The 115,343-nt window shown below is 38.2% G+C and carries 99 protein-coding genes, 1 tRNA gene and 1 pseudogene (1 of these 101 running past the window's edge); 62 read left to right on the top strand and 39 right to left on the bottom strand.

What is annotated here, in order from left to right:
• The 6 genes from rho to ACFIKB_RS00475 all read left to right on the top strand — a co-directional run.
• Positions 1-350, top strand: the 3' end of a protein-coding gene (gene rho / locus ACFIKB_RS00500; protein ID WP_015857121.1) for a transcription termination factor Rho. The gene continues 916 nt to the left of window position 1, outside the view; 350 of the gene's 1,266 nt are visible here — the last part of the coding sequence; the start codon falls outside the window, past its left edge; the stop codon is at positions 348-350.
• A 31-nt stretch (positions 351-381) separates the two neighbouring features.
• Positions 382-1,689 (top strand): tRNA uridine-5-carboxymethylaminomethyl(34) synthesis GTPase MnmE, encoded by a 1,308-nt coding sequence (gene mnmE / locus ACFIKB_RS00495; protein WP_273787546.1) that lies wholly within the window; start codon positions 382-384, stop codon positions 1,687-1,689.
• A gap of 106 nt (positions 1,690-1,795) precedes the next feature.
• A complete protein-coding gene (gene mnmG / locus ACFIKB_RS00490; RefSeq protein ID WP_375652549.1) occupies positions 1,796-3,664 on the top strand; it encodes a tRNA uridine-5-carboxymethylaminomethyl(34) synthesis enzyme MnmG in 1,869 nt (622 codons plus the stop codon).
• Positions 3,664-4,311: a 16S rRNA (guanine(527)-N(7))-methyltransferase RsmG gene (rsmG, locus tag ACFIKB_RS00485; RefSeq protein WP_375652548.1), complete on the top strand. Its 648-nt coding sequence runs from the start codon at positions 3,664-3,666 to the stop codon at positions 4,309-4,311. Before mnmG ends, rsmG begins: the two co-directional genes overlap by 1 nt.
• Before the next feature lie 6 nt (positions 4,312-4,317).
• Positions 4,318-5,115 (top strand): ParA family protein, encoded by a 798-nt coding sequence (locus tag ACFIKB_RS00480; RefSeq protein WP_375644349.1) that lies wholly within the window; start codon positions 4,318-4,320, stop codon positions 5,113-5,115.
• 32 nt (positions 5,116-5,147) lie between these two features.
• On the top strand, positions 5,148-6,053 hold the full coding sequence (locus ACFIKB_RS00475) for a ParB/RepB/Spo0J family partition protein (RefSeq protein WP_375635354.1): 906 nt from the start codon (positions 5,148-5,150) through the stop codon (positions 6,051-6,053).
• A 558-nt stretch (positions 6,054-6,611) separates the two neighbouring features.
• Here ACFIKB_RS00475 and ACFIKB_RS00470 read toward each other — a convergent pair.
• The 7 genes from ACFIKB_RS00470 to dapF form a co-directional block, all read right to left on the bottom strand.
• Positions 6,612-7,151, bottom strand: a complete 540-nt coding sequence (locus tag ACFIKB_RS00470) for a hypothetical protein (protein ID WP_375652547.1) — start codon at positions 7,149-7,151, stop codon at positions 6,612-6,614.
• Positions 7,108-7,452 (bottom strand): hypothetical protein, encoded by a 345-nt coding sequence (locus ACFIKB_RS00465; RefSeq protein WP_375652545.1) that lies wholly within the window; start codon positions 7,450-7,452, stop codon positions 7,108-7,110. The genes ACFIKB_RS00470 and ACFIKB_RS00465 overlap by 44 nt, the downstream gene beginning before the upstream one ends.
• 65 nt (positions 7,453-7,517) lie before the next feature.
• Positions 7,518-8,279 (bottom strand): hydroxyacylglutathione hydrolase, encoded by a 762-nt coding sequence (gene gloB, locus ACFIKB_RS00460; protein WP_375644346.1) that lies wholly within the window; start codon positions 8,277-8,279, stop codon positions 7,518-7,520.
• 62 nt (positions 8,280-8,341) lie between these two features.
• Complete coding sequence (locus ACFIKB_RS00455) at positions 8,342-9,028, bottom strand: septation protein A (protein WP_375652544.1); 687 nt, start codon at positions 9,026-9,028, stop codon at positions 8,342-8,344.
• A complete protein-coding gene (ftsY, locus tag ACFIKB_RS00450; RefSeq protein ID WP_375652543.1) occupies positions 9,025-10,278 on the bottom strand; it encodes a signal recognition particle-docking protein FtsY in 1,254 nt (417 codons plus the stop codon). Before ftsY ends, ACFIKB_RS00455 begins: the two co-directional genes overlap by 4 nt.
• A 14-nt stretch (positions 10,279-10,292) precedes the next feature.
• Positions 10,293-11,576, bottom strand: coding sequence for a tRNA (N(6)-L-threonylcarbamoyladenosine(37)-C(2))-methylthiotransferase MtaB (gene mtaB / locus ACFIKB_RS00445; protein ID WP_375644345.1), 1,284 nt, complete (start codon positions 11,574-11,576; stop codon positions 10,293-10,295).
• Complete coding sequence (gene dapF / locus ACFIKB_RS00440; protein ID WP_375635348.1) at positions 11,576-12,427, bottom strand: diaminopimelate epimerase; 852 nt, start codon at positions 12,425-12,427, stop codon at positions 11,576-11,578. Before dapF ends, mtaB begins: the two co-directional genes overlap by 1 nt.
• 227 nt (positions 12,428-12,654) lie before the next feature.
• Between dapF and ACFIKB_RS00435 the strand changes: the two genes are divergently transcribed.
• The 8 genes from ACFIKB_RS00435 to lpdA all read left to right on the top strand — a co-directional run bounded on the left by ACFIKB_RS00435 (position 12,655) and on the right by lpdA (position 23,788).
• The gene (locus ACFIKB_RS00435; RefSeq protein ID WP_015857108.1) at positions 12,655-13,200 is read left to right on the top strand and encodes an AprI/Inh family metalloprotease inhibitor; all 546 of its coding nucleotides are present in this window, start codon (positions 12,655-12,657) and stop codon (positions 13,198-13,200) included.
• A 98-nt stretch (positions 13,201-13,298) separates the two neighbouring features.
• Positions 13,299-14,498: a cell division protein ZapE gene (zapE, locus tag ACFIKB_RS00430; RefSeq protein ID WP_375635470.1), complete on the top strand. Its 1,200-nt coding sequence runs from the start codon at positions 13,299-13,301 to the stop codon at positions 14,496-14,498.
• A gap of 288 nt (positions 14,499-14,786) precedes the next feature.
• The gene (mdh, locus tag ACFIKB_RS00425) at positions 14,787-15,749 is read left to right on the top strand and encodes a malate dehydrogenase (protein ID WP_375635347.1); all 963 of its coding nucleotides are present in this window, start codon (positions 14,787-14,789) and stop codon (positions 15,747-15,749) included.
• Positions 15,750-15,839: 90 nt separating this feature from the next.
• Entirely contained in the window at positions 15,840-17,036 is a 1,197-nt protein-coding gene (gene sucC / locus ACFIKB_RS00420) for an ADP-forming succinate--CoA ligase subunit beta (RefSeq protein WP_375635346.1), read from the top strand.
• Between the two features lie 3 nt (positions 17,037-17,039).
• Positions 17,040-17,942 carry a succinate--CoA ligase subunit alpha gene (gene sucD / locus ACFIKB_RS00415; protein WP_375635345.1) on the top strand — a complete coding sequence of 301 codons (903 nt, stop codon included), beginning with the start codon at positions 17,040-17,042 and terminating at the stop codon, positions 17,940-17,942.
• A 164-nt stretch (positions 17,943-18,106) separates the two neighbouring features.
• Positions 18,107-21,106: a 2-oxoglutarate dehydrogenase E1 component gene (locus ACFIKB_RS00410; RefSeq protein ID WP_375652541.1), complete on the top strand. Its 3,000-nt coding sequence runs from the start codon at positions 18,107-18,109 to the stop codon at positions 21,104-21,106.
• 32 nt (positions 21,107-21,138) lie between these two features.
• Positions 21,139-22,350, top strand: coding sequence for a 2-oxoglutarate dehydrogenase complex dihydrolipoyllysine-residue succinyltransferase (gene odhB, locus ACFIKB_RS00405; protein WP_375644341.1), 1,212 nt, complete (start codon positions 21,139-21,141; stop codon positions 22,348-22,350).
• Between the two features lie 31 nt (positions 22,351-22,381).
• Entirely contained in the window at positions 22,382-23,788 is a 1,407-nt protein-coding gene (gene lpdA / locus ACFIKB_RS00400) for a dihydrolipoyl dehydrogenase (protein WP_015857101.1), read from the top strand.
• Positions 23,789-24,930: 1,142 nt separating this feature from the next.
• Here lpdA and ACFIKB_RS00395 read toward each other — a convergent pair.
• Complete coding sequence (locus ACFIKB_RS00395; RefSeq protein ID WP_375652540.1) at positions 24,931-26,169, bottom strand: saccharopine dehydrogenase NADP-binding domain-containing protein; 1,239 nt, start codon at positions 26,167-26,169, stop codon at positions 24,931-24,933.
• A 53-nt stretch (positions 26,170-26,222) separates the two neighbouring features.
• The gene (locus tag ACFIKB_RS00390; protein ID WP_375644418.1) at positions 26,223-27,320 is read right to left on the bottom strand and encodes a carboxynorspermidine decarboxylase; all 1,098 of its coding nucleotides are present in this window, start codon (positions 27,318-27,320) and stop codon (positions 26,223-26,225) included.
• Positions 27,321-27,487: 167 nt separating this feature from the next.
• Between ACFIKB_RS00390 and ACFIKB_RS00385 the strand changes: the two genes are divergently transcribed.
• The 7 genes from ACFIKB_RS00385 to mnhG all read left to right on the top strand — a co-directional run bounded on the left by ACFIKB_RS00385 (position 27,488) and on the right by mnhG (position 34,268).
• Positions 27,488-27,985 (top strand): BA14K family protein, encoded by a 498-nt coding sequence (locus tag ACFIKB_RS00385; RefSeq protein ID WP_375644339.1) that lies wholly within the window; start codon positions 27,488-27,490, stop codon positions 27,983-27,985.
• 231 nt (positions 27,986-28,216) lie between these two features.
• Positions 28,217-31,138, top strand: a complete 2,922-nt coding sequence (locus ACFIKB_RS00380; protein ID WP_375652538.1) for a monovalent cation/H+ antiporter subunit A — start codon at positions 28,217-28,219, stop codon at positions 31,136-31,138.
• The gene (locus ACFIKB_RS00375) at positions 31,138-31,479 is read left to right on the top strand and encodes a Na+/H+ antiporter subunit C (RefSeq protein ID WP_015857096.1); all 342 of its coding nucleotides are present in this window, start codon (positions 31,138-31,140) and stop codon (positions 31,477-31,479) included. The genes ACFIKB_RS00380 and ACFIKB_RS00375 overlap by 1 nt, the downstream gene beginning before the upstream one ends.
• On the top strand, positions 31,479-33,101 hold the full coding sequence (locus ACFIKB_RS00370) for a monovalent cation/H+ antiporter subunit D (RefSeq protein WP_375644338.1): 1,623 nt from the start codon (positions 31,479-31,481) through the stop codon (positions 33,099-33,101). The genes ACFIKB_RS00375 and ACFIKB_RS00370 overlap by 1 nt, the downstream gene beginning before the upstream one ends.
• On the top strand, positions 33,098-33,583 hold the full coding sequence (locus tag ACFIKB_RS00365; RefSeq protein ID WP_375644337.1) for a Na+/H+ antiporter subunit E: 486 nt from the start codon (positions 33,098-33,100) through the stop codon (positions 33,581-33,583). The genes ACFIKB_RS00370 and ACFIKB_RS00365 overlap by 4 nt, the downstream gene beginning before the upstream one ends.
• The gene (locus tag ACFIKB_RS00360) at positions 33,580-33,861 is read left to right on the top strand and encodes a K+/H+ antiporter subunit F (RefSeq protein ID WP_375635337.1); all 282 of its coding nucleotides are present in this window, start codon (positions 33,580-33,582) and stop codon (positions 33,859-33,861) included. The genes ACFIKB_RS00365 and ACFIKB_RS00360 overlap by 4 nt, the downstream gene beginning before the upstream one ends.
• The gene (gene mnhG, locus ACFIKB_RS00355) at positions 33,858-34,268 is read left to right on the top strand and encodes a monovalent cation/H(+) antiporter subunit G (RefSeq protein WP_375635336.1); all 411 of its coding nucleotides are present in this window, start codon (positions 33,858-33,860) and stop codon (positions 34,266-34,268) included. The genes ACFIKB_RS00360 and mnhG overlap by 4 nt, the downstream gene beginning before the upstream one ends.
• Positions 34,269-34,284: 16 nt before the next feature.
• Here the strand turns inward: mnhG and ACFIKB_RS00350 are convergent, their stop codons facing one another.
• The 4 genes from ACFIKB_RS00350 to ACFIKB_RS00335 form a co-directional block, all read right to left on the bottom strand.
• Positions 34,285-34,674 (bottom strand): MliC family protein, encoded by a 390-nt coding sequence (locus tag ACFIKB_RS00350; protein WP_375652537.1) that lies wholly within the window; start codon positions 34,672-34,674, stop codon positions 34,285-34,287.
• A 17-nt stretch (positions 34,675-34,691) separates the two neighbouring features.
• On the bottom strand, positions 34,692-35,087 hold the full coding sequence (locus ACFIKB_RS00345; RefSeq protein ID WP_375635334.1) for an MliC family protein: 396 nt from the start codon (positions 35,085-35,087) through the stop codon (positions 34,692-34,694).
• Between the two features lie 424 nt (positions 35,088-35,511).
• Positions 35,512-36,645, bottom strand: coding sequence for a 3-dehydroquinate synthase (gene aroB, locus ACFIKB_RS00340; RefSeq protein ID WP_375652536.1), 1,134 nt, complete (start codon positions 36,643-36,645; stop codon positions 35,512-35,514).
• Positions 36,620-37,252 carry a shikimate kinase gene (locus tag ACFIKB_RS00335; RefSeq protein WP_375652669.1) on the bottom strand — a complete coding sequence of 211 codons (633 nt, stop codon included), beginning with the start codon at positions 37,250-37,252 and terminating at the stop codon, positions 36,620-36,622. The genes aroB and ACFIKB_RS00335 overlap by 26 nt, the downstream gene beginning before the upstream one ends.
• A 259-nt stretch (positions 37,253-37,511) precedes the next feature.
• On the opposite strand from ACFIKB_RS00335, the gene ACFIKB_RS00330 reads away from it, so the two are divergent.
• From ACFIKB_RS00330 to ACFIKB_RS00320, 3 genes are all read left to right on the top strand, one after another.
• Positions 37,512-38,450: a site-specific tyrosine recombinase XerD gene (locus tag ACFIKB_RS00330; protein WP_375652534.1), complete on the top strand. Its 939-nt coding sequence runs from the start codon at positions 37,512-37,514 to the stop codon at positions 38,448-38,450.
• A gap of 78 nt (positions 38,451-38,528) precedes the next feature.
• Positions 38,529-39,485 (top strand): acetyl-CoA carboxylase carboxyltransferase subunit alpha, encoded by a 957-nt coding sequence (locus ACFIKB_RS00325; protein ID WP_375646920.1) that lies wholly within the window; start codon positions 38,529-38,531, stop codon positions 39,483-39,485.
• 40 nt (positions 39,486-39,525) lie between these two features.
• The gene (locus ACFIKB_RS00320) at positions 39,526-40,275 is read left to right on the top strand and encodes a L,D-transpeptidase family protein (protein ID WP_375635332.1); all 750 of its coding nucleotides are present in this window, start codon (positions 39,526-39,528) and stop codon (positions 40,273-40,275) included.
• Positions 40,276-41,153: 878 nt separating this feature from the next.
• On the opposite strand, the gene ACFIKB_RS00315 is transcribed toward ACFIKB_RS00320, so the two are convergent.
• From ACFIKB_RS00315 to ACFIKB_RS00305, 3 genes are all read right to left on the bottom strand, one after another.
• Positions 41,154-42,215 (bottom strand): CobW family GTP-binding protein, encoded by a 1,062-nt coding sequence (locus ACFIKB_RS00315; RefSeq protein ID WP_375652533.1) that lies wholly within the window; start codon positions 42,213-42,215, stop codon positions 41,154-41,156.
• A gap of 416 nt (positions 42,216-42,631) precedes the next feature.
• Positions 42,632-43,723: a D-alanyl-D-alanine carboxypeptidase family protein gene (locus ACFIKB_RS00310; RefSeq protein ID WP_375646917.1), complete on the bottom strand. Its 1,092-nt coding sequence runs from the start codon at positions 43,721-43,723 to the stop codon at positions 42,632-42,634.
• 705 nt (positions 43,724-44,428) lie between these two features.
• On the bottom strand, positions 44,429-45,226 hold the full coding sequence (locus ACFIKB_RS00305) for a 1-acyl-sn-glycerol-3-phosphate acyltransferase (RefSeq protein WP_015857082.1): 798 nt from the start codon (positions 45,224-45,226) through the stop codon (positions 44,429-44,431).
• 129 nt (positions 45,227-45,355) lie between these two features.
• On the opposite strand from ACFIKB_RS00305, the gene thiD reads away from it, so the two are divergent.
• Together thiD and ACFIKB_RS00295 are read left to right on the top strand one after the other, a co-directional pair.
• Positions 45,356-46,210 carry a bifunctional hydroxymethylpyrimidine kinase/phosphomethylpyrimidine kinase gene (gene thiD / locus ACFIKB_RS00300; protein ID WP_375635329.1) on the top strand — a complete coding sequence of 285 codons (855 nt, stop codon included), beginning with the start codon at positions 45,356-45,358 and terminating at the stop codon, positions 46,208-46,210.
• 394 nt (positions 46,211-46,604) lie between these two features.
• Positions 46,605-46,802, top strand: coding sequence for a hypothetical protein (locus ACFIKB_RS00295; protein ID WP_375644333.1), 198 nt, complete (start codon positions 46,605-46,607; stop codon positions 46,800-46,802).
• Between the two features lie 785 nt (positions 46,803-47,587).
• Here the strand turns inward: ACFIKB_RS00295 and ACFIKB_RS00290 are convergent.
• Both ACFIKB_RS00290 and ACFIKB_RS00285 read right to left on the bottom strand, forming a co-directional pair.
• Positions 47,588-48,403 carry a GNAT family N-acetyltransferase gene (locus tag ACFIKB_RS00290; protein ID WP_375644332.1) on the bottom strand — a complete coding sequence of 272 codons (816 nt, stop codon included), beginning with the start codon at positions 48,401-48,403 and terminating at the stop codon, positions 47,588-47,590.
• A gap of 473 nt (positions 48,404-48,876) precedes the next feature.
• A tRNA-Gly gene (locus ACFIKB_RS00285) sits at positions 48,877-48,951 on the bottom strand.
• Positions 48,952-49,136: 185 nt separating this feature from the next.
• On the opposite strand from ACFIKB_RS00285, the gene ACFIKB_RS00280 reads away from it, so the two are divergent.
• From ACFIKB_RS00280 to holA, 4 genes are read left to right on the top strand one after another with little or no spacing between them, the layout of a single operon-like run.
• Positions 49,137-50,114, top strand: coding sequence for an ABC transporter substrate-binding protein (locus ACFIKB_RS00280; protein ID WP_375635327.1), 978 nt, complete (start codon positions 49,137-49,139; stop codon positions 50,112-50,114).
• A gap of 58 nt (positions 50,115-50,172) precedes the next feature.
• Entirely contained in the window at positions 50,173-51,069 is an 897-nt protein-coding gene (locus ACFIKB_RS00275; protein WP_375635326.1) for an ABC transporter permease, read from the top strand.
• Positions 51,062-51,856 carry an ABC transporter ATP-binding protein gene (locus ACFIKB_RS00270; protein ID WP_015857078.1) on the top strand — a complete coding sequence of 265 codons (795 nt, stop codon included), beginning with the start codon at positions 51,062-51,064 and terminating at the stop codon, positions 51,854-51,856. Before ACFIKB_RS00275 ends, ACFIKB_RS00270 begins: the two co-directional genes overlap by 8 nt.
• Before the next feature lie 4 nt (positions 51,857-51,860).
• Positions 51,861-52,901 (top strand): DNA polymerase III subunit delta, encoded by a 1,041-nt coding sequence (gene holA / locus ACFIKB_RS00265; RefSeq protein ID WP_375635325.1) that lies wholly within the window; start codon positions 51,861-51,863, stop codon positions 52,899-52,901.
• Positions 52,902-53,276: 375 nt separating this feature from the next.
• On the opposite strand, the gene ACFIKB_RS00260 is transcribed toward holA, so the two are convergent.
• Positions 53,277-53,423 (bottom strand): hypothetical protein, encoded by a 147-nt coding sequence (locus tag ACFIKB_RS00260; protein WP_375635324.1) that lies wholly within the window; start codon positions 53,421-53,423, stop codon positions 53,277-53,279.
• 1,261 nt (positions 53,424-54,684) lie between these two features.
• On the opposite strand from ACFIKB_RS00260, the gene ACFIKB_RS00255 reads away from it, so the two are divergent.
• The 3 genes from ACFIKB_RS00255 to ACFIKB_RS00245 all read left to right on the top strand — a co-directional run bounded on the left by ACFIKB_RS00255 (position 54,685) and on the right by ACFIKB_RS00245 (position 57,382).
• Positions 54,685-55,614, top strand: a complete 930-nt coding sequence (locus tag ACFIKB_RS00255; RefSeq protein WP_375652531.1) for a prephenate/arogenate dehydrogenase family protein — start codon at positions 54,685-54,687, stop codon at positions 55,612-55,614.
• Positions 55,615-56,019: 405 nt separating this feature from the next.
• Entirely contained in the window at positions 56,020-56,874 is an 855-nt protein-coding gene (locus tag ACFIKB_RS00250) for a YihY/virulence factor BrkB family protein (protein WP_375635322.1), read from the top strand.
• A 31-nt stretch (positions 56,875-56,905) separates the two neighbouring features.
• On the top strand, positions 56,906-57,382 hold the full coding sequence (locus ACFIKB_RS00245; protein WP_375635465.1) for a YaiI/YqxD family protein: 477 nt from the start codon (positions 56,906-56,908) through the stop codon (positions 57,380-57,382).
• Position 57,383: 1 nt separating this feature from the next.
• Here the strand turns inward: ACFIKB_RS00245 and ACFIKB_RS00240 are convergent, their stop codons facing one another.
• The gene (locus tag ACFIKB_RS00240) at positions 57,384-58,079 is read right to left on the bottom strand and encodes a TlpA disulfide reductase family protein (RefSeq protein ID WP_375652529.1); all 696 of its coding nucleotides are present in this window, start codon (positions 58,077-58,079) and stop codon (positions 57,384-57,386) included.
• Between the two features lie 32 nt (positions 58,080-58,111).
• Between ACFIKB_RS00240 and argH the strand changes: the two genes are divergently transcribed.
• The 5 genes from argH (at position 58,112) to ACFIKB_RS00215 (ending at position 64,566) form a co-directional block, all read left to right on the top strand.
• On the top strand, positions 58,112-59,512 hold the full coding sequence (gene argH, locus ACFIKB_RS00235) for an argininosuccinate lyase (protein WP_375644329.1): 1,401 nt from the start codon (positions 58,112-58,114) through the stop codon (positions 59,510-59,512).
• Positions 59,513-59,563: 51 nt separating this feature from the next.
• Positions 59,564-59,743, top strand: a complete 180-nt coding sequence (locus ACFIKB_RS00230; RefSeq protein ID WP_375635319.1) for an LPS translocon maturation chaperone LptM — start codon at positions 59,564-59,566, stop codon at positions 59,741-59,743.
• A gap of 9 nt (positions 59,744-59,752) precedes the next feature.
• Complete coding sequence (gene lysA, locus ACFIKB_RS00225; RefSeq protein WP_375644328.1) at positions 59,753-61,027, top strand: diaminopimelate decarboxylase; 1,275 nt, start codon at positions 59,753-59,755, stop codon at positions 61,025-61,027.
• Between the two features lie 116 nt (positions 61,028-61,143).
• Positions 61,144-63,573: a TIGR02302 family protein gene (locus tag ACFIKB_RS00220; protein WP_375652528.1), complete on the top strand. Its 2,430-nt coding sequence runs from the start codon at positions 61,144-61,146 to the stop codon at positions 63,571-63,573.
• Positions 63,574-63,795: 222 nt separating this feature from the next.
• On the top strand, positions 63,796-64,566 hold the full coding sequence (locus ACFIKB_RS00215) for a class I SAM-dependent methyltransferase (RefSeq protein ID WP_375635316.1): 771 nt from the start codon (positions 63,796-63,798) through the stop codon (positions 64,564-64,566).
• A gap of 143 nt (positions 64,567-64,709) precedes the next feature.
• On the opposite strand, the gene ACFIKB_RS00210 is transcribed toward ACFIKB_RS00215, so the two are convergent.
• The 3 genes from ACFIKB_RS00210 to tsaD all read right to left on the bottom strand — a co-directional run bounded on the left by ACFIKB_RS00210 (position 64,710) and on the right by tsaD (position 68,324).
• Positions 64,710-65,390, bottom strand: a complete 681-nt coding sequence (locus ACFIKB_RS00210) for a response regulator transcription factor (RefSeq protein ID WP_375644326.1) — start codon at positions 65,388-65,390, stop codon at positions 64,710-64,712.
• A 793-nt stretch (positions 65,391-66,183) separates the two neighbouring features.
• Complete coding sequence (locus ACFIKB_RS00205; RefSeq protein ID WP_375635314.1) at positions 66,184-66,618, bottom strand: EVE domain-containing protein; 435 nt, start codon at positions 66,616-66,618, stop codon at positions 66,184-66,186.
• A 611-nt stretch (positions 66,619-67,229) separates the two neighbouring features.
• Positions 67,230-68,324, bottom strand: a complete 1,095-nt coding sequence (gene tsaD, locus ACFIKB_RS00200) for a tRNA (adenosine(37)-N6)-threonylcarbamoyltransferase complex transferase subunit TsaD (protein ID WP_375646903.1) — start codon at positions 68,322-68,324, stop codon at positions 67,230-67,232.
• 385 nt (positions 68,325-68,709) lie between these two features.
• Between tsaD and ACFIKB_RS00195 the strand changes: the two genes are divergently transcribed.
• The 4 genes from ACFIKB_RS00195 (at position 68,710) to ACFIKB_RS00180 (ending at position 73,835) form a co-directional block, all read left to right on the top strand.
• Complete coding sequence (locus tag ACFIKB_RS00195) at positions 68,710-69,894, top strand: mitofilin family membrane protein (RefSeq protein ID WP_375646902.1); 1,185 nt, start codon at positions 68,710-68,712, stop codon at positions 69,892-69,894.
• Between the two features lie 11 nt (positions 69,895-69,905).
• Positions 69,906-71,465, top strand: a complete 1,560-nt coding sequence (locus ACFIKB_RS00190; RefSeq protein WP_375652527.1) for a heme biosynthesis protein HemY — start codon at positions 69,906-69,908, stop codon at positions 71,463-71,465.
• Between the two features lie 145 nt (positions 71,466-71,610).
• Entirely contained in the window at positions 71,611-72,357 is a 747-nt protein-coding gene (locus ACFIKB_RS00185; protein ID WP_375635311.1) for a glutamine amidotransferase, read from the top strand.
• 422 nt (positions 72,358-72,779) lie between these two features.
• The gene (locus tag ACFIKB_RS00180) at positions 72,780-73,835 is read left to right on the top strand and encodes a DUF2125 domain-containing protein (RefSeq protein ID WP_375652668.1); all 1,056 of its coding nucleotides are present in this window, start codon (positions 72,780-72,782) and stop codon (positions 73,833-73,835) included.
• A gap of 860 nt (positions 73,836-74,695) precedes the next feature.
• Here the strand turns inward: ACFIKB_RS00180 and ACFIKB_RS00175 are convergent.
• Positions 74,696-79,405: an NAD-glutamate dehydrogenase gene (locus tag ACFIKB_RS00175; RefSeq protein ID WP_375652525.1), complete on the bottom strand. Its 4,710-nt coding sequence runs from the start codon at positions 79,403-79,405 to the stop codon at positions 74,696-74,698.
• A gap of 270 nt (positions 79,406-79,675) precedes the next feature.
• Here ACFIKB_RS00175 and ACFIKB_RS00170 point away from each other — a divergent pair, with 270 nt between their 5' ends.
• The 4 genes from ACFIKB_RS00170 to rpsP all read left to right on the top strand — a co-directional run bounded on the left by ACFIKB_RS00170 (position 79,676) and on the right by rpsP (position 82,876).
• Positions 79,676-80,332 carry a carbonic anhydrase gene (locus ACFIKB_RS00170; protein WP_208439374.1) on the top strand — a complete coding sequence of 219 codons (657 nt, stop codon included), beginning with the start codon at positions 79,676-79,678 and terminating at the stop codon, positions 80,330-80,332.
• Between the two features lie 230 nt (positions 80,333-80,562).
• Positions 80,563-82,131 carry a signal recognition particle protein gene (gene ffh / locus ACFIKB_RS00165; RefSeq protein WP_375635463.1) on the top strand — a complete coding sequence of 523 codons (1,569 nt, stop codon included), beginning with the start codon at positions 80,563-80,565 and terminating at the stop codon, positions 82,129-82,131.
• Positions 82,132-82,155: 24 nt separating this feature from the next.
• Positions 82,156-82,485, top strand: coding sequence for a chorismate mutase (locus ACFIKB_RS00160; protein ID WP_273787741.1), 330 nt, complete (start codon positions 82,156-82,158; stop codon positions 82,483-82,485).
• 16 nt (positions 82,486-82,501) lie between these two features.
• Positions 82,502-82,876 carry a 30S ribosomal protein S16 gene (gene rpsP / locus ACFIKB_RS00155; protein ID WP_273787601.1) on the top strand — a complete coding sequence of 125 codons (375 nt, stop codon included), beginning with the start codon at positions 82,502-82,504 and terminating at the stop codon, positions 82,874-82,876.
• Between the two features lie 136 nt (positions 82,877-83,012).
• Here the strand turns inward: rpsP and ACFIKB_RS00150 are convergent, their stop codons facing one another.
• Positions 83,013-83,228, bottom strand: a complete 216-nt coding sequence (locus tag ACFIKB_RS00150) for a DUF1674 domain-containing protein (protein WP_375644324.1) — start codon at positions 83,226-83,228, stop codon at positions 83,013-83,015.
• 83 nt (positions 83,229-83,311) lie between these two features.
• Here ACFIKB_RS00150 and htpX point away from each other — a divergent pair, with 83 nt between their 5' ends.
• The 3 genes from htpX (at position 83,312) to ACFIKB_RS00135 (ending at position 87,580) form a co-directional block, all read left to right on the top strand.
• Entirely contained in the window at positions 83,312-84,358 is a 1,047-nt protein-coding gene (gene htpX / locus ACFIKB_RS00145) for a zinc metalloprotease HtpX (RefSeq protein ID WP_375644323.1), read from the top strand.
• Positions 84,359-84,405: 47 nt separating this feature from the next.
• A complete protein-coding gene (locus ACFIKB_RS00140) occupies positions 84,406-85,770 on the top strand; it encodes an RsmB/NOP family class I SAM-dependent RNA methyltransferase (RefSeq protein ID WP_375652524.1) in 1,365 nt (454 codons plus the stop codon).
• 64 nt (positions 85,771-85,834) lie between these two features.
• Positions 85,835-87,580 (top strand): heparinase II/III family protein, encoded by a 1,746-nt coding sequence (locus ACFIKB_RS00135; RefSeq protein WP_273787605.1) that lies wholly within the window; start codon positions 85,835-85,837, stop codon positions 87,578-87,580.
• A 911-nt stretch (positions 87,581-88,491) separates the two neighbouring features.
• Here ACFIKB_RS00135 and ACFIKB_RS00130 read toward each other — a convergent pair.
• The 3 genes from ACFIKB_RS00130 to ACFIKB_RS00120 all read right to left on the bottom strand — a co-directional run bounded on the left by ACFIKB_RS00130 (position 88,492) and on the right by ACFIKB_RS00120 (position 92,116).
• A complete protein-coding gene (locus ACFIKB_RS00130; RefSeq protein WP_375635308.1) occupies positions 88,492-88,644 on the bottom strand; it encodes a DUF1127 domain-containing protein in 153 nt (50 codons plus the stop codon).
• A 349-nt stretch (positions 88,645-88,993) separates the two neighbouring features.
• A complete protein-coding gene (gene purH, locus ACFIKB_RS00125; protein WP_375652523.1) occupies positions 88,994-90,613 on the bottom strand; it encodes a bifunctional phosphoribosylaminoimidazolecarboxamide formyltransferase/IMP cyclohydrolase in 1,620 nt (539 codons plus the stop codon).
• A gap of 720 nt (positions 90,614-91,333) precedes the next feature.
• Complete coding sequence (locus tag ACFIKB_RS00120) at positions 91,334-92,116, bottom strand: SURF1 family protein (protein WP_273787608.1); 783 nt, start codon at positions 92,114-92,116, stop codon at positions 91,334-91,336.
• A gap of 297 nt (positions 92,117-92,413) precedes the next feature.
• Between ACFIKB_RS00120 and rpmB the strand changes: the two genes are divergently transcribed.
• The 5 genes from rpmB to ACFIKB_RS00095 all read left to right on the top strand — a co-directional run bounded on the left by rpmB (position 92,414) and on the right by ACFIKB_RS00095 (position 95,849).
• Positions 92,414-92,731, top strand: coding sequence for a 50S ribosomal protein L28 (gene rpmB / locus ACFIKB_RS00115; protein ID WP_015857048.1), 318 nt, complete (start codon positions 92,414-92,416; stop codon positions 92,729-92,731).
• A 119-nt stretch (positions 92,732-92,850) separates the two neighbouring features.
• On the top strand, positions 92,851-93,534 hold the full coding sequence (locus ACFIKB_RS00110; protein WP_375635305.1) for a VUT family protein: 684 nt from the start codon (positions 92,851-92,853) through the stop codon (positions 93,532-93,534).
• 337 nt (positions 93,535-93,871) lie between these two features.
• On the top strand, positions 93,872-94,051 hold the full coding sequence (locus ACFIKB_RS00105; protein ID WP_081429753.1) for a transposase: 180 nt from the start codon (positions 93,872-93,874) through the stop codon (positions 94,049-94,051).
• Between the two features lie 41 nt (positions 94,052-94,092).
• Positions 94,093-94,944 carry a DNA adenine methylase gene (locus ACFIKB_RS00100; protein ID WP_273787611.1) on the top strand — a complete coding sequence of 284 codons (852 nt, stop codon included), beginning with the start codon at positions 94,093-94,095 and terminating at the stop codon, positions 94,942-94,944.
• An 8-nt stretch (positions 94,945-94,952) separates the two neighbouring features.
• Positions 94,953-95,849, top strand: a complete 897-nt coding sequence (locus tag ACFIKB_RS00095) for a HaeIII family restriction endonuclease (RefSeq protein WP_375652521.1) — start codon at positions 94,953-94,955, stop codon at positions 95,847-95,849.
• 51 nt (positions 95,850-95,900) lie between these two features.
• Here ACFIKB_RS00095 and cobT read toward each other — a convergent pair whose 3' ends face one another.
• From cobT to ACFIKB_RS00080, 3 genes are all read right to left on the bottom strand, one after another.
• Positions 95,901-97,796, bottom strand: a complete 1,896-nt coding sequence (cobT, locus tag ACFIKB_RS00090) for a cobaltochelatase subunit CobT (protein ID WP_375652520.1) — start codon at positions 97,794-97,796, stop codon at positions 95,901-95,903.
• A gap of 14 nt (positions 97,797-97,810) precedes the next feature.
• A complete protein-coding gene (gene cobS / locus ACFIKB_RS00085) occupies positions 97,811-98,791 on the bottom strand; it encodes a cobaltochelatase subunit CobS (RefSeq protein ID WP_375635300.1) in 981 nt (326 codons plus the stop codon).
• 198 nt (positions 98,792-98,989) lie between these two features.
• On the bottom strand, positions 98,990-99,610 hold the full coding sequence (locus ACFIKB_RS00080) for a J domain-containing protein (RefSeq protein ID WP_375635299.1): 621 nt from the start codon (positions 99,608-99,610) through the stop codon (positions 98,990-98,992).
• Positions 99,611-99,734: 124 nt separating this feature from the next.
• Between ACFIKB_RS00080 and ACFIKB_RS00075 the strand changes: the two genes are divergently transcribed.
• Positions 99,735-100,007, top strand: a complete 273-nt coding sequence (locus ACFIKB_RS00075; protein WP_375635298.1) for a BolA family protein — start codon at positions 99,735-99,737, stop codon at positions 100,005-100,007.
• Positions 100,008-100,027: 20 nt separating this feature from the next.
• On the opposite strand, the gene ACFIKB_RS00070 is transcribed toward ACFIKB_RS00075, so the two are convergent.
• Both ACFIKB_RS00070 and ACFIKB_RS00065 read right to left on the bottom strand, forming a co-directional pair.
• Positions 100,028-100,996 carry a tyrosine recombinase XerC gene (locus ACFIKB_RS00070; protein WP_375652519.1) on the bottom strand — a complete coding sequence of 323 codons (969 nt, stop codon included), beginning with the start codon at positions 100,994-100,996 and terminating at the stop codon, positions 100,028-100,030.
• Positions 100,997-100,999: 3 nt separating this feature from the next.
• A complete protein-coding gene (locus ACFIKB_RS00065; RefSeq protein WP_015857041.1) occupies positions 101,000-101,821 on the bottom strand; it encodes a SapC family protein in 822 nt (273 codons plus the stop codon).
• Between the two features lie 132 nt (positions 101,822-101,953).
• Between ACFIKB_RS00065 and rimM the strand changes: the two genes are divergently transcribed.
• The 7 genes from rimM to ACFIKB_RS00030 all read left to right on the top strand — a co-directional run bounded on the left by rimM (position 101,954) and on the right by ACFIKB_RS00030 (position 108,070).
• Complete coding sequence (gene rimM / locus ACFIKB_RS00060; protein WP_375635296.1) at positions 101,954-102,511, top strand: ribosome maturation factor RimM; 558 nt, start codon at positions 101,954-101,956, stop codon at positions 102,509-102,511.
• A gap of 285 nt (positions 102,512-102,796) precedes the next feature.
• On the top strand, positions 102,797-103,495 hold the full coding sequence (gene trmD / locus ACFIKB_RS00055; RefSeq protein WP_015857039.1) for a tRNA (guanosine(37)-N1)-methyltransferase TrmD: 699 nt from the start codon (positions 102,797-102,799) through the stop codon (positions 103,493-103,495).
• A gap of 209 nt (positions 103,496-103,704) precedes the next feature.
• Positions 103,705-104,145 (top strand): 50S ribosomal protein L19, encoded by a 441-nt coding sequence (rplS, locus tag ACFIKB_RS00050; protein ID WP_375635295.1) that lies wholly within the window; start codon positions 103,705-103,707, stop codon positions 104,143-104,145.
• Between the two features lie 472 nt (positions 104,146-104,617).
• Positions 104,618-105,019, top strand: a complete 402-nt coding sequence (gene sdhC / locus ACFIKB_RS00045) for a succinate dehydrogenase, cytochrome b556 subunit (protein WP_015857037.1) — start codon at positions 104,618-104,620, stop codon at positions 105,017-105,019.
• A gap of 18 nt (positions 105,020-105,037) precedes the next feature.
• Positions 105,038-105,424 carry a succinate dehydrogenase, hydrophobic membrane anchor protein gene (sdhD, locus tag ACFIKB_RS00040; protein ID WP_375624899.1) on the top strand — a complete coding sequence of 129 codons (387 nt, stop codon included), beginning with the start codon at positions 105,038-105,040 and terminating at the stop codon, positions 105,422-105,424.
• 6 nt (positions 105,425-105,430) lie between these two features.
• Positions 105,431-107,275 (top strand): succinate dehydrogenase flavoprotein subunit, encoded by a 1,845-nt coding sequence (sdhA, locus tag ACFIKB_RS00035; protein ID WP_375635294.1) that lies wholly within the window; start codon positions 105,431-105,433, stop codon positions 107,273-107,275.
• A 15-nt stretch (positions 107,276-107,290) separates the two neighbouring features.
• Entirely contained in the window at positions 107,291-108,070 is a 780-nt protein-coding gene (locus tag ACFIKB_RS00030; RefSeq protein WP_375635293.1) for a succinate dehydrogenase iron-sulfur subunit, read from the top strand.
• A 1,360-nt stretch (positions 108,071-109,430) separates the two neighbouring features.
• Here the strand turns inward: ACFIKB_RS00030 and ACFIKB_RS09720 are convergent.
• The 6 genes and pseudogenes from ACFIKB_RS09720 to ACFIKB_RS00005 all read right to left on the bottom strand — a co-directional run bounded on the left by ACFIKB_RS09720 (position 109,431) and on the right by ACFIKB_RS00005 (position 115,219).
• A pseudogene (locus tag ACFIKB_RS09720) lies at positions 109,431-110,418 on the bottom strand (integrase).
• Between the two features lie 946 nt (positions 110,419-111,364).
• Positions 111,365-112,426 carry a P-type DNA transfer ATPase VirB11 gene (gene virB11 / locus ACFIKB_RS00025; protein ID WP_375652517.1) on the bottom strand — a complete coding sequence of 354 codons (1,062 nt, stop codon included), beginning with the start codon at positions 112,424-112,426 and terminating at the stop codon, positions 111,365-111,367.
• Positions 112,401-113,558: a type IV secretion system protein VirB10 gene (gene virB10, locus ACFIKB_RS00020; protein ID WP_375644411.1), complete on the bottom strand. Its 1,158-nt coding sequence runs from the start codon at positions 113,556-113,558 to the stop codon at positions 112,401-112,403. Before virB10 ends, virB11 begins: the two co-directional genes overlap by 26 nt.
• On the bottom strand, positions 113,558-114,364 hold the full coding sequence (virB9, locus tag ACFIKB_RS00015) for a P-type conjugative transfer protein VirB9 (protein WP_375635291.1): 807 nt from the start codon (positions 114,362-114,364) through the stop codon (positions 113,558-113,560). The genes virB10 and virB9 overlap by 1 nt, the downstream gene beginning before the upstream one ends.
• Positions 114,365-114,377: 13 nt before the next feature.
• Entirely contained in the window at positions 114,378-115,079 is a 702-nt protein-coding gene (locus ACFIKB_RS00010) for a virB8 family protein (RefSeq protein WP_375644313.1), read from the bottom strand.
• The gene (locus ACFIKB_RS00005) at positions 115,076-115,219 is read right to left on the bottom strand and encodes a TrwH protein (RefSeq protein WP_375647001.1); all 144 of its coding nucleotides are present in this window, start codon (positions 115,217-115,219) and stop codon (positions 115,076-115,078) included. The genes ACFIKB_RS00010 and ACFIKB_RS00005 overlap by 4 nt, the downstream gene beginning before the upstream one ends.
• Positions 115,220-115,343: the final 124 nt, after the last annotated feature.

Raw genomic sequence — 115,343 nt, 5'->3', positions numbered from 1 at the left:
CAGCACGTAATATTGAAGAAGGTGGATCTTTAACCATTATTGCAACGGCTTTGATTGATACAGGAAGTCGTATGGATGAGGTTATTTTTGAAGAATTTAAAGGAACAGGTAATTCTGAAATTGTTCTTGATCGAAAAGTTGCTGATAAGCGTATTTTCCCTGCTATGGATATTTTAAAGTCAGGAACGCGTAAGGAAGAACTTCTGGTAGAACGACAAGATTTGCACAAAATTTTTGTTCTTCGTCGTATTTTAGCATCTATGAATGTAACAGATGCAATTGAATTTTTGATTGATAAATTAAAGCAAACAAAAAACAATAGTGAATTTTTTGATTCAATGAATACGTAGAGTCATTAAAGTTTTTATTAGGATAAAACCTGTGGATACAATCTTTGCTGTTTCGAGTGGATTGTTACCTTCAGGGGTTGCAGTCATTCGGCTTTCTGGTCCTCATGTTGTGGATATAGTTAAAACGCTTTGTGGTCGTTTACCTAAAGCACGTTTTATGCATTATGGAAATCTTACTGCTCGTGATGGGAGCTTTTTAGATTCTGGTTTAACTGTTTTTTTTCCCGCTCCTCATAGTTTTACGGGGGAAGATTGTGCAGAATTCCATTTACATGGAGGAAAAGCCGTTGTTAGTCGTTTTCTCGATGAATTGTCGACATTTTCTGGATGCCGTATTGCAGAAGCAGGTGAATTTTCACGTCGTGCTTTTATGGAAGGAAAATTAGATCTTGTTCAAGCAGAAGGTCTTGCTGATTTAATAGAAGCAGAAACGGAAAGCCAACGGCGTTTAGCTGTTATGGGTACAAGTGGACATTTAACGACACTTTATCGTGATTGGCGTCATAAGCTTATGAAGGCGCGTGCTTTTATTGAGGCAGAACTCGATTTTGTTGATGAAGCAGATATTCCTAACGCAATATCTGATAAAGTTTGGAAAGATGTTGAGGATCTTTGTACTTCTATTCGTGAATATATTACTGAAGGAGAGCGTGCTAGTATTTTACGTGATGGATTAAAAATTGTTATTGCTGGTGCTCCAAATTCTGGAAAATCAAGCATTATGAATCGTCTTTCAGGAAGATCTGTTGCTATTGTAACGGAAGAAGCAGGAACAACCCGTGATGCTTTAGAAATGAGAATTATTCTTGGTGGTTTACCTATTTTTTTAACGGATACTGCTGGTTTTAGAAAAACAGAAAATAAAATAGAACAAATGGGAATAGAAGTTGCTAAACAGCATGTTAGGGAAGCTGATTTAGTTATTTTGGTTTATGATATAGGAAATCCTGAGCAAGTTGATTTACCAGAAACATCGGCTGAAATATGGTGTGTTGGCAATAAGCTTGATCTTTATGAAAAAAATGATCAGCATTGGTCTATACAATTTTCCGCATTAACTGGTTTAAATTTTGATTATTTTATCAAAGAACTTGAATCATTTTGTCATCATCGTGCTTCTGAAATTGGAAATATTGTTCCGGCGCGTAAAAGACAACTTCAATTATTAAAGGAGGCTGTTAAAGAGATTGAATATTCTCTTAATTATCATTCTCTTGATCTCAGTTTACGTGCAGAACATCTCCGTTGTGCAAGTGATTTTCTTGGAAAAATTACAGGAGATATTGATGTTGAAGATTTGCTTGATATTATTTTTTCAGAGTTTTGTGTTGGTAAATAATGATTCACGTGAAACATTGATTATTTCATAGACAGATTATAAAGATTATGTAATTTATATTCTGTTTCACGTGAAACCTTAGAATATTTTCTACGGAATGAATAAAATGCAATCATATGATGTTGTTATTGTTGGTGGTGGTCATGCTGGCTGTGAAGCGGCTTCAGCTTCAGCGCGTGTAGGAGCCAAAACAGCGCTTGTTACACATAAAATATCAGCACTGGGAACAATGTCGTGTAATCCTGCTATTGGTGGACTTGGAAAAGGGCATCTAGTTCGTGAAATAGATGCGTTAGATGGTCTCATGGGAAGAGCAGCAGATGCTGCTGGAATTCAGTTTAGACTACTTAATAGACGTAAAGGACCGGCAGTAAGAGGACCACGGACACAGGCGGATCGGCAACTTTATAAAAAAGCAATTCAAAAATTATTAAAAGAACAAGAAAATCTTACTCTTATTGAGGATGAAGTTATTGATCTGGTTGTTAAAGATAATTGTGTATCAGGTGTTATTTTAAAAAAACAAGGAACAATTTTATCTGGTGCTGTTGTTTTAACAACAGGAACATTTTTAAATGGCTTTATTCATATTGGTGATAAAACATGGGCTGCTGGACGTATGGGAGATCAGTCAAGTGTGCAACTTGCTAAACGTTTAAAAAATTATCATATAAAACTTGGTCGATTAAAAACAGGAACCCCTGCTCGTTTGAGTAAAAAAACAATTGCTTGGGATCATCTTCCAAAACAACAAGCAGATGAAAATCCCATTCCCTTTTCTCTTTTAACAGAGAAAATTGAACAACCACAAATTGAATGTGCAATAACACGTACAAATGAGAGAACACATCAAATTATTCGCGAGAATATTTATCGTTCTGCTTTATATTCTGGAAATATTGAAGGGTTAGGACCACGTTATTGTCCTTCTGTTGAAGATAAAATTGTGAAATTTGGAGAACGTGATGGACATCAGATCTTTCTAGAACCAGAAGGATTAAATGATGATACTGTTTATCCAAATGGTCTTTCTACTTCTCTTCCTGAAGATGTACAAATTTCTCTATTGAAAACCATTGAAGGGTTGGAAAATGCTATAGTTTTGCAACCTGGTTATGCTATTGAATATGATTTTGTTAATCCACAACAATTAACGAGAAGCTTAGAATTATGTTCTTTACCGGGTTTGTTCTTAGCAGGCCAAATTAATGGTACAACAGGATATGAGGAAGCAGCAGCACAAGGACTTTTAGCTGGATTAAATGCGGCACGTAAAGTAGGTAAATTAGATGAAATACTTATAAGTCGTTCTACCGCTTATATTGGTGTTATGGTTGATGATTTGGTTTCACGTGGTGTTTGTGAACCTTATAGGATGTTTACATCACGTGCTGAATTTCGTTTATCTTTACGATCTGATAATGCTGATACGCGTTTAACACCTTTGGCACAAAAATGGGGTATTGTGAGTGAAATACGTTGGGAATGTTATCAGAAAAAACAAGAACGCCTTGATCAAGCACGATCAATATGTCAAAATCTTTTTTTAACACCCAATGAAGCTTCTGCTCATGGATTACACGTTAATCATGATGGAATTCGGCGTTCCGCTTATGATTTTCTTGCTTATCCTCATATGACTTTAGAGCGTCTTTCAGATTTTTGGCCACAATTACAAATGATTGATTCTAAAACAGCAGAATCTTTAGAAATTGAAGCACAATATGCGGTTTATTTAGATAAACAAGCACAAGATATTGCCTCTCTTCAAAGAGATGAGCGTTTAGAAATTCCTTCTTCTCTTGATATTCAGGCAATTTCAGGTCTTTCAAATGAACTTAAATCAAAAATTCAAGAAGTGTCGCCGCGTTCAATTGCTGATGCACAAAAAATTGATGGCATGACACCCGCCGCGTTATCGCTTATTATTACATATATTCAACGTCAACGACGTGAAAAGGCTAAAACAGCTTAATGGATTTTTATACAGAAAAAAAATATCAACAATTATTAAATATTGTTCCTTCTGTTTCACGTGAAACGATGGAAAATTTAATTCAGTTTGAGTCTTTAATACTTCAATGGAATGCGCATATTAATTTGATATCTGCTACAACGATACCAGATCTATGGACACGGCATATTCTAGATTCAGCACAAATTTTTCCTTTGTATGCTCATTCTTTACATTGGTGTGATTTAGGATCAGGAGGAGGTTTTCCTGCAATTGTGATTGCTATCTTTTTGAAAGAAAAAAAAGTAGGACATATTAATCTTGTTGAAAGTAATGGGAAAAAAGTTTCTTTTTTGCGAACAGTTATTGCTCAACTTAATCTTCCAGCAACGGTTTATCACGCTAGAATTGAAGATGTATATCAAAAAATTCCCGTATCTGATATTATAACGGCACGGGGATTAGCGCCGCTCAATAGTCTTTTACAACTTATTTTTCCTTTATTAACAGAAAAAACAATCGCTCTTTTGCAAAAAGGTCGGGATTACGCTACAGAAATAAAAAATGCCTCTGCCAATTGGCACTTTGATCTGTTAAAACATAAAAGTAAAGTTGATGAAAATTCTGTTATTTTAGAAATTTCTCATATTCGATCATATAGAGGGTAGAGCAAAATGAGCGAAACACGAATTATCGCTATTGCAAACCAAAAGGGTGGAGTCGGAAAAACAACCACAGCAATTAATCTTGCAACAGCTTTAGCGGCTATTGGTGAAAATGTCCTTATTATGGATGTTGATCCACAAGGTAATGCTAGTACAGGTTTAGGGATTGATCGTAATAACCGTCCTTTATCTTCTTATGATGTTTTAGTTTCGGGAGTTTCAATTACACAAGCGGCTTTAAAAACAGCAGTACCTAATCTTTATATAGTTCCCTCTACACTTGATCTTTTAGGTGTGGAAATGGAAATTTCTTCATCACAAGATCGCATACAACGCTTACGTAAAGCTTTCTATGATGATCCGGAAATGGAAAAAAAATTCAATTATATTTTAATTGATTGTCCTCCCTCCCTTAATCTTTTAACACTTAATGCTATGGGGGCTGCGGATTCTGTTTTAGTGCCTATGCAGTGTGAATTTTTAGCACTTGAAGGTTTAAGTCAATTACTTGAAACAGTAAAACAAGTGCGATCCGTACTTAATCCATCTTTAGAAATCCAAGGTATCGTTCTAACAATGTATGATGGACGTAATAATCTTTCAAATCAAGTTGTTGAAGATGTACGTTCTTTTATGGGAGATAAGGTTTATCGTACTGTTATTCCACGAAATGTAAGAGTATCAGAAGCGCCCTCTTTTGGAAAACCTGTATTGCTTTATGATCTCAAATGTGCTGGGAGCCAAGCTTATTTGCGTCTAGCATCAGAAATGATTCAACGTGAAAAACAAGCGCGTGCTGCTGCTTAAAAAAATCAACTAAAAATTTAAAGAGCAAAATTATGAATGATGATCAATCAAAAAAAAGGCTGGGTCGTGGATTAGCGGCATTAATTGGGGATATCAGTTTAAACAGCGATCTTACACGTTCATCAAATACTGACAAATTTACAGAGTCCGATACAGCTTCTCCTGTTTCTGAACGATTTGTTCCACTTGAATCTATTTCGTGCAATCCACATAATCCGCGACGCCATTTTACCGATTCAGAACTTGATAATTTAGCACAATCAATTCGCCAGCACGGTGTTGTTCAACCTGTTATTGTAAGACCATCACGTGATCATCCTCATCGTTTTGAATTAATTGCTGGCGAACGGCGTTGGCGTGCTGCACAGCGAGCTAATTTAAATAAATTACCTGTTATTGTTCGCGATGTAGATGATAAAACGGCTTTGGAATTGGCAATTATTGAAAATGTTCAACGTGCCGATCTTAATCCTATCGAAGAAGCAATGGGATATGAAATTTTGCTGAATGAGCATGGATATACGCAGGCAGATTTAGCGCAAGTTATTGGAAAAAGTCGCAGTCATGTTGCTAATACGCTTCGTTTGTTAAAACTTCCACCAAAAGTACAACAATTCTTAACCGATGGACAACTTTCCGCTGGTCATGCACGCTGTCTTATCACTGTTGAGAATCCACAGGATTTAGCCGAAAAAATTATTCGCGAAGGGCTTTCTGTGCGCCAAACGGAAATACTTGCGTATGAACAAGCAAATCCAAAAGTCAAAAAACGAACTGCTGTTGAGAAAGATACAGAAACAAAATCTTTAGAAAAATTACTTGCAGATGTTATCGGAATGAAAGTGACTATTCGGCATGGCAAAAAAGGTGGTGATTTAAAAATACGCTACTCTTCACTAGAACAATTAGATGATATTTGCCGGCGTTTGCAAAACTAGTTAATTGTCTAAAATAGTACGAATTCTATCGATATATTTTTGATCGAAATTTAAATCATCTGAAGATATAGTATTTTTTCATTGAAGAGGATTTCTTTATCTTCAAAGGCTATTATTGCAGCAAAGTTGCTTGAAGAGTCATGAGATCAATAATGTAATCTTTAGGTGAGAGATTATGTTTTCTTAAAAGATCTGTTAGTTTTGATCTAGAAAAAATAGAAGCAATGAGTCTTTTAATGCTGTTATCATTTCCGGTATTGGATACCTCTGGCTCTGGAGGTAAATCCTCAATTTCTTTGTTTTAGTTATTCTATTTTTAAGAGGAAATATTCTGTTAAAGGATAATTTACAGTGATATTTGGATGGCTGCTAGGGAGAGAACAAATAGATTGTTTGTTCCCTTTGCCATTGTTATTTGAATATATGTTAAAAAAGAGAAAAGAAAAAACAAACACAATGCCAATTTAAACATGATCAAAATTTATCCTTTCTTTTCCAAATTTCAGTGAAGACTTTTCCGTTTGCGAAGTTAATCATTTGTTCAAAGTAGCATGAATTCTATTTACAACGCCCTCTTAAAGCAACAAGCATTCTATACATATATTTTTTACCAAATTCCAAATTATCTGAAACTACAGCATTTTTTTTATCAAAAGAAATCTCATCTTTTTTGAGAACTTCAAGAGGAAATAACAGCATTGTTAATGTTGCTTGAATGGCGAGGCGACCTATAACAAAATCTTTAGGTGTGATATTATTTTTTCTTAAAATATTCATTAATTTTGGTTGATTAGAAATAGAAGCTACTAATCTTTCAATACTGTCATCGTGTTCAATTTCAATATCAGATGCTTTTTCAGTATTGGATACTTTTGATTCTGGTGGTGAGTTTTCACACTCTTCTTTATTAATTTGTTCCATTTTAAAAAGCAAATCTTCCGTTAAGATGTAATTTGCGATGACATGCGGGAAATTGAATTTATTGGCTGTTTCCTTTTTCTTTGTTGGGTTACAAATTTTGCTTTCAACAGCCAATATTCTATACATATGTTTTTTACCAAATTCCAAATTGCTTAAAAACACAGTTTTTTTTTTCATCAAATTCAAAACCCCAGCTAAGCGCCATCAATATTCCTTCAAACATATTGCAACCAACAGCAAAATCTTTAGGTGTGATGTTATTGTTTTTTAAAATACTCATTAATTTTGGTTGATCAAAAATATAAGCGGTAAATTCTTTAATACTACTGTTATATGGGGTATTAGATGTTTTTAACTCTGGCAGTAAATTTTCATATTCCTTTCCAATTTGTTCCATTTTTAAAAGAAAGTCTTCAGTTAGGGTGTAATTTTCAATGAAATGCTGGAAATTAAATTGATTGTCTATTTCCTTTGCCATTGTTAGTTGAGTATGTATTACAAAAAGAAAAAGGAAAAAAAAATGTAACACGAGCTTAAACATGGTTAAAAATTATCCTTTCTTCTTCGAATTTCAGCAAAGACGTTTTCATCTGTTTCTTCTTCCATTGCAAGGCTTCTTCGCAGTGTACTGTCATCCCAGCGGAGAAAGGGATTGGTAGCTTTTTCTTGCCCTAAGGTTACTGGTAAAGTCATAGTATTTTTTGCATGTAGCAAAAAAACTTCTTCTACTCTTTGACGAAGTTTCTGATTATGTGGATCAAGTGTTAACGCGAAAAGAGCATTGTTTTTGGTATATTCATGACCGCAATAAAGAAGTGTCTTATCGGGAAGTTGACGAAGCTTTTTTAAAGAGTTCAGCATTTGAGCAGGTGTTCCTTCGAAAAGGCGTCCACAACCGAGTGAGAAAAGTGTATCTCCAGCAAAGAGTAAACCTTCTTCAGGAAAATAATAAGATAATGCGCCCGAAGTGTGACCAGGTGTTGAAAGAGCCAAAAGTGGGTGAGAACCAAAGAGAAGTTTTTCATCAGGTTGAAGTGTTTGATCAAGATGGTGAATCTTTTCTTTTTCTGCTTCTGGTCCGATAACCATAGCGTTGTATACTTGTTTTAATTCTTCCAATGCTTCTACATGGTCGTGATGATGATGAGTTACAAAAATAGTCTGAAGTGTCCAGTTACGGCGTTTTAAGGCGTCATGAATCGCTTCACCTTCAGGAGCATCAATTGCAGCTGTGTAGCCACTTTTTTCATCATGAATGAGTACACCAAAGTTATCTTTTCGACAAATAAACTGTTCAATCAACATGTTTTTCTCCTGAACAGTGTTTGGTGATGAATCTATAGAATAATATATAGTGGTGAATTTTTTTAAGAATCAGATTTGTCCTCTTCTGTGAAAAGTCCTTTTGAATGTTTCATAATGATAGGCATTTGGGTAAGCATAAAGAGGACTGTTAGGGGCATGACGCCAAATACTTTAAAACTTGTCCAAAAATTGTCGCTAAAATTACGCCAAATAATTTCATTCAAAAGGGCAAGAAAAACGAAAAAGAATGCCCAACGATAGGTAAGTTTTTGCCAGCCTAAATCATCAAGTTTTAATGTAGAATCAAGAGCATAACGTAAAAGTGGTTTTTTAAAACACATACCACCAAAAAGGATGAGCGCAAATAAGCTATTAATAATTGTTGGTTTCATTTTGATGAAAGTATCGTTGTGAAGCCAAAGAGTTAAAAATCCAAAGACTAGAACAAAGATTCCTGAAAGAAGAGGCATAATAGGAATTTGTCTTGCAAGGATCCATGATAAGCTTAGAGAAATAATAATCGCTATCATAAAAATAGCTGTTGCAGGGAAAATAGGTTTACTAAAATTTTGAAAAAATCCAATGTTTTTTATTAACCATTCTCCCTTATAATTGGCAAAAAAGAAGGCAACCAACGGACCCATTTCTAAGAGAAACTTTATGGTTGGTGAGAGAGGGGGGGTCTTATTGTTATTCATATTTTTTTCAGAATTATGGCGTGAATTAGGGTTAGATAAAGGCTGTTTCATGTATGTTTTCCTGCGATAGTTTCGGCAAAGTCAGAAGCAGAAAAAGGTTGAAGGTCTTCAATATTTTCTCCTATACCGATAAAATAAACGGGTAATTTATATTTTGCTGCTATAGCGACAAGAATTCCTCCTCGTGCGGTTCCATCTAGCTTTGTCATGACTAAACCATTAACACCAGCAATATCACGGAAAATTTCCACTTGGTTGAGTGCATTCTGTCCGGTAGTTGCATCAAGCGTTTGAAGGATTGTATGGGGTGCTTGGGGGGTGTGTTTTTTTAAAACACGAATAATTTTTGCCAACTCATCCATCAATTCAGATTTATTTTGTAAACGCCCTGCTGTATCAATAATTAATACATCGCTGTTTGCTTTTTTTGCTTTTTCATAAGCATCAAAGGCTAAGCTGGCGGCATCTGCACCCAATTTTGTCGAAATAACAGGAGAATCAGTACGTTTACCCCAAATATGCAATTGCTCAATAGCTGCGGCTCGGAAAGTATCACCAGCTGCAAGCATAACTTTTAATCCCCCTGCTGTTAATTTTGCTGCAAGTTTTCCGATTGTTGTCGTTTTTCCAGTTCCATTTACACCTACCAGCAAAATAACATGAGGTTTATAGCTGAGATCAAGCTCTAATGGAATTGCAACAGGTTCCAGAACTTTTTTGACCTCATCAGCTACAATAGTATGAATATCGTCTGGGGAAAGATCTTTTCCGTAACGACTGGAAGCTAAAGTATTTGTGATGCGTGTCGCCGTTTCTACTCCAAGATCAGCTTGGATAAGGACATCTTCGAGCTCTTGCAATGTATCTTCATCAAGTTTTCTTTTAACAAAGAGGTCGCCAATTGATCCGCTTAGGCGTTGTGAAGAAAGAGATAGACTTTTTTTAAGGCGCCCAAACCACGCTATCTTTTTTTGTTCAACAGAAGGTTCAGATAAAATTTCTTCATTCTTTTTTTCACGGATGTTGTCTGTGACAATAATTTTACCAGAAAGAGGAATTTTATCAGAATGGGATTCTAGAAATGGAGATTTTTTATCATATTTTGTAAGTGTTAACTCTCGATTTTTTGTTTGCTCTTCTTTTTCTGTGTCTATAGAGATTTGGTTATTTTTTGTCCTTTCATTTTTGTCTTTATTTTCTTCCATTATATCGCTTTTATCAGGAATAGAAATCTGTTGTTTCATTTCCTGCTCTTGAGATTTGTTAAAAGAGAATATTTTTTTAATAAAAGATTTCGTCATAAGAATTTTCCTGCTCAAGCAGCGTTTAATTTTGGAAGGACAGCAATCAATTTATCGCCATCATGATCAACGATAAGGGCTTGAACAATTGTTCCTGCTTTTGCACCTTTAACTTGTACAAGAGTATAATCTTCTGTTCGTCCGATTTCATCTTTTTCAATGAGAACTGTTTGTAGACTGTTTTGCAAATGAGCAAGATGCTTTTGGTAAGCCTCTTCACCTGCTTTACGTAATTTTTCAGCACGCATCTTAACTATTTTACGGTTGATTTGTGGCATACGTGCGGCAGGTGTTCCTTCTCTTGGACTAAAGGGGAAGACATGGAGATGGGTTAAATTACAATCTTTGATTAAAACAAGACTGTTTTGAAACATCTCTTCTGTTTCTGTAGGAAAACCAGCAATTAAGTCGGCACCATAAACCATTGTAGGACGTTTGGCACGCAACTCTTGGCAAAATTGAATGGCATGTTCGCGTAAGTGTCGCCGTTTCATCCGTTTTAAAATCATATTATCACCTGCTTGCAAAGATAAATGCAAATGGGGCATGATCCTTGTTTCATAAGCTAAAAGATTAATGAGTTCTTCGTCTGCTTCAATAGAGTCAATAGATGAGAGGCGTAATCGCGCTAAGTCAGGGACATGATGCAAAATTGCTGAAGTTAATTTTCCTAGAGTAGCTTTTCCAGGAAGATCGTGGCCATAACTTGTAAGGTCAACACCTGTAAGGACAACTTCTTGGATACCCTCACCGATCAGCTTTTTAATTTGTTCTATGACAGCACCCATGGGAACAGAGCGAGATGGTCCTCGTCCATAAGGAATAATGCAAAATGTACAGCGATGATCACATCCATTTTGTACCTGTACAAAAGCGCGGGTGCGCTCTTGCATTGCACTGACCATATGTGGAGCAATTTTTTGTACTTCCATAATATCATTGACACGCACCTTTTCGGAATGGTTAATACCAAAATCAGGAAGTTGACGATAAGAATGGGCGTGAAGTTTATCTTCGTTTCCTAAAACGAGATCCACTTCTGTCATTGAGGCAAAATTTTGTGCTTCTGTTTGGGCTGCACACCCTGTTACAATGATACGTGCATGAGGATTTTCACGTCGTGCTTTGCGGATAGCTTGTTTTGCTTGTCGTACGGCTTCGGTAGTGACAGCACAGGTATTAAAGATAATAGCACCATCTTTAAGCTGATCTAGCCCTGAAGAAGTACTTTCTTTGCGAATGATTTCCGATTCGTAGCTATTAAGCCGACAACCAAAAGTTACAATTTCTATTGCCATCAGGAGTGATCCTTTTTGTAGCACCCTGTTAAAGGGCTTAAAAAACCACTAAATTGATATTTTATTGGTCCTGTCATAATAACGTGATCATCTTCTCGGTAAAAAATATTAAGTGTTCCCTTTGGTAAGTTTACATCAATATGGCGTTGTGTAAGACCACGACGATAAGCAGCCACTGCACTTGCACAGGCAGCACTTCCACATGCTTGTGTTAATCCTGCTCCTCGCTCCCATGTCCGTAAATTTAGACTTTTCTTTGACGTTATGCAAGCAATGGAAATATTGCACTGTTCGGGAAATAGGGGATCATGTTCAAGTTTTGGTCCATATTTTTCTAATGGAATATGTTGAATATCATTTTCAACAAAAAAGATAGCATGGAGATTGCCAATGGATATGAGACAAGCATCTTTTAGAGGACCAGCCGTAATTTCTACGTGATTGGTATCAACTATTTCACGTGAAACAGGCATCTCTTTTGCATTGAAATTTGGGCATCCCATATCAACAGAAATGAGATTATCGGTTTGATATGTCCCTTCAATAATTCCAGCGGGAGTTTCTAAACGAAATTTTTCACCAAAATTGTGATCTTTAAGCCATGCAACGACACAGCGGGTACCATTGCCACAAGCTTTAGCCATTGATCCGTCGGCATTCCATATTTCTATGCGGAAGTCGGCTTTTTTCTGGGTTGGTGTGTGGATAGCCATGATTTGATCAAAATGCATTTCGGGATCTGCTGACAAAGCAAGGATTGCTTGTAGTGTAAGAGCATGAGTGCTTTCACGCATATCAATAACAATAATTTGATTTCCAAGACCGTCCATTTTGCTAAATGGCGTTTTCATGAAACTTCTCTATTTCTAATGATTACTTATAAAGAAATATATGACTGAAAATCTTATAAATTTCTAGTCTTTAATAAAGATAAAATTGGGTACATAAATTATTTCGTTTAAAAATAAGTGATTTTAACCTGTTTTTTTTAATTTGTTAATTTATCTTTGTAACTATAACAAATATTCACTTAATTTTTTTTGTGAACTTATTTATTGTCGTGGGAGAGAGTACAGATATGTCGTTTTCAAAAATTTCGTTTTTCGTTGCACTATCAACTGTAATGCTTTTAGGGGGATGTTCAACAACACGGTTTGACAGTAATGACGGTAGTAACGCATTAGAAGTTTTTTATCCATCTCAACAAATGACAACATTGGAAGTGTCTGATCTGTCATCTACTTCTTCGTCGATATCTGAGGCAGCAAACGCTTCGATGTATGAAAAAGGAGATTCTCAGAGTGATGGACGAATGGCTAGTCTCGAATTGCCAAGTAATGCTACTGATTTATTTCCTGCAAGTGTTGCTGGTGTATGGAATCTTTCTATGGGGGGTAAAGTTTGTCGGATCGCAACGCCGCAAACAAAGTTTGGACAAGGGTACCGCGCTGGTCCTTTACACTGTCCAGGAATTGCTTCCCAAGTGAGATCGTGGGCTGTTAAAGGAAAAAGATTATATTTTTATAATAACTCTGGACGTGTTATCCTTGCTCTCTACTCTTCAAATGTTGATCGTTTTGAGGGACGTACACTTGATGATCATCCCGTTGTTTTAAGTCGTTAAATCATTTTTGATCGTTTATGAAAAACTAAGCTAGACGGGCAGATTCGTGAAAAGTATTTGTATTTTTCATTGAGAACGGTTTGAAAAAGGTTATTTGGATGATTCTCGTTTCAACACGTTATAAAGAGCTTGTCTCTAAAGGGGAGGTTTGTTTTGATCCCGCTCAATTAGCTATAACAGAATATTTTGACCATTTATTAAAAAAAATTGCGGAACAAAACATCTCTCGTCCTTGGACTTGGATATTTTGCTTTTTCTTTAATAGAATATTTAAGAGGAAAAAACAAAATATCTCTTGTGTTGTAAAACAAGGGGATGAAAAAGGTTCTTTTCAGGGGTTGTATGTTTTTGGTGAAGTAGGACGGGGCAAAACCATGCTGATGGATTTGTTCTTTTCTTGTTTGCCTAAAGGTCATAAAAAGCGTGCTCATTTTAATGATTTTATGACTGATGTGCATGAGCGTATTAATTTTTATCGTCAAGCATCTGGGGGTGAAAAGTTTAAACAAGATAATCCTATTTTAGCTGTTGCTGAAGATCTTGCACGAGAAGCAAAGGTACTTTGTTTTGATGAGTTTAGTGTAACAGATATTGCTGATGCTATGGTATTGGGGCGGCTTATTTCTGCTTTGTTTGATAAAGGAATTTTCTTTATTGCGACTTCAAATGTGGCGCCGGATAACCTTTATTATAACGGTTTAAATCGTGAACTCTTTTTGCCTTTTATTCAAGTTTTGAAAGCATATGTTCGTGTTGTTAATCTTGATGCAAAAACAGATTATCGTCTTGAAAAATCAAATCTACAGCCTGTGTATGTAGCACCTTTAGGGAAAAAAGCAGATGAATGCATGGATCAAGCATGGGCACTTGTATTGCAAGGACATAAGGAGATATCTGATGAGCTTTCTATAAAAGGGCGCCTTATTCCTATTCCGCGGGTTGGTGCAGGATGTGCACGCTTTGATTATGGAGATTTATGTGCAAAGCCTTTGGCAGCGGCTGAGTATTTGGTATTAGGGGAGAATTATCATACGATTTTTATTGATAATGTACCGGTCATGGATGATACATGTCGCAATGAAACAAAACGGTTTATTTTGCTTATTGATATTCTTTATGAGCGCCACATACGGTTATTTATGTCGGCTGCGGCAGAGGTGGGAGATTTGTATAAAGGGCATGCGCAGATTACGGAAACATTTGAATTTCAAAGAACACAGTCACGTCTTTTTGAAATGCAAAGCCACGATTATTTAAAACTTTGGGAAGAACATTTTCTTTTGAAGAAGAAGCATTGATTATACTTTTACCTTTACGTAAACTGTAAAAACAATAACTCTTTGAAATTAAAGAAATGTAATAATTCTGTTGTATTTTTTTAAAATTCACTTTATCGATACATCGTGATAATTTTCTAATAGTTGTTTCAGCGGAGGGTTGTTGTTTCTGTAAGGAGAAAAATTTGTAAATTTCATTTCTTTACTCCTTTTTATGATATTGTTTGAATATGGTTGAAGTCAAAAATATTCAGTATAGGGACGCTGATGGGTGTGCGCTGAATTATCTAAAAGTTAGGAAAAAATAAAATGGCACGGAAAAAAATAGCTCTCATTGGTTCAGGTATGATTGGTGGTACTTTAGCACATATTATTGGGCTTAAAGAGCTTGCTGATGTGGTCTTATTTGATATTGCAGAAGGTGTGCCACAAGGTAAGGCTCTAGATATCGCCGAATCTTCTCCCGTTGATGGTTTTGATATCAGTCTAAAAGGTGCTAATGCTTATGAAGCAATTGAAGGTGCTGATGTTGTTATTGTAACAGCAGGCGTTGCGCGAAAACCTGGTATGAGCCGTGATGAACTTTTGGGCATTAATTTAAAGGTTATGGAACAAGTTGGAGCTGGAATTAAAAAATACGCTTCTTCAGCATTTGTTATTTGTATTACCAATCCCCTTGATGCAATGGTGTGGGCATTGCAGAAATTTTCAGGTCTCCCTACACATAAAGTGGTTGGTATGGCTGGTGTTCTTGATTCAGCGCGTTTTCGTCATTTCTTATCTGAGGAATTTAAGGTCTCTATTAAAGATGTGACAGCGTTTGTTTTAGGGGGGCACGGTGATACAATGGTTCCTCTCGTGCGTTATTCAACAGTTGGTGGTATTTCTTTGCCTGATCTTATAAAGATGGGCTGGACAACACAGGAAAGAATTGATCAAATTATCCAGCGTACCCGTGATGGCGGTGCAGAAATTGTTGGTTTGTTAAAAACAGGTTCTGCTTATTATGCACCAGCAGCTTCTGCTGTTTCTATGGCTGAGGCCTATTTAAAGGACACTAAGCGTGTTGTGCCTGTTGCAGCTTATCTTTCAGGAGAATATGGGGTTAATGATACCTACGTTGGTGTTCCTGTTGTAATTGGTGCAGGTGGTGTTGAACGAGTCATTGAAATTGATCTTGATAAAGAAGAAAGAGGTGCTTTTGATCATTCAGTAAATGCAGTTAAAAAGCTTTGTGAAGCTTGTATTGCTCTTGTGCCTAGTCTCAAGTAAATTGAACAAGATTTAATTCATTAAAACTAAGTATTTAGAATATTAAAACTTTAGGATTAATAATGATCCATAAAAGAAAAGGACAAATGCATGAATATCCATGAGTATCAGGCCAAACGTCTGCTTCATGAATATGGAGCACCAATTGCAAATGGTGTTGCTGTTTATTCTGTTGAGCAAGCTGAAAAATGGGCGGAAAAATTGCCCGGACCTCTCTATGTGGTTAAAAGTCAGATACACGCTGGTGGTCGTGGTAAGGGTAAGTTTAAAGAACTTGGTCCTGATGCAAAGGGTGGTGTTCGGCTTGCAAAATCTGTTGAAGAAGTTGTTGCAAATGTTCAAGAAATGCTTGGTAAAACTTTGGTAACCAAACAAACGGGTCCAGAGGGTAAGCAGGTCAATCGTCTTTACATTGAGGATGGTGCTGATATTGAAAGGGAGCTTTATCTTTCACTTTTGGTTGATCGTAGCGTTGGTCGAATTGCTTTTGTTGTTTCAACAGAAGGTGGAATGGATATTGAAACGGTTGCTGAAGAGACACCAGAAAAAATATTCACGCTTCCCATTGATGCTGTAGAGGGTGTTACTTCGGTTGATTGTGCAAGACTTTGTGATGCATTGAAACTACAAAGTAGTGCGCGAGAAGATGGTGAAAAGCTTTTTCCGATTCTCTATAAGGCATTTTGTAAAAAAGATATGAGCCTTTTAGAAATCAATCCGCTTATTGTGATGAAAGATGGTCGTTTACGTGTTCTTGATGCAAAAGTTTCTTTTGATAATAATGCTCTGTTTCGTCATCCAGATATTTTAGAATTACGCGATCTTTCAGAAGAGGATCCAAAAGAAATTGAAGCATCAAAGCATGATCTTGCTTATGTTGCTCTCGAGGGTACGATTGGTTGCATGGTTAATGGTGCGGGTCTTGCTATGGCAACAATGGATATTATCAAACTCTATGGAGCTGAGCCTGCAAATTTTCTTGACGTTGGTGGTGGAGCGTCAAAAGAAAAGGTGACAGCTGCTTTTAAAATTATTACGGCCGATCCAAATGTTAAGGGCATTTTGGTTAACATTTTTGGTGGTATTATGCGTTGTGATGTCATTGCTGAAGGTGTGGTTGCTGCTGTTCGTGAGGTTGGTTTAAAGGTTCCCTTAGTTGTTCGTCTTGAAGGCACTAATGTTGAGCAGGGTAAAGCAATTATTAATGAAAGTGGTTTGAATGTTATTCCTGCTGATGATTTAGATGATGCTGCCCAAAAAATTGTTGCAGCCGTGAAGGGAGCTTAAGCTATGTCGATTCTTGTGAATAAAGAGACAAAAGTTCTAGTTCAAGGGCTTACAGGAAAAACAGGAACATTTCATACAGAACAGGCGCTTGCTTATCATGATACGCAAATGGTTGGGGGTGTTAATCCTAAAAAGGGTGGAGAAACATGGGAAGGTTCAAAAGGCGAAACTCTTCCTATCTTTGCTAATGTTGCAGAAGCAAAGGAAAAAACAGGCGCGGATGCTTCTGTTATTTATGTTCCTCCTGCAGGGGCTGCGGCAGCTATTATAGAGGCTATTGAAGCTGAAGTTCGTTTAATTATCTGTATTACGGAAGGTATTCCCGTTATGGATATGGTTAAAGTGAAGGCGCGATTAGAAAACTCAAAGTCTCGTCTTATTGGTCCTAATTGTCCTGGTATTCTTACACCAAATGAATGTAAAATTGGTATTATGCCTGGTTCTATTTTTAGAAAAGGTTCTGTTGGGGTTGTTTCGAGGTCGGGAACTTTAACTTATGAAGCCGTTTTTCAAACGAGTCAGGAAGGTCTCGGGCAAACAACTGCGATAGGGATTGGTGGCGACCCTGTTAAGGGCACTGAATTTATTGATGTGTTGGAAATGTTTTTAGCGGATGATGAAACTCAGTCTATTGTTATGATTGGGGAGATTGGTGGTTCTGCTGAAGAAGAAGCAGCACAGTTTCTGCAAGATGAAGCAAAAAAAGGTCGTAAAAAACCAGTTGTTGGCTTTATTGCTGGCCGTACAGCTCCTCCAGGACGTACAATGGGACATGCTGGTGCTGTTATTTCTGGTGGTAAAGGTGGAGCAGAAGATAAAATTGCGGCAATGGAATCAGCAGGGATTCGAGTGTCTCCTTCACCATCACAGATAGGTAAGACTTTGATGTCAGTTTTGAAGGGCTAAAAGAAAATTTCACCTGAATAAGAAAAAGTTCTTAGATTCAGGTGAAAAAACTTGAGTATAAAAAGGTAAAACTTTTTTGAATGTTTGAATCATTGCTTGTTTTGTAAGCATTTAAAGGTCGAAAAGAGATATAAGGAGACGGAATAGATGTTCCGGAGAGGTATATGGCAAGGCAGGACGAAATAAATAGCCTTTTTGCACAGACATCATTTCTTTATGGTGGCAATGCGGATTATATAGATCAACTTTATGCTCAATATGAAAAAGATCCTACCAGTGTTGATTCACAGTGGCGTGCTTTTTTTGAAGGACTTCATGATAATAAAGAAGATGTTCTCAGAAATGCTGAAGGGGCAACATGGCAAAGTGATCATTGGCCAGTAAAGGCAAATGGAGAATTGGTTTCTGCTCTTGATGGTGATTGGTCTTCTCTTGAAAAATATCTTGGTGATAAATTAAAGGAAAAAGCAATAACAGGTGCTGCACAAAAGGGAAAAACTTCCAGTGAGCAAGATATTATTCGTGCAACACGTGATTCCGTTCATGCAATTATGATGATTCGTGCGTTTCGAGCACGGGGGCATCTTCGTGCGCGGCTTGACCCTCTTCAATTGGCCGAAAAACAAGAAGATTATAAGGAACTTTCTCCAGAAGCTTATGGTTTTACTCCAGCTGATTACGAGCGTCCCATTTTTATTGATAATGTTTTAGGGTTGGAATATGCAACTATTCCACAAATGCTTGAAATTCTCAACCGTACATATTGCTCAACAATCGGTGTGGAATATATGCATGTTTCTGATCCGGTTCAGAAAGCATGGCTTCAAGAACGCATTGAAGGGCGAGATGAAAAAATTTCTTTCACACAACAAGACAAGAAAGCTATCCTGAAAAAGCTTATTCAGGCAGAAGGATTCGAACAGTTTTTAGACACTAAATATAAAGGTACAAAGCGTTTTGGACTCGATGGTGGTGAGGCGCTGATTCCCGCTCTTGAACAGATTATCAAATGTGGTAGTGCTTTAGGGGTGCAGGAAGTTATTTTAGGAATGGCACATCGTGGTCGTTTAAATGTTCTTTCACAAGTTCTTGCCAAGCCGCATAGGGCTATCTTTCATGAATTCAAAGGGGGATCTTATAAGCCTGATGATGTGGAGGGATCCGGTGATGTCAAATATCATTTGGGAACTTCAGCTGATCTTGAATTTGATGGTAAAAAAGTTCATTTATCGCTGTTGGCCAATCCATCTCATCTTGAGATTGTTGATCCGGTTGTTATGGGAAAAGCACGTGCTAAACAAGATCAACTTATGGGACTTGCACATACTGATTTACTCTCATTAAGTGAGCGTTCAAAAGTGATGCCATTGCTTATTCATGGTGATGCTGCTTTTGCGGGACAAGGCGTTATCCAAGAAACTTTTGGTCTTTCAGGTCTTAAAGGTTATCGTGTTGCAGGCTCACTTCATGTTATTATCAATAATCAGATTGGTTTTACAACATCTCCACGTTTTTCACGTTCTTCGCCTTATCCATCAGATGTTGCAAAAATGATTGATGCACCAATTTTCCATGTGAATGGTGATGATCCTGAGGCAGTTGTTTTTGTTGCCAAAATAGCAACAGAGTTTCGCCAAATTTTCCATAAACCGGTGGTTATTGATATGTTTTGTTATCGCCGTTATGGGCATAATGAAGGTGATGAGCCTTCCTTTACGCAACCGCTTATGTATAAAGCAATTCGTAATCATAAAACAACACTTCAACTTTATAGTGACCAATTGGTAGCAGAAGGGGTGATTTCTTTAGAAGAGATTGAGCAACAAAAAAAATTATGGCGCGATAAGCTTGAAGGTGAATTTGAAGCAAGTGCTTCTTATAAGCCTAATAAAGCTGATTGGCTTGATGGAAGCTGGACGGGACTCAAAGCTTTTAGTAGTTCTGATGAACAACATTCTAGAACAACCGGTGTTGAATTAAAAATTTTAAAGGAAATTGGTCAGAAAATTGTCGAAATTCCGGCAGATTTTCACGTTCACAAAACCATTCAACGTTTTTTAAATAATCGTGCTAAAATTTTCGAAACCGGTGAGGGTGTTGACTGGGCAACCGCTGAAGCTCTAGCTTTTGGTTCTCTTTGTTTGGAAGGAGCACCGGTTCGTCTTTCCGGTGAGGATGTTGAACGGGGAACTTTTTCACAACGTCATTCAGTTCTTTATGACCAAGAAAATGAGGCGCGTTATATTCCTTTGAATCATTTACAAAAGGGGCAAGCGCTTTATGAAGTTGTTAATTCTATGCTTTCTGAAGAAGCTGTTCTTGGTTTTGAATATGGATATTCTCTTGCTGAACCACGAGGATTAACACTTTGGGAAGCACAATTTGGTGATTTCTCTAATGGTGCACAGGTCATTTTTGATCAATTTATTTCATCCGCAGAGCGTAAGTGGCTTCGTATGTCTGGTCTTGTGTGTTTATTGCCTCATGGTTTTGAAGGGCAAGGGCCGGAGCATTCTTCTGCACGTTTAGAACGGTTTCTTCAACTTTGTGCGGAAGATAATATGCAGGTTGCTAATTGTACAACTCCTGCAAATTATTTTCATATTTTGCGTCGACAAATTAAGCGTGACTTCCGTAAGCCATTGATTTTGATGACACCGAAATCACTTTTACGTCATAAGCGCGCTGTTTCTCTTCTCAATGAAATGGGGCCAGAAACAAGTTTCTGTCGTGTGTTGCTTGATGATGCAGAATGTCTCAAAGATTCTGTCATTAAGTTGCAGAAAGATAATAAAATTCGCCGTGTCGTTCTTTGTACTGGTAAGGTTTATTACGACCTTTATGAAGAACGTGAAAAAAAGGGTATTGATGATGTTTACCTCCTTCGTGTTGAACAACTTTATCCTTTCCCTGCTAAAGTTTTGGTGAATGTGTTGTCGCGCTTTTTGCAGGCGGAAGTTTTTTGGTGCCAAGAAGAACCAAAAAACATGGGGGCTTGGTCATTTATTGAGCCTTATTTGGAATGGGTTTTGACGCATATTAATGCGCAATATTCACGTGCTCGTTATGCAGGACGTCCTGCGAGTGCGTCACCGGCCTCTGGGTTAATGGTGAAACACCTTGAACAACTGGCTGCGTTTCTTAAAGACGCGTTAGGTTCTTAATTTATTACTACTCTGATGTATGGAAAAATATTATGACTACTGAAATTCGTGTTCCTACTTTGGGCGAATCGGTTACCGAAGCAACGATTGGCAAATGGTTTAAAAAACTTGGCGAAGCTGTCGCTATGGATGAGCCTTTGGTTGAATTAGAAACTGATAAGGTGACCGTTGAAGTTCCTTCTCCTGTTGCGGGAAAATTATCTGAAATCATTGCAAAAGAAGGCGATACGGTTGAAGTAAATGCTCTTTTAGGAGTGGTGGAAGCTGGAGAAGCTGGTGTCTCCCAATCATCTTCACCTTCTGCTACACTTGTTCCAGCGGCTTCATCTGAATCAGAGAAGCCTGCTTCGAGCAGTACAATGCCTCCTTCTCCTTCAGCAGCAAAATTGATGGCTGAAAATAATGTTGCAAAAAGCGATATTTCAGGTTCTGGAAAACGTGGACAAATTCTTAAAGAAGATGTTCTTGGTGGATTAAAACAAAGTACAAATGCCTCTACACCCTCTTCTTCTGCGACGAGTTCTTCGGCAGCTCCTGTCCAAGAAACACGTGAAGAGCGGGTTCGTATGACGAAATTGCGTCAAACAATTGCTCGCCGTCTTAAAGATGCACAAAATGTAGCAGCAATGTTAACCACATTTAATGAGGTTGATATGTCAGCGGTGATGGATTTGCGCAAGCGTTATAAGGACCTTTTTGAAAAGAAACATGGTGTTAAACTTGGTTTTATGGGCTTTTTTACCAAAGCTGTTTGTCATGCATTAAAAGAACTTCCTGCTGTTAATGCCGAGATTGATGGGACAGATATTGTTTACAAAAACTATGTCAATGTTGGAATTGCTGTTGGAACGGATAAAGGGCTTGTTGTTCCAGTAGTGCGAGATGCAGATCAAATGTCATTGGCAGAGATTGAAAAAGAGATTGGTCGTTTGGGGCGTCTTGCGCGTGATGGAAAATTAGCCGTTTCTGATATGCAAGGCGGAACTTTTACCATTACCAATGGTGGTGTGTATGGATCGTTGATGTCAACACCGATTTTGAATGCACCACAGTCTGGTATTTTGGGAATGCATGCGATTAAAGAGCGAGCAATGGTTGTTGAGGGCCAAGTTGTGATCCGCCCCATGATGTATTTAGCGCTTTCTTATGATCACCGTATTGTGGATGGGCAAGAAGCTGTAACTTTCCTTGTGCGTGTTAAGGAAAGCTTAGAAGATCCGGAACGCCTTGTTCTTGATTTGTAAAATACAGTTTTCAGGATGAAAGGAGAAACGGATGTCTTATGATGTGGCTGTGATCGGAGCGGGTCCAGGTGGTTATGTAGCAGCAATAAAGGCTGCACAACTAGGACTTAAAGTAGCGATTATTGAAAAGCGTACAACATTAGGAGGAACATGTCTCAACGTTGGTTGTATTCCTTCTAAAGCGTTGTTGCATGCTTCAGAAGTGTTTTCTGAAACCCAGCATGGTTTTGAAACACTTGGTATTTCTATTGGCAAATCTAAGCTTAATCTTGAACAAATGATGGTTCATAAGAAAGCTGTGGTGACAGCCAATACAAGTGGCGTTTCTTTTTTGATGAAAAAAAATAAAGTTGATACTTTTTTGGGGACAGCTAAAATTTTGAGTGCGGGTCATGTGGAAGTTGTTGCCAGAGATGGTAATAAACAAACAATTGAAACAAAAAATATTATTATTGCTACGGGCTCAGAGAGTTCAGGCATTCCAGGTGTGAATGTTGAAATTGATGAAAAGACTATTGTTTCTTCTACGGGAGCCCTTTCACTTGAAAAAGTACCAGAGCATATGATTGTAGTGGGTGCTGGTGTTATTGGTTCAGAACTTGGATCAGTTTGGAGCCGTTTAGGTGCTAAAGTTACCATTATTGAGTATCTTAATAAAATTTTGGGCTCAATGGATGGTGAAGTTTCACGGCAATTTCAGAAATTAATGGAAAAACAGGGGATAGAATATAAGACGGGAACAAAGGTGACAGCTGTTACACAATCTGGCTCAACTGCTCAGGTGACTTTTGAAGCCGTCAAAGGTGGTGCAGCTGAAACTTTAGAGGCTGATGTTGTGCTTATTGCTACTGGACGTTCTCCGTATACGGAGGGGCTTGGCTTAGGGGAGGCTGGTGTTCAGTTAGATGAACGCGGATTTATTGCAATTGATGCCCATTGGCAGACGAATGTTCCAGGAATTTATGCGATTGGTGATGTCGTAAAAGGGCCAATGTTAGCGCATAAAGCAGAGGAAGAAGGCGTTGCTGTGGCAGAAATTTTGGCAGGTCAAAAAGGGCATGTTAATTTTGATGTTATTCCTAGTGTTGTTTATACACAGCCGGAAATTGCTAGTGTAGGAAGAACAGAAGAAGAGCTAAAAACTGCTGGTATTGAATATAATGTTGGCAAATTTCCTTTTATGGCTAATGGTCGTGCTCGTGCAATGCAAAAGAGTGATGGGTTCGTTAAAATCCTTTCTGATAAAAAAACAGATCGGGTATTAGGGGGGCATATTCTTGGATTTGGTGCTGGTGAAATGATCCATGAAATTGCAGTTTTAATGGAATTTGGTGGTTCATCAGAAGATCTGGGGCGTTGTTGCCATGCACATCCTACCTTATCAGAAGCCGTGCGTGAGGCAGCTTTGGCAACATTTGCTAAACCACTTCATATTTAAAAAGCTTTTAAAAAGTACATTTTAAAAGTCATAGGAGGCAGAAAATATTTGTGAAGCATACAACAACATTTTAAAACTTTAAAAAGGAATACAACCAATTGTATTGAAATATTCCGTTTGTTGTATGCTTTTCTATAATTATTGTTTTAAAATTCAGTTGTGTAGTTTTTATTGATTATCCTGTTGTGTATTATTGTTTAGAGCGGTGGTGTTTGTTTGGTTTATGTAAAGTTTTACATATGGGGTGGTTTTTATACTATTATAAAATATTTAGGATAGGGTTCTGAGCCTATTTGCGTGCTTTGTTTTAAGAACACATCTCTCAAAATGCGCAAACCTATTTCACGATGGTGCTCGTGAATGGTATAGCTGTAAAGTTCCTCTTGAAATATATAAAATTCATTCAAATTGTTATAAGACCTATTTGTGCATCATCATCTTTATGTTTAGTAAAAGTATACGCTGACATTATAATGCACTTTTTCAGTTCTCAATATTACTAAAGCTCTTTATTATTTGAGAGTTTTTATAAGAGAAATTTTTACTCACACGCTCGCTTTGTTTGTGATGTGCAGGAAAAAGATATTAATTGATTCAATGTGAGGGAGTTTGTAATAAGAGAATCTTATAATATTCAGCGTTATGAATCAAGTTGAAAGTGATATTTATTGTTATAAATCAATGTGTTATATATGATAATGAATCATATGAAGAGAGAAGCCAAGAGGAATTCGCTCAAAGAAATTGAATTGTTTAATGATTGGTGTGGGTTAAGGATATTTGTCATTTAAGATGAAGAGGGGAGGGATTGAATATTCTACAAAATACCACTCTTTTTTAAAAGAGCGGTATTTTTATATCTTTTCTTTATCACACTATCTTTTTGATGATAATGACAAGTTATACAGTGTGATTAAATTAGTTTTTGCTTCTCTGTTTTTCTTGATCATTGCTTGTTATGTCTTAGAAAGATGATATGTTTCTTCTTTAAGGTTGTTAAGAAATCGTAATGTTGCCAAAATATAACGAATAACTAAAATTTTTTTGAAAACCATAATTACATGAGAATATTAAGTTTGTTTTCATTGGGCAGTTTTCTGATAACTTAAAAAATCAAGCATATGCTTTCTATAGGTATAAATTTAAAATTCTAATTTTTTATCCTCTTGTTGTTCTCTTATAAAAGTGGGAAGCCCCATACGATCAAGATATTTAAGGAAAGGGCGGGGTGGTAATTCCTCTACATTGACCATAGTCTTAACATCCCATTCGCCTGTAGCAATGAGAAGGGCTGTAGCAGCAGCTGGTACGCCAGCGGTATAGGAAATGCCTTGTGCTCCAGTTTCATGAAAAGCTTGTTTGTGATCGGCTATATTATAGATAAAAATTTCTCGCAGGTGTCCATCTTTTTCGCCTTTAATAAGATCTCCGATACAGGTTTTTCCTGTGTAGTCTGGGGCGAGAGAGGAAGGGTCGGGTAAGACGGCTTTCACGACTTTCAAGGGCACGACTTCTTGACCTTCCGCCGTTTTAATCGGTTGTTCGGATAAGAGTCCGAGGTTTTTTAGAACCGTAAAAACAGTGATATAACGTTCACTAAATCCCATCCAGAAACGGACATTCTCCACATCGAGATTTTTCGATAATGAATGAATTTCATCATGCCCTGTCATATAGGCTTTTTGTTTTCCAACAACGGGGAGATCCCATTCATGGCTGATTTCAAACATTTTATTGGAAGTCCATTTTTTATTTTGCCATGACCATACTTGTCCTGTAAATTCACGGAAGTTAATTTCTGGATCAAAATTTGTAGCAAACCAACGCCCATGATTTCCGGCATTAATATCAATAATATCAATATCTGTGATTTTATCAAAATAATTATCGCGCGCTAATGCTGCATAGGCATTCACTACACCTGGGTCAAAACCTGCTCCTAAAATAGCGGTTATACCAGCTTTTTCACATTCTTGACGCCGAGGCCATTCATAATTGCCATACCAAGGAGGTGTTTCACAAATTTTCAAGGGGTCTTCATGGATCGCTGTATCGATATAAGCGCATTTGGTTTCAATACAAGCTGAAAGAACAGACATATTAAGAAAGGCAGAACCAACATTAATGACAATTTCGCATTTGGTCTTTTGGATGAGCTTTATAGTTTCTTCTACATTCATGGCATTGAGCGAATGGCTTTTGAGAACACCCTGTTCTTTCATTGTGTTTTTTTCTTTAATAGAAGCAATGATGGCTTCACATTTTTTGAGTGTTCGTGAAGCAATATGAATTTCACCAAGAATATCGTTGTTTTGAGCACATTTGTGTGCAACAACTTGTGCAACACCTCCAGCACCAATAATGAGAACATTTTTTTTCATTGTAGGTTCATCTCCTTTTTAATACTGTTGTATGACGTTTTTATGGTTGATCTTTATGAAAGACTTTCCTGATAGTCGTTATAGCTGAATTGGCGTTGAAGTGTTAATGTACCATCGCACTCTTTGAGAACAATAGCAGGCATTGTAACGCCATTAAACCAGTTTTTCTTGACCATTGTATAACCTGCTGCATCCTGAAAAGACAGCCGATCGCCTATTTTAAGAGGTTTTTGAAATTGAAATGTTCCAAAAATATCGCCGGCAAGACAAGATTTTCCACAAATCATAATTTCGTGTGGTCCTTGATTGGGTTCTAATTTGGCATTTTCACGATAAATGAGAAGATCAAGCATATGTGCTTCAATTGAGCTGTCAACGATGGCAAGATTCTTTTCATTATACAATGTGTCAAGAACACTGACTTCTAATGTGGTGCTTTTGGTGATAGCAGCTTCTCCTGGTTCTAGAAAAAGAGTAACACCATGGGTTTTAGAAAATTGTTTTAAACGTTTTGCGAAAGATTCTAAAGGATAATTTTCAGCTGTAAAATGGATTCCGCCACCAAGGCTTATCCAGTCAACCGCAGCGAAAAGTTCTGCAAATTTTTCTTCCATGTGATTCAGCATTTGGTTAAAAAGATTAAAATCAGCATTTTCGCAATTGTTGTGGATCATTAGGCCATTTATGAGGGGTAGAACTTCTTTTATAGCGCTTTGATTGGTTTCGCCTAAGCGGCTAAAAGGGCGGGAGGGATTGGCAAGATCAAAATTGGATGCGCTGATTCCTGGATTTAACCTCAAACCCCGTAGGATGGTTTTGCTAGCGTTAGAAAAACGTTGAAGCTGTTGGATTGAGTTAAAGATAATTTTGTCTGCATAGCTACAGGCTTCATCAATTTCATGATCGGCCCAAGCAACCGAATAGGCATGTGTTTCTTTGCCAAATTTTTCTCTTCCTAAACGCAGTTCATAAAGGGATGATGATGTGGTTCCATCCATGAACTCGGACATTAAATCAAAAACACTCCATGTAGCAAAACATTTCAAAGCAAGTAAAATTTTAGCTCCAGACATTTCCCGTAAACGAGAAATTGTTTGCATGTTTTTGATGAGTTTCGATTTGTCTATAAGGTAGTAGGGGGTTTTTATCATCATTTATTCATTCTTTTTTGAAGGATCTTATTACCAAGATCAACGTTTAGTACAAAGAGTAACAGAATGTCTCAAGAAAAAAGAGTCTTAAGAAAAGAATCTGTTTCTGTCTAGAAAGAGAAAGGCTTTCTGTAATTACTGTTGTTTATTATTTTGAGTTTTGCGTTATGAGTATGAAAAAAAAATTATATTATGCTTTAGCTTTTGTATTGGTTAGCAGTTTTTTCATTATAACAACTACTCTTGTTAATTGGGGGCAAAATAGGAGTGATGCTAAAGCCAAACTGGTTACTCAGACTTCTGTCCAAGATAGTTCGGTGCCTTTGATTTTTACGGGGCGTAGAGAACTTAATGGTTTTAAAGGTTATCGTCATTATCGGCGTGGTTATCGTAAATATAGTGATAATTGGTGGTATCCTGAAGTGGCATTTGTTACGTCACCGCACTTAAGCACAAAAAGCGCATCATTAAAAGCTGTACCAGATGCTAAAAAAGTGTTTTTAACGTCTTCTTCGGAAAAATTAGAAAAAAAAGAGCCATGGATGCTTAAACAACATATTGAATCTTGCCGTGCGCGTTATCGCTCTTATAATAAAAATGATAATAGTTTTCAGCCTTTTCATGGGGGGCGTAAACAGTGTTTATCACGCTTTTTTAAAGGATAGAAATTATTAAATAAATTTTTAATTGCTTCTTGTCGTGGGCGTTATTGTTCTTACAATAAAGAGAAAACTTGCGTGGTGCGCAGCATTTTCATGAAAGCGTTTTTTTTGAAAAATTTAAATACTTTTAAGTTTTATTAAATCTTATTATCATTAAGTGTGGAATGGGGGGTGAGGATATAAGTTTTTGTTTTGTCGATGACAAAATATTAAGGACAGGATGGAGTTGAAAGAATGACAACACGGGAAGCAATGTTGATATTGCTCGTTTTGCTTCCCTTTGGTGGAAGTGCTATCATTGGCTTTTTTCGCTCGACAGCAAAAAATAATGAAGCATGGTTTGCTGGGATTGTTGCACTTTTCTGTCTTATTTTTACAATAATGCTTTATCCGGAAGTTCGCGGAAACCACGTAGTGCGTTTAGATATTTCTTGGCTTCCAGAATGGGGGAGCGATTTGATTCTCCGTATAGATGGTTTATCGTGGCTTTTTTGCTTGCTCATTACAGGAATTGGGTTGCTTGTTGTCATTTATTCACGTTATTACATGGATCCAGCAGATTCTGTACCGCGATTTTTTTCCTTTTTTTTGGCCTTTATGGGATCAATGACGGGAATAGTCTTATCAGGTAATCTCGTATTTTTGGTTATTTTTTGGGAACTCACCAGCATTTTTTCTTTTTTGTTGATCGGCTATTGGTATCATAATGCAAGTGCGCGTGAGGGTGCGCGTATGGCTCTAACGATCACAGGTTTTGGCGGTTTTGCACTTTTTATTGGGGTTTTATTGATCGGGTATGTTGTTGGCAGTTTTGATTTGGATAAAGTGCTGCAGTCTGGAGATATGATCCGGTCAAGTTCTCTTTATAGTCCTGTCCTTATTTGTATTTTATTGGGGGGATTAACAAAAAGTGCGCAGTTTCCCTTTCATTTTTGGCTGCCCAATGCGATGGCTGCTCCAACCCCTGTATCGGCTTATTTGCATTCAGCAACCATGGTAAAAGCGGGATTGTTTTTGCTTGTTCGTTTATGGCCTGTGCTTTCTGGGACAGAATCTTGGTTTTGGCTGGTTGGCTTTTCAGGACTCTCTACATTGCTGCTTGGTGCCTATTTTTCCATGTTTCAGCAAGACTTGAAAGGGCTGCTTGCTTACTCAACTATTAGTCATCTTGGATTGATTACCACGCTTTTAAGCCTTGGTAGTCCACTTGCTTGTGTTGCAGCGATCTTCCATATGGCTAATCATGCTACTTTTAAAGCTTCTTTATTTATGGCTGCTGGTATTATTGATCACGAGACGGGAACACGTGATATGCGTAAATTGTCAGGGCTTTATCGCTCTATGCCTATTACAGCAACTCTCGCTTTAGTTGCAAGCGCAGCGATGGCTGGAGTTCCTTTGTTGAATGGTTTTTTATCGAAAGAGATGTTTTTTGCTGAAGCTGTTGAAACGCATATGGAATCATGGCTCGATTGGATTGCACCTTATGTAGCAACGCTGGCTAGTCTGTTTAGTGTAACCTATTCTATACGCTTTATTCATGGCGTTTTTTTGGGACCAAAACCTGTCAATTTACCCAAAACTCCCCATGAACCACCGCATTTCATGCGTTTACCAATGGAGCTTTTGGTGTTTATTTGTTTAGCAGTTGGTATTTTTCCTAATTTAACAATAGGACCTATTTTAGATAACGCGGTTGTGTCTGTTTTAGGATCAATGACAATCCCTTATAGTTTAGCTGTTTGGCATGGGTTCAATACTCCATTAGTGATGAGTTTTGTTGCGTTATTAGGAGGCGGATTACTCTACGCTGTCGGGCACCGTTATTTTTTATCCTGTGATGATGGAGCACCTTTTTTTCGTCACTTAAATGGACCGCGTATTTTTGAACGCATTCTCGTGATTATTTCTTGGAAATGGGCACGTGCGGTGGAATCTATTTTATCAACACGCCGTTTGCAGATACAGTTGCACTGGATTTTTTGGGTGTGTTTTGCATTTGTTGGTCTTTTACTTTGGTGCGATGGTTTTATTTCAGCGGGGGCGTTACCGCTTTTTCCAGTTGATATTCCTTTTCTCGCTCTTTGGTTAGTTGGCGGATTATGTGCACTTTTAGTTGCTTGGCAAGCAAAGTTTCATCGTCTTGCATCACTCATGTTGTCGGGGGGAGCTGGTTTGATGACTTGTGCAACCTTTTTATGGCTTTCTGCTCCTGATTTAGCAATAACACAATTAGTTGTTGAGGTTGTTACAGTCGTCTTATTATTGCTTGGTTTACGGTGGTTGCCTAAACGTTTGCATAATCCTACACCAACGCCTGTTCGTTTTTTCGTGCGCTTGCGTCGTATCCGTGATTTCATCATAGCCCTTGTGGGAGGTGCTGGTGTAGCATGGCTCTCTTTTGCAGTGATGACACGTCCTCAAGGTACGACGATTTCTGATTTTTTTCTCACCAAGGCTTACTCTGATGCTGGTGGTCGCAATGTTGTGAATGTGTTGTTGGTTGATTTCCGTGGTTTTGATACTATGGGAGAAATTGTCGTTTTGGGTGTTGTATCACTCACTGTTTTTGCCCTTTTACGGCGGTTTCGTCCTGCCCCTGAAAGTATTGATGCACCTTTTCAGCAACGTGTCCAGAAAGCCTTTGATATGGCACAGCCTAATCGAAATGTGGGAGATACAGTGTTGAATTATTTAGCTGTTCCTGCTGTTATTATGGGTTGGCTCTTTCCGATTATTATCGCTTTTGCTATTTATTTATTTATGCGAGGGCATGATCTGCCAGGAGGTGGATTTGTCGGTGGTGTTACTTTGGCGATAGGATTTATTTTACAATATCTTGCACGCGATATTCGGTGGGTGGAAACGCATTTGAGAGTTTTACCTTTGCGTTGGATGGGCTTTGGTTTATTGTTGTCAGTCGTAACGGGGATGGGCTCTTGGTTTTTTGGATATCCTTTTTTAACATCCTTTTTTCGATATATTCATTTTCCGTTAATTGGAAAAGTTCCCATGGCATCTGCTTTTTTGTTTGATTTTGGTGTGCTTTCTCTTGTGTTAGGAGCAACTGTTCTCATTTTAATTGCACTTGCACACCAGTCAATTCGGAGTTACCGAATCGGTAAGAAACCTGTTTTGAAAGAGAAGGAAAATTAATGGAAATTGTTCTTTCTTTAGGTATTGGTATTCTTGTTGGATCAGGAATTTGGCTTATTTTACGTCCACGCACTTTTCAAGTCATTCTTGGTTTGTCTTTGATTTCCTATGGTGTCAATCTTTTTATGTTTTCAATGAGTAGACCGCGTAGTAATGCCGCTCCAATTGTTGATCCTACTACTGTTATTAATCCAGCTAATTATGTCGATCCTCTTCCTCAAGCCTTGGTTTTAACTGCGATTGTGATTGGTTTTGCAACGACAGCTTTATTTTTAGTTATTCTCTTGGTTTCACGCGGTTTAACGGGTTCAGATCACGTTGATGGACGTGAGGTGCAGTGATGGAAGTAGGAGTGCACCATCTCCTTATTTTGCCTATTCTTTTGCCGTTAATCACTGGAGCACTTCTTCTTTTTTATGATGAACGGCGTTCGAAATTTAAATCATTGATTAGTCTTTTTTCGGCGGGATTGTCGGTCGTTATTGCTGTTTTACTGATTATACGTACTCTTGAAATAGCGCCGGCTTGCGATGTTTATCGGCTTGGCAATTGGCTCTCTCCCTTCGGAATTGTTTTGGTCCTTGATCGTTTAAGCGCCATGATGCTTTTACTTTCAAGCTTATTGGTGACTAGCGTACTGGTTTTTGCGCGGGCTCATTGGTACAAAGCGGGTTCTCATTTTCAGTCACTGATGCAATTTTTCATGGTTGGAATAAACGGCGCTTTTTTGACCGGTGATTTATTTAATTTATTTGTATTTTTTGAAGTTATGTTAACGGCTTCCTATGGGCTTGCTTTGCATGGTTCTGGTCAGACACGCGTGCGTGCAGGGTTGCATTATGTTGTGGTTAATCTTGTTGCTTCATTACTTTTTTTAGTTGGTACGGCCCTCATTTATGGAGTCGCTGGTACTCTTAATATGGCCGATTTGGCTGTTAAAATAAAATATATATCTTCTACAGATATTGTTTTGTTCGAAATAGGTGTTGCACTTCTAGGTATTGCTTTTTTGCTTAAGGCTGGTATGTGGCCGCTTAATTTTTGGTTGGTGCCAACTTACAGCGCGGCAGTAGCGCCCGTTGGAGCTTCTTTTGCACTTTTGAGCAAGGTGGGTATTTATATTATTTTACGTTTAACGCTGCTGTGGTTTGGTCCTGAAAGTGAATATTTTAACCATTTTGGTCATACGGTTTTGTTTTATGGTGGGCTTGCCACTTTGATTTTTGGTTTTATTGGGGTATTGGCGAGCCAAGTTTTGGTGCGTTTGGCAGCTTATAGTGTTCTTGTCTCTTCTGGTACATTGTTGGCAGCAATAGGGATTGGCAATGCAGCACTGACAGCAGGTGCACTTTTTTATATTGTTTCTTCAACTTTAGCACTGGGAGCTTTTTTTCTTTTGGTAGAGTTGGTTGAACGCTGTCAAGATGTGGCTGCTAATGTTCTGGCTGTCACAATGGAGGTTTATGGTGATGATGAAGAGGAGGAAGAAGATGAAGTTGGCACATATCTCCCTGTAACCTTGGCAATTCTTGGGGCTTGTTTTGGTATCTGTGCCATTTTGATTATTGGATTGCCACCTTTTTCTGGTTTTGTTGCTAAACTTATGATGTTCATGGCAGTTTTAAACCATAGTAGAGAGGATTTTTTTGCCTCTCTTCCGGTTTATCATGATTGGCTTTTTGTGGTTTTTGTCACCCTCTCAGGTTTTGCAGCTTTGATTGCACTGACACGAACGGGGATTCGAACTTTTTGGGTTTCTCTTGAAGGTCGCGTTCCCCGTGTGCAGGTGATAGAATTTGCGCCTATTGCTGTTCTTCTTGCCTTGTGTTTTCTTATAACAATTGTAGCCGGTCCTGTTAGTCATTATATGTCTGAAACTGCTAAGACTTTGTATGAACCTCAGAATTATATTGGGAGCGTTTTAACGGATTTTTCTCTCGAAAAGAGGGAGATGAATAAATGAATCGTTTTTGTCCTTCTCCTTTTTTCAGTGGTGTCATTGTCCTTATGTGGCTTATTTTAAATGGTTTTAGTTTAGGGCAATTGTTTTTAGGTATTATAACCGCTTTGTTTTGTGGTTGGATGATACGGCTTCTTGAGCCGGAGAAGGTTGCTATTAAAAACTGGAGTGCGGTTTTTCGTCTTATTTTTCGAGTCTTGATAGATTCTATATCCTCAAATATCTCGGTGGCTTGGTTTGTTTTAACAAAAAGGTCTCGAAAACAGCGATCTGGCTTTATTGTAGTGCCTCTTCTGCTTCATAATCGCACTGCTTTGGCTATTTTAGCGTGCATCCTTTCGGCAACTCCTGGAACGGCTTGGGTTGCCTATAATAGTAAAAAGGGTGAGCTTTTGCTCCATGTCTTAAATTTAAAAAAAGGATATAATTATCAACGATTGATAAAACAACGGTATGAGCAATTACTTTTGGAGATTTTCTTATGAGTATGGTGATCCTTTATTGGGGGCTTTTCTTTTCACAGTTTTTTTTAAGTTTGGCGGTGGTCTTCGCATTGTTTCGGTTGATTCGTGGTCCACGGGCACAGGATAGAATTGTTGGTTTGGATGCTCTTTATATAACCACTGTTCTTTTGTTTCTTACATTCGATATCCGTTCAGGAACGACCATTTATTTTGTTGCTGCCCTCATTATTGGGTTGTTGGGGTCTGTCTCAAGCATCGCTTTAGCGAAGTTTCTTATGCGGGGGGAGGTTATTGAATGAAAGATGACGTATCGCTTGTGGTTGCTATTGCTATCACGGTTTTCTTAATATTAGGGTCTGGATTGACACTGATCGCAACGATAGGTTTGGTGCGTTTTTCCAGTTTTTATGAGCGTTTGCATATGCTTTCAGTATGTACGAGTTGGGGCGTTGGTAGCATTCTTATTTCTTCATTTCTCTATTCAATATTTGTGGACCATTATTTTGTTTTTCATGAAGTGTTGCTGATGTTTTTTTTATTTTTAACAGCACCGGTAGCTTCTATGTTGCTCTCACATACAGCAGCTTATCGACATCATTCAGAAGAACAGTCAGAAAAACCGCTGGCTCTTTTATTAGACCAGACGGAGGAAAAGTTACTCACGTCAGAAGGAACATCAAGCGATGAGAGCCAGCGCGGTTCTTGAAATACAAGAAGCTTCTTTATTCTGTGCTTTTTTCTTCTACACACGTGAGGGACGTTGCGTGGTCTTCAGTAAGGGTATTGTAGAATGAGGCCTCGTTTCCTTTTGTCCACCAAACATATTCACCCCCTACATATTTTGCTCCAGAAGCAGAAACGACATTGGAAGCGATGATGCGCTTTCCATTCCATTTGAGATCAACTAATGCAATATCATTGGTAGTGTAGTAGGTTGCTTCAACACGTTCTTTTTTTGTTTCATTGCTGCATTGATAGACAGCGGTTTCTTTTTTTGGTTCTGAATCGTCTGGTACCTCAATGACTAAAGAGCCGGCAAAGGCACTCGTTGAGCTAAAAAGCGATAGATTTAAAACGGCTAAAAACCGTAAATTAAAAAGAGTTTTTTTCATAATGATTCCTTCGTTATTTAGAACAACAATGTTGATTCATCTTTACAGTGGATGGGGGTTTTTCTTTCTGGATCACGAAGATGATCGTAAAGTGTGACTTCGTTGTTCTTTTTCCACCAAATATACCAGCTTCCTTCGTATTTTTCCCCTGTGTCTGCGACTACATTTGCAGCAACGACGCGCTCTCCTTTCCATTTGAAATCAACCAACGAAATATTATCAGCATTGAGATAGACCGCTTCAACGCGTTCTTTACCTGTTCCAGTATCACACTGATAGGTAATGGTCTCAGTTTTTGGCTCTGGATTGTCTGGTACCTCAATGATAAAAGAACCAGCTAAGCTATTGTTTGAGCTGAAGATTGATAAACTTAAAGCGGTGAAAAATCCTAAAAAATGTAAAGTTTTTTTCATGATGCTTCCCTATATTCCTATATTGTTCACAAAGAATAATTTGATTGATACAATGGTGTCTACGGCAGGATTCGAACCTGCGACCCCAGGATTCATACCACTTCGATTTTCACCGCCAGCTTTTCATGGCTGTTTGTGGTCTGGACTGTCTCTTCACCTTGAAGCTTTTAGCTCTTTAGGTGCTGCCCGTTCAGTCTCTACACCTTTCTCTCATTTGAGGAGAGACTTGGCTCGGGATTGGCATTGGCATATAGTCTCCCATGAAGCTTTCCCCGAATTTGAGCAGATCCACTTTGAGGATTTCTCCTTAAAGCGCCCAATTTCTTTAGGAATCCTGTGCTCTATCCTACTGAGCTACGCAGACATCATCATACTTATTCCTTTAATAGAAGTATAAAAACGAATCAATTATATTCAATATGAATTAACGAATTTCTGCTAATTTTTGTTCCAGAAAAGTCAAAACTGCTTCCGGAGAGACATTTTTTGCAATAAATGATTGACCAAGTCCGCGTGTTAAGATGAAGGTCAAATTGTTTTGCGAAACTTTTTTATCTTGGGCAATGAGAGTCATTAAAGTGTCAGAATCTGGTAACTTCCCTGGGATATCCTTTAATTGTGTAGGCAACCCTATAGATTTGAAGTGTGCTTCAATACGTTGTGTAAGTGTGGGACTTATCAAATTTAGTTGAGCAGAGAATTGATGCGCTAGAATCATTCCAATTGCTACAGCTTCGCCATGGATTAAGCGGTCTGAGTCATAGGCGGTTGCTGTTTCAAGCATGTGTCCAAATGTATGGCCGAGATTTAAGAGCGCGCGCTCTCCTGCTTCGTGTTCGTCACGTGCTACAATGGCAGCTTTAAATTGGCATGAGCGGACAATGGCTTCTGTTCGCATAGGGCCATTAGAAAAGACTTCTTGTCCATTTTTTTCAAGCCATTCAAAGAAATTAGGCTGGTTAATGAGTCCATATTTGACCATTTCTGCGTAACCAGCACGAAATTCGCGCGGTGGTAGGGTATCAAGAAGACATGTGTCAGCAATAACGCATTGCGGTTGATAAAAAGTACCAATAAGATTTTTACCATATTGGCTATTGATTCCAGTTTTTCCACCAACGGAGGAATCAATTTGTGCAAGAAGCGTTGTGGGCATTTGAATGAAGTTCATACCACGGCGGATTATACTTGCCGCAAATCCTGCTAGATCGCCAATGACACCACCGCCAAAAGCAATAACACAGTCGCCTCTTTCTAAACGCGCAGCAAGAATTTGATCGATGACAACTTGCAGGGTTGAAAATGATTTTGATTGTTCTCCCGCTTCTACAATAATAGGGACAGTATGAATTTTATTTTTTGTTAACTCTGCTTGTAATATCTCCAAATGAAGAGAAGCAACATTTGTATCTGTAACAAGTGCCAAGCGCGTTGGATGAGGATCTTTTTTGTTAAGAGCATGTTTAATCTGTGAAGCAGCTTGGGCAATCAGACTCGGACCAATGATGATATCGTAACAGTGTTTGTCCAGTTTAACAGTGACGGTCTTTGTTTGCATGCTGGTTTTCCCTATTGTTAATTTCTGTGTATAGGTAGTGCTGTACAGATCGTATAACATTTTGTGCTACGGTATGACGGCTTTCTTTATGACTGTTAATTGTTAAGTTTGCCTTTGCATAGATAGGATAACGCTGTTCCATGAGTTTTTGCATGGTTTCTTTAGGATTGGCTGTTTGAAGCAGGGGGCGTGTTGGGTGCTTTGAGACACGTTGCATGAGGATATCAAGATCGACTTTTAGCCATATGGATATACCATTTTGGTGAATGGCTTTTCGGATATTTTCATTTATGTAGGCACCACCACCTGTTGCTAAAACAAGAGGACTTTTTTTTATGAGGTTTAGAATAACACGCTGTTCAAGAGCACGAAATTCTGATTCACCATAAATTTCAAAGAGTTCAGTGATTGTCATTTGCGCAGCTTTTTCAATTTCTTGGTCAGAATCATAAAAGGGTAAACGGAGCATGGTGGCGACGCGTTTTCCGATCACTGATTTTCCTGCCCCCATAAGACCAACAAGGACAAGTACTCTTTTATCAAGGGACGATAAGAGCTGATTCTTTATTTGTGTTATGGGGACGCGTTTTGGTCGATTGCTTTTCATAACTTTATTTCGGCATTTATCCATCTTAAAGTCAATTCCTGTTAATCTTTGTGAGGCATAATACGAGATAGAATATTTTTGGTAGGTTATTATCTTATGCCAACATTGACCAGATTTTTGATGATTCTTTTCATTTTGCTTTCTGTTCTTTTCATTATAATGGGTGCTCTTGTGGTTTGGGTTGAACCAGTAACTGTGGATATGTACATTGATGTCCCCTTGGATTCATGGAATCTTTCTACGGAAGCGAATCAATGAAATGAAAAGTGGTGCTGTGATAGATCATTTTCTTGAGATGATGAGCGCGGAGAGAGGGGCTTCACCTCATACGCTTGCGGCTTATCAGCATGATTTGCAGTGGGCACAAGACGAATTGTCTTCACACTCTGTTTCGCTTTTTTCAGCACAAAAAGAAGATTTAATTGCCCTTTTGTCGCTTATGCATACTTTTGGTTTTGCGGCATCGTCGCAAGCGCGCCGTTTATCAACTTTACGTCAGTTTTATCAATTCCTTTATGCTGAAGGGTTGAGAGCAGATGATCCCTCTCATGATATTGATGCACCTCGCCAAGGGCGTCCTTTGCCAAAAATCATGAGTGAAGATGCAGTGATAAAATTGCTTGATTTAGCACAGTTAGAAGTTAATCAAGCTCATTATGGATCTAAGGATTATCTGCGTGCATTGCGTCTTCAGCTATTGAGTGAAATGCTTTATGCAACAGGATTACGCATTAGTGAATTGGTGAGTCTGCCTGTGCAGGCTGTTCGGGGGAAAGCATACAGCATTTTGGTTCGTGGTAAAGGCAAAAAAGAACGAATGGTGCTGTTATCAAAAAAAGCATATCAAGTTCTTTTGCAGTGGTTAAATTTGCGTGATCAGGGAAAGGATGCCGCAAGTTCTTATCTTTTTCCAGCGCATTCAGAAACAGGGTATATTGCGCGTCAAGTTGTTGCACGGGAGTTGAAAAATCTCGCCACAAGGGCAGGAATTGAAAGTAAACACTTTTCTCCCCATGTGTTGCGCCATGCTTTTGCTAGCCATCTTTTGCAAAATGGTGCTGATTTGCGTGCCGTTCAACATTTGTTAGGTCACTCTGATATTTCTACCACTCAGATTTATACCCATGTGTTGGAAGAGGGACTTTATCGTTTAGTTAATGAGCATCATCCACTTGCCGATGAGCAAAAGGCTCGTTAAAGAAAAGGTGATGTTTTTGAAAAAGACTTTATAAAGCAAATTATAAGTGTATAAGTGACACTGAATGAGTTGGTACAAATGTATAATTATCTTGATTTTGAAAAACCAGTTGCTGATCTTGATGGGAAAATTCTTGAATTAAAAAAAATTTCTCAGGAAAAAGGCAGTCTTGATATGAGTGACGAGATTGCTCGTCTTGAAACGCGTTCCCAAACAGCGTTGCGCGATATTTATAAAAAATTATCGCCGTGGCAAAAAACACAAGTCGCTCGTCATCCTGATCGTCCCCATTTTATGGACTATTCTAAACGCTTATTGAGTGATGTTACACCTTTGGCAGGAGATCGCAAGTTTGCTGAAGATGAGGCTATTCAAGCTGGGTTTGCACGCTTTAGGGGAGAAGCAGTTGCTTATATCGGTCAAGAGAAAGGTCACGATACGCAAACACGTTTGCGTTATAATTTTGGTTCTGCACGTCCAGAAGGCTATCGTAAAGCTGTACGTATTATGGAAATGGCTGACCGCTTTGGTTTGCCACTTCTCACTTTTATTGATACAGCAGGTGCTTATCCTGGTGTGAGTGCTGAAGAACGTGGGCAAGCGGAAGCAATTGCTCAATCAACAGCTGCAACTTTGCGTTTGAAAGTTCCTGTGGTTTCCGTTGTTATTGGAGAAGGCGGTTCTGGAGGGGCGATAGCAATCGCGGCTGCCAACAAAGTTTATATGTTGGAGCACGCAATTTACTCTGTTATTTCACCAGAAGGAGCAGCTTCTATTTTATGGCGTGATCCAGCTCGTGCAAAAGATGCTGCAATGAATATGCGTATTACCGCTCAAGATTTATATCGCTTAAAGATTATTGATGGCATTATTTCGGAACCTTTAGGGGGAGCGCATCGTGGCAAAGAGATTGTCATTGATGCAACGGGTGATGTTATTTCAGAGGCTTTAAAAGTTATGGCTGGAAAAGATGGTGAAGTTCTTAAACAAGAGCGAAGGGAAAAATACCTTCAAATTGGTCGATCTCTAACATAGGTTATTTTTTGTGAGGGGTGTTGGATTGGAGTTTTATTCGATGACATTTAGCAGATTCCTCGCTGTGTGTGTGTTGTTTGTAATGGGAATATTGGCGGCATGTGGGGGAAGATTGCCAGCTTCTATTCGTGCCAAAGTTGAGCAGCCGTTGCCACAAGAAATCCAGAACAGAATGGCTTTGTACGATATTGATCCTTATGCACCAATTGTAATGCGATTTTTCAAGGAAGAAAATCTTGCTGAAGTTTGGAAGCAATCTCGTTCAGGGCTTTTTATCTTGGTTGCTCGCTATGGCATTTGCAAATGGTCTGGTAAGCTTGGACCTAAATATAAAGAAGGGGATCTTCAGACACCAGAGGGTTTTTATACTATTAGCGCAAACCAAATGAATCCTTATTCAAAATATTATCTTTCTTTTAATATAGGATTTCCTAACCTTTATGATCAGGAAAATGGTCGTACAGGAAGCAATCTTATGGTGCACGGTTCTTGCTTTTCCGCAGGTTGTTATTCTATGAGTGATAAGAACATGGCTCAAATTTATGCGTTTGCACGGGATGCTTTTAAAGGAGGACAAAGAGAGTTTCAGTTGCAGGCCTTTCCTTTCCGCATGACCGAGGATAATATGTTACGTCATAGCAATGATCCTCATTATCAATTCTGGGTTATGCTTAAGAAAGGTTATGATTTTTTTGAAAAAAATCGTCAGCCTCCAACTGTTGAAGTTTATGGAAAACGTTACGTTTTTAATCGCGATATTGATAAAACTTCAGTTTCTCTATTGCAGTGAGTGTTATTGTATCCTGATGGACCGTAGACACTATCACTTATAAATGGCGATACAGGATATGCAAAAACTTTACGCATAAGGTGTTTAAGTGAGTAGTCAGTCTTTTAAAGCCTAGAGTTTTTTCATAGAGTCTTATGTAAGTAAATCAGATGAAGTGGGAAGCCAAGAGGAATTTTCTCAAAGAAGTTGGATTGTTTGCACATCGGTCAATCTTCATTTTTAGTGAAGAGTAAGTTAATATAAAATGTACTTCTCTTTTTATTTCTTTCAAAGAGTTTTATTCTTTCATGCTGTAAAATATTATCTTGTCGTGCTATTATATAAGATACATTCACACATTTTAAAATGCGATATTGCCTCTGTCTGATTTTGTTTTTTTCTTAACAGGGATTTTGATTTCACTTAGCTGGAGTAAATATAGAGTTGAGCAGAATATTTTAGAACCAAGAATTTGTCCAATCGGTCTGTGAAATGAATCGCATGAAGTGGTTCGCAGATGAAGTGCATTTAGAGAGAAAACAATCTGATTACAGATTTATGGATATTAAAATTTTTATCATAACAATTTGATTTACAATGACAGTTTATTATTTTTAGTTTGAATTGAGGGACTCAATATCATAAGATCCTTTTATCTTAAAATCTGTTTATAATGAATCAATCGAAACCATTTTTTGCACACCATAAAATTGGATTAGCATGTGAATAAAACTCTTAAAGAAAAGAGCACAGATAGTTTTCATGAGTACTCTAAAGTGCCAAGTTTTCTAAAACATTTTTAACTGGCAAGAGTATGAGGCTATCAGTTTGCTCCTTTAAAAGCATAAAGATGGTGGTGCCAATGAATTTAATGTTATATCATTGAGGGTGAGAAAAAATTAAAATTTTATTCCTGGAATGATCAGAGGATTTTCTAAGAGAGCTGTTTTGTCTGCAGTATCTATTGCTGGTTTATTAAAGAAAGCATTGAGGAGCTTTTGTATTGCTTCTTTTTCAACACCATCGGCAATGATGACAAAACGTGTTTGTTTTATTCCTTTTGGCCATGCTGGCAATCTTATGGGAGGATGAAAAAATGTTTGTACGCCATGTAATACAAGTGGGCGATAAGGGTCATCATGCAGTGCGATAATTGCTTTAATACGTAATAGTTTTGTACCATAACGCTCTTGTAGGAGATCTAAAAAAGCTTCAATTGTGGCGTAATCAACAGGACCCTCACAGTTGAGTGAAAAGGTACGAATGGTTTTATGGGGGGTATGATCATGTGGGGTAGTCGTAAGATTTTGTTTAAGTTTTGTATTTTCTACTTTTTCATTCCATAATGTGTTATTTATTAACAGATTTGAACAAAAATCTTCAGAATGGGCGTCAATGATTTGTGCTGTAGGATTAATCGTTTTAAGTGTGTTAAGGAGCGTATCTGAAAGCGTTTGTGGGTCTCTAAGATCTGTTTTGGTGAGAATAATTTTATCAGCAAATATTAATTGTTTATATATTTCAGGGTAGCGCTCACATATGGAAAGTGTGCTTAATGTATCAAATGTTGCAAGAACAGCATTTATGGATAATGTTTGAATAAATAACGGGTGGCTTAAAAGTATTTGTAAAATAGGGGCGGGATCAGCCATCCCTGTGGTTTCAATGATAATATGATTGAGTTGTTTGATCTGTCCTGTTTGAACGCGATTTATTAAATCAATTAATGTATCGATGAGATCACTGCGTAAATTGCAGCATAAGCAACCATTGGCAAGCTCAATAATTCCTTCTGTCGTTTTTTCAACTAGAAGGTGATCAATACTGATTTCGCCGAATTCATTGATGATAACAGCACATTCTGTTAAAATAGGGTCTTGTAGCATACGGTTGAGCAAAGTTGTTTTGCCAGAGCCTAAAAAACCAGTAATAAGCGTGAGAGGGATGCGCTTTATTTTCATGTTAATCATCAACCGTGGTTTTGTTTTAAAAAAACATATTTCCGTACGTCTAACCAATTTATAATGGTGTCCGTGAGGGATATAATGGTTAACACCCTATGAAATCCATTGTACCACTATCTTTACGCTTATAAAGGTAGGTGTATGCAGGGTATATCATACACTTTTTTAGCGTCAATGTTATGATAATTCTTGGTTCTTGAAAGAATTTATAGGAGGAATTTTTATTCCTTGTTTTAATTATTTTATCTACATGTTCATCTACCTCGTGACGTGCAAGAGACTGGTTTTTATTGATTCAACAAATACAGATTTGAAATGAGAGAATCTTACAACATTTGTGGTTCTAACATAAGATACAAAATAATTAATTATCATTATAAATCAAAGTATTATAATTAATCGTAGATTATGATTTATGGCTTTTTTATAGAATGGTTTGCGCGTCTTTTATACGAACTATAGGGCTTTCTTAGTGGCTTTACTGTTATTTTAGGTGTTTTTGGCGTACGAATGAGGTGTACTGGTAAAGGATGAGAAAAAGGAGGTGGAGCAGTGATAAAAGGTGAGGTGAGAATAATATTTCCTTGATCATCATATGAATTTGCATGCATTTTTATGGCTTCAGGTGTGCATGTTTGTTGTCTCATATTGTTGGCTTGTGTTATATTTCTCCCATAAGGTTTTAATGTTGCTAGTGTTAATTGGGGTCTTCCTTGGTGCAAAAATCCTGTTTCAAGAAGTTGTGCAGCTTTTTCTTCTCTTTCAGTTATGTTGTTAGCACCTAGAATGACAGTAATAATTGTACGTTTATTGCGTGTGGCTGAGGCAACAAGATTAAAACCCGAGGCACAAATAAAGCCTGTTTTCATACCGTCTATTCCATAAAAACGGCCAATGAGGTTGTTTGAGTTATGCTGGACTTTTCGATTGTTACCAAAATCAATGGCTGGAATAGAAAAATAATGAGCATATTGTGGAAATTCTCGACGTATTTGAACGGCTAAAAGAGCAATGTCGCGTGCCGTGGAGTAGTTTTGAGGGTCTGGTAAACCACTTGCGTTTGCGAAATGCGTTCCAAACATGCCTAAACGTTTAGCTTCTCTATTCATTTTACGTACAAAATTTTTCTGTGAACCTGCAACAGCTTCACTCATGGCAATGGCTAAATCATTGGTAGATTTAACCATGGTGATACTTAAGGCTGTATCAAGTGTGAGTACAGAACCAGCTTTATAGCCTGAACGATATGAGGGAGCTTTTGCGGCGTATTCGCTGATGGTGATATGTTTGTCTGGTGAAATTTCCCCTCGGCTCATGGCACGAAAAATAACATAAGCGGTCATTAATTTTGTCAAGGAAGCAGGGTACCAACGCTCAAAAGCTTGATTATGTTTTAAGATATGCCCCGTTGTAACATCAACAGAAATAAAAGGCTGCGCTAGAGCAACAGCGCTGAATAAACTCAAAATCACAGAAAAAAATAAATTATAGAAGAGACGTTGCATTAATTTAAATCGAGTTCCTTCTTATTCGTTATTTAGAATTGTTTTAATGTAGCACACAAAGCTTTTAAGTCTAGGTTAGGAAGGAAAGATGGTTAATTGCTGTATCCGTTGTGTCTCGGAGATAAAAACCAATACTCATTTTTATTTTCCCCTTGAATTTGGTTTGATGACTTACAGTATCTTAAGAAATACTTTTTAAATAATGAAGATTGTACAAGATTTCAGGTTCTTGGGGGATTGATGTTTCTTAGGAAGGAACGAATCGGCATAATCATACATTTTTCTTGTCCTCCTGTTAGGACAGCCCTTGGCACTTGAGAGGGGTCGTAAAAAGCATTTAATCTTTTCTTGTATCGTTTTATTCACACAGATATCCCTGCTTGTAATGTGCAAGCAAATGATTCTAATTGATTCAATATGGAATAGATTTGAAATGAGAGAATCTTACGGTATTTCGAGGTCTCATTCAAGTTGAATAGCGATAAAATATCCTTATAAATCAATATTATGTATGTTATTTAAACGATTTTAAAGAGAGGAAGAATTCTTTCTCAAAAAAATTCATACATTGGTCATTTCTTATAATGTACATGTGTTTTATAATTTTGAATTAGAAAGTTTGAAGTATCTTTCTTATATTTTTGTTCCATATACGCCGCTCAATATACAAAGTGATGCGTTATTCTGATCAATCAATACATTGTTTCATGATGAATGATTTAGTTTTTGAAGTTTCTGAACAGCGTATGGTGGCATAGGAGGAGGGGTAGGATCTTGAGCTGCTAAGAGAAGCAGTTCATCACATGCTTTTTCAGTTTTTTGGACAAGTTGATCTAGAAAATCACGTTTGCTTAAACCAGCTTCTATCGGGGGAAGAATACGGACACGAATTGTTCCGGGATAGCGGCGAAAATTATTGCGTGGCCAATATAAACCCGCATTGTGTGCAATAGGCACAACTTGAAGCCCTAATTCATTATAGAGCGCGACAATTCCTGACTTATAATCTGGTTCTTGACCGGGTTGTCGGCGTGTTCCTTCGGGAAAAATTAAGATTTGGCGCCCTTGTTTTACTTTCTCTTTTGCTTTTTGTATAACCATTTTTAAGGCTTTGATGGGCGTTGTACGGTTAATGGGGATAATTTGTGTTTTTGCCATATACCAGCCAAACAATGGAATCCACATCAATTCACGTTTTAAAATGAGAGTAGGATCATCTAAATAGGGAACAAGACTGAAAGTTTCCCAAGCCGATTGATGCTTTGGAGCAATGATATAGGCTCCTTTGGGAAGATTTTCTAAACCTTCAATCTCATAACTTGTACCTGCGATGTATTTTTGCAAAAAGAGTGTAACGCGCGCCCATGTTTTAGGGACAATCCATGCCTTTTTGCGGGGCATTAAAAAATAAACGGGAGCGTAAAGGATCATTTGTATGAAAGTTGTTGTATAAAAAGCGAACGTAAAAAGAATAGAACGAAGGATAAGCACTACATTTTCCATTTTATATCTATAAGAAGACTTCGTATATAATATAATTCACATGAGAAAACATCTTCTTTATGTTTTTTCAAGCATCTATTTTTTCGGTAACTCATTTTCCGATATTTAAAAACAGAAGGAAAGAGGTTGATGGAATTACAAAAAGATAAACTTTTTATTCCACGGATTTTATCTATTGCGGGAACAGATCCTTCTGGTGGCGCTGGAATGCAGGCGGATTTGAAGGTTTTTTCAGCTATGAAAACTTATGGTATGAGTGTGGTTACAGCTGTTGTTGCACAAAATACTCAGGGTGTGCGTTCTTTTCAGGCATTAGATGCTTCTTTTGTTGCAGATCAAATTGATTCTGTTTTTGAGGATATCCATGTTGATGCCGTTAAAATTGGTATGGTTGCAAATGCTCAGATTGCACAGGTTATTGCAGAACGTCTTGCTTATCATAAAGCACGTTTTATTGTTTTTGATCCGGTTATGGTTGCAAAAAGTGGTGATGTTCTTTTAAAGTCTGATGCAATTGAAATTATGCGTGATGTTCTTGTGCCGATGTCAACTTTGATCACGCCAAATTTGCCTGAAGCTGCACTGTTATTGGGAGGTGAAGTGCAATGGTCTTTAGAGACTATGTATCAATATGCTCCACGACTCTTGGCGCTAGGGTGTCATGCAGTTTTGTTAAAAGGGGGACATTTGAATACGCTTACCAAGAATAGTACAGAAAATTACGATTATTCTAGTCCAGATCTTTATTGTGATTGTGAAAACCTTGTTATACTTGAAGCTTCTCGTCTTTCAACCACTCATGATCATGGGACAGGGTGTACCATTTCTGCCGCCATTGCAGCTCTGTTACCTACCCAACCTTTGGATTGCGCTGTTAAACAAGCAAAAGATTATTTGCATGGCGCTTTAACTGCCTCAAATGCTTTAAAAGTAGGGAAAGGGCGAGGGCCGCTTCATCATTTTTATGCATTATGGAAAGATTAATACAATAATTGATTGTGAAAAATCTTCACTCTATGAATTTGTTTCGTCATTATATGCTGTTTTGGACTTATGACTGATAAGTGTTAGCGCATTGTAGATTAACAGTTATTTTGTATTAAGAAGAATGAGAAAAAAATGTTATAATCTATTTCTTTTATATATTTTTTACGATTAATCTATCCTGTTTCAGAGGCAATTTTGAGTATAAAAAGAGAGCAAGGAATTGTAAAATCAGGATTTTATAGCAAAAAGAGTAGAGGGAAAGACCTTTTACAAGGCGATATTAAAGCTGGCTGATCCCGCCATATTTGCTGTTTCTTACATTGGTGGCAAAACAGGATGAGCCGAAGTCGTTATAAAAATTATTGAATATATCTAATATTTACAGAATTTTTTGTCGGCATGGGTAGGGTTTTCTAAATGGCAATTGATACGTCCTGATGGAATTATCAATGATCTTTCAGGTGATGTGGTGAATTTTTTCGGATATTACAACGTCATTATCCTCTTTTTATGGAACTGCTTTATGGAATTGTTGGCGTTTCAGATGAGCAGCCGTGAGGAGTTTCAACATTTAATACAGCAGATCTAGAAACTTTTATGGATTTAGAGCGGCTTTAAGGTTTTTATATTTATAGTGATTAAGTTTTAGCGAGAAGGTAGTCGATCGCACAATCGGAGTTTCAATAGACTTGTAGCGTGTGGTTTAATCTTTTCAAACTTGAATTTTTATTCTGTCATTTAATGGATTTCACCATTAAGTATTTAAAATGATTTGATTTTATTGTGCACTATGACTGTTCAACACCTTATTTTACGTTGATTGAAGTTTTGTTCCTCATATAAAATAGTATGCTTCAAGTAGAGTGCACTTATATTATTAATTAACATGTTTATTTTAAAGAGATTTCTCATCATCAACTGTAATCTAAAAAAAGAAACAATATACATAAAGGACCTTTAAAAGGGTTTTGAAGCTCCTTTGGTTATTGTATAAAGCGAAGATTTTTTCTATTAATTGACTAACAGACTAACCATCTAACAAACTATGATATAACTGTAGTTTTAAATATTTGCTTTTTCGAGTTTTTTATAATTATCAGTAACAGACAGTAAATTATCGATCATATCAAATAAAATTTTCACTTGTTCAACTTAGATCTGTGATAGATATCTTTTTTAAGACAATGATCCTGAAAATTATAAAAGTAAGAAAATTTGAGTGAGTCATTTGAAACAATTATATTTGTAATAACTTTTTTAACTTTTCACTATCAGTATTAAAGAAGATTGGCTAAACTTTCTTGGTTGTATAGATTGGTTTTCTGTATTTGAGTTTTGCTGAAAATAATAAGTTCGCTTATCGATGAAAAGAATTCATCGCTCAATGATCATGTGTTTATTGGAATAAACTTTAAATTCACCAAAGTTTATAAAACCCAATTTTTTATAAATGCCAATTCCCTCGTGAGATGCTTGCATACCAATAACATGACATTTCTTTCTTTTTAAATGCTCAATAGCAATTTTTGTCATGAATGTCCCAACACCTTTTTTCTGAAAATCTGGATTGGTGACAATATCATACACTCCACCAATTCCATCTGCTTTAATACAAAAACATATTGCTACAGGATTATTATTTATGTAACCAACGAACATCTCTACATCAGGATCTTTTTTATAACAACGGCCTATTGTTTCATAAAATATAACCGCTTCTTCATCAAAAGGCTCGAAGACTGATGCCATAACATTTCCGTAATCTCTAAAATCTTGAAGTGATTCAACTTCCTTGATTTTGAAATTATCTGGCGTAGAAGTAACATGTGAGTCTATATTTTGTGCTAAAGCTGCCATTCCTACCTCTGTTTCAACATGCTCTAAACCAATAGATAAGAGAACTTCATCAACTTTATAATGAGACGAATGAGGTTCAACCCACCAAGCTAAAGGTAGTTTTTGTGCATTAAAGGAATGGATTATGGATTTTGCTTGGTTTGTAGGTATAGTTTCTTGTAAACTTTTAGCAGAGACAATATTGAATGTGTCTGAAGCAAATGTTGAATTAACAGAAGATACTCCATTTGGAAAATCAACAACCTTCATTTTAGGGCATGATTTTGGTAAAAAACGTACCTTTGAGCAAAAATTATTCTCTAATGATAAGTCAATTTTTGATTTGTTTAACATTTGTTTTTCTTGTCATGGCTCATCATTTCTAATTAATCTTTTAATATTGGGGCTGTAAGAAAATCCGTTAGCTCAAAAGTAATCCCAAATTCTTTTAAATACGCCTCTATAACCTGCCAAGGTCGTAAAAGATCTGCCGCGAATACTGAAAAAACTATTCTCGGGATTGCAAGAAATAAAGTTATTGTTGCCAAATAACGTCATGAACCAATGGGAATTGTCCATCTCGCTTTTCAAGCTTATTTTACACGGATTTAACGACCTAATAGACAACGGTAACCTTCCAGAAAAAATCCGTCTAAGTTAAAAATTGTTATCTTATGATCTAAGCCCCAATCCAATAGATGCTTCACAAGAAATTACGAATCTTAAAACTCTTTGAGAAAAAATAAATTGGTACAAAATCTAGTGGCAAAATATACAAAACCCGCTGGCAAGCTACACACGCAAGAGCGAATAAATACAAAATTCAATGGAGCGGGCGATGGGATTCGAACCCACGACCCCAACCTTGGCAAGGTTGTGCTCTACCCCTGAGCTACACCCGCTGACCGATTCGATATATATCTTGCCTGTATGGCGTAGGCTTCTACGAATTGCAACAAAAAAATATCATTTTAGTTTGATTTATTTTGTACATGTTTTAATAAATTGAAATAAAGATTGATTTTAGAAGATTCTTCAGTAATAGATTATTCCTTTTTTAATTTTGCATAGAGAGGGGTGGAGTATAATGTTGAAGAGAATAAAAATATTAGGGATTATCATTGCAGCTGTTTTTATGATGAACAGTGTTGCAAAAGCGGATGACCAAGTTAAACGCGTTAAAGTTGCAATTACACAGATTATGGTCCATCCTGCTGCGGATACCGTTCGTAAAGGTGTGGAAGATGTTCTTGCAGAAAATGGCTATAAGCAAGGTGAAAATTTTCAACTTACCTTTTTATCAGCGCAAGGCAATATTTCAACAGCAACGCAAATTGCACGTAAATTTGTTGGTGATAAACCTGATGTTATTGTAGCGATTACCACGCCTTCAGCACAAACAATGCTTGCGGCGACAAAAACAATTCCTATCGTCTTTGCTGCGATTTCTGATCCTATTGGAGCTAAAATCGTTTCTTCGCTTACCAAACCTGGCGGTAATATGACGGGAAGTTCTGATCGTATAGATGTTGCAGAAAGTGTTAAACTTTTACAAGAAGTAAAACCAGATTTGAAAAAACTCGGTTATCTTTATAATGCTTCTGAAGCAAATTCTGTTTCAACACTTAAGGTGTTAAAGAATGTGGCAAAAAAAGTTGGAATTGAAGTCATTCCTTCATCGGCACCAAAACCTTCTGATGTTCAGGCGGCAACGCGGGCTTTAATTGGTAAAGTGGATGTTATTTTTATTCCCGCTGATAATACGGTTCTTTCTGTTTTAGAAGGAGCAGCAAAAGTTACACAGGAAGCAAATGTTCCTGTATTTACTGTCGATTCTAATTCTATTGGACGCGGTCCTTTTATGACGCAGGGCGTAAATTTCTATGATGTAGGGGTTGAAGCTGGGAAATTGGTTGTGCGTATTCTAAAGGGTGAAAAGCCTGGTGATATTGATGTTGTGCAGGCGGCTAGTAATGACATTCGAATTGATATGAAAGCAGCAGAAAAAGCGGGGATTGTTATTCCGCAGGCAGTTATTGATCGTGCGACAAAAGTGATTCAATAACTTTGATAGGATGTTGATACAATAAAATACGTTAAGTTTTCATGGGGATTGTCTTTACATGAATATATTTGCGTTTTCTGGCGCTGTGGAATTGGGTCTTATTTATGCGTTTGTGGCTATAGGGGTTTATCTCTCTTTTCGCGTTTTGGACTTTCCTGATTTAACAGTTGATGGCTCATTTCTTCTTGGGTCTTGTGTCTGTGGCGTCTTGATTCTTTTAGGTTTTAATGCATGGACAGCTATGGCATGTGCTTTTTGTGCAGGCATGGTAGCTGGTTTATTAACAGCTATGTTGAATTTGCGTTTTGGTATTTTGAATCTTTTGGCTTCCATTTTAACAATGTCAGCGCTCTATACGGTTAATCTTCGTATTATGGGAATTATGGGAGGATCTAATATTAATTTAGCGCTTGCTGATACGGCGTTAACGCCCTTTTATAATCTGTTTGGTTTGTCTGATATTTTTGTGCGTCCTCTTTTCATTGGTACTGTATTGCTAGTTGTAGCGTTTTTGATTTGGCGTTTTTTGGAAAGTGAAATAGGTCTTGCTATGCGTGCAATGGGAGCTAATCCACGGATGGCTACAGCTCAAGGGGTTCATACGTCGGCGCTAATTTATTTTGGTATGGGGCTTTCAAATGCCTGTGTTGCACTTGGTGGTTCTCTTTATATTCAAACTGCAATTGCAACGGATATTACCGGTGGAATTGGAACAATTGTTTTTGGATTGGCAGCTGTGATTATCGGTGAAACTTTGTTTCGTACGCGTAATATTTTTTGGATTATAATCAGCTGTATTGTGGGGTCTGTGCTTTATCGTGTGGCGGTGCAATTTGCATTTGAGGCAAATGGAATTGGTATTGATACGTCGACAGATCTTCAGTTGATTACTTCACTGTTGGTTATTTTAACCCTTATTGTGCCACGCTATTGGAGGAGGCGTAAACGTGATTGAGTTTTCTCATGTTGGGGTTACATTTAAACCGCAAACACCTTTGGAAAAACAGGCTTTGATTGATATTAACCTTAAAATTGATCAGGGTAGTTTTGTTACGGTTATCGGTTCAAATGGCGCTGGTAAATCAACCTTGCTCAGTGTTTTAGCAGGTGCAACGCTTCCCTCAACAGGGAAAGTGGTTATCAATGGGCAAAATGTTTCTAGACAATCAGTCAGTGAACGCGCTGGAAAGGTTGCTTGTGTTTTTCAAGATTCTTTGATAGGCAGTTGCGGTTCTTTAACAATTGAAGAAAATTTGGCTCTTGCTGCTCTTCGAGGAAGTCGTCGTGGTTTGCGTTCGGCTTTAAACCATGAGAAACGGCAATTTTTTCGAGAAAAAATTGCTCAATTAGGCATTGGTCTTGAAGCATATATTCATAATCCTATGGACAGTTTATCAGGTGGGCAACGCCAAGCTGTTTGCCTTGTGATGGCAACATTAGCCCATGCGGATGTTTTATTGCTTGATGAACATACCTCAGCGCTTGATCCTGGAATGGCTGATTTTGTGATGCGGTTGACTGAAAAAATCGTTGAAGAGAAAAAACTAACGACTATCATGGTGACTCATTCTATGCGTCAGGCTCTTGATTATGGCGATCGCACCTTGATGTTGCATGGTGGAAAAGTGATTTTGGATGTCTGTCATGAGGAGCGTAAGGGCTTGGATGTCAATGATTTAATTGGCATGTTTCAGAAAGTTCGCGGGGAAGTTCTTGATGATGATGAACTGTTAATGGATTAATAATGTGGCTCAGAAAAAAGCACATGAAGTTGATCAGTTTTTAACGCGTTTTTCACGTGCTTTTCCTATTGTTCTCATTTATGGGCCAGATCGTGGTCTTATTTGTGAGCGTGCACAATGTTTTGCAAAACTTACACAGGTAGCAATAGAAGATCCATTTTCGACAGTTCGTTTGGATGCTGCTGAAATTGATAAAGATCCTGCACGTTTGGAAAATGAAGCGCGTACGTTATCGCTTTTTGGGGGAGATCGTTTGATATGGATCTCTAATGCTGCTAACCAAAAAGGTTTTCTTGCTGCCTTGAAAATTTTAATTGAGAAGCCACCAGAAGCCTGTTTTATTCTCATTGAATCAGGGGACTTAAAAAAAGGAACAGGGTTGCGCAATGCTGTTGAAACGTCATCAAAAGCAATGGCTTTGCCCTGTTTTGCGGATGATATGCGTTCTCTTGACGGTTTGATTGATGAGGTTTTAGAGCAGTTTAAAAAGACTCTTTCTTTGGATGCACGTAGATGGTTGCATGAAAGTTTAGGGGCGGATCGCCTTGTATCACGAGGTGAATTAGAAAAGCTTTGTCTTTATGCTGCAAATGTTCATATTACTCTTGAAGATGTGAAAGCTGTTGTAAGCGATGTCAGTGCTCTTTCTCAAGATGAAGTCATAGATGCTCTTTTATTAGGTGATATATCAGGCTTTGAAGTGCATTTTAATCGACATGCAGCATTGCATGGGGCGCTTTTTTTTATTTTGAGTACAGCACAAAGGCATTTTCAGCAATTACAGCTATTGCGTTATCAGGTAGAGGTTGAAGGAAAATCGCCTTTTACGGTGGTTTCTCAAGCACGGCCTCCCATTTTTTTTCAACGGAAAAAGACAGTTGAACAAGCTTTAAAATATTGGAAGTTAGAACAGATTTCCTACGCAATGGAAAGAATTCAGGGTGCTGTTTTAGACAGTCGTAAAAATCCACTTTTGGGTGAAGCTATCATTCGTCAAGTTTTGTTAGGGCTCACAATTATTGCACGACGCCAGATGGCAGCTTAACAGTTTAAAAATATGATGATTTTTTATTTTTAGTACGCCACAGAGGTATTTTCAGCAATTAAAACTTTTGTGTTAACAAGTAGAGGTTAGTTGTAGTTTTGAAGAGCTTGAAAGTTTTATAGAAATTTTTCTTTAGAAAAATTATTTATCTTCGAAAGGCAGTTTTTACACCGTTTTATTATCTTGTTGTGCCGTAAAACACTGTTGGTTCGTGATATAGAGCTCAGGTAAAATTTTACGCATTCGGTGTTTTTGTGTGAGTATGTGGTGAATATTAGGCTGGTTCATAGCGCCTTAATTGGGGTAACACCCCTCATGCAAAACAGAGCATCTCAAACAACAGAAGACACTTGTATGGTAAATTCATACGCTTTCTTAGAAATATTTTTCAATGCGCGTCATATCTATTTCGCGACGGCGTTTGTGAATGGTATAACGGTAAAGTTCTCCGTGAAGAATATAAAATCCATAGAGCATCTCTATCTTTACGCTTAATAAAAGTGCAAGCCAGAGCACTATCATATATTTGCCTAGTCTCTAATTTGCTACAGTTTTTGGCATTAGAGAGCGTTTTTCATCATTTTTTTCTCACATGCCTTCTTGTGACGTGCAGACAAGAGATTTTAATTGATAAGAGGATTTGTGATGGAAGAATTTTACCGTATTTGAAGTTATGATTCAAATTGAAAAACAATTATTATATTTATAAATCAATATATTATAGATTAATAGAATCACTTAAAATAGTGAACCAGTGGAATCTTTTAGATAAGAAAATGAATTGTTTGCAGATCGGTATGAATTAAGAATCTTCGTGGGATGAGGAGAAAGTCAAGATAGATTATGATGAAAACGACAGTACCTATGGGGAGACTTTTATGTTTGATACAGGGATGATTATCTTAGCAATGAATGCTCTCAAATTCCAAGGATTTTCGCAACATTGGGGGGTAGGCAAATATAATGATAGTGTTTTATTAAGTGTAAAGAGGCTCGTACTTAATGGATTTATAGTTATAACATTTACGAACACTGTTGTGAGATAGGCTGGGGAGCGAGATGCTTTTTAAAACAAATGCATGAATTTGTAATCCAAATCTATTCTGTTTGGGGCGTTCTATTTTACGTGAGGGTTGTGATTCCATTAAAGGGATGTTTGGTGTTTTTGTTATCAAACTTTTTCTTTATTGAGAGGGGGTGTTTTTCTCGTATTTGTTTGATTTACGGTATCAGGAATTGGGAGAGGAAAATGTTTTTAATGGTATTTTTTGTATGCGTTGTTTTACGGTGTTTTCAATATTCACAAAACTTGTGTTGATGTTGTAGGTGGAGGCGTAATACGTTCTTATATAGGTCTAATGTACAAATTAATAAATGTATCGGGATAATTGGGAAAGAGTTGGTGTCTGCTTACGCTTTTGATGTGTTTTTTTATGAGTAAATTAGTAAGATAAAGTAAACTGATGAGATTTTATGTAGAGTCGTTGTTATCATAATTGAGAGTGCATTTATATTTTGTTTCAGTGATGTGCTTTGATCAGTAATTAAGTGGGAGTTTTAGAGCGTGATGTTAGATTTCTCGTCATTTATTTTTTATGTGTTTTCTAGGTAAAATGATCTGTTGTCAGCTTGCGCAGGTGATGATTGGTAAACTGCGTTATTCTTTATTCTCTAGTTGTCGTTTTTTAATGTTTTACGCATAATTCTTGAACAAACAGACAGGAAAATTATGATTTTACAATTGTCTTTATTGCCATTTGCAAAGAATCTTTGAAGGTGAAAGATGCCCCATATTCAATTTGAAAAAATAGCGCTCATTGGGATCGGTCTGATTGGATCTTCTTTAGCAAGGGTGATTAAAAAGAAAAATCTTGCGGCTCAGATTTCTATTGCAACGCGTCGTTCAGAAACCCTGAAAAGAGCGCGTGAATTGGAGCTTGGGGACTTTTATACGACAGATAATGCAAAAGCTGTTGAAGGAGCGGATTTGGTTATTGTTTCTGTTCCTGTTGGGGCGAGTGCAGAGGTGGCAAAAAATATTCATGATCATTTAAAACCTGGAGCGATTGTGAGTGATGTTGGTTCTACGAAAGCGTTGGTTATTGCGGAAATGGAACCTTTATTGCCAAAAACGGTTCATTTTATTCCTGGTCATCCAATTGCTGGAACGGAATATTCAGGACCGGATGCTGGTTTTGCTGATTTGTTTATGAATCGTTGGTGTATTTTAACGCCTTTTGCTGAGAGTGATGCTGCTGCTGTCGCACAATTAACAGCGTTTTGGGAAGCTTGTGGTGCACGTGTTGAAAAGATGGATCCTAAACATCATGATCTTGTTTTGGCTATTGTTTCGCATTTGCCGCATTTGATTGCTTATAATACTGTCGGGACGGCTAGTGATTTAGAAAAGGTGACAAATTCAGAAGTCATTACTTATTCTGCTTCAGGTTTTCGTGATTTTACCCGTTTGGCATCTTCTGATCCCGTTATGTGGCGCGATATTTGTTTGCATAATAAGGATGCTATTTTAGAAATGTTGAGCCGTTTTAGTGAGGGGCTTGCTTTTTTAGAGCGGGCAATTCGTTTAGGAGATGGTGAGACATTGTTTAACTTTTTTACACGTACGCGTGCTGTACGTCGCAATATTATTGATGCGGGACAGGAAATTGATGCTCCTGATTTTGGACGTCAGAGTGTTTCTAAAAAAGGGTGAGTAAAAGCAAGGGGTTTTTGTTGAATTTCATTGGTTTTTTCTAGAAATCGATAAGAAGTTTTTTCTCTATTCAGTCATAGATTGCAATAAAAAAGAGTGGCGATTGCTTCGATACAGATAACCATGACTTCAAAAGGTTTTATAAGATTATCGTGCTTAGCTCTCTGATAGTGCATATGATGTACAGAAGAGGTTACTGATCTATAAAAGAGACAAAAAAATGAAGTCGTTGTAGAATTTCATATAGTGGGTTGTTGTTTTTGTTTCAGTATAAAGTCAGGCTTGACCGTATTGATTATTGCCCTTTATATTGCAACATTGGAGAATATTTGTTTTCAGAGTTTTGATGATTTTTATAAAGCTTGAAATAGACTGAGGAAGAGTTTTACCAGAAAGTATCGAGATTTGTTAAGAAATATCTTTTGGTATAGCTATCGTATCCTTGTTGACGCAGTAAGCCATTATTGGCGTGATAATGGGAGTGCTTTTGCAAGCCATGTCGCGCTCTCTGGGCTTTTAGCATTTTTCCCTTTTTTTATTTTTGGAACTTCTCTTGCCAGTTTTCTTGGTGCTTTTACATATACACCGCAAAAAATCAAAGCACTTGTGCAGTTATTACCAGATGTCATTGCAGAGCCTTTATCTCAGGAAATTATCAATGTTTTAACCATACAGCGGGGAGGAGTGTTGACAGTTTCTGTCATTGGAGCGGCTTATTTTGCCTCTAATGGGATAGAGGCATTACGTACAGCTTTAAATAGAGCTTATCGTGTTGTTGATCGGCGTAGCTTGTTGTTTTGTCGTTTTCAAAGTTTGTTTTTTGTGATTCTTGGAGCTGTTGGTCTTATTGTGATCAGCGTTTTGTTGATTTTAACACCTCTGCTGATCAAGATTATGCAAAATCATTCTTTTTTCATTACAGAATATATCGGTATCATTCGTCTATGGCGTTACATAATCGCAGCGGTTGTTCTCTTTGTAAGCCTTTTGATTGTTCATAAATGGCTACCAGCAGAGCGGCGGAAGTTTATAGATATTTTACCAGGAATTGTACTGACAATGTTTGTATGGTTTATGGCTTCAATTGCTTTTGCTCAATATTTAACAATGTTTGATTATATTTCTACCTATGCAGGGTTAGCATCTATTATGGTTGCTATTATTTTTCTTTACATATTGAGTGCAATTTTTATTTTGGGAGGAGAAATAAACGCGGCGATAATGTTTTATCGCAAGCATTTGCAACATTCAGATGAATGAAAGAACCTAACTATTGCGTGAAAGCCAAGGTATGAATATCCCAATAAAGCCTGCTATCACTTTGTTGATTGATGCGGATGCTTGTCCTGTAAAAGATGAAGTTTATCGTGTGATGAATCGTTATCAGCTTAAGACATTTGTTGTGGCAAATCGTTTTTTGTCCCTTCCGGATGAAGCACTCATTGAAAGAGTGGTCGTTGCTGGTGAATTCAATGGTGCTGATGATTGGATCGTAGAACATGTGCATGAGGCAAGTATTGTTATTACCAGTGATATTCCTTTAGCAGCACGGGTTGTGCAAGCTGGAGGTTTTTGTCTTTCGCCAACGGGGCGTATTTTTGATGTAAATTCAATTGGTCAGGCTTTGGCGATGCGCAATTTGATGGAAGATTTGCGGGGACAGGGCAGTATAACGGGTGGTCTCCGTCCTTTTTGTCGTAAAGACCGTTCTGCTTTTTTATCAGCACTGGATCTCGTTATACAACGTTTAAAAAGACGCGGTTATTAGGTTATAGGGCTTCTTTTATAACAGCTTTTATAAGTGCTTTGGCATCGTCATTGGCCCATGGAGCTGCACCATTGAAGGAAGCAATGAGATATCCCTCTTTATCGATGAGAAATGTAATGGGGAGTCCTAAAGCAAGCCCCTGTTTTCTAACATTGTTGAAAATGTCCATTGTTTCATCGCGATAGTAAAGCAAATTATCCGCATGAATATTCTGTAAAAATTGCTGAATTTTTTCAGGAGAAGCAGTTTTATCGATATTAATAGCTATGACATCAAAGTTTTCTCCACCTAATTCATGTTTTAATTGCGCAAGTTCGGGCATTTCTGTGCGGCAAGGTGCACACCAAATAGCCCATAGATTGACCAGCATTGGTTTTCCAGTAAATTCGCTGAGTGTGTGCTCTTTTCCTTGAACATCCTTGAAAGAGAGTTTCTTCATATCTGAGGGCGTATCAGCAAATCGTATGTGGCTAAAAAAGCCTTTTGCTGCTTTTCGGATCGCCATCATTTTTTCTGCTTGTGCTTTATCAGTGTTTATTTTTTGTGCTTTTGCTGCTGAAATGAAATTGAAAAGGAAAGACTCTCTTTTGTTATCGTAGTTTATGGTTGCGTATAAACTCAATGCAATGATAAAGAATGCAAGGGAGAATTGCCTTTTTTTATTGTTTTTTTCGCTGATGAAAATTTGAGAAATCATAATTTTGTCCTTTGTATGGGTGTTTTCAGAATATGACAGATGAGATGTTAAAGAACCAAATGTGGGGTGGTCGGTTTGCGGCAGGTCCTTCTGCAATTATGGAAGAAATTAATGCCTCAATTGATTTTGATCAAAAACTTTATCGACAAGATATTGAAGGTTCCCTTTCTCATGCGGCTATGTTAGCGCAAACGAAAATCATTTCACAATCAGATTATAAAAAAATTGTTCATGGTTTGAAACTTATTCGCCAAGAAATTGAAGACGGTAAATTTGTTTTTTCACGAAAGCTTGAAGATATTCATATGAATATTGAAGCGCGGCTGAGCGAATTGATTGGTCCTGTAGCAGGGCGTTTGCATACGGCGCGTTCACGCAATGATCAAGTTGCTGTTGATTTTCGCTTGTGGGTGCGTGAAGCAACGCAAAAGATAGCACAAGCTTTAAAAGGATTGATAGAGCAATTGCTTATTCGAGCAGAACAACATGTTGATACCTTTATGCCAGGCTTTACGCATTTACAATCAGCACAACCGGTAACATTTGGCCATTATATGATGGCTTATGTTGAAATGTTTGGTCGAGATTTATCGCGGATGCGTGATGCTCTTGAGCGAATGAATGAATCGCCTTTAGGGGCGGCTGCTTTAGCAGGGACAGGCTTTCCAATTGACCGTTTTATGACAGCAAAAGCGCTAGGCTTTCGAGAACCAACACGCAATTCGATTGATAGTGTTTCAGATCGTGATTTTGCATTGGAATTTTTAAGCGCTGGCGCTCTTTGTGCAACACATCTTTCACGTTTAGCAGAAGAAATAATTCTTTGGTCAAGTGAACAGTTTTATTTTATTCGTTTATCAGATGCTTTTTCAACTGGTTCGTCTATCATGCCGCAAAAGCGAAATCCTGATGCTGCCGAACTTGTGCGGGCTAAAGTAGGACGGTTGAATGGCGCATTAATGGGGCTGTTAACGGTGATGAAAGGGTTACCCCTTGCTTATTCGAAGGATATGCAAGAAGATAAGGAATATGTCTTTGATGGGGCTTTGAGTTTGGAATTATCACTAGCAGCAATGACAGGGATGATTGCTGATTTGAAAGTTAATAAAGAAGCTATGAAACAAGCCGCTGATTCTGGCTATGCAACTGCAACCGATTTTGCTGATTGGCTTGTACGCGAATCAGGGATTCCTTTTCGCGAAGCACATCATATTACAGGGCGTGCTGTGGCATTAGCAGAAAAAAAACAGTGTCGCCTTCAGGATTTATCATTGGATGAACTTCAAGCAATTTGTCCTAATATCAATGCGACACTTTTTGATGTTTTGACCGTTGAAAAATCTGTTGAAAGTCGCAAAAGCTTTGGGGGAACAGCACCTTCAGAGGTTCTTCGGCAAATTACGTATTGGAAAAAGCGTCTTGTGAGCGCTTGAGTGATTGTATTTTAAAGGTAAAAAAGAGATCGAGATGAGGAAAGAGGACAGATGAAAATTATATTAAAGGGGTTAATGATTGTCCTTTTAGGAGGCGTTTGTGTCGCTGGGTGTGGGCGTAAAGGGTCATTGGAAATGCCTCTTACAAGTGTGGAAAAGTCTGTGCAAGGAACATCTGTTACTCAAAGTGAAGGTGATAAACCTTTTATTCTTGATCGTTTGATAAAGTAGGAGGAAAGTGTGGATTTTTTCTCTTACCATCAAGGTATGCTTCATGCTGAGGGTTGTTCACTTGCTGTTCTTGCGCAGGAGGTGGGGACTCCTTTTTATTGTTATTCCGCCAATGCATTGGTTACACGTTTTAAAGACTATAAAAAGGCATTTCAAGGGATGCCTAGTCTGCTTGCTTATGCGGTTAAAGCCAATTCTAATCAAGCAGTTTTACGGCTTTTAGCGAACAATGGAGCGGGAGCTGATGTGGTTTCAGAAGGGGAATTACGGCGCGCCCTTGCTGTTGGTATTCCGGCACATCGTATTGTTTATTCTGGTGTTGGTAAAACCATGAGAGAGATAGATTTTGCTCTTGCTCAGGATATTTATTGTTTTAACGTTGAATCAGAGCCGGAACTTGAACAGTTATCTCAACGTGCTGTTGCGCTTTCAAAGATAGCACGTGTTTCATTGCGCATTAATCCAGATGTTGATGCGAAGACCCATAAGAAAATTACAACAGGAAAATCTGAAAATAAATTTGGTATTCCATTGTTGTTGGCAAGAGAGGCTTATAAAAAAGCGGACTCTTTACCTGGATTGCAGGTTTGCGGTATTGATATGCATATTGGCAGTCAGATTTGTGACTTAAAGCCATTTGAAGAGGCATTCCTTCTTATTGCAGATTGTGTGCGTCAATTGTGGAGCGATGGCTATGCAATAACGCATATAGATATCGGTGGTGGGCTTGGTATTGCCTATGGTTGTGAACAACATACTGTACCTTCTCCTTTTGATTATGCTGCGCTGGTAAAGAAATATATTGCTCCTTTAGGGATTAATATTGTTGTGGAGCCGGGGCGGAGCATTGTGGGTCAAGCTGGTGTACTGATGACATCTGTTCTCTATTTAAAAAGGGGACAAGGGCGGAATTTTGTTATTGTAGATGCGGCGATGAATGATCTGATGCGTCCAACGCTTTATGATGCTTGGCAAAATGTCGTCCTTGTGAAAAAAGCAGCAAAAGACGCTCCCCTTATTCGTGCAGATATTGTTGGTTCTGTTTGTGAGACTGGCGATTATTTAGCATTAGATCGTTACTTGCCGATTTTGGCACCCGGTGATCTTTTAGCAATTACGCAAGCTGGAGCTTATGGTGCTGTGATGGCGAGTACTTATAATAGCCGACTTTTGGTCCCAGAAGTTCTCGTTCAAGATACGTGTTATGCGGTTATTCGTCCACGTCTTGATTATGCTCAATTGATGGGATGTGATCATATTCCTGATTGGATTGAGAATTCTTAAGTGTTTTTGGTCTTATTTTTACTAAACTTTGATGAAACAATTTATTTTCTAGAAATTGTCTTGTATGGGGTTTATGATCTTAATGCACCACGATAAAAGGGGATAAATGCTTGTTTATGAAAAATAAAAACATCAAAGGCTTTGCAATGAAGCTTTTGTGTGTGCGCATTTTGATGTGGGGAATCCTTTCATTTGAACGGATGTGGGTACGGTTGTTGCCATTTTTCCTCGTTGTTAGTCTCTTTTGTTCGTTTAGCTGGTTGGGACTTTTTGGCATTTTGGGCTATTGGTCACATTTGCTCTTACTTGGGGTTATACTTGTTTGTGCTGGAGCGAGTTTATTTTTTCTTGTTCGTTTTCGGTTTCCCACAATACGGGAAGTGAATTGCCGTCTTGAACGCGTCAATGATCTTAGACATCAGCCTTTGAATATTCAGACAGATCGTTTATGTTCTGAAAATGATGAAGATTTTAGTGCTGTTATTTGGCGTGAACATCAACGCCGAATGGCAAAACAATTATACCATTTAAAAACTGGATTTATCTCTCTTAATAGTGCGGATTATGATCCTTTGGCTTTGAGGGCTTTGTGTGTTCTTCTTTTTGTTTGCGCTTTTAGTTTTTCTTTTGGTTCACAAGGGGGGCGTTTGGCTGATGCCTTTGATTTTCGTCCTGTTGTTGATGAAAAATTCATGCGGATTGATGCTTGGGTAACACCACCTGCTTATACCGGTGTGGCACCGATTTATTTGACAAAAGATGAGAAAACACAACTAGAAATCCCTGAAGGGAGTAATGTTGTTGTGCGTGTTGTCAATGGGGCTGGCGTTACAGTAAAAGCAAAGTCTGTAGAAGATGGGAGGGAAATTTCGTTTTCAGAGAAAACGGAACAAACAGCTTTGAATGATCCAATCGCTCATTTTGAAACACATTTAAATCATTCAATGAATTTATTTGTATCATCACGTCGTAAAAAACAGCAGTGGCATTTGCAGATGATCAAGGACACGCTTCCGACAATTCATTGGCTGGAAAAACCAGGGCGGATTTTAACGGGATCGTTAGAGTTACGATATGTGGTGGATGATGATTATGGTGTGACAAAGGCTTTTGTTGAAATAGAGCCTTTTCTTCCTCGGAATAAAAGTGCTTCTTCTCTTTATAATGCTCCGGAAATAGAGCTTCTTCTTCCGCGTGGTGGAAAGGGGAAAATGCGGATGGTGCAAGATATATCAGCGCATCCATGGGCGGGTTCGCAAGTCAAAATTACTTTGGTGGCAGAAGATGGTGCGGGGCAGAAAGGGCGTAGCAAAACTTTTGTTATGACATTACCGCAACACGTTTTTTCAAATCCTGTCGCGCGTGCGGTGAGTGAAACGCGTCGTTTATTAGCGCTTGATGCTTCTGCGAGAGAGCGTGTATTGGATATGCTTTCTGCTTTGCTTGTGCGTCCAGAAAGGGGGGTGCAAAATGTAATGCATTTTCTTGTTCTACAAAGTGCGTGGACAAGACTTTCTTTAGCACAAACAGAAGAGGATTTGCGTGGTGTGGTGGATTATTTATGGCAAATTGCTTTGGGTATTGAAGACAATCAGCTTGAATCCGTGCAAAAAAATTTAAAACAAGCACAAGCTGCTTTACGTGATGCATTGCGTTACGGTGCTTCAGCGGCAGAAATTGAACGCCTTATGGCAGATTTACGTCAAGCTATGGATGAGTATATTCGTGCTTTAGCTGAAAAAGCACCAGATAGTCAAGTTTCTAAAAATTCTAAAAGCTCAAAAAGCACCAATCTTTCTGAAGCTACACTACAAGAAAAGCTAAATTTAATTGAGGAAATGGCTAAAACGGGCTCTTCTTTAGCAGCTGAACAACTCTTGGCGGAAGTTGAACAGACGCTTGATCATTTGCATGTGCAAAAAGGCAATCAAAATGAGGGAGAAAAAAGCCAATCTGCACAAATGAAAGAAAAGATGGACCAGCTTGGAGATTTAATGCGTCGTCAGCAAGAAATTCTCAATGAAACACATCAGTTAGAGATGGAACAAAAACGCGGAGAAAATGTGCCGGAAACACAGAAAAAATCTTTAAAAAAACGTCAAGCTGAATTGCAGTCTGAATTATCAACATTAGAAAAAGAATTATCAGAACAAGGATTTGAAACAGGAGGCGCATTGAAAAGGGCAGAAGAAAAAATGAATTCTGCGGAAAATGCTCTTGATAATGGAAATCATCAGGTATCTATACAAAATCAGTCTGACGCTTTGGAATCTTTGAGGCAAGGTGCACAAAATGTTTTGAAAAAAATGCGCGAGACACTCAAAGAAACGGGAAATGATCAAAATGCTGATTCTGGTCCTAAAGATCCGTTAGGACGTCCACTTTCTTCAAAAACAGATGAAGGACAAGAAGGTGAGGCACTACCACAAAAAAGTGATCAAATGCGTACGCGGCAGATTTTGGATGAAATCCGCAAACGTCTTGGTAAAGAGCATATTCCAGAAGAAGAAAAAAACTATCTTGAAAGATTGCTTCATTTTAATTAACCAGTGTTGGCTTTTTTCTTAATTGATGTCAGAAACAGTGTATGAAGAACCTCTATGGGGTTCATCTCCAAGAAAATGATTAAAGCGCTTGTAACGCAATAATCATCCTTTTGTACTGATTTTTTAATCATTTAAGTTTAAAATATGAAATATTGAAATATTCGCTATTGCGGAAAAAGAGCAGAAGTCCATATAATTTGGGTATATGAAAATCTGTAATGTTTGGAATTTGTTTCTACATGGTATGTTGAATTGGATATCGTTACGCTGAAAGATTTTTATGCTTCTGCACTTGGGCTGCGTGTGCAAAAGACGCTGTGTGACCAATTGAATTTATGGTGGCCTAATCTTACGGATAAACGGATTATGGGGTTGGGTTATGCACTTCCTTATCTTTCTACATTGCGTGAACGTGCCCAACAATGTTTTGCTTTTATGCCAGCTTCCCAGGGTGCTTCGCCTTGGCCTTGTGCTGAGCAAGTTGCTACAGCGCTTGTTTTTGAAGAAGATTTGCCGCTTCCTGATGCGTCAGTTGATTGTATTTTATTGGTACATGCATTAGAATATACAGAAAATTCATTTGAAACGTTGAATGAAATATGGCGTGTTTTAGCACCCAATGGCCACTTGATCGTTATTGTACCTAATCGCTCTGGCTTTTGGGCGCGCAGTATTACTACGCCCTTTGGTTATGGCGAGCCTTATAGTCGGCAACAAATTACACGTTTGTTCGAAAAAACAAATTTTGTTTCTGGGCCAATACAAGAAATTGTACATTATATGCCCTCTACGGGTTATGTTTCGCGGTTGTTCTCATTTTTTTATGAGCCATTTGCACGCTATCTTTTGCCTTATTTTGGTGGACTCTTAATGTGTCAGGCACAAAAACGTGTTTATCAAGGTTTGCTGGTACAGCGTCGTCAATCGCGACGTGTTTTTATTCCTGCTTTATCACCACAAGTGCGAAATATTTTAATTTATAAAGATAATTAATCATTTTGCCATTGGCATAAGAATCGCAAATATAGAAGGCTTCCCTTATTTCAATTTTTGCACATTATATGTGAAGGTTTTTTCATCTCGTTTTTGTTTTCATTTAAGATATTAAAATTGTTTTTGAAATAGTAAATCTCGAATTAAAGATTTAAACGATAACCATTTTGATCTGTCATGAGAATTTGTGCATTGGAGGGATCTTTTTCGATTTTTTGTCGCAAACGATAGATATGGGTTTCTAAAGTATGGGTAACAATATTTTCATTATAACCCCAAACTTGTTCTAACAATGTTTCACGGCTGACAATTTTATCATTAGCATAATAGAGACATTTAAGAATTGCTGCTTCTTTTTCTGTGAGACAGATTTTATTGTTGCATTGATCAAGAAGAAGTTTTTGTCTTAGTTTAAAAGTATAGGGGCCAATATGAAAGGTTGCGTCTTCATTTTGTTCATATTGGCGCAACTGTGCTCGAATTCTCGCTAATAACACCGCAAAGCGAAAGGGTTTTGTCACATAATCATTGGCGCCTGTTTCAAGATCTAAAATATTATCGCAGTCTGTATCATGATTTGTTATCATGATAATGGGGGCACGAAATCCTTGGATGCGTAATTTTTTCACGGCTTTGAAACCATCAAGATCAGGAAGTTCAAGTCCCAAAATAGCGAGATCAATATTTTCTTCTTGGATTATTTTCATTCCCTCTTCTGCTGTTTTTGCTTGGAAAATTTCAAACTCTTGATGCATTTGCAATTGTTCTACTAAAATGGGGCGTAGATTATCGTCTTCAACAATTAAAAGAGTATAGTGGTTCATGTTTTTCCTTATAGGCATGTTGAGGCACTGATTGGTAAAGAGTAGTTTCATGAAAAATGAGATTTCATGCAAGAAAAATTAAAAGAGGAAAATTAAAAAAGAGTGTTTCTAAAAAATAAACTTTTATAATTTCTATGGTTGCTTGCCGAAAAGAAGGTATTTCCGTCTGCAGAGTATTTTACGTATTGGTTGGAAGCGTTTGTTTATGCTCTAGAACATGTTTTAGCCATTGAGTGTCATCATCTTTACGCTTATGGAGAAACAAAGCCGGCACTATTATACAGTTTGCCAGTTCGTGGGTGTTGCGGATAGTCCTTGGCACTTGAGACTCTTCATAAGAGGAATTTTTAGTCCTTTCTTTTACGTTTTTTATCCATACGGGACTTTTCCTGCTTGTAATGTGAAAGAAAATAGCTTTTGATTGATTTAATATAAACAGGTTGGGAATGAGAGAATCCTGCGGTATGAGGGGCTCTCATCCAACATGTAAAACAATGAACACTCAATATGATGCGTTTTTTAAGCGTGAAGATAACTGTGCAACACCTTACACATATGCACTGTTTAGGAGAATTTCACGGTTATTTTTATTGTTTTTTATCCACGTTCAGTTTTGTTTTTTCGTTGCATTTGTGTGCGAAGGGGTCTGTGTGTGATGTTCGTGGTGTTGCTTATTATAATCGTTGAGTAAGCTTTGTCTTTAGCAATGCCGAAAAGATGCATCATAAAGAGGTTTTTTATGCAATGCTATGAAGCATCTTTTTATATGAGCTAATGAATAAAAATTATTGTTTTAAGATAAAAGCATTTCCATCTTAAGGTTGCCCATCAAACAAACTTCTTTCCATTCATCTTCTGTCACGGGTTGCACTGATAAGCGGCTGGCATTAACCAGTACCATATTTGCTAGCTTGGGATTGGCTTTAATTTGTTTTAATGAAACAGGTGTTGGCATGTCACAAAGTGCGCGGATATCCACACATTCCCAGCGTGGATCAGAGCTTGTAGAATCAGGGTGTGCTTCAGCACATATTTCTACAATGCCTACAATTTCTAAACCTTTATTTGAGTGATAAAAAAAACCTTTATCGCCATATTTCATGGCGCGCATATTATTACGGGCTTGATAATTGCGTACACCATCCCATTGTTCGCCATCAGCTCCTTTTTTCTTTTGCATCTCCCATGACCATTTATGGGGTTCAGATTTAAAAAGCCAATAAGCCATGAGTTCTCCTTTTTCATAGACTGTTATGCATTCATCATGTGCATTTTTATAAGCATCTTTGTAACACCATCAACGATGATTTTTAAAATGGGGTAAAGAACGGGCATTATCTGTTTTTTCTTGTTTCAAAATAACGTGTAGCAGAGAAACGCGATTCATTGATATTTCATGTTGTATAAAGGTATTTTGCTTTTTGCTTATCTTTTCAGCTATGGTTTGAAATGCGGTCACTATAAGAGTTTTTTGGAGAAAATTAAGAAAATTGATTCTAAAAAGCTTCAAGATTACAACGGCAATGAAACAAATAGATGATCAAAGATGATGAGGTCAAAGAATGGCTTTCATATCTATACTTCGTGGGATAGAATAGATCTTATTATGCCATAAAATACCGTCACTTGAAGTGTAATGATATAAGGCAGTTTTTTGAAACATGAAATTTTTTAGAATGTGTGGTGCATATTTAGGTTTGCGTGTCGAGCTTTGGGTTAAGTGAATTGTGTGAGTGGGAAGCAGGTGGAATCCGCTCGATAGGGAATTCGGACTATCTACAGACCGGATTGAGTAGAAATCTTCGTTCTTTAAGATGTGTGTGGGGGGCGTCAGTTTTATTATGCTTTTGTTCCACGGCGTCCCATCCCGATCAAGGGCGTGGCTTTTTCATCTAATGGCCAGCGTGAACGGGGTGCAATGTCAAGAGAGCTTGTTTCTCCTCGTGCGAGTTTTTGTGCACCGGCAAAAGCAATCATTGCAGCATTATCGGTACACAAGGAAAGAGGAGGGGCTATAAATTCAAAACCATGTTGATGGGCAAGTTCTTGCAACGTAGAACGAATGGCTTGGTTTGCGGCAACACCGCCTGCGACAACCAAAGCAGGAGAACGCTTTCCTTGATTATGAGAGAGAGGATATTGGTGGGTAAAGTGTTGTAGGGCTAGGTGAATACGATCATGTACTGTATCGGTCACGGCGGCTTGAAAACTTGCGGCAATGTCAGCAATATCATTTTCTGTAAGAGGAGCTATGGCTGTTGCGGCTTGTCGAACAGCAGTTTTGAGTCCTGAAAAAGAAAAATCTAACCGTTTTTCACCTTTTAAAGGGCGTGGAAGGGGGATGCGATTTTTATCACCAAATAAAGCTGCTTTTTCAAGTGCTGGTCCACCAGGATAAGGAAGACCTAAAAGTTTTGCAGTTTTATCAAAGGCTTCTCCTAATGCATCATCAATGGTGGTTCCTAAACGTTGGTAGTTACCTACTCCATGAACAATGATTGTTTGTGTATGACCCCCTGAAACTAAAAGTAATAAATAAGGAAAGCTGACGTTGTGCGTTAACACAGCTGTTAAAGCATGTCCCTCTAAGTGATTTACCGCAATAAATGGTTTGCCAGTGGCAAGAGAGAGTGCTTTTGCGCTCATAACGCCTACCAACAATCCTCCTATCAAGCCTGGTCCACTGGTGGCTGCAATGCCATCAATATCTTTTAATTTTGTGTTTGCTTCTGTTAGTGCTTGCAGAATTAAATGATCAAGAACTTCAACATGGGCACGAGCAGCAATTTCAGGAACAACACCGCCGTAAGGTGCATGGTGATCAATTTGGCTCCAAACAACATTGGAAAGAATTCGGCTGTTTGATTCATTGTTATATTCAATGACAGCCGCTGCCGTTTCATCACAACTTGTTTCTATTCCCAGCAGACGCATTTTAAACAAAACCTTATATTGAAGCTTCTTTCCTGCGTGCGTACCATGAACAGAAAAAGATGCAAAGTATTTCTCTCAGAATTGATTTTTCTATGAAAAAATATGTGTTTTGGCATTTTCTTTGAATTTCATGATATTGTTGATTAAAAAATAAAGCTGTATTTTTGAGTATAAAATGCAAATGTGTTTTTTAAAACTTGTCTATTAAAGTCTATAATTGTAAATATTATTGAAAAAAATGAGATTTGGAAAATCTCTATAAAGTTATACTCTTTATAAAAAGAATGTAAAACAAACGAAGATATTTGAGAAAAGCTTCATTTTTAAAACTTTTTTCATTTTATTATTTTATCATTAAAAAAAGTGTGCACAAAAAGTGACAGAGATGGTCGATTCTTCAAAACCAAAAGTTAAAACACATTATGCTGGTACGCGCCGTAAGAAACCAGTTATTGAACATGAAGCTGTTCCCCATGATTCAGAGGAAAAAATCCACAATTCTGTAGAGTCTCATGCGCGAGAAAAACAGAATATGCAAGGTCAGGATAAAAGTAGCTCTCGTACAACTTGGCTTTTCTTGTCCTTTTCTGGGATTTTGGGGGGATTCATTGCTTTGGGAATTTTTATGGGGCTTCAATGGGCTGGTTTTTTTCCTTCTTCTTTTGTGGAAAATTCTGCTGGAGGGGAAAAAGCTTTGCAGATTGCTGAAGCCGCAAAAAGTCAAGGTGAAGACACAAAGGAACAATTGAGACGGGTGTTTCAAGAAATCGATGCGTTAAAAACAGAGTTTTCTTCTTTTTCATCACAACAGTTTAAAACAACGAAAAACGATGAATTATCGAAAGAAGAAATCAAAAAAGCTTTTGCGATTTTAGAGGAAAAAGTAAAAGCTCTTGAAGAAACTGTACAAACTTTTGTTAGAGAGTCGAAAGAGATAGAGACGGCTTTGTCTGTTGGGCAGAGCAATGCAAATGATCTTGCTGCGTTAAAACAACAGTTAGAAGCTATACAGGAAGAAACTGCTGTTAAAAATAGTGAGAAAAAAGAAATAGATACTGCGCTCTTTACTGCAATTAGTTCATTAAAAAATGCTATAGAGCGTGGTGGATCTTATAATAATGAATTAAAGCTGTTACAGCAATTATCGCCTTCGATTGATAGACTTGATGTGTTGCAAAAAACAGCTACTGTGGGTCTTCCAAGTTCAGCACAACTTTCTGTTGATTTTTCTCATGTTGCCGATGCAATTGTTGGTACGCAAAATATTGTTGCGTCAGATGCTGGTTTTTTTGACCGAATTTTAGCGTGGATAAAAGGGCTCATTGTTTCGCGACCGATTGGCAATGTTGAAGGGACGACGCTGGGGGCTATTGCGGCACGCATGGAAGTTGCCATTCAAGCTGGTGATTACGAAAAGGCTTTGAGCGAATGGCAATCATTGCCTCAAAGTGCAAAAGATGTTTCAATGGATTTTGTTAAGCAGCTTGAAAGACATATTGCTATTCAACAGTTGTTGCAGCAATTGTTATTGTCTGTGCAACAAGGATCTTTTAAGGCAACAAAGATGTAAATAGGCCCAAGATGATACGTGTTTTTATTTATATTTTTGTTGTTTGTATCCTCGGTTTAGCTTTCGCGTGGGTTGCTAATCACAATGGTATTTTTGTTCTTACATTTTTGCATTTCAGATTTTCTGCTTCATTGCTTACAGTGTTAAGTGTGCTTATTTTGCTTTTTGTAACGCTGGTGCTTTTATGGTGGTTATTGTCTTTCTTTTTTTCCTTACCGAGTGCTCTTTCCAATTATTTGTATAAACGCAATCAAAAGCGCGGTTATGAAGCTCTTTCAAAGGGGATTCTTGCAACTTTTGCTGGTGATAGTATGGTTGCGCAAAAAATGGAAGCACAGGTTGCTAAATATCTTGCAGGAAAACAAGAGCCATTGGTAAAACTCTTACAAGCGCAAACCTTGTCTTTACAAAATAACTCTGTTCGCGCCATCGGTCTTTATGAGGGGATGAGAAAGGAAGATTCGACAAAATTGGTTGGACTTTATGGTTTGTTTCGTGAAGCGATGAAGAGTAAAGCTTATGAGGCAGCGCAACAATATGCCGAAGAGGCGCTGACTTTATCGCCAGCACTTTTATGGGCGCATCAGGCGGTGCTTGATCGGTTAAGTACTGAGGGTAAATGGGATAAGGCACTTACTATTTTTGAAAGAGCGCAAAAAGCTCTTCCGCGTTCTGTTCGCGCGACTCCAGAGCGGCAGCATATACAGGTTTTACTATTAAGTGGGCAGGCACTTTCTTTGTTTGATACACATCCTGTACACGCACGTGAAGCCATTTTGAAAGCCCATAAATTGGCACCTGATTTTGTTCCAATAATAGTTATTGCTGCTGATATTCTTTATAAGTTAAATGAAACGCGTAAAGCGGATAAAATGATTATAGCGGCTTGGCAAAAGGATCCTCATCCTGATTTGGCGGCGCTTTATCTCGAAAGAGAAGAAGGAGCTATTGGGCGATTGAAAAGGGCTAGGACACTTGCTTCTTATAATAAAGATGCATTTGAATCGGCTTTCCTTGTTGCTAAAGCAGCTTTAGATGCTGGTGAAACAGCATTAGCGAGAGAGCAGGCAAAAAAAGCATTACAATGTCATCCACGGGAAAGTGTTTATTTATTGTTGGCAGATATTGAAGAGGCACAGGGAAACAATCAAGGTGCTGTGCGTCAATGGCTTTCTTTAGCACTTCGTGCTGAACGTGATCCAGTATGGATGTGTGATGGGTCCATTTTTTCTTCTTGGTTAGCGGTTTCTCCAATCAGTGGACGTTTGGGCGGTTTTGAATGGAAGGCGCCTCCCTGTATGCCTTCTCTCACATTAGAGGCGGACAATATTGTGCCGAAAAAGCAAGGCAAAGAGTATGTTATGGGAAAAAGTGATGGTGTTGAAGATAAGAAGCTTGAAAAATTAACACCCATAGACGATTCTCTTTTGCATAATGTGCAGGCGGAGAAACAAGATATAAAAGAACAAGATGTAAAAATGTTCAGTCAAACTCACTTAAATGTTGATGATCCAGGGGTGAAAACAGAAGAAGAAACATCTTTATCGAGGAAAAAATTTCGTTTATTTTAAATTGCGCCAATGTGATATATGAGTGTTTTCTCAGAAGAAATAATTAACCTAGAAGAAAAAACATCATTAGTCTTGTCCAATAAAATTATTCTCTTATGCTTTAAAAATGAAGTTTTGCTTAGTTGCAGAGGTGATTGGTTAAAAAATGTTTTTAAATCAGAGATGTCTTGATAAAAAACAAAAAAATAACAAACCAAGGATTGCTGTTGTTATTCATCGGCGGTCTACCTATACTGGTCGTTTAGGAAAATTTTTACAACAAAATGGTTTTGTTCTTGATATTTATCGTCCTATTTTTGGACAAAAACTCCCTGATACATTAGAGCATTATGCCGGTGTTGTTATTTTAGGGGGACCGATGAGTGTGAATGACAGCGAAGCCTATATTGGTGAGGAAATTGATTGGATTTCGTTATCACTAAAGGAAAATAAGCCTTTTTTGGGTATTTGTCTTGGAGCACAAATGTTAGCGCGAAATCTAGGGGGGCGCGTTGGTACAAGAAGTGATGGGACTGTTGAAGTCGGCTGGTATCCACTAGAAGCAACCCCTCAAGGGAAGGAATTGATGAATTGGCCAGAAATGGTCTACCATTTCCATGAGGAAGGTATTTATGATTTACCGAAAGAGGCAATGCTTTTGGCAACAGGGCATACATATCCTACACAAGCTTTTCGTTATGGAAACAATGCATGGGGTTTGCAATTTCATGCTGAGTTTACACGTGCTATGATGCGGCGTTTGGTCGTGCGTTCGGCACATAAATTGACTGAAAAAGGTGCTCAACCTGCTTGTGCACATTTGAAAGGTCGTTTAATTTATGATCAAGCTTTAAGCCAATGGTTTGAAGGTGCATTACGACAGATTTTTTGTGTACCGCCCGCATTTGTGTGAGTGTTAGAAACACTATTCATTATCGTTCTTGTTGTGCTGTAAAACAGTATCGTTTAAGGTAGAGATAGAAAACTCATGTAAAACTTTACACATGAGGTATTTTTTGTTAGAAAGTGTAACGGATTTTCTTAAAAAGATCTTGGTGGGTGGACTTATGAGATACTGTACTTTAGAACGATGTATAGGAACTCCTTGAAGTGATCAGTAGATAAAATCCGGTCGATTAAGAAGTTGGATTGTTTATAAACTGACTGTGGTTAAGAATCTTTGTCCTTTTTAGGGTGGGGAGGAAGTTAAGAGATAAAGAAAGTTTTAATGTTGTCTAAATCCTTTCAAATACCGTCATCACAAAAGAGATTTTCTTTGAGCTATTTAATTTGTGGGCTCGTTTGTCTTGCTCTGATATTTATTTATAGCGCACTCTGGTTTTTTTTTCACGTAAAATAGAAGAGCAAGTTTCTGATATATTTGCAAAAGCGTCTTCCTATAATATGGTGGCGGTATGTGAGAATGTGCGCAAGGATGGTTATCCTTTACGTATCGGTGTTGTTTGCGACAATTTTCAATTTTCTTGGCCTTTACATGGGGTTTCTTTATCGACGGGGCGTTTGACGGCTGGTGCACCAATTTATGCACCTCATTTGGTCGAGTTTAATGTTCATTCTCCTGCATCCATTGTTTTTTCCGGACAAACTTCTATAGTATCGCGTTGGCGCAATTTGGTTATTGAAACAGAACCTTATTGGAAAACAGGTAAAACATTGAAGTTTATAGCTGAAGGGCTTGAAATTTCACCACTTTCCTCTTCCCTTGAAGATAAAAAACCTCAAGAAGCATTAGGAGCACAAACAACAGATAAAAAAACGACACAGGAAAATGTAGAAGATCAGGCATCTTTGCAAAATACGCATGACATGATTACTCAGCCGTTAGAGACAAAAGATACGCCTCAAAAAATAACGGCAGAATTTTTGCGCTTTGATCTGAAACATGAAAATAATGATTTATTGGGAAATATAACTTTTGACGGTTTTGATGTTTCTCTGGTTTTTACATCTTCTTTTGTTGATGTCCCAAAAATTGATGGTAACTTGAAAGTGATTTTAAATGACATCCCTTTTTTGTCTGAAGATGAAGGAAAAAATTGGCAACAGCGACTGTATGGAAAAAGTGGGCTTTTAAAGCAAGGTGAATTGACTTTTCATACAGGCGGTGGGTTACGTATTAGTGGACCTTTTTCTTTTGATGAAGAAGGATATTTGACAGCAGAATTCGAACTTGTCCATATTCAGCCCATGAAGCTTCTTAACACTTTGCAGCGCTTATTTCCCGCGCAGGACAATAATCTTCAAGCGTTATTTTTTATTTTGGGTGCACTGCCTAAAAATGCCGATGGCGCTCCCGTTCTCCCCTTGCTCATTAACAATGGGTGGGTAAAATTAGGTTTTTTAAAACTTGGTCGTCTCGCTCCACTTTAGGTTTTATACCCAAGCCTTTTTTTATTTTTACCACCAAATTTCGATTTTTTCTGATTTTCACACTTTTTTGCAATTTTAGAGTGTCAAAATCTATTTTAACAAAATGCGTATTTAATGGTAAAAAATAGCTGTAAAAATAAAAAATTACCACTTACTCCTAACTAATCCCACCTCTTTTCACTTAGTACAAAATCTTATGTCAAACTACATATAGCAACAGTGTTTGTGTGGAAAAAGTGGCATTTTAAAGTATGCTGAATTGCCTTTTTATACAGGTAGTGTGGTGCCGTGTTAGGAACCTTTTTTCTTTATGTATGGAATTTGAGTATATTGCATATGTCTGTTTAGGGTGACCTTTGAAATAGGTAAAACAGCCTAGTTGGATGAGAATATGAAGTTGTAAAGGGGAAAATGGACGTCCATCTTTTCATTTATGGAGTAAGAAGCTAAGGGGGGCACCATCATATTTATATTTTCCCACTCCTAATGTTTATACAGCTTTTGGCATTTGAGGTGGTTTATGAGGGGCATTTAGTTCTTTCTTTAATATTTTTTATCTATACGGTTTTCCCATTTGCAATATGCAAGGGGAAATGCGTTTAGTTGATTGAATATAAACAGATTTGAAATGAGACAAACTTAGAATATCAGCTTCTCCTTCAACATAAAAATAATAAAATTATGATTGTAAATCAATATATTATATTTTTATGTTGAAGGATGTTTGACAGTAAAATTTGAATTTATTTTTTATTTTAAGTGCTTTGTCTAAAAATGCGGGATAGCGCTTCCGTTCTTTCCTTACTGATTAGTCATGGATGGATAGAACGGGAGATTGAATGGGTCGTTTTGTATTTGCTTTAGGTTTGAAAGCCGGTATTTTGTAGTTGAGAAATCAATCCTGCTGCAAAAGTAAAACGAGAAATATTGAGATCATTTTCAATAAGGGCACTAATGTGGTTTGTAATTTTGTGAATATGATCTTCTTCTGTTTTTTTCCAAGTGTCAAAAGGATCTTTTTTCTTTCCATAATTTTTGAGGATTTTCATAACGATTTGCCGTAAGCTTTCAGAAACATTTTCTTTTGCTTGGCTTAAAGCCATACTATCATAATAATCTACTACAGGAATTATACGACTTGCTTCGTTAATGCGGTTTATACGAATGATTTGCGCAAGTGAAAAATAGATCTCTGCGGTTTTAATAAGATCACTGTTGCTTTTTTTTGCAATTAAAGAAATATCACAGATTGTTGAAGCAGCTTCTAAGAGAGCTAATTGTTTCGCTAATGCTTTTGGTGCTCCCTCTTCGCTGTAGTGTAATGCTTTTTCTTCAATTTTTTGCTTAATATCGTTGTCGTGAGAATGCATAAGCTCTTGTTCAATAACGCTACGGGCTTGCTTTATTGTTTTTACAATTTCTTCTAATGGACGTGAGAGATCTATGTTGTGTAAACCCCAATTGGTTGTTTCAAAGAGCATTGGGGTCATTGCTGCGTAGAATTTGTTTTGGACAAGACCGGGTATTTTATTATCAAGCTTATCAATTTGCTCAGACAATTGAGGAATTTCAAAACCATCGCGAATGGCAATGAAAACGCGAATAATATTTTCAGCTTTTTGTTCTGTTGCATCGTGTAGTCTATTAACAAAAGTGGGGCCTCCACGATTTACAATATCGTTGGCAATCAGCGTTGCTATAATATTACGACGCAATTGATGGTTAATGACTTCCTTCTTAAAATTTTCTTGAATTTGTGTTGGAAAATAGTTCAGCAAGGTTGTATTGAAATAGTGATCATCAACAATGGGGCTATTAGCAATTTCTTCTTTTAAGGTTAATTTAGCATACGCAAAAATAACAGCGAGTTCTGGACGGAGAAGACCTTTGCCTTGGGTTGTTCTTTGTCGTAAAATTTGCTCATCAGGGAGTATTTCAACTCTACGATCTAGAAGCTTTTTTTGTTCTAAATCGTGCATAAAGCGTATTTGATAGGGCAAATCAGTAGTGCTTTGATTTTCCGCCAAAGAAAGAGCAAGGGGTTGTAGATAATTGTTGCGCAAGACGAGTTGCTCGACTTGAGGTGTCATTTTTTTCAAGAGCTTATTGCGTTCTTCGCGGGTTAATGTTTTGGCGCGTAGTGCTGATGCAAGAACAATTTTGAGATTGACCTCAATATCAGAACAATTCACACCAGCAGAATTATCAATGGCATCCGTATTGCATCGACCACCATTTAAGACATATTCAATCCGTCCACGTTGTGTAACACCAAGATTAGCCCCTTCGCCAATAATTTTTGCACGCACTTGCTCTCCGGTAATGCGTATCGCATCATTTGCACGATCACCTACTTGGGCATCATTTTCTGTTGCTGCGCGGATATAAGTACCAATGCCGCCGAACCATAAAAGATCAACAGGGGCTTTGAGAAGAGCAGAAATAATTTCAAAGGGTGTTCCTGTTTGTTTTTCAAAACCAATGGCTTGTGCTGCTTCAGGTGAGAGAGTAATGGTTTTTTCTTTTCGTGAGAAGATGCCACCGCCCTTTGATAATTTGCTTTGATCGTAATCTTGCCAGCTGGAGCGAGGAAGTTTAAAAAGGCGCATACGCTCTGCATAGCTTTCGTCTATGCTTGGATCTGGATCAATAAAGATATCGCGGTGATCAAAAGCGGCAATCAATTTTGTTTGTTTGGAAAGCAGCATCCCATTACCAAAGACATCGCCAGACATGTCTCCAACACCGACACAGGTGAAGGACGTTGTTTGAATATCCTGATTAAATGTTTCTCTAAAATGTCTTTTGACAGCTTCCCATGCACCTTTGGCTGTAATACCAATGGCTTTGTGGTCGTAACCTGCTGAGCCTCCAGAGGCAAAAGCATCATCGAGCCAAAAGTGATTTGCTTGGCTGATGGCGTTGGCGGTATCAGAAAAAGTTGCTGTTCCTTTGTCTGCTGCGACAACAAAATAGGGGTCAGGGTCATCATGACAGATGACATTGGGGGGAGAACTTATTTTGCCGTTAATCAGATTGTCTGTAATGGAGAGCAAAGCTGTGATAAAGTCTGTATAAGCTTGTCGTGCTGCTTCTACGATGAGAGCACGGTCATTTGTTTGGGGAAGCCGATGGGGATAGAAACCACCTTTTGCACCTGCAGGAACGATAACCGCATTTTTAACTTGTTGGGCTTTGACTAAGCTGAGGACTTCGGTGCGATAATCTAATGCACGGTCAGACCAACGGATTCCGCCACGAGCGATAGGTCCAAAACGCAAATGCACCCCTTCAACTTCCGGTCCATAAACAAAAATTTCTCGGTAAGGGCGTGGTTCAGGCAAACCCTCAATTTGGCGCGGATTTAATTTGGTGGCTAAAATACGCCGTGGACTTCCATCGTCAAGAGGCGTAAAGGCATTTGTTCGTAAACTCGCATCGATAAGGTTGCAATAACGGCGTAAGATGAGATCATCATCTAAACCAGATACTTTCCGTAATTTTTCTCCAATACGCTTTTGAATAACCTGTTGGCTTTTTTCCCGTTCTTTTTCTGTATGGCTTTGGTGAAATTTTAAATGAAATAAAGTATAAAGATCTTGGGTAATGTCAGGATAAGCATTTAAAGTTTGGGCAACGCGATCTTGCGAATAAGGAATACCAGCTTGCTGGAGATAGCGCCCATAATGGCGCAAAATAACAATTTCATACCAATCAAGTTCAGCTGTTTGGGTGAGCGCGTTAAAAGCGTCATTATCAGCATTTTGTGCCCAAATGGCCTCAAAGGTTTCGGCGTGTTTTTGACCGTTTTTTTCAAAATCGATACAGAGTTGGAAAGTGCTTTCTAGCTGCATATCATGAAGATACACAGAGTGCCCATAGCCATCTGGTAATTCAAGGGTTTGTTCAGCGATAACGCGAAATCCCATATTTTCAAGGAGTGGTACACGTTTGGAAAGGGCAAGAGCTTCATGGCGGTGAAAAAGCCGAAGAGAAATGGTACGTTTTTCTTTGTTTTGTGCGTGATAAAAGTTCACGAAAAGGGGCTTCTCATCATGAAGATTTAAAATATGTCCGGCATCGTTAATAGCGTCTTCAGCTGAAAATAAATCACGATAGCTGTTGGGGAATTCGCTGGCTAGACGTGTTTGTTGCTCTGTTGTTTTCTGAGCAAGAGCGATGGCTTGAACGCTGTCTTCCCAACTTCGTGCAATCGAACGTACATGTTGTTCAAGTGTGGAGCGCTCGTGAAGGGGAACAGTTTCGTTTCCTTTGCGATGGATGATATAATAGACACGTATAAGGGTGCTTTCCAAAAATAGCGGATAAGATTCAAAAAAGTCGCCTTTATAGAGCTCAACAAAATGTTCGCCAACTTTTTCACGCAGGCTGCTGCTATATTGGTCACGCGGTACGTAGACAAGGATAGAAACAAAGCGCCCAAAAGAATCAGTGTGGGCAAGAACCCGTAAACGTGGGCGCTCATCTAATTGTAGAATAAGTTTGGTGTTTTCTGTCAATGTATCAACATCAGAGCGAAACATTTCATCTCTTGGATAGGTTTCTAAAGCACTGATAAGTGCTTTTCCTGAATAATCGGCGTGATTGTGTCCAAGACGTTGAATAATAGTTTGGGCTTTTTCTTTTAAGAAAGGAATTTGCAAAATAGAACGTGTATAAGCTGAGGAAGTAAAAAGCCCTACAATGCGTAATTCTCCACAGAGTTGGTTTTTTTTATCAAAGATTTTAAGACCAATATAATCGAGCCAGACAGAACGGTGAATTTTGGAGCGGCTGTTAGCTTTTGTCACGATAAACAGATTATCGCTTTCCATGAAGGATAAAACTTCTTGAGGAGGTTCTTTCATACTTTCATCGTCAACAATATGAATAGAAGCATCCGTGAGTATACCAAGTTCAATATTACTCGCTGTAAAGGATTTTAGGGGTTTTTGGTCTTTGATGAAGTTGTAGGTGCGCATACCAAGGAAAATGAAATTATCGTCCATTAGCCAGTGAAGAAATTCAATAGCTTTTTCGCCTTCTTTTTTGTAGTGCGGGGGAAGACTTATTTGGTAGGCATGAATATGCTTTTTAACTTCTTCAAGCATAGGCTTCCAGTCTTGTACAGCAGCATTAACCTGTTCAAGAACTAAGGTGAGTTCATTTTCAAGTTTTTGTATTTGCTGTTTGTTTAATGACTCGATGTGAATTTGCATCAGACTGATGCGTTTTCCAGAAGCACAATCAAGAATAGGATGCGCAATCAAATAGATATGGTTTTTGTGTTGATTGAAAACATTTAAAATAGAATCGAGAAGGAAGGGTTTGTTATCATTGACAAGCGTGATAGCGGTTATAGGCTTGTTATTACGGGTCAAATTTTGTTCAAAGTAGATAGTATTTTTTCCCGTCTGATGGAGATTAAAAGCTTTTACTGCGACGGCTGCGGCTTTTTGAAGTTCTTTATTTTCGTAATAAACAATATCTTCTTCATCGGTTTGAGCAAAAAGGATTTGTTCTATTTTATCTTGGGTGTTTTTTGTTTCTGTTTTTTTTGGTTGCAACACATCCACTCTCCCTTTTTGCTCTTAGGGGTCTTCTCTTTATTGAAAGCTGACCATCATATTTTCGTATACTGTAACACCTTCTTCCTGAAGAAAACAGCTCTTTATTTGGAAAGAATGAGTTTGTTTTTGCTATTTTTTAGTAATAGTTTGTACTTTAAAGAAATATTTTGCGTCAGAGAAAGGGCATTTTTAGTATTTTTGTATGTTAATAGTTTGTTTTTTTAAATATACAAAATGTAAAGTAAAAAAAGAAGCAGAAGTAAAGAGAGAATGGCGCGTTTACCAGCAAGACTTTTAAGTGGTTACCAAAATTTTATAAACAATCATTTTTTATATAAAATAGCACATTATCAGCAATTGGCGATTGAAGGGCAGAAACCTGAAGTTTTGGTCATTGCTTGTTGTGATTCGCGTGCAGTGCCAGAAATGATTTTTGATGCTAAGCCAGGGGAAATCTTCACTTTGCGCAACGTGGCAAATGTGGTTCCTCCTTTTTCTCCTGATGATCAATATCACGCAACATCAGCAGCTCTTGAATATGCTGTGCAATTGCTCGAGGTGAAACATATTGTCGTTTTTGGTCATGCCCATTGTGGAGGCATTCGTACTGCTCTTAAGGAGACATGTAAATCTTTATCATCAAATGATTTTATTGGTCAATGGATAAGTCTCTTAGCACCAGCAGCAGAAATCGTTTTGAATAATAAGTCGCTGTCTTGGCCAGAAAAACAGACGGCATTAGAGCAGCTTTCTATTCGCCATTCGTTGAGAAATTTAGAGACGTTTCCGTGGATAAAGCTTCGCAAAGATCAAGGTTTTTTGACATTGCACGGGGTTTGGTTTGATATCTCTAGCGGGAAATTATGGAGTATGGAACAGGAAACAGGTTGTTTTATGCGTGTTGAAGTTGAAAGTTTTGAAGTATAGTATTTGCTGTTTTTATTTCTTCGTATAAAAAGACATTTTATGATAAAACTTGACAAAGCTGGGGTTTTATTGTTTGAAGGAGCAAGCTTTCAGTGACAAAATTAACTTGGAGCCACCGACTGAGACCCCAGTTTAAGGGTATAAAGAGATCTCAGAGGTCAACATCCGACGGCGCGATGCGTTCTCGGATGCTATTTTGGTTTGTTTGTTATGCAACAATGAGGTAAATGATGTTTGAATCCTTGCAAGAGCGACTTGGTTCTATCCTGTCTCATTTGACGGGACGTGGCGCTTTATCGGATCAGGATGTTGTAGAGGCGCTGCGTGAAATTCGTCGCGCTTTATTGGAAGCTGATGTTGCTCTTGATGTTGTACGCTCTTTTACCGATAGGGTTCGGGAAAAAGCCGTTGGGGCCGAAATCGTTAAATCAATTAAACCAGGCCAGATGGTGGTTAAAATTGTTCATGATGAATTGGTTCATATTCTTGGAAATGAAAGCGTTCTGAGTGATTTAAATGCACCAGCTCCAGTTGTTATCATGATGATTGGTTTGCAAGGTTCCGGAAAAACAACTACAACAGCAAAGCTTGCGAAACGGTTCACTGATAAGCACAATAAAAAAGTTCTTATGGCGTCATTAGATACACGTCGTCCCGCTGCACAGGAGCAGTTGCGCCAATTGGGAGAACAGGCGAAACTTGCAAGCTTGCCTATTATTGCGGGACAGCTGCCCGTTGATATTGCATCACGTGCCGTGCAGGCTGCTAAATTGGGTGGTTATGACGTGCTTCTTCTTGACACAGCAGGACGTAATCATATTGATGAAGCTTTGATGCTCGAATTGGCTGAAATTAAAGCATGTTCCCTTCCTCATGAAATTATGTTGGTGGCTGATAGTTTGACAGGGCAAGATGCCGTTCATCTTGCTCGTTCTTTTGATGAGCGTGTAGGGATTACAGGGATTATTTTAACACGTATGGATAGTGATGGGCGTGGTGGTGCTGCTCTTTCTATGCGTGCGGTTACAGGTAAACCAATTAAAGCAATTGGAACTGGTGAAAAAATAGATGCTTTAGAAGAGTTTCATCCCAGCCGTATTGCTGATCGTATTCTCGGAATGGGGGATATTGTTTCTTTGGTTGAAAAAGCTGCTGAAACAATGGATCATGAGAAAGCTGCTGCTTTTGCAAAAAAAATGCAAGCCGGAAAATTTGATCTGAATGATCTTGCAGAACAGTTGCAGAAAATGAAAAAACTGGGTGGAATGGGCGGTATTATGGGCATGTTGCCAGGAATGGGGAAGGTCAAAGAGCAGATTGCGGCTGCGGGGCTTGATGATCGTTTGTTTGATCGTCAATTGGCCATTATTTCATCTATGACACCGCAAGAGCGGGCGAATCCAGAGCTTTTAAAACATAGCCGCAAACAACGAATTGCTAAGGGATCTGGTACAACGGCAGCTGATATTAATAAACTTTTGAAAATGTATCGCCAAATGGCTGATATGATGAAAGCTATGGGTGGTAAAGGAAAAAGTGGTTTTATGGGAAAAATGTTGGGAGGACTTGGTTCCAAAATGGGTTTTGGTGGTATGGGAAATTTGGGGGGGGATTCTCCAGCTATGCCTGATTTGTCGGGATTGGATCTAAAGCAATTCTCAACACTTCAAAAGCAAATTGAAAATGGTAATGGAGGGAAGCTCTTGCCCGGACTTCCCAAGCGTGGACCTACATTTCCTGGTCTTTCCAATGACATTGCTGATAGGGGAAAATTTCCTCAGCATCCTAAGAAAAAATAAGATGTAAAGAGGGAAAGGAATATGATGCAGGAAACAGTATTAAACGAATTGGCACATTTACGAGCATCTATTGATAATTTTGATGCAACTTTGATTCATATCTTAGCAGAGCGTTTTCGTTGTACGAAAGCTGTTGGGCGCTTAAAAGCGCGTTATGATTTGCCTAAAGTAGATCCTCTGCGTGAGCAATATCAGGTAGAGCGTTTGCGGCAATTGGCTATAGATAGTCATCTTGATCCTGATTTTGCTGAAAGATTTTTAAAATTTATTATTAAAGAAGTTGTGCGTCATCATGAAGTTATTGCTGAAGAGCAAAAAACAAAAAAAGTTAATTTAAACGAAAGCCAGAGCTGACAATAGGAGATAAAATATGGCATTGAAAATTCGTTTGTCCCGTGGAGGTTCAAAAAAACGTCCTTACTATCATATCGTCGTTGCAGATGTTCGTAGTCCGCGCGATGGGCGGTTTCTTGAACGTGTTGGTGCATGGGATCCAATGTTGCCTAAAGATGGACCGAGGGTAAAACTTAATGAAGAACGTATCCAATATTGGCTTGGACAAGGGGCTCAACCAACAGATCGCGTTTTACGGTTTTTAGATGCAGCTGGCTTGAAAAAGCGTCCAACCCGTAATAATCCACATAAAGGTGAACCGGGTAAAAAAGCACAAGAACGTATAGCAGCAGCAAAGCAAGCGGCAGAAGAAGCAGCGGCAGCGGCTGAAGCAGAATCTGCTTCAGCATGAGAAGCATGATTGTTTAATCAACGTGTCTTTAAAAGCTTTAGAAAAATAAATATTATCCGTTTTTGTCTATCAAAAACGGATTTTCTTTAAAAAGCTGCTTGTTTAAACAGCGCTGGTTTTATAAAAATCAATGGTTTTAAAAGTCAATAGCGCGGCCTTTAATTTCCCAGTCTCCATAGCGGGAAGGGTCTTTGCCGCCGCGTCCGCCGTTTTCTAAAGGTTGTTCTTTTTTGGCTGCGTTTTTTCGCCTTTCTTCAGCTTCTTTAAGGGCGCGTTGTGCTGCGGGAGAAAGAGATTGCTGTTTAACAACAGTTGCATTTTTTTTGCTTGTTTTCTCATCTTTTTTATTCATTTTACACCTATTCCATTGAAGAAGCAGAAAGAAAACACCATCATATAATATTGATTGACTTTTATCATGGAGTTTTTTGAGTAATGAATATAATGCGTACAGCCATGCTTTTGGCTTTTTTAACTGCTCTCTTTATGGGAGTTGGTTATCTTGTTGGAGGGGGTGGTGGCATGGTCATTGCTCTTTTGATGGCAAGTGGTTTAAACTTTTTTTCTTATTGGAATTCGGATAAAATCGTTTTACGCATGTACGGGGCGCGTGAAGTTGATCAGCATTCAGCACCAGTTTATTATAAGATTGTAAGCGATTTAGCACAAAGGGCTTCTCTTCCTCAACCAAAGGTTTATGTTATTGAGAATGCACAGCCAAATGCTTTTGCGACGGGACGTAATCCGCAAAATGCTGCTGTTGCTGCAAGTACTGGGTTGTTAGAGCGGTTGAGTTCAGAGGAAATTGCCGGTGTTATGGCGCATGAGCTCGCACACATTGAGCATCGTGATACCTTAACAATGACTCTAACCGCAACGATTGCAGGGGCAATTTCAATGCTTGGTAATTTTGCTTTCTTTATGGGAGGACCGCGTAACTCTTCAGAAGATTCTCATGGCGCTGGGGCAATTGGAGGATTTATTGCACTGCTCGTGGCACCTTTTGCAGCAATGCTGGTGCAAATGGCGATTAGTCGTACGCGGGAATATGCTGCGGATCGGAGAGGGGCTGAAATATGTGGTAATCCTTTATGGTTGGCTTCGGCATTGCGTAAGATTGCTGATGGGGGACGTGGGGTATATAATGAAGAAGCAGAGCATAATCCAGCAACCGCGCATCTGTTTATTATTAATCCTTTGAGCGGTGAGGGAGCGGATAGTCTTTTTTCTACACATCCAGCAACTGCAAACCGTATTGCTGCTCTTTATCAGCAAGCAGAAGAGATGAAAGGGGCTCTTGCCAAAAGTGTGGGATGGAATAAAGAAGATACTATACATGAAAAAAGCAACGGGATGAACTATGGAGATTTTCATAGTGGTCGGGCTCATGCATTAGGTGAGCAAGAAAACAGTTCTTTTCAGCGTGTTACAAAACGTCCTTCTTGGCTTCGTTATGAAAATTCAAAAAGATCTCGTTCATAGAGTTACTGAGGGAGTTTTTAAGGAAACAGTGATATAAAGGTGGTGTTTTGAAACACAAAAAAGCGGGGCATGTGTCTGAAAAAAATGTTCCAGGATTAGCTGTTCGGCAGGTGTGTGTGCGTCTTTTGGGGGCGGTAGTTGATAAGCACACGCCTTTGTCTGGTTTGACGGATAATGAACACGGACATCCACAATATTTAAAGCTTTCACAACGAGATCGTTTGTTATGTCGGGCTATTTTAACAGCTTCATTGCGTCATCGAGGGCAGATTACGGCAGCTCTCTCACGCCTTTTAGCGCGTCCTTTGCCTTCACAAGCACTTTCACTCCAGCATCTTTTGCATATCAGTGTTGCACAAATTCTTTATCTTGATATTCCAGATCATGCGGCTATTGATTTAGCTGTGCGTGTGGCGAAACTTGACCCTCGAATGCGCCGTTTTTCAGGGGTGGTGAATGCTCTTTTACGCAATATTGCACGTGAGGCGGTGTCTTTACGCCAACAAATTCCTTCCATTGAAGGTGTGCCAGCGTGGTTTAGACAGCTTTTAATGTCAGCTTATGGAACAGAAAAGGCGCATCAGATTATAGCAATTCAAAGTGTGGAACCCCCTTTTGATTTGACAGTGAAATCTGATAGTGTTGGATGGGCTGAAAGGCTTGGTGGTGTGGTGTTGCCCAATGGTTCTGTTCGATTGAATCGTCTGGAGTGTTCTGTTTCTGATTTACTAGGCTATAGTGAAGGAACTTGGTGGGTTCAAGATTTTGCTGCAGCGTTGCCTGCTTGTTTATTAGGAACACTTCGGGGTAAACGAGTTGCTGACCTTTGTGCGAGCCCTGGGGGAAAAACAGCACAATTGGCTTTACAAGGAGCGCAGGTGACAGCAATTGAGCTTTCTGCTAACCGCGTAAAGCGTTTAAAAGAAAATATGGAACGGCTTCATTTTTCAGTTCACATTTGGCAGGGCGATGTGAGAAATTTCCATCCCACACAGCTTTTTGATGCGGTTCTTCTCGATGCTCCTTGTTCTTCTACTGGAACGATCCGTCGTCATCCAGATATTTTATGGACGAAATCGAGGGATGATATTGTCAAGTTAGCGGCGTTGCAAAATGATTTACTTGTCGCAGCAATTTCCTTGGTAAAGGTGGGGGGACGGATTATTTTTTCCAATTGTTCATTGGCAAGAGAAGAAGGTGAAGATCTTATTGAAAAAATTTTATCGACACGCAATGACATTGTTTTAGAACCTATTTATCCAGAGGAAATGGGAGCACTGGCACATTTGCTTTGTGGGGGGATGTTACGTACAACGCCTGCGGATTTTTGTCATAAAAATTTTGATGCTGAGAAAACCGCATTTTTAGGAATGGATGGTTTTTTCGCTGCGCGCTTACGAAAAATTGCTTAATTAACGCTTCATTTACAAAAATGGTCGAAATTGTATTTGAATCAGCATAAATGGAGATGAAATTTTGGCGGTTGCGGTAAAAGCTCCTCAGGTAAAAGTGGCAGCCTGTATCGATACGATACAGAATGTTATGCGGCGTTTATGGGTTGGACCATTGTTTCGTTGGCGGTTTTCAGGGTTTCGTCCTCATAAAATTTTAGCGCATCCCATGGATTTGCATGTGGCTGATCCTATGATGGCGCATGAATTTTATCATGGTCGTTTTGCTTTTGCTGGTCACATTGTTCATTCTGGTGCTGTTTCGCCGTTTGCATTGGTTCCACCAACGCTAGAATGGGAAGCAGCTCTACATGATTTTCATTGGTTGCGCCATATGGAGGCAGCAGGAAGTGATTTAGCTTCTGCACACGCACGTTCTCTTTTAGAAGATTGGTTTGACCATGCTGGCAAGAAGGTAAAAGGGCTTGCTTGGAGTGGTCCTGTTGTGGCGCGGCGCTTGATTTCATGGATTTGTCATTCGAAAATGTTGTTAGAAGGAGCAAGTGAGCGGTTTGAAAAACGCTTTTTACGTGCGCTTGGTTTGCAATTTCGTTATTTGCGCGTAACAATTTGCAGTATGGAGCATGATGACCGACGTTTACAAGCAGCAGCGGCTTTGACGTTCGCATCTCTTGCTTTGCCTGTTTCTGTGGCAGTGAAAAAAAAGGTACAAACCACACTTATAAAAGAGCTTTCCCGTCAAATCCTAGTTGATGGTGGGCATATTTCTCGTAGTCCTGTTATTTTGCTGAATTTGTTATCGGATTTATTGTCGTTACGGCATCTTTTTATGCGTAGCAATGAAACAGCACCACGTATTTTGATTGATTCTGTTGAGCGTATGTTGCCAGCTTTACGATTCTTTATCCATGAGGATCAAACGTTGGCTCATTTTAATGGGGTTGGTCCCCTTGTGTCGGAACGGTTATCGTCCCTTTTGGAGCTTGATGAAACAGGAGGGCATCCTTTTAGTTATGCCCGTTATTCAGGATTTCAGCGCTTAAAAGCCAATCAAACAACAGTGCTTGCAGATACAGGAAAGTTTCCACCCCGCTTTGTAGCACAGCAGGCTTGTTCGGGATGTTTGTCTTTTGAAATGTCTTCACAAGGGCACCGTTTTATTATCAATACTGGTGTTAATCCTGATGGTCGGGAAGATTATCGACATTTAGGGCGTGTTACTGCAGCACATTCAACAGCTACGCTTAATGATTGTTCAGTGGGTGCTTTTTATCAGAAAAAGAAAAATGGCGCGCCATTTTTGTTTGATGGACCAACGGATGTTCAAGTGCGCCGTATAGAGGATTCAGAGAAGACGGGTTTTATTGCGAGTCATAATGGTTATGTGCGACCCTTTAATCTTATTCATGAGCGTGGTCTTATTTTGGCAACAAATGGAGATATGATCGAAGGTTTTGATCGCTTTTTTATGCCAAATAAAGGGGGAAAGAGACACAAGAGTGTGCAAAATGAACAAGATCATGTTGCTGTTCGGTTTCATCTTCATCCACAAGTTGAAGTTAACTATGATGGCAAACGTGTGTGTTTAGCTGTAAAGAACGAGAACGTGAAGAGCGAACAAGTATGGTATTTTGTATCGCCTGACGCAGATATTTGTCTTGAAGATTCGATTGATTTTGCAGAATTAACAGGTCCACAGCGGACACAACAGATTGTTTTATATTTTCGTCCTGCATTTCAGGAAAAAGTTCGTTGGCGTTTTATCCGTAAAGCGTTTGATAAAAAATCAGAACATTATTCCAACCCATAGTATATTGCGTTTTATCTTCGTGTCGCAAAACATCATCGTTTATTGTGGTAATATTCTCAAAATTTGAAGATCATATAAATTTTATACATGAAGCATTTTATTAGAGTATAGGTTGGATGTTTTTAGGCAAGGTTTGCTCATAGAATCTCATGAGGTGATGCTAAGAGGGATTGGCTCCCGAAAAAAGAGTTTTTGACAGACCACTGTTGATAGATGAGTACTGGTTAAGGATCTTCATTCTTTAAAGATGTGGAGAGAAAATAAAGCTGTTGCTTATCTTCGATAAGTTCTTAAGTGTGCTGTTGGGATTAATATTTATCTCTGAGAGAGTTGCATTAATAGGGTTACGCTCCCTCACGAAAAACAGAGCGCTATTTATTGCGTATTCACGGACGTATATTAAAGAAAAATCCCTTAATACTTCCAAGCCTATTTCGTGATGATGTCTGTGATGGGTATAACGGTAAATCCATGAAGCACCCCATCTTTACGCAAGGAGCAATTTAGCATCATCACACTATTTATTAGTGCCCAATTTTTGTAACAGCTCTTGGCACTAGAGATGATTCATAAGAGGCATTTTTAGCCTTTTCTTAATAGTTTTTATCCACACAGGATCCCCCGCTTGTAACGTGCAAGCGAATGGTTTTTGTATTCAACATACATAGATTTTAAATGGGAGAATCTTACGGTATTCGGGGTTCTAATTCAATATGAATAACGCTAAATTATCATTATAAATCAAATGTTTTACATCATAGAAGCACTGAGAATTCAAGAAACAACACATAGCAACGTCCGAGAAAAACAACCCTTCTGCTCTTTGTTATTATAAATGAAGTCATAATAACAAGCCACAAAATGCACGTTTTTTCACAGCAAAGCACTCTCTCAAATGCTTCAAACAACGTTTATAAAGATTTACGCGAATAACGTCGTGCAATCAAATTAATATCACCGCGACAAATTCCAAGATCGCTGAGTTCATATGTTGAAAGACACCTTAATGCATTAACGGTTCGACGATAACGGCGCCAATTACTATAAAAACGTAGAATATTCATATCCTCTACTCAAACTTTTCATTTCACTCTTTGGTTTAAGAATAGAGCATATTACTAAAAAGAGTTGTGTTATAATATCATAACAGGTATGCATCTACATACAAGATAATATCCCTTTAACATTTTGCTCATGTGAAAGGGAAGCCATTAAAGTATTAACAACAACAATATCTTATCCCTAAATAATGGTTAAATTATGTGCATTTTCTGTGGTGATAAACGTCTTCACGAGTAGATTCTTTGGATTGAATAACTGCTTCCATTTCAATAGTGATCAATAGTCATACGATGATTATGAAAAATTCCTTGAAACATTTGTCTCATATAATAGAGAGAATCAGCAAAATTATTAATGGCGGAAGTGTCGTGTTCCTGTGAAAACCATCGCTAAACCCTGCGCATCAGCAGCCGTGATAACTTCTTCATCACGCATGGAGCCTCCTGGTTGAATAACTGCTGTTGCTCCTGCTTCAGCTGCTGCTAATAAACCATCTGCAAAAGGAAAAAATGCATCTGATGCAACAACCGATCCTTTTGTGAGAGTTTCTGTTAAGCCTGCTCTTTGCGCACTTTCTGCTGCTTTACTTGCAGCAATTTTTGCTGAATCGATGCGGCTCATTTGTCCGGCTCCAATTCCAACTGTTGCGCTATTTTTCGCGTATACAATAGCATTTGATTTAACGTGTTTTGCTACACGAAAAGCAAACTGAAGATCACGCATTTCATCTTGAGTTGGTGCCCGCTTTGTCACTACTTGCAATTTAAGATCATCAACCACCACGTTATCACGCGATTGCACTAAAATGCCTCCTGCAAGTGTTTTCGCAAGAAGTCCTCCACAGCGTGGATCAGGAACTCCACCTGTAATGAGCAAACGAAGATTTTTTTTCTTGGCAATAATTTCACGTGCCGCCATTGTGGCATCAGGAGCAATAATCACTTCTGTGAAAATTTTAACAATCTCTTCAGCACATTCCTCATCAAGGGTTTGATTTAAAGCAACAATTCCACCAAATGCCGATACATTATCACACATAAGAGCTTTCAAATAAGCTTCTTTCAAATTTTCTCCTTCCGCAACACCACAAGGATTGGCATGTTTAATAAGAGCGACAGCAGCGGTTTTTTGCGGATCAAATTCTGCCACAAGCTCAAAGGCTGCATCTGTATCATTCAGATTGTTATAAGAAAGCGCTTTGCCTTGTAAAAGTTTTGCTGTTGCAATACCAAAACGTTTTCCATTATTGCGATAAAATGCTGCCTGTTGATGTGGATTTTCCCCATAGCGCATAACACTCTCAAGATGACCAGAAAAACTCTGCCACGATGGAATTTCAATTTTTAAATCCCGTGCAAACCACGATGCTATTGCCGTATCATAAGCGGCGGTGTGTGCATAAGCGCGCATTGCTAGCTGATGACGCATAGATAAGCTTAAACATCCATTATGCTGTTTTAATTCAGCTAGAATCGAATCATAATCTTTTATCGCTGTTACAACACCAGTATAAGCATAATTTTTTGCCGCGGCGCGAATCATCGCCGGTCCACCGATATCAATATTTTCAAGAATCGTTTGCCCATCGGCTCCCGATAAGATCGTCTCTTCAAACGGATAAAGATTCACCACCAAAAGATCAATTCCATGAATGCTGTTCTTTTCCATAGCTTCCCTATGGCTAGGATCTTCTCTTACCCCTAACAAAGCACCATGAATCAAAGGATGGAGTGTTTTTACACGCCCATCCATTATCTCAGGAAATCCGGTAACTTCAGCAACATCTTTTACGGGTAAACCAGCTGCTATGAGGGTTTTGGCTGTTCCCCCTGTTGAAATCAATTCAACATTGTAAGTAGCATGAAGGGCTTGTGCAAAAGCAACCACACCCGTTTTATCAGACACAGAAAAGAGAACACGACGAACCCGATGAAGATCAGGTATGGGAAAATTTTTGGCAACAACACCCATAACAGAAGCCTTAAAAATGAAAGAGTTAAAATTCTAGTAAAACACGCTTATAGATTTATAGCATAAGCCTTTAGCAAAATACACTGAAAGGATAAACTGTCTTTTTAGAATATGGGATGACTCACCTTTTTTTATTATCCTGTAAAAACACTCTCATTTGAGATGTGGTGATAGGTATAAAGTCTCATTGAGACATTAAATGTTTTTTTGTTGCTTATAACTCAACATCTCATCTTCATAGCAGTTTTGAAACAAAAAATGCATCCGTATGTTCTCTGCTATATTAGCTTTTATGCTAGATGAAGGCGAAAGTATTGCGTATATCAATTGGAGTAATCTCTGAGATGGGAAACAATCTAATGAAGCAAGAATATAAAATTATAAAGGCAAAAATGAGTGCCTATCTTTCCTATCATTTTTAAATTTGGCTGTATGTTTTTCAAAAGCGTTTATGACAATGTTTTTTTAGAATGAATTTTTTTTAAGAGTGGAGATAATGCATTGTTTCACATTTTTGGGCATTACATTTTTAATGAATCATCCCTCGTTTTATGATGGTTTTTTGAAGAGTGTCGCGTAAATCTTTTGTGGATGGTATAAAGATTCATTGTATGCCTATGATCTTTATTTAACAAAGGCGCAAGTTAGTAGATTCTGTTCTCTTTATCAGTTTCCAAGATTCTAAAAATTTTTGTTACTTGAGATGGAAGAGGTCTTTTTTTAGTTTTTTTGCCGTAGCAGAAAAAGAAAAGCTCCTAACACACCAGCAGCTAAAATAAACCACGTGATTGCATAAACGAGATGATTATTTCGAAAATGGACAATCGTAAGACCAACGACGGGAAGGTTTGCTTGTGGAGATGTTTTTCTGGCATCAATGAAATAGGGGGCAACAGTGGACAGACCAAGTTTTTGTGCCATAGCAGGGAGATCGCGCGTATACCATAAATTCTTGTCCGGATTATTTTTACGCGGGAAAAATCCATTTTTTTCACTCATGCGTAATAAACCTATAATTGTTGTTTGTTCTGTGTCTGTGGTCGAATTTTGCTGAGATGAGGCATTTGTATGCGATTGCTCTGAGTTTTGAAAATTGTTACGTTCATCCATGGGGATAAAGCCACGGTTGATAAAGATCAGTGTATTATCAGCCGTTTGTAAAGGAGTCAAAACCCAATAGCCTGTAGTATTTTGAGCGGCAGCAGTGACTAAAATATTTTTATCTGTTAAAAATTTTCCTGTGGTAACAACAGGTTGATATTCATTTTTTTCAAAAGTAACATCTGACCATTGATTTTTTGGGGGGGCTTTTATGGGGGGCAAATGAATGCGCTGATTGGCACTGGTGATGAGATTTGTTTTCCAGTTTAACCGTTGTACTTGCCATATACCTAATGCACTGAAGAGAAGAAAAAAACAAATACATAAAGTTCCAAACAAAAAAGAAGAAAAACGGCAAGAATCTTCCTGAAGCTTTGTCATGGGGGGCTCTTTTTTGCTCATGATTTATGCTTCCTTTCGGGACAATAAGTTTTTATTCTAACATGGTATGTATTTAAAAAAAACATTTTGTACGCTTTTTGGTGGAATTTGCACGCCTTATTGAGGAAAAAGATGAAGAATGAGCCAGTAAGATATGAAAAAGGTTTTATAAAAGACTTGACCTTTTGTTGTCGACCCCCTATTAGAAAGAGACTTCCCAATGATGCCCGTTCAAGGTTGCATTGTGCGTGTTTTGCGTTCATTGTGTCCTTTGGGTATGGGGATTTGAAAGTTTCTTAGAGTTTAAGGGTGAAGTTTATGTCTCGTGCATGTGAATTGACAGGGAAGACGGTTCTGTATGGTAATAATGTTAGCCATGCGAATAATAAGACTCGGCGTCGTTTTTTACCAAATCTTTGCAATGTGACATTGATTTCAGAAGTGTTACAGCAAAGTTATCGCTTGCGCATTTCAGCAAGTGCATTGCGTTCTGTTGAGCATCGTGGTGGCCTTGATGCTTTTTTGGTCAAAGCAGATGATAAAGAGTTGTCGCAACGTGCGCGTTTGCTAAAACGACAAATCATTAAGAAAAAAGCTGAGCAAGAAGGTGAGCAAAAGGCTGAACAAGCAGCGTAATTATTAGCGCCATTCTTTTTGGTTTATTGACGCTTTTATTCCGGTTTTCTGTTCTAGAAGTTAAGTTTTTTCAGGTTGATCGTTTAATTTTATTGGTTCCGTATCATAGGTTAAAAAAAATGCCCTCAAGCAGTCCTTTACGAGAACAGCAAAAGAAGAGGTACATTGTTTTTTCTATTTTAGCAATGTGCCTTGCTGTCACTGCTTCTAATATTTTTGTTCAATATCCTGTCTACTGGTTTGATTTAAATGAGCTGTTGACTTATGGGGCTTTTACCTATCCATTTGCTTTTCTGATCAATGATTTGACCAATCGTTTTTATGGTCCATCTGCTGCGCGGCGTGTGGTTTATGCTGGTTTTTTTGCGGGTGTCTTTGTTTCTTGGATATTGGCGACACCACGGCTTGCACTTGCTTCTAGTTTTGCATTTTTATTTGGGCAACTCATTGATATTGTTGTTTTTACTCCTTTGCGACGTAAAACATGGTGGAAAGCACCTTTAGCAGCAGCGTTGGTTGGTTCGGCTTTGGATACAGTACTGTTTTTTGCTCTTGCTTTTTCTAGCTCTTTTACTGTTCTTGATAAGATAACAGGCTATGCTGATAGTTCACTGGTGGAGAGTACTGTTTTGGGAGGGGTAGGCATGCCAGTTTGGCTCTCGCTTGCTTTTGGTGATTTTTCGGTAAAAATTGTTATGAGCCTGTTTATGTTGATTCCCTATGGAACAATTCTTAATATTGTAAAGCTTCCTCTTTATCAAAGTCATTCAAAGGATGATTCTTCTTTTGTTTGTAACAAATAATGATCTTTGTCCTTTTGTTTTGCTAAAGAAGAAAAGGTTGTGCGTTATGTCTTCTAAGAATAGAATTTGAGTGGATTCAAAAAAGGGATTTTGCTTCTTTTCTCAAGTTGTATTTATCCATACATCATCTATGCTTATGATGTGTAAGGAGATATTTTTGACTGATTCAGTATGAGATAAGAGCATCTTATCAGTATTAAAAACAGGTAATAAAGCTCTTATAAAGGCCAAAAAATGTCTTGTTAAGAATTTTGATGTCTTACTTATGATTATTTGAGCTATAAGAAACTTGGTTCTTATAAAGGAAAAAATATTTCGATATACATTTGGGTAGTATATAAATAGAAAAATAAATACCAATGGTATCAAGTCCTTTTTGACAGTTTTAAAATTTGGTTATACTGGTATTTATCATTATTTTAGTAACAAATGTTTGTGCAGATATGTTAATGAATTTACAATTTGTTATAACGCGATCTCTGTAGAATTTGGCAAACGCTTCGAGTATTTATTTTAGATAATTGTAGGTTAGAAAATGTGATACTTGGAGCTGATAATATGAACAAAATGATAAATCAAAGAGATCATACAAAGGCTTTATTGGATAATTTGGTCTTAACTTCCTCGAAAAAACAGAGAGAGACTAGGGAGTTGCCTATTGTAAAATCACCTCTTCGTTATCCGGGAGGGAAAAGTCGTGCTGTTCCTATGATTATTAATAACTATATAAGGAAACAGAAAACTTTATGTTCTCCTTTTGTAGGAGGCGGTTCAATTGAATTAACCTTAGCTAAAAGAGGAACAAAGGTTTATGCTTATGATGCTTTTAAGCCGCTTGTTATTTTTTGGCAGATGCTTTTGAAAGATGCTTCAGCTCTTGCAGAAAAAGTGAGAGAATATGAAGATATGACTCCCGTAATGTTTTATAATCTCCAAAAAACTTTTGGGAATATTAAAAATCAATTAGAGATTGCTGCCGTTTTTTTTGTTCTTAATCGCTCTTCTTTTTCCGGAACAACACTTTCTGGCGGTATGTCTCCAGGACACCCTCGATTCAATTATCGTTCTATTGAACGGCTTAAAGATTTTAAGATTGAAAATTTCACAGTGGGACACAGAGATTTTACAGAAAGTATTCCTAAACACTTTAACGATTTTCTTTATTGTGATCCTCCGTATCTTATTAATCAAAAACTTTATGGTCACAAAGGCGATAAACATAATTCTTTTGATCATCAAGCTCTTGCTGAACTTTTGAGAAAGCGTCAAGGATGGGTTTTATCTTATAATGATTGTGTGGAAGTTAGAGAACTTTATAAAGGACATACAATACTTAATCCTGAATGGACTTACGGTATGGGAAACAATAAAAAATCAAATGAACTCGTAATTTTGAGTAAGGATCTTTAGGAAATTGTATGAATCAGGTAGAAAATGGAAAAGCCTTTGAATATGCTTTGGCCATGGGGTTTAAAAAAGCAACAAAAGCTTCTATAGAGTTTAATTCGTCCTTTCAAATAGCGGAGTCTTTTTATAATTTATTTAATGATACTGAAAAAAGGCTTTTAAATCTCGCTTCTATTGAAGCAGCTGTTTTCTTACAGTTACATGATAAAAATATTAGAAACACGAAAACTATTGTTCTTCAGGAAGATTCTGTTGGGATCAAAGGAGATGTCCGTGATATTATTTTAAAAGTTCCTGAAAATCCTATTGGTATTTCTGCAAAACATAATCATAGCGCTATCAAACATCCTCGCCTTTCCGGTAAAATAGATTTTGGTAAAGAATGGACAGGTTATTCTTGTAGCAGCGTTTATTTTAATGAAATCAGACCTATTTTTGATTATTTAGCAGAGCTCAGAGACAAGAAAATGTTCTTTAGAGATATAGAGGATAAAGACAGCAGAGTTTATCTTCCAATCCTAGAAGCTTTTTCTAAAGAACTTCAAAGGCTTTGTTTAGATTATCAAGATAAATTTGTGAAGCTATTGTTTCAGTATGTTATAGGTTCTTATGATTTTTATAAGATTATGATAGATACAAAATCTAAACAAAAACGGGTTATTATTCAGTCTTTTAATTTGAATGGCACTCTGGGATATGGTCGTAAATGGAAAATTCCAAGCAAAATTTTATCAGTTGCACTAAAACCAGAAAGTAAAAACAAACTCATTATAATTTTTGAAGATGGTTGGAGCATTTCTTTTAGAATTCATAATGCATCCAGTAAAGTAGAAGCTTCTTTAAAGTTCGATATTCAATTTGTGGGATTATCTTCTCAGGTTGTTAGTCATCAAATTCCAATGGTTTAATGATAGAGATAATTTTTTTAAGATGTAACTGTTGGCTGTTTCAAGGTAGGTTTATTTCTTATGAATATGAGGCATTTTATCACTAAAAAGTATTTCTAATTGTTTTGTTATGGCGTCAGCGAGTTCTTCAGCATTCATAATTGTTACAGCACGCTGATAATAACGTGTGACGTCATGACCAATTCCAATGGCAATGAGTTCAATGGGGGAATGTGTTTGGATTTCTTGAATCACTGCGCGTAAGTGTTTTTCTAAATAATTGCTGGCATTGACCGATAGTGTTGAATCGTCAACAGGAGCACCATCAGAAATGACCATGAGGATGCGACGTTGTTCACGCCGTGATAAAAGGCGTTGATGAGCCCAAATTAAAGCTTCTCCGTCGATGTTTTCTTTTAATAATCCTTCTTGCATCATTAAACCTAAATTGCGTCGTGCGCGACGCCATGGGGTATCAGCACTTTTATAGATGATATGGCATAAATCATTGAGGCGTCCAGGATTATGAAGTTTGTTTTGGGTAAGCCATTGTTCGCGCGATTTTCCTCCTTTCCAAGTTTTAGTGGTAAAACCTAAAATTTCAACTTTGACACCACAACGTTCAAGAGTTTGTGCCAAAATATCAGCACAACTTGCGGCAACGCTAATGGGGCGTCCGCGCATTGAGCCCGAATTATCAATGAGGAGTGAAACAACTGTGTCCCGAAATTGGGTGTTGCTTTCCATTTTAAAAGAAAGGGGTTGCATAGGATCAATAATTAGACGTGGAAGCCGTGCTGTATCAAGATATCCTTCCTCAAGGTCAAAGTTCCAGTTGCGATTTTGTTGCGCCATCAAGCGGCGCTGGAGACGGTTTGCTAAACGGCCAACGATGTTTTGAAGATGATTGATTTGCTTATCAAGATAACGGCGTAAGTGATCTAACTCGTTTTCAGAACAAAAATCTGTTGCTTCCAAAATTTCATCAAATTGACGAGTGAAGATTTTATAATCACCAAGTCTTTCCATTTGTTCCGAATCGGAAAAAAGGCGTTTGGGTCTGCTCGGCTTTTCTTGCCAAGGTCCATTTTTTTGCTCGCCGTCAGCTTGATCATTGTTGTTTGATTGTGTCGCTTGTGTTTTTCCGTCGTCTTGCACATCACTTTCTTGTTCAGTGCTGATTTGTTCTTCACTTTGAGCGTGTTTTTTGTTTTTACTCTCTTCTTCTGCTTGGTCTTGAGGTTCACATTCGTTTTTTAATTTTTTATTGTTTTCACTGTCAGAAGCTTTAGCTTGTTGCACTGTCATTTTGAGTGTAGCAAGCATTTGGCAAACAATCTGTGCAAAAGCTTGTTGGTTGTAAATATGATGTGGGAGTTCATTGAGTTCTGCTGCTGCTTTTTGTTCGAGTTCTTGACGCCACAATTCTAAGACAGGACCTGCTTCTTTTGGAGCTGTGCGCTTTGTTATTTTTTCACGCAATAAAAGTGCAATCGCTTCTTGGATGGGGGCTTCACTTTGGTTGCTAATTTTATGATAATGGGCTCTTTTGTATTTATCGGCGAGCATGATATCAAGATTTTTTGCAAGTCCCTCCATGGCTAAAGTGCCAATTGCTTCAACACGTGTTTGTTCGAGGGCATCAAAGACAGCACGTGCTTCTGATTCTAGTGGAGCAAATTGCATGTGAATACGGTTATCATGCCATGCTTTGCGTAGAGCCATGGAATCACCTAATCCGCGGGTAATGGTGATGTCTTTATTCGTTGCGTATTGAGGTAATTCTGGTAAACGCGCACAACTTTCGCTTAAAGATGGTCGGTTATGACTAAAGGAAACTTCAAGGTTGTTTGTGCCTGCAATTGCACGCATACAGGTGGAAAGTGCTTTTTTAAAAGCTTCAGCATTAAGAGTGTTGTTGGAAGAGTCCTTTGCCAGATTTTTGTTGTCGCCAATATTGGTAGCCATGAGTGACAGATTCCTTAAGGCGAAACACCATGAATGAGTGATTCGGGAAGCTCTTGTCCAAAGGCGCGTTGATAAAATTCTGCAACAGTGGCACGTTCGAGTTCATCACATTTATTGAGAAAGGTTAATCGGAAGGCAAAGCCGACATCTTGAAAAATTGTTGTATTTTCTGCCCAAGTAATAACGGTACGTGGACTCATGACAGTTGAAAGATCTCCATTGATAAAAGATTGGCGTACCATATCAGCAACATAAACCATTTGTGAAATTGTCTTTTTCCCCTCAGCCGTTTGAAAAGATTTGACCTTTGAACAAATGATATCAACCTCTTTATCATGGGGTAAATAATTGAGTATCGTAACAATAGACCAGCGGTCCATTTGAGCTTGATTGATCTGTTGGGTACCATGATAGAGACCGGTTGTATCACCAAGACCAATGGTGTTTGCTGTTGCAAAAAGACGAAAGGCTGGATGTGGAGAGATGACACGGCTTTGATCAAGTAAGCTTAGTTTTCCAGAAGTTTCAAGAACGCGTTGGATAACAAACATAACATCGGGACGCCCCGCGTCATATTCGTCGAAAACAAGAGCAATATTATTTTGATAAGCCCATGGCAAAATGCCTTCTTTAAATTCAGTGATTTGTAAACCATCTTTTAAAACGATAGCGTCTTTTCCTACAAGATCGATACGACTTACATGACTATCGAGATTAATGCGAAGACAAGGCCAGTTGAGACGTGCAGCAACTTGTTCAATATGCGTTGATTTCCCTGTACCGTGATAGCCAGAAACCATTACACGACGGTTAAAGGTAAAACCTGCGAGAATCGCTAAAGTTGTTTGCTGATCAAAAAGATAATCAGGATCGATATCAGGAACATGGGAACTTTTTGTGCTAAAAGCAGGGATTTCCATATCTGTTTCAATATGAAATAGATCGCGAGCACAAAGTGTAATATCGGGCAAATTTTCAACGGTAAGATTTGTCATTGTGTTTTTAGAAGGGAGGGACGCTATTTATTCATTAGAAAACGATACAAGAGTTAGAGCATTTATGCAATGCTCTATAATGAAAGCCTTAGATGTGAAGGAAGATTTTTACGTATTCTATAATGTTTTGCAAAAAAATAATATCTTGCGCAAATAATGATGGTCTAAATGAAAATAGGCTCATATAAGTACATGTTTTTAGCACAAACCAGATTTTTTTAGCAAATTATAAGCATGTAAAACATCACGAAAGCGCTCTTCTGAAGCACGATTACCACCATTGGAATCAGGATGGTGCTTTTTTACCAACTCTTTATATTTCATTTTGATGTCTTCTGCTGAAGCGTTTGCCTGTAGTCCCAGTGTATCAAAAGCTTTTGCTTCTAAGGGCTTTAATTTTCGTGAGAAATTATTGGTTGAATGCCGCTCAGTAAAAAGCGTGAAGGGATCGCGCATGCGATTTTGATAGGCAGCTGTTCCAGAGCGAATCTTTGCATAATTAGCGGCTGTTTTTTTCGATGTACCATTGCTCAGATCTGTAGGCCATGTCGGACGATGTCCTGTGAGAGCATCCTTTTGAAATTTTGCGATATCTTTATTGCTAAGACCAGAGAAGTAATTAAAATTTTTATTATAGGCGCGTACGTGTTCAATACAAAAATATAAATATTGTCCTTCGTGATTTCGACCTGCTGGTGCTTTATGGGACCCTGTTTTTTCACAACCTTCCCACTGACACTGTTGCGCTTCTGGCTCAGCTTTTTGTTTTTTATTTGAGCTTATGCGAATTGAATCGAATAATTTAGATGTTATTGTCATACTCTTGGTTTATGCAAAATTGATTAATTTTACAAGAATTGACTTTTGAAAAATTTGTTTTCACACTTATTTTATTATGAAAAAGGTGTATTTTTGCACGTTCATTTTGTTTGAGGAATGAAAAATGTTTATAGAAACAATAATCAAGAGAAAGCTTCAGGATGCTTTTCATCCGCAAAAGCTTGAAGTGATTAACGAAAGTCATCTTCATGAGGGGCATCCTCACAATGAACATGCTTTTGATGGTAAAGGAGAAACACATTTTCGAGTGAAAATTTTATCTTCTTCTTTTTCCAATATGACACGCGTAGAAATACATCGAGCGATTTATAAAGTTTTACAAAAAGAGTTAGCTACTTGTGTCCATGCCTTGGCACTTGAGGTTGAAACACTCTAATTTTTTTGATGAGACGTTTTTTAGGAACGGGGATGGGCCTTTTGATAAATTTCTAACAAATGGTCTGTATCGACATGGGTATAGATTTGTGTGGTGGAAAGACTAGCGTGCCCAAGAAGTTCTTGAATCGTGCGTAAATCTCCTCCCCGTGATAAAAGATGGGTGGCAAAAGAATGGCGCAGTGTGTGAGGCGTTGCAGTTTCTGGTAAACCAAGGCTTGCTCGTAAGTTGCGTACAGTTTTCTGAATAATGGCGGGCTGTAGGGGGCCGCCTCGTGCCCCGCGAAATATGGGTTGGTTATCCACTAAAGGATATGGGCAACATTTGAGATAATTTTGTACAGCTTCGTAAACAATTTTGATGAGAGGAACAAGGCGTGTTTTGCCGCCTTTTCCTGTTATAAATAAACTTGTTTTTTCAGGATCAGAAAATTGTTCTGGTGTGAGGCTTAAGGCTTCTGATATTCGCATTCCACAGCCATAGAGAAGCATGAGGACAGCCGCATTACGAGCGCTAATCCAAGGTTCATTTTCTAGCTGGTTTTCTTGTTTGACTATGTGAAGTGCTGATTTGATCGCTAAAGGTTTTGGGAGTGATTTTGGGTGTTTGGGGCTTCGGATAAGTTGAGCCGCGGGAACATTGACGATTCCTTCACGTGATAGGTACTTGAAAAAAGAACGTATGCCTGCCACTCCGCGGCTTAAAGAGCGAGCACTTACATTGTTTGTACGCCGATAAGCAAGATAAGCACGCAAGTCACTGATGCGTAAAAGAGCAAGATCTGTAAGGGTTGGTGTATGGCTTAAGTGTTGACAGAGAAAAGACAAAAATTGCCGCGTATCACGTTCATAGGCTTGCACTGTTTGTGCCGACATACGACGTGTTTGGACGAGACACTCTAACCAATTTTTCCTTGCGTTTAAAATTGCATGGTCTGCTGGAATGAGAGGAATATTTTTATCTTTTCTCTTGTCGTTTTTGATAGGCATTATCTAGTTGAGAGTTTCTTTCTTTTTAGATTTTTCATCGTTAGAATGACCATTCTTGTTTTGGGGTTGCTCTTCACGATTGATAAGTTGCTTTTCACCTTTGAGAGAGAGTATTTTTAAGAGATTGTGCGTTGACATCAAATGCGCAAAAATTAATCCTAAAAAGCCATTTTTATGAAGCTTGGCAAGTTGGCTTGCTGATAATTTATTCAATTTTTCTTCATCAACAACCCAAAAATGTTCCAATTGCGCTGAGAGTCCTTTATCGTTTTTCACATTGATAGATTTCTGGCTTAGAAGATCCATTTCCACAAGAGCATCAATAAACTCAGAGGTTTTCTCCATAGCGATTTTAAAACTTTCAAGAAAACGAATACGTTCTTCCATAAAAGGAGAAATAGAGCCGTCGGAATTAAAAAGTTCTGTTCCTGCAACTTCGTTAAACATACCTGACTGTTGATCAAAGCAAACAGAAAGTTCTTTTTCATTGCTAATTTGTGCTAGAACAAAAGGATAGCGACGGACAAAAGCAGGGACATAAGTATTGGTTTTCCAACTTTTATCAGAAGCGATATAGTCATTTTCGTCATTAGAAAGACCTACAAGAGCCGCGGATGTGTAGTGCCGTTTTTTTTGTTCATCTTCGGCGCACATAAATAAAATGGGATAGTCTAGTGCTGCTTGAAAATATTCAGTACTTGCTAAAGGAACCCAGTGAGTATCCTTGGCAAAAGACATATCACTTGGAGGAGCAAATTTTAGATTTTTATGGGAAACTTTGTTGATTGGTGTGATATCTTTGTAAAATAGCATAATATTTGCCATAAGACTTTCTCCTTTATTAATTTGTTTTTTGTTACCAAGAAAGTTCTTTTAGAAGATTGTCTCATATGGCAACAAGATTGAATAGAAAACTATAAGATTAAAGGGTTCATTTTTGAGAGATAATATTTTTGCATGAAGTATAATAAAGAAAAGCTTAAAAATAAAGTCTATCTTGCCATTATTGGTATGCCTCATGGTATAAAAGGAGATGTTTTTGTTAAAATTCTAAGTGCTGAGCCACAGCGTTTCAAGTCCTACAGCACTCTTTATGATGATATGGGGCGTTCTTATGAAATTGTAACTCTTCGTATACAAAAAAATAAGGCGATTGTACGTTTTAGAGGGGTAGAAAATCGTAATGTTGCTGAGTCTTTAAAAGGTATTCGCCTTTATGTGATGCGTAATCAATTAATTGATGATCTGGATGAGGATGAGTTTTATCAAGTTGATTTAATAGGCTTGCGTGTTCAAGATTTTGGGGGAAAAGTCGTGGGTGAAGTGTGTGGTTTCTTTAATTTCGGGGCTGGTGATTTGCTTGAAATACGTTTGAATACGGGTAAAAGAGTTCTTATTCCCTTTAGTAAGGTGGCGGTACCAGAAATTTGTATGGATTCTGGTTTTCTTGTTGTTGATCCCATGGCAGCTGGTTTAAGTGATGGGGGAGACAATGATAAAAAGGAAATAGCTTGAATCTAAAAATAAAGATGAAGGGAAAAATAACTGATGAATTTCGTCAATAAAAAGTGGAGAGTGTGGAAATATTAAAAATGTACTTTTGAGTAGATATTGTAAACACTTTATCTTGAGATAGTCCTGAATTTTTAGAGTCTTTTTTTAGTGCAAGTATTTAGAAGGATCGTATTGAATATGACGCAGATCAAGGAGATTTATATTAACGCTATAGCGTTAAAAGTCTTGTTTGTGCTATTTTTGCTATTATAGAGTCTGTTTAAGAAAATAAGGATGAGAAATAAAATGAAGTTTCAGGCGCGCGTTTTAACCCTTTATCCTGAAATGTTTCCTGGTTTTTTAGGGTATTCTTTAGCAGGGCAAGCTTTGGAGCGCGGAATTTGGTCACTGGAGACGGTACAGATTAGGGATTTTGCTTTGGACAAACACCATAGCGTTGATGATACACCTGCTGGTGGGGGGGCTGGTATGGTAATGCGGGCGGATGTATTGGCGGCTGCTCTTGATTTTTGTCCACAGGATTCGCCAAGATTGTTGATGAGTCCACGTGGGCGCCCTTTTGACCAAGCTTATGCGCATAGCTTGGCTCGTGATACGGGTGTAACGTTAGTTTGTGGACGTTTTGAAGGGGTTGATGAGCGAGTCATAGAAGCACGAGAATTAGAAGAAGTCTCTATAGGTGATTATATTCTTTCAGGGGGTGAAACAGCTGCATTGGTTATCTTAGATGCTATTATACGTCTTTTGCCTGGAGTGATGGGGAATGCAGCTTCTGCGAAGAGTGAAAGTTTTGAAAATGGCTTGCTGGAACATCCGCAATATACACGTCCTTCCCTTTTCGAAGGGCGGGGTATTCCGCCTGTGTTGCTCTCAGGTCATCACAAAGCGATCGCAGATTGGCGTCAAAGTCAAGCCGAATTGTTAACACGTCAACGTCGTCCTGATCTTTATGCGCGTTATGATAAAAATCATCAGAAAACTTGATTCATATGATAAGGTGGTGTATTGCATGGCTCTCTTTTTAGAGAGTTTTTTTATAAAAGGTTTTCTGTAGTTCCAAAATTAAATGAAGGAATGGTGTATTCGCTCCTGTGTAAGGCATAGCCTAAAGAGCTCCTTATTCTTAATAAAGGCTTTTTTGGTAAGAGTTGAGCGCTCTGACTGTTCGATAAAGAACATGAAGGATAAAAGAAATGAATATTATCGCACAACTTGAAGCTGAACAATGTGCAAAAATTGAAGAAAAGCGCCAATTTCCAGCCTTTCAGCCAGGAGATACAGTCCGTGTCATGGTGCGTGTGACGGAAGGTACGCGGACGCGTGTTCAGGCTTACGAAGGTGTTTGTATTGCGCGTTCAGGCGGTGGGTTGAATGAGACCTTTACAGTACGCAAGATTTCTTATGGTGAAGGGGTAGAACGGGTGTTTCCTGTTTATTCTCCGTTGATTGAAGGTGTTGAGCTGGTGCGCCGTGGTAAAGTGCGCCGTGCAAAACTCTATTATCTTCGTGGTTTGAGAGGTAAAGCTGCGCGTATCGCTGAAAAGAGAGATTATCGGAAAAAAGCTGAAAAGGTTGTTGAGAAAGTAGAAGCAGCAGCTGTAAGCACAGATGTTGAAAAGCAAGTTGCTGAGTAAAGATTATATCGGCTAAACTTTATGCAAAAGCGGCATAAAAGTCGCTTTTTGTGTCTTTTGTGATTCGTTTTGTCTTTTAAAAGGCTTGGAGGGGACATAAAAATGTTTAATCTATCAATTTTTGCCTCTTTTTATTCTTAATAACGGGTGAATTTAGATATCATTGCATATATCGTGGATACTCAAAAAGATAAGTTTAATCTGAAAAAATGCCTATTTATATTTGAGAAAAGATGTTAGACCTTTGACGTGAAGATAAAATTGTATTAGATTAAGGCGAGTTTTGCGGATTATATCCGTGGAGTAATCGGTTTTTTTATGCGTGACCTTTAATCCGTTATTTGAGACAACCGACCTGTAATATTGGTATCTTGAGATGCCAAACAAGTAAAAACGAGATAATATATTTAGTCGTTTTATGCGGACTTTCTCGTTCATTGCGGTTGCAGTAAAAACCAGGTCAGGATATTTTATGACAGAAACAACTAGGATAAAAGAGCGCCCTCGTTCCCCTCATATAAGTATTTATCGTTGGACAATTACTATGGCTATGTCCATTGCGCATCGCGTTACGGGTATGGCACTTTATGTTGGAATGGTCTTTCTTGCTGTTTGGTTAATTGCTATTGCTTGTGGGGAGGAGACATTCAGAACGGTTCACGAGATTTATAGTTCTTGGTTTGGATTGTGTATCTTGTTTCTTTATACTTTGGCAGGGGTTCATCACATGGTTGGTGGTATTCGCCACATTGTTTGGGATATGATGCCTTGCCTTTTGGCAAAAGAAAAGGCAACAGTCACTGCTTGGGCGACAGTGTTTATCTCTCTTATTGTTACTTTTGTAATTTGGATTATTGGATATAGCGTTGTTTAGCTGGGGGTGAAAAGAGATATGAAAAAAGACTTTCGAACGGAACTTGGAAAAGTACGGGGGCATGGGAGTGCTCATGAAGGAACAGAGCATTTTTGGCTACAGCGTTTGACTGGGCTTGTCAATCTGCCGCTTTTGATATTTTTTATTGTTCTTATTCTTTCGCTTGTAGGCAAGGATTATAGTATTGTGCGTGCACGGCTTGCACATCCCGTTGTGGCTATTTTGATGGGATTGATGACTTTTTCAGTCCTTTATCATATGAAACTTGGTATGCAAGTGGTGATTGAAGATTATATTCCACGTGAAGGTTTCCGAATATTCTTTTTGACGTTAAATATTTCATTTTGTTTTCTTATAGGTGGTGTCATTATTTTTTCTCTTTTGAAAATTGCATTAGGGGGTTAAACAAGTATGGCGGGTACAGGATCATCTCTGGGCGCTAGAGCAGGTAACGCCCCTTATCGCACTGTAGATCATAAATTTGATGTTGTTGTTGTTGGGGCAGGTGGTGCAGGATTACGTGCAACACTTGGTATGGCGGAACAAGGATTAAAGACAGCTTGTATTACGAAGGTTTTTCCAACTCGCTCACACACGGTTGCAGCACAAGGGGGGATTGCTGCATCGCTTTCAAATATGGGACCTGACAATTGGCAGTGGCATTTATATGATACCGTGAAAGGTTCTGATTGGTTGGGTGATACCGATGCAATGGAGTATTTGGTGCGTAATGCACCTGCTGCTGTCTACGAATTAGAACATTATGGCGTTCCTTTTTCGCGGACGCAAGAAGGCAAAATTTATCAACGTCCTTTTGGTGGACATACGACACAATTTGGTGAAGGTCCACCTGTTCAGCGTACTTGTGCAGCAGCTGACCGTACAGGCCATGCCATTTTGCATACGCTTTATGGACAAAGCTTAAAGCATAATGCGCAATTTTTTATTGAATATTTTGCACTCGATCTTATCATGACGGATGGGGTTTGTACGGGGGTTGTGGCATGGGATCTCGATGATGGTACAATACATCGTTTTTCTGCCAAAATGGTTGTGCTTGCAACCGGTGGTTATGGACGGGCTTATTTTTCTGCGACATCGGCGCATACCTGTACGGGTGATGGTGGTGGAATGGTCGCACGCGCTGGATTGCCACTTCAGGATATGGAATTTGTGCAATTCCATCCGACAGGGATTTACGGTTCTGGCTGCTTAATTACAGAAGGAGCTCGTGGTGAAGGAGGCTATTTAATCAATTCTGAAGGTGAACGCTTTATGGAGCGCTATGCACCTTCCTTTAAGGATTTAGCTTCACGTGACTTGGTTTCGCGTTGTATCACACTTGAAATTCGTGAAGGACGTGGCGTTGGACCTAAGAAGGACCATATTCATTTGGTTCTCAATCATATTGATCCTGCAATCTTGCACGAACGTTTACCGGGAATTTCGGAATCAGCACGGATTTTTGCAGGTGTGGATGTAACAAAAGAGCCTATCCCCATCTTGCCAACGGTTCATTATAATATGGGTGGGATTCCTACCAATTACTATGGGGAAGTTCTCAATCCGACGGCTGATTCGCCTGATCGTATTCAACCAGGGCTGATGGCGGTAGGAGAAGCAGGATGTGCTTCTGTTCATGGGGCTAATCGCTTGGGGTCAAATTCATTAATTGATCTTGTGGTGTTTGGTCGTGCTGCTGCCATTCGCGCGGGCGAAGTTATTGATCGGAATGCAGAAATTCCACCCATCAATGAAGAAGCTGTTGACGAAATTATAGCGCGTTTTGATCGTTTACGTTTTGCACAAGGGGCGATACCAACAGCTCTATTGCGTGAAAAAATGCAACGCACAATGCAAGAAGATGCGGCAGTATTCCGTACAGAAGATTCTTTGCAACAAGGATGTCAACGGATGAATAAAATCTGGGGGGAATTGTCTGACCTCAAAGTTACAGATCGTTCTCTGATATGGAATTCTGATTTGGTTGAAACATTAGAGCTTGAAAATCTCATGGCGAATGCAATTGTGACTGTTCATTCTGCACAAGCTCGTTTAGAAAGCCGTGGCGCTCATGCTCGTGAAGATTATCCAGAGCGTGATGATAAAAACTGGCGTAAACATACGCTTTCACATTTGTCAAAAGAGGGTAAGGTGACGTTATCATATCGACCTGTCCATGTGGACCCGTTAACATCTGAAGCTGATGGTGGGATCGATTTAAAGCGTATTGCACCTAAAAAACGGGTTTATTAAGGGGAGACACGAATTATGGTACAAATTAAGCTTCCCAAAAACTCTCAAGTCAAACCGGGGAAGGTTTGGCCTAAACCTGAAGGTGCGACAGAGCTGACAGAATTTCATGTTTACCGTTGGTCACCAGATGATGAGAATAATCCTCGTCTGGATACTTATTACGTAGATCGTTCTGCTTGTGGTCCAATGATTCTTGATGGGCTTTTGTTTATTAAAAACCATATTGATCCAACTTTGACACTTCGTCGATCTTGCCGTGAAGGCATCTGTGGTTCATGTGCGATGAATATTGATGGAATCAATACATTGGCTTGTACCAAAGGGATGGATGATGTAAAACACCCCATTAAAGTCTATCCTTTGCCTTCCATGCCGGTTGTTAAAGATTTGGTTCCTGACTTGAAGCGCTTTTATGCGCAACATCGAGTCATTGAGCCTTGGTTGCAAACAGTTTCTCCTGAACCTGCGAAAGAATGGTTACAAAGTCACTCCGATCGCCAAAAAATCGATGGCCTTTATGAGTGTATTTTGTGTGCGTGTTGTCAGACTTCATGTCCAAGTTATTGGTGGAACGGTGATCGTTATTTGGGACCCGCTGTTTTGCTTCAAGCTTATCGCTGGATTGCGGATTCACGTGATGAGATGTGTGGTGAACGTCTTGATAATTTAGAAGATCCTTTCCGCCTTTATCGTTGCCATACGATTATGAATTGTGCGCAAACTTGTCCAAAGGGATTAAATCCAGCGAAAGCGATTGCTGAAATTAAAAAACTCATGGTTGAACGCCGCCTTTGAAAATTTATTGCTTGATGAAAATGAAGCGCAAGGTAGAAAATTGTATCTCCTTTTAGCAATTAAATCTCTAAAAGAAGATCGGCTGCTTATGAGGGTGCAGTAGCTATAATCATTCTAAAAGCGAAGTAATCTCTAAAAATTAAGCAATCCTTGTAGAAGCAATCCTTGCAATGGCTGAGCAGAAAACTCATAGTTGAATATTACTTTGAAAATTGACCGATTAACGAACAGTAAAAAGAAAAACAGAAAATTGTGCGTGTTTTTTGCGCTTCTTGAGGTTTAATCTCTAAAAATTTATTGGCTTTTATGAGGTGGTTACCATAGTTATTATTGCCTTTAAAAAGGCATTAGTCTTTCGGGTAAACTATACTTTAAATAGTGTTCTGTGTAAAAACAATAAAATCAATATGCCATGTGTTTTTATTTTATTAAATTCGTATCAAAGTTTTTATTTTAATGCAGATTCAATTAATCATTTTTTATAAAAATATAACTCTGTATAAATAGAGCACAAAAAATAAATGCTGATACAAATATTATAACGAATGTAAATTATTCATATGGAATACAAAGAAGTGATCATTATGACAGTTTGTCATTTTACGATACGTTTATTATAATATCGAAAACATTGCGAATATTCAGGGATTAGGAATTTTTGATAACATCATTTATATATTTAAAGGTCATATTTTTTATTTTAAAGATTGGATTGTTAATAGCATTAAAAAACAAAATTTATAGTTCTTAAAAAATGGAGAACTTAAAATTCCTATCTATTGTAGAGATAGATCATACAGTTAAGGGGGAAGTAATTTAAAATTATTGTAACGTCATAGATTTAAATTCATTAAAGAGCAGATAAGACGTTTGAAAAAATAGCAAATTTATAGGTTTCTCTAAAAATTTAGAAAACGATAGTAAGAATTCTAAGAACACATGTTGCGAATGTGGAATAAGCGGTGTTTGTAGGTTCGTTTGAGTTGAATAAATTCAATCATCAAAGAAAATATGTTGTATTTTGACGAGTTTCGGAGGTTTTGATGTTATATGTTTTTATCTATCAAAAATAGAGATTTCTAGATTTAGATCTTATTTATTATGTTAGGGTATTTCATTGTTCTTGTATGTATGCTTAAGAAAGTTGTTTAAGCAGTAAAAGTGTTTTTTATTTTTCAGCATAAAAGATATTTCTTAACATGAAAAAGAGGTTTCCAAGTATTAACGGTATAATCAGTCATTGTTTTGGTATTTATTCTATTGTGCCATAAAACACTATCGTATTTAGGATGTGGTAATTAAAGTGGTTTGAAATCTGCTAGGCGAGGGGGCGGATTGTTTGCAGATTAGTTTTTGCGTGTTAAGAGGCTTCGTCCTTTGAGGTGTGATAGGTGGAGTCTGTTAGCCAATTACGTAAACTAGAGCGAAATCTACGTGGACAGGTTTTTAGTCTAATCTCTCTTATATATTGTGATAGGAAATTCACATTAATAAGGACCACGATCGGTTACAGAAAAAAGAAATCATTGCGAAAAAACAAGCGTGCTTGTTTTAAAATTTTTAATGCTTCTGATCATAAGGGCACGCGAAAATCTCCTGTAGTATCACGCAGACCGTTCATATTCTCGAGCCAAGAATTGTCCATATATCCCCTTCAATCTGATCTTCACGAATTGATGCAAGAGATGGGTACGAGCACCTGTAAGAATAAGCAGACGCAAAGCCAGTTGTATCATTATTGTTGCTTTGCAGAGTGTTTGATAAAAATCTAGAACATTTCTCCAATTCATTGTCGGTTTATTAATGACTTTATGGCGTTGTTTCTCTAAAAGAGCTTTTGCTGTTGTAGCTTTTACCTATCAGATGGGAGTTAAGAGTATTACTTATCTCTCTGTTGGCGTAATCTCTGAAACCGGTATACAGCCTCCTAATTTTTGGGGAATATGAAGCTGTAAAGGTGCAAACCAGTTTGCATTTTGGTCGTCATTTTTAGTTCAGTTTTATGACTTTCAAAAGCGTCTAGAGTAATGCCTTTTAAATAATAGAGATTACGCATTGCTTTACGCTTTTGTTTCTTTCGTTCTTTAAAAAGATCATAACCCTTATGCAAAACAGAACGCCCAAACCAAATACATTTGGCTTGTCAATTTACGCGCTTGTTTTAAAGAACCCTCTCTTTAAAGTTCCCAAGCTCATTTCGCGACAGGGCTTGTGGATGGTATAATGGTAAAGTCCCGATGAACAATATAAAATTTGTAGAGCATTTCTATCTTTACACTTCATAAAAGAGCAAGCTGGGCGCCATTATACACTTTGCCAACTCCCAATGTTGCGACAGTTTTTGGCATTTGGGACGGTTTATAAGAGGCATTTTTAGTGCTTTTTTATACAGTTTCATTCTACACGGTTTTATTTATTTGGAATGTGCAAGAGACATGTAATGAGAGAATCCTACGGTACTAAGATCTTTTATTCAACATGCAGAATAATGAATACTCTTTATAAATCAATGTGATGTATCTTAAGAAGAGGGATTTTAAATCTGTGCTTTTAGGAATTTTCGTTTTTTAAGGTGCAGAGAAGAGAACAGGAATATTCAGAGTAGAGCTTACCTTGTGTAATCTATGGATATCGTCTTTAGGATAGGGACATAAGCCACGTGATATGGTTAGCAAAGCTTGCTTAAGAGAAATTTGGTTGTTTACGAACAGCCGGAGGTTAAGAATCTTTCTTCGTCCGAAGAAGACGTTGATATGCCACTATACTTTTTATTACCAAATAGAAAGTGGTTTATAGATGCTAAATCGAAATGATAGTTTATTTCGTATGAGGTTTTCCGTATCTGGAGATTGTTTGGTTAAAAAACACATTTATTAATCACTTGAAAATAGCACTTAGAATTTTTAAACGATAAGTTTTGGTCTTGATGACGATAATTGTTTGTGATGATCGAAAGTATCTATTTTACAAAGCTTTCATTGATAGGCGATTCAAAATTTATTCTTTTCTTTTGTTGAAATATTTATTTTATAGCTATTTTTTTTGCATCAAACATACCTTTATCAAAAGATAAATGGAAAAAATGATTAAAGGTAAGAAAATAGAGAGAGCCTTATGTATAATTTGGTTTTCTCATAAAGTTGTTGTCTATTAACTTTTTTCTTCTTTTATTCATGAAGAGTGTAGAAAATGCATTGGAGAAGCAAAGAAAATAGGGAAAGTTAAAAAATAGCCGTAACAATTAGTTACGGCTATTTTTTGTTTGCATCATATTACCGAGAGAGGAAGCTCCCCTTAAGCAATTTTTGATTTAGCAAAAATCGGGTCGTAAAAGACTTCAGAGAGTTTTCTATCTCTAAAGAACAACACTACGTCAACTGTTGTATAGAGAACGATTTTTATCATTTCTAACTCGAGTTGCCGGCCAACTTCTGATCTTTTAATCAAGGTGGCACATCGTTCAAATGTCTGCAAAGCGCTGTTGGCATGCGTTGTTGTAATCGATCCGGGATGACCAGTGTTGAGTGAATTGAGATATTCCCATGCTTCATTACCTCGCAATTCAGCGAGAAAAATTCGGTCGGGCGACTGACGCATACACGCATCTAGGCATTCTTCAGCTGAAACACGGCCTACATTATTACCATAAATCATATGTACATGATTGGGATGATTGGGTAGAAAAAGCTCATGAACATCTTCAATTGTGATAATACGCTCCTCTACAGGGACCTTTTCAATTAAAGAGCGAGCAAATGTTGTTTTACCAGATCCTGTCTTACCTGCAATAATAATGTTGCGTTTGTGAAAGACGCATTCTTGTAAAAATTCAAGAATTTTTCCATCACGTTTATGTTGCAAAAGTTGAACTTCAAATGGCTCCAACCGTGTGAAGTCCTGCTTCGATAACAAGTTATTTGCTTCTTTTTGCGAAGGTTTGTTAAAACTTACGTCGGAGAAATCATCAAATGCACCTTCTTCTTTGAGTTCTTCTAACGTCTTAACTATAAGAGAATGTTTACGAATTACAAAGGAAAGAGCACCATCAACGACAGCTGGCGTTTGTATAATTGTACCACGTTGTCCACCAGGCAATAGCACATAATTAATACTTTTGGGAGCCATACCGTTATAAACGATAATAGCTGTAATGAGCGTTTGCAAAAAAGTGGTTGTTAACTCTGGTACGCTATGTACTTGCCAACCCTTAAAGCTTTTCGTCCATACTTCACAGGGGCGGCAAATCGATAATTCAGTGATCGAGGGATCTTCTAAGAAACAATCAAGCGGTTGTAGAAGCTGAAAAACTGCTTGATCTTTCTGTATTGGGTTAACGTGTGACAAGACTGTAGACATCGCTGAAATCCAGATCACGAGCAACAAAAATATTTACTCGTTCGCCTTGGTTTTTGTAAAGTGTTGGTGTGATATTGATGGAATTTTGAAGAACATCGATTGCTATAGATTCAGGATCCTGAGCACCTTTATTTTGTGAGTTCTCTTTATTTTTTTTGCTGATTTTACTAACATTTCCTTTTACCCATTCTCCTAAATCACCGATTATGCTTACCATAATTGCACCACCAAATCTCTCCCAAAAGTGTCTATCAACCCAGCCACCAATACCCGCTTCACCCAGAGGACCTGTGCCAGGTGAGTCAAGATTGACAACAACACCAGAAGGCGTTTCGATGCGTAACCATTGCACAAACACACGCGTTTGTCCTTGTTGTATGCCACTTTGGTAAAAACCAACGACTTTAGAACCACGGTCAAGCAAAACAACACGACCACTTGTGGAATAAATATCGCGTGTTAAATGACAGGTCGTCATTCCGGGTTGTGATGTAATGATCTTTGTTTCTAACGTGCAATCTATTTGTGTTCCTTGCGTAATCAAAAAGTCACGGTTACGAAGTTGCACCGCATGTGATTGACCTAAACGTACGGGCTGAAGGTTATCAAATAATACGCCACTACCTCTATCATTATTCGATGCTTTATTATTTGTATCTGTAGATCCTTCGCTACCACCGCTGTTAAGGCTAGAACTGAGCATACGTTTGCGTGCTAATTCTTCAGAATCTTGGAGCATATGTGGAGGAATGGCTGTTTGAAGAAGCTTACTCAAAGCCGGTGGAATATCCAGGTTTGAATCTTCTATTTGTGCTGATTTTTCTGCTTCTTCTACAATCTTCGGCTCTTCTATAATCCGAGGGACATAGTTTGGTATAATTTGCTGTACTATTTGTTGTGGTTTTTCTTCCTCAACTTCCACGGTATTACGCATTTTAAAAGCTTTCCAAGTCAAGGCAATCGGTATCGTTACTATGACAATAAGTCCTACCACTAACAATGCACGGGTACCTGGAATTGTCGGACGACGTTCAGAACCTAGTTCCGACCCTCCATAAGTACCTTCAATATGTTTTTGCTCGACGTTATCCAGTTTTGTACCTTTTCCCTCTCCTTCCTTATTGTCAAACATCATTTTCCTCCTTTATTGATACGATAAACCACCGAAGATACTGTCCCTGTTGTGTTTGGTACGCCATTGGGGTCATAGGCTTCATTAAAAACAGCTAGAGCGCGTTTACCAAGTCGTATGAGCCATTTAGGATTGACCTTATGAACGGCGATAATATCATTAGAACTGCCGATAACGGTGCGTGGTATTAAGCTTTCATTGCCTTCAGCATCTACGACATAAATCGATGGCATATCCATGTTAGCGGGAAATTTGAAGTAAGTAATACGCCCATTGTCCCAAGCATTTATCGGAGCAATATCTTGATGACCGCTCATAGTATAACTGAGATTATAGCCTTTGACGCTTTGGTGAAAACCACGTTCAATCGCAAGGCGTCGGTTGTTTTCTTCTGACTTTTCATCATTTGAATCGGGATAATGGAAAGCTAATTCATATGTTGATCCTGCACGGTCATTTCGAAACTGTAGTCGGAATTTGTAACTCCGTTTGTCAGTTACAACGATGAGATTGGTATTGGCAAGTTCTGCTTTTGGTTTAATAAAAATATGCCGCCCTTTATGAGCAAAGGCATAGGCTTCTGAATCGCCAAAGGCATGAGTGATATACTGTTCACCTTCTTCAAGAATAATATGTGTTGCTACACCAAGAACTGTTTCAATTTGAACCACATCGGCTTCGTTATATGTTATATAGCGAATGCGGTGATCATATTGTGAATTTGATGGACTTTTGAGCGCCTGCACAGGTACCGTATAAAGAGAAGAAAACGAAGACAATAGAACAACGAACGCAAGTTTTTTCATAACAATCAATTCCTTAATCATTTAACAGTATTTCTGGGTCAGAACGGTAACTTGTTATTTGAAAACCAAGGGGGTTAAGCAATCGATCAGATGATTTCATGGGTGCACCGACATAGGTGTAACCAATTGTTGCAATCTGGTGCTGTTTTGGTCCGGTAGTAGCACCGCTGCTGTCAAGTTGCTGAGTCGTAAAACGTACAGTTGCTTGACCGAGTCCATTAAGCTGGATTGATCGTACTTTGACTGTGATACGTGCTTTATTGGAAAGCACTTTGTCCCGTGCATTTTCTCCATCATAGATTTTATAATATTCTTGTTGAACAGATGCCGCACTTAAAAGTGCTGTTGTGTCATAGTTCAGTTGAATCGTATCGTAGTCGTAATTTTCGCGGTTAAGCACATATTGGTTTAGCCAATATCTATCTACAACTTCACCATAGCTTTCTTTGTGTTCACGCATGACTGAGATAACATCAACTGCACCCGTCGTGTTATCAACGCGCAATACTAAGGGAGTTGGAGCTGGTTGAGAAAACCCAACGACTCCACATATCATACCGAATAAGCCAAAAAGACCAACAGTACTCGCTACACGCCATGCCGTTCTGCGCGATCTTATAAATTCATTAATAAGATCACGTTCTAAGCCACGGCTTTCTTCATAATAACTGCTAAGTTGTTCGGCTTTCACTGGTTTTACTTGTTTTGTTTTCATCTGTCTCCTCGCTTAATTTCGGCAGGGATTGTTTTATTAATAGGCACACGGTTCCTATCATTGGGCTGTTTGAGCTTTGGTGCTAATACACAAGCCGATAAAATGTTTGCAATCAAAATTACAAGAATGATATTTTTCATTTTAATATGACTCTTTTTTACCATTATATGCATCTTAATATTTATTATCATTATTATAATTTTGACACTAAAGTAAAGTGTATAGTTTGCGATAATTGATCTTTTCTTAATTTCATTTTTTAAT

Source organism: Bartonella sp. MR110HLJHH, assembly GCF_042194225.1.
Lineage (GTDB): Bacteria > Pseudomonadota > Alphaproteobacteria > Rhizobiales > Rhizobiaceae > Bartonella > Bartonella grahamii.
This window is presented reverse-complemented; position numbering and strand designations above follow the sequence as displayed.

Excerpts from the sequence above, each read along its gene's own strand:
- mnmG (WP_375652549.1), top strand. The coding sequence starts at position 1,796 with ATGCAATCATATGATGTTGTTATTGTTGGTGGTGGTCATGCTGGCTGT.
- rsmG (WP_375652548.1), top strand. The coding sequence starts at position 3,664 with ATGGATTTTTATACAGAAAAAAAATATCAACAATTATTAAATATTGTT.
- ACFIKB_RS00480 (WP_375644349.1), top strand. The coding sequence starts at position 4,318 with ATGAGCGAAACACGAATTATCGCTATTGCAAACCAAAAGGGTGGAGTC.
- ACFIKB_RS00475 (WP_375635354.1), top strand. The coding sequence starts at position 5,148 with ATGAATGATGATCAATCAAAAAAAAGGCTGGGTCGTGGATTAGCGGCA.
- ACFIKB_RS00470 (WP_375652547.1), bottom strand. The coding sequence starts at position 7,151 with ATGAAAAAAAAAACTGTGTTTTTAAGCAATTTGGAATTTGGTAAAAAA.
- ACFIKB_RS00465 (WP_375652545.1), bottom strand. The coding sequence starts at position 7,452 with ATGGCAAAGGAAATAGACAATCAATTTAATTTCCAGCATTTCATTGAA.
- gloB (WP_375644346.1), bottom strand. The coding sequence starts at position 8,279 with ATGTTGATTGAACAGTTTATTTGTCGAAAAGATAACTTTGGTGTACTC.
- ACFIKB_RS00455 (WP_375652544.1), bottom strand. The coding sequence starts at position 9,028 with ATGAAACAGCCTTTATCTAACCCTAATTCACGCCATAATTCTGAAAAA.
- ftsY (WP_375652543.1), bottom strand. The coding sequence starts at position 10,278 with ATGACGAAATCTTTTATTAAAAAAATATTCTCTTTTAACAAATCTCAA.
- mtaB (WP_375644345.1), bottom strand. The coding sequence starts at position 11,576 with ATGGCAATAGAAATTGTAACTTTTGGTTGTCGGCTTAATAGCTACGAA.
- dapF (WP_375635348.1), bottom strand. The coding sequence starts at position 12,427 with ATGAAAACGCCATTTAGCAAAATGGACGGTCTTGGAAATCAAATTATT.
- ACFIKB_RS00435 (WP_015857108.1), top strand. The coding sequence starts at position 12,655 with ATGTCGTTTTCAAAAATTTCGTTTTTCGTTGCACTATCAACTGTAATG.
- zapE (WP_375635470.1), top strand. The coding sequence starts at position 13,299 with ATGATTCTCGTTTCAACACGTTATAAAGAGCTTGTCTCTAAAGGGGAG.
- mdh (WP_375635347.1), top strand. The coding sequence starts at position 14,787 with ATGGCACGGAAAAAAATAGCTCTCATTGGTTCAGGTATGATTGGTGGT.
- sucC (WP_375635346.1), top strand. The coding sequence starts at position 15,840 with ATGAATATCCATGAGTATCAGGCCAAACGTCTGCTTCATGAATATGGA.
- sucD (WP_375635345.1), top strand. The coding sequence starts at position 17,040 with ATGTCGATTCTTGTGAATAAAGAGACAAAAGTTCTAGTTCAAGGGCTT.
- ACFIKB_RS00410 (WP_375652541.1), top strand. The coding sequence starts at position 18,107 with ATGGCAAGGCAGGACGAAATAAATAGCCTTTTTGCACAGACATCATTT.
- odhB (WP_375644341.1), top strand. The coding sequence starts at position 21,139 with ATGACTACTGAAATTCGTGTTCCTACTTTGGGCGAATCGGTTACCGAA.
- lpdA (WP_015857101.1), top strand. The coding sequence starts at position 22,382 with ATGTCTTATGATGTGGCTGTGATCGGAGCGGGTCCAGGTGGTTATGTA.
- ACFIKB_RS00395 (WP_375652540.1), bottom strand. The coding sequence starts at position 26,169 with ATGAAAAAAAATGTTCTCATTATTGGTGCTGGAGGTGTTGCACAAGTT.
- ACFIKB_RS00390 (WP_375644418.1), bottom strand. The coding sequence starts at position 27,320 with ATGATAAAAACCCCCTACTACCTTATAGACAAATCGAAACTCATCAAA.
- ACFIKB_RS00385 (WP_375644339.1), top strand. The coding sequence starts at position 27,488 with ATGAGTATGAAAAAAAAATTATATTATGCTTTAGCTTTTGTATTGGTT.
- ACFIKB_RS00380 (WP_375652538.1), top strand. The coding sequence starts at position 28,217 with ATGACAACACGGGAAGCAATGTTGATATTGCTCGTTTTGCTTCCCTTT.
- ACFIKB_RS00375 (WP_015857096.1), top strand. The coding sequence starts at position 31,138 with ATGGAAATTGTTCTTTCTTTAGGTATTGGTATTCTTGTTGGATCAGGA.
- ACFIKB_RS00370 (WP_375644338.1), top strand. The coding sequence starts at position 31,479 with ATGGAAGTAGGAGTGCACCATCTCCTTATTTTGCCTATTCTTTTGCCG.
- ACFIKB_RS00365 (WP_375644337.1), top strand. The coding sequence starts at position 33,098 with ATGAATCGTTTTTGTCCTTCTCCTTTTTTCAGTGGTGTCATTGTCCTT.
- ACFIKB_RS00360 (WP_375635337.1), top strand. The coding sequence starts at position 33,580 with ATGAGTATGGTGATCCTTTATTGGGGGCTTTTCTTTTCACAGTTTTTT.
- mnhG (WP_375635336.1), top strand. The coding sequence starts at position 33,858 with ATGAAAGATGACGTATCGCTTGTGGTTGCTATTGCTATCACGGTTTTC.
- ACFIKB_RS00350 (WP_375652537.1), bottom strand. The coding sequence starts at position 34,674 with ATGAAAAAAACTCTTTTTAATTTACGGTTTTTAGCCGTTTTAAATCTA.
- ACFIKB_RS00345 (WP_375635334.1), bottom strand. The coding sequence starts at position 35,087 with ATGAAAAAAACTTTACATTTTTTAGGATTTTTCACCGCTTTAAGTTTA.
- aroB (WP_375652536.1), bottom strand. The coding sequence starts at position 36,645 with ATGCAAACAAAGACCGTCACTGTTAAACTGGACAAACACTGTTACGAT.
- ACFIKB_RS00335 (WP_375652669.1), bottom strand. The coding sequence starts at position 37,252 with ATGAAAAGCAATCGACCAAAACGCGTCCCCATAACACAAATAAAGAAT.
- ACFIKB_RS00330 (WP_375652534.1), top strand. The coding sequence starts at position 37,512 with ATGAAAAGTGGTGCTGTGATAGATCATTTTCTTGAGATGATGAGCGCG.
- ACFIKB_RS00325 (WP_375646920.1), top strand. The coding sequence starts at position 38,529 with ATGTATAATTATCTTGATTTTGAAAAACCAGTTGCTGATCTTGATGGG.
- ACFIKB_RS00320 (WP_375635332.1), top strand. The coding sequence starts at position 39,526 with ATGACATTTAGCAGATTCCTCGCTGTGTGTGTGTTGTTTGTAATGGGA.
- ACFIKB_RS00315 (WP_375652533.1), bottom strand. The coding sequence starts at position 42,215 with ATGAAAATAAAGCGCATCCCTCTCACGCTTATTACTGGTTTTTTAGGC.
- ACFIKB_RS00310 (WP_375646917.1), bottom strand. The coding sequence starts at position 43,723 with ATGCAACGTCTCTTCTATAATTTATTTTTTTCTGTGATTTTGAGTTTA.
- ACFIKB_RS00305 (WP_015857082.1), bottom strand. The coding sequence starts at position 45,226 with ATGGAAAATGTAGTGCTTATCCTTCGTTCTATTCTTTTTACGTTCGCT.
- thiD (WP_375635329.1), top strand. The coding sequence starts at position 45,356 with ATGGAATTACAAAAAGATAAACTTTTTATTCCACGGATTTTATCTATT.
- ACFIKB_RS00290 (WP_375644332.1), bottom strand. The coding sequence starts at position 48,403 with ATGTTAAACAAATCAAAAATTGACTTATCATTAGAGAATAATTTTTGC.
- ACFIKB_RS00280 (WP_375635327.1), top strand. The coding sequence starts at position 49,137 with ATGTTGAAGAGAATAAAAATATTAGGGATTATCATTGCAGCTGTTTTT.
- ACFIKB_RS00275 (WP_375635326.1), top strand. The coding sequence starts at position 50,173 with ATGAATATATTTGCGTTTTCTGGCGCTGTGGAATTGGGTCTTATTTAT.
- ACFIKB_RS00260 (WP_375635324.1), bottom strand. The coding sequence starts at position 53,423 with ATGATAGTGCTCTGGCTTGCACTTTTATTAAGCGTAAAGATAGAGATG.
- ACFIKB_RS00255 (WP_375652531.1), top strand. The coding sequence starts at position 54,685 with ATGCCCCATATTCAATTTGAAAAAATAGCGCTCATTGGGATCGGTCTG.
- ACFIKB_RS00245 (WP_375635465.1), top strand. The coding sequence starts at position 56,906 with ATGAATATCCCAATAAAGCCTGCTATCACTTTGTTGATTGATGCGGAT.
- ACFIKB_RS00240 (WP_375652529.1), bottom strand. The coding sequence starts at position 58,079 with ATGATTTCTCAAATTTTCATCAGCGAAAAAAACAATAAAAAAAGGCAA.
- argH (WP_375644329.1), top strand. The coding sequence starts at position 58,112 with ATGACAGATGAGATGTTAAAGAACCAAATGTGGGGTGGTCGGTTTGCG.
- ACFIKB_RS00230 (WP_375635319.1), top strand. The coding sequence starts at position 59,564 with ATGAAAATTATATTAAAGGGGTTAATGATTGTCCTTTTAGGAGGCGTT.
- ACFIKB_RS00220 (WP_375652528.1), top strand. The coding sequence starts at position 61,144 with ATGAAAAATAAAAACATCAAAGGCTTTGCAATGAAGCTTTTGTGTGTG.
- ACFIKB_RS00210 (WP_375644326.1), bottom strand. The coding sequence starts at position 65,390 with ATGAACCACTATACTCTTTTAATTGTTGAAGACGATAATCTACGCCCC.
- ACFIKB_RS00205 (WP_375635314.1), bottom strand. The coding sequence starts at position 66,618 with ATGGCTTATTGGCTTTTTAAATCTGAACCCCATAAATGGTCATGGGAG.
- tsaD (WP_375646903.1), bottom strand. The coding sequence starts at position 68,324 with ATGCGTCTGCTGGGAATAGAAACAAGTTGTGATGAAACGGCAGCGGCT.
- ACFIKB_RS00195 (WP_375646902.1), top strand. The coding sequence starts at position 68,710 with ATGGTCGATTCTTCAAAACCAAAAGTTAAAACACATTATGCTGGTACG.
- ACFIKB_RS00190 (WP_375652527.1), top strand. The coding sequence starts at position 69,906 with ATGATACGTGTTTTTATTTATATTTTTGTTGTTTGTATCCTCGGTTTA.
- ACFIKB_RS00185 (WP_375635311.1), top strand. The coding sequence starts at position 71,611 with ATGTTTTTAAATCAGAGATGTCTTGATAAAAAACAAAAAAATAACAAA.
- ACFIKB_RS00170 (WP_208439374.1), top strand. The coding sequence starts at position 79,676 with ATGGCGCGTTTACCAGCAAGACTTTTAAGTGGTTACCAAAATTTTATA.
- ffh (WP_375635463.1), top strand. The coding sequence starts at position 80,563 with ATGTTTGAATCCTTGCAAGAGCGACTTGGTTCTATCCTGTCTCATTTG.
- ACFIKB_RS00160 (WP_273787741.1), top strand. The coding sequence starts at position 82,156 with ATGCAGGAAACAGTATTAAACGAATTGGCACATTTACGAGCATCTATT.
- rpsP (WP_273787601.1), top strand. The coding sequence starts at position 82,502 with ATGGCATTGAAAATTCGTTTGTCCCGTGGAGGTTCAAAAAAACGTCCT.
- ACFIKB_RS00150 (WP_375644324.1), bottom strand. The coding sequence starts at position 83,228 with ATGAATAAAAAAGATGAGAAAACAAGCAAAAAAAATGCAACTGTTGTT.
- htpX (WP_375644323.1), top strand. The coding sequence starts at position 83,312 with ATGAATATAATGCGTACAGCCATGCTTTTGGCTTTTTTAACTGCTCTC.
- ACFIKB_RS00130 (WP_375635308.1), bottom strand. The coding sequence starts at position 88,644 with ATGAATATTCTACGTTTTTATAGTAATTGGCGCCGTTATCGTCGAACC.
- purH (WP_375652523.1), bottom strand. The coding sequence starts at position 90,613 with ATGGGTGTTGTTGCCAAAAATTTTCCCATACCTGATCTTCATCGGGTT.
- ACFIKB_RS00120 (WP_273787608.1), bottom strand. The coding sequence starts at position 92,116 with ATGAGCAAAAAAGAGCCCCCCATGACAAAGCTTCAGGAAGATTCTTGC.
- rpmB (WP_015857048.1), top strand. The coding sequence starts at position 92,414 with ATGTCTCGTGCATGTGAATTGACAGGGAAGACGGTTCTGTATGGTAAT.
- ACFIKB_RS00110 (WP_375635305.1), top strand. The coding sequence starts at position 92,851 with ATGCCCTCAAGCAGTCCTTTACGAGAACAGCAAAAGAAGAGGTACATT.
- ACFIKB_RS00100 (WP_273787611.1), top strand. The coding sequence starts at position 94,093 with ATGAACAAAATGATAAATCAAAGAGATCATACAAAGGCTTTATTGGAT.
- ACFIKB_RS00095 (WP_375652521.1), top strand. The coding sequence starts at position 94,953 with ATGAATCAGGTAGAAAATGGAAAAGCCTTTGAATATGCTTTGGCCATG.
- cobT (WP_375652520.1), bottom strand. The coding sequence starts at position 97,796 with ATGGCTACCAATATTGGCGACAACAAAAATCTGGCAAAGGACTCTTCC.
- cobS (WP_375635300.1), bottom strand. The coding sequence starts at position 98,791 with ATGACAAATCTTACCGTTGAAAATTTGCCCGATATTACACTTTGTGCT.
- ACFIKB_RS00080 (WP_375635299.1), bottom strand. The coding sequence starts at position 99,610 with ATGACAATAACATCTAAATTATTCGATTCAATTCGCATAAGCTCAAAT.
- ACFIKB_RS00075 (WP_375635298.1), top strand. The coding sequence starts at position 99,735 with ATGTTTATAGAAACAATAATCAAGAGAAAGCTTCAGGATGCTTTTCAT.
- ACFIKB_RS00070 (WP_375652519.1), bottom strand. The coding sequence starts at position 100,996 with ATGCCTATCAAAAACGACAAGAGAAAAGATAAAAATATTCCTCTCATT.
- ACFIKB_RS00065 (WP_015857041.1), bottom strand. The coding sequence starts at position 101,821 with ATGGCAAATATTATGCTATTTTACAAAGATATCACACCAATCAACAAA.
- rimM (WP_375635296.1), top strand. The coding sequence starts at position 101,954 with ATGAAGTATAATAAAGAAAAGCTTAAAAATAAAGTCTATCTTGCCATT.
- trmD (WP_015857039.1), top strand. The coding sequence starts at position 102,797 with ATGAAGTTTCAGGCGCGCGTTTTAACCCTTTATCCTGAAATGTTTCCT.
- rplS (WP_375635295.1), top strand. The coding sequence starts at position 103,705 with ATGAATATTATCGCACAACTTGAAGCTGAACAATGTGCAAAAATTGAA.
- sdhC (WP_015857037.1), top strand. The coding sequence starts at position 104,618 with ATGACAGAAACAACTAGGATAAAAGAGCGCCCTCGTTCCCCTCATATA.
- sdhD (WP_375624899.1), top strand. The coding sequence starts at position 105,038 with ATGAAAAAAGACTTTCGAACGGAACTTGGAAAAGTACGGGGGCATGGG.
- sdhA (WP_375635294.1), top strand. The coding sequence starts at position 105,431 with ATGGCGGGTACAGGATCATCTCTGGGCGCTAGAGCAGGTAACGCCCCT.
- ACFIKB_RS00030 (WP_375635293.1), top strand. The coding sequence starts at position 107,291 with ATGGTACAAATTAAGCTTCCCAAAAACTCTCAAGTCAAACCGGGGAAG.
- virB11 (WP_375652517.1), bottom strand. The coding sequence starts at position 112,426 with ATGTCTACAGTCTTGTCACACGTTAACCCAATACAGAAAGATCAAGCA.
- virB10 (WP_375644411.1), bottom strand. The coding sequence starts at position 113,558 with ATGTTTGACAATAAGGAAGGAGAGGGAAAAGGTACAAAACTGGATAAC.
- virB9 (WP_375635291.1), bottom strand. The coding sequence starts at position 114,364 with ATGAAAAAACTTGCGTTCGTTGTTCTATTGTCTTCGTTTTCTTCTCTT.
- ACFIKB_RS00010 (WP_375644313.1), bottom strand. The coding sequence starts at position 115,079 with ATGAAAACAAAACAAGTAAAACCAGTGAAAGCCGAACAACTTAGCAGT.
- ACFIKB_RS00005 (WP_375647001.1), bottom strand. The coding sequence starts at position 115,219 with ATGAAAAATATCATTCTTGTAATTTTGATTGCAAACATTTTATCGGCT.